The sequence below is a fragment of the Shewanella kaireitica genome (assembly GCF_023284045.1).
Taxonomy (GTDB): Bacteria; Pseudomonadota; Gammaproteobacteria; order Enterobacterales; family Shewanellaceae; genus Shewanella; species Shewanella kaireitica.
In genome coordinates this window covers 57,672-155,995 of record NZ_JAKIKQ010000012.1, presented here as the reverse complement: position 1 = coordinate 155,995, position 98,324 = coordinate 57,672, and the positions used below count along the sequence as shown (strand labels likewise).

81 protein-coding genes and 6 tRNA genes (1 of these 87 only partly in view) are annotated in these 98,324 nt (G+C 43.3%); 28 read left to right on the top strand and 59 right to left on the bottom strand.

Annotated features, from left to right (window positions below; genetic code table 11):
• Positions 1–445 precede the first annotated feature (445 nt).
• The 15 genes from L2730_RS15100 to L2730_RS15030 all read right to left on the bottom strand — a co-directional run bounded on the left by L2730_RS15100 (position 446) and on the right by L2730_RS15030 (position 10,401).
• Positions 446–521: transfer RNA gene (locus tag L2730_RS15100), tRNA-Lys, on the bottom strand.
• Between the two features lie 43 nt (positions 522–564).
• Positions 565–640: transfer RNA gene (locus L2730_RS15095), tRNA-Lys, on the bottom strand.
• A gap of 59 nt (positions 641–699) precedes the next feature.
• A tRNA-OTHER gene (locus L2730_RS15090) sits at positions 700–787 on the bottom strand.
• Between the two features lie 38 nt (positions 788–825).
• Positions 826–901: transfer RNA gene (locus L2730_RS15085), tRNA-Lys, on the bottom strand.
• A 42-nt stretch (positions 902–943) separates the two neighbouring features.
• Positions 944–1,019, bottom strand: a tRNA-Lys gene (locus tag L2730_RS15080).
• 56 nt (positions 1,020–1,075) lie between these two features.
• A tRNA-Lys gene (locus L2730_RS15075) sits at positions 1,076–1,151 on the bottom strand.
• A gap of 194 nt (positions 1,152–1,345) precedes the next feature.
• Entirely contained in the window at positions 1,346–2,068 is a 723-nt protein-coding gene (gene ybgF / locus L2730_RS15070) for a tol-pal system protein YbgF (RefSeq protein WP_248975344.1), read from the bottom strand.
• Positions 2,069–2,090: 22 nt separating this feature from the next.
• Positions 2,091–2,627 carry a peptidoglycan-associated lipoprotein Pal gene (gene pal, locus L2730_RS15065; RefSeq protein ID WP_020911974.1) on the bottom strand — a complete coding sequence of 179 codons (537 nt, stop codon included), beginning with the start codon at positions 2,625–2,627 and terminating at the stop codon, positions 2,091–2,093.
• Positions 2,628–2,650: 23 nt separating this feature from the next.
• The gene (gene tolB / locus L2730_RS15060) at positions 2,651–3,979 is read right to left on the bottom strand and encodes a Tol-Pal system beta propeller repeat protein TolB (RefSeq protein WP_248975343.1); all 1,329 of its coding nucleotides are present in this window, start codon (positions 3,977–3,979) and stop codon (positions 2,651–2,653) included.
• Positions 3,980–3,988: 9 nt separating this feature from the next.
• Complete coding sequence (tolA, locus tag L2730_RS15055) at positions 3,989–4,924, bottom strand: cell envelope integrity protein TolA (RefSeq protein ID WP_248975342.1); 936 nt, start codon at positions 4,922–4,924, stop codon at positions 3,989–3,991.
• Positions 4,924–5,361, bottom strand: coding sequence for a protein TolR (gene tolR, locus L2730_RS15050; protein ID WP_020911971.1), 438 nt, complete (start codon positions 5,359–5,361; stop codon positions 4,924–4,926). The genes tolA and tolR overlap by 1 nt, the downstream gene beginning before the upstream one ends.
• Positions 5,361–6,050, bottom strand: a complete 690-nt coding sequence (tolQ, locus tag L2730_RS15045) for a protein TolQ (protein WP_220736217.1) — start codon at positions 6,048–6,050, stop codon at positions 5,361–5,363. Before tolQ ends, tolR begins: the two co-directional genes overlap by 1 nt.
• Positions 6,040–6,438: a tol-pal system-associated acyl-CoA thioesterase gene (ybgC, locus tag L2730_RS15040; RefSeq protein ID WP_248975341.1), complete on the bottom strand. Its 399-nt coding sequence runs from the start codon at positions 6,436–6,438 to the stop codon at positions 6,040–6,042. The genes tolQ and ybgC overlap by 11 nt, the downstream gene beginning before the upstream one ends.
• A gap of 302 nt (positions 6,439–6,740) precedes the next feature.
• Positions 6,741–8,897, bottom strand: coding sequence for a prolyl oligopeptidase family serine peptidase (locus L2730_RS15035; protein ID WP_248975340.1), 2,157 nt, complete (start codon positions 8,895–8,897; stop codon positions 6,741–6,743).
• A 634-nt stretch (positions 8,898–9,531) separates the two neighbouring features.
• Positions 9,532–10,401 carry a flagellar protein MotY gene (locus L2730_RS15030; RefSeq protein ID WP_248975350.1) on the bottom strand — a complete coding sequence of 290 codons (870 nt, stop codon included), beginning with the start codon at positions 10,399–10,401 and terminating at the stop codon, positions 9,532–9,534.
• Between the two features lie 140 nt (positions 10,402–10,541).
• Here L2730_RS15030 and rnt point away from each other — a divergent pair, with 140 nt between their 5' ends.
• Positions 10,542–11,228, top strand: a complete 687-nt coding sequence (gene rnt, locus L2730_RS15025) for a ribonuclease T (protein WP_248975339.1) — start codon at positions 10,542–10,544, stop codon at positions 11,226–11,228.
• Positions 11,229–11,743: 515 nt separating this feature from the next.
• On the opposite strand, the gene L2730_RS15020 is transcribed toward rnt, so the two are convergent.
• On the bottom strand, positions 11,744–12,181 hold the full coding sequence (locus L2730_RS15020; RefSeq protein ID WP_248975338.1) for an acyltransferase: 438 nt from the start codon (positions 12,179–12,181) through the stop codon (positions 11,744–11,746).
• Between the two features lie 289 nt (positions 12,182–12,470).
• Entirely contained in the window at positions 12,471–13,076 is a 606-nt protein-coding gene (locus tag L2730_RS15015; protein ID WP_248975337.1) for a peroxiredoxin, read from the bottom strand.
• A 317-nt stretch (positions 13,077–13,393) separates the two neighbouring features.
• Here L2730_RS15015 and L2730_RS15010 point away from each other — a divergent pair, with 317 nt between their 5' ends.
• Positions 13,394–14,716 carry a Na+/H+ antiporter family protein gene (locus L2730_RS15010; RefSeq protein ID WP_248975336.1) on the top strand — a complete coding sequence of 441 codons (1,323 nt, stop codon included), beginning with the start codon at positions 13,394–13,396 and terminating at the stop codon, positions 14,714–14,716.
• A gap of 99 nt (positions 14,717–14,815) precedes the next feature.
• On the opposite strand, the gene upp is transcribed toward L2730_RS15010, so the two are convergent.
• Positions 14,816–15,442, bottom strand: coding sequence for a uracil phosphoribosyltransferase (gene upp, locus L2730_RS15005; RefSeq protein WP_020911961.1), 627 nt, complete (start codon positions 15,440–15,442; stop codon positions 14,816–14,818).
• Positions 15,443–15,661: 219 nt separating this feature from the next.
• Between upp and purM the strand changes: the two genes are divergently transcribed.
• The 3 genes from purM (at position 15,662) to L2730_RS14990 (ending at position 19,019) form a co-directional block, all read left to right on the top strand.
• On the top strand, positions 15,662–16,702 hold the full coding sequence (gene purM / locus L2730_RS15000) for a phosphoribosylformylglycinamidine cyclo-ligase (protein ID WP_248975335.1): 1,041 nt from the start codon (positions 15,662–15,664) through the stop codon (positions 16,700–16,702).
• Positions 16,702–17,346 (top strand): phosphoribosylglycinamide formyltransferase, encoded by a 645-nt coding sequence (gene purN / locus L2730_RS14995; RefSeq protein WP_248975334.1) that lies wholly within the window; start codon positions 16,702–16,704, stop codon positions 17,344–17,346. Before purM ends, purN begins: the two co-directional genes overlap by 1 nt.
• 602 nt (positions 17,347–17,948) lie before the next feature.
• Complete coding sequence (locus tag L2730_RS14990) at positions 17,949–19,019, top strand: DcaP family trimeric outer membrane transporter (protein ID WP_248975333.1); 1,071 nt, start codon at positions 17,949–17,951, stop codon at positions 19,017–19,019.
• A 240-nt stretch (positions 19,020–19,259) separates the two neighbouring features.
• Here L2730_RS14990 and L2730_RS14985 read toward each other — a convergent pair whose 3' ends face one another.
• On the bottom strand, positions 19,260–19,880 hold the full coding sequence (locus L2730_RS14985; protein ID WP_220736228.1) for a response regulator: 621 nt from the start codon (positions 19,878–19,880) through the stop codon (positions 19,260–19,262).
• Positions 19,877–21,277, bottom strand: coding sequence for a cache domain-containing protein (locus tag L2730_RS14980; protein WP_248975332.1), 1,401 nt, complete (start codon positions 21,275–21,277; stop codon positions 19,877–19,879). Before L2730_RS14980 ends, L2730_RS14985 begins: the two co-directional genes overlap by 4 nt.
• Before the next feature lie 716 nt (positions 21,278–21,993).
• Here L2730_RS14980 and L2730_RS14975 point away from each other — a divergent pair.
• Both L2730_RS14975 and L2730_RS14970 read left to right on the top strand, forming a co-directional pair.
• A complete protein-coding gene (locus tag L2730_RS14975) occupies positions 21,994–23,637 on the top strand; it encodes an L-lactate permease (RefSeq protein ID WP_248975331.1) in 1,644 nt (547 codons plus the stop codon).
• A 78-nt stretch (positions 23,638–23,715) separates the two neighbouring features.
• A complete protein-coding gene (locus L2730_RS14970) occupies positions 23,716–26,535 on the top strand; it encodes an FAD-binding and (Fe-S)-binding domain-containing protein (protein WP_248975330.1) in 2,820 nt (939 codons plus the stop codon).
• Positions 26,536–26,603: 68 nt separating this feature from the next.
• Here the strand turns inward: L2730_RS14970 and L2730_RS14965 are convergent, their stop codons facing one another.
• Complete coding sequence (locus L2730_RS14965) at positions 26,604–28,745, bottom strand: TonB-dependent receptor (RefSeq protein WP_248975329.1); 2,142 nt, start codon at positions 28,743–28,745, stop codon at positions 26,604–26,606.
• 419 nt (positions 28,746–29,164) lie between these two features.
• Between L2730_RS14965 and L2730_RS14960 the strand changes: the two genes are divergently transcribed.
• The 4 genes from L2730_RS14960 (at position 29,165) to asnB (ending at position 35,163) form a co-directional block, all read left to right on the top strand.
• Complete coding sequence (locus L2730_RS14960) at positions 29,165–30,031, top strand: hypothetical protein (RefSeq protein WP_248975328.1); 867 nt, start codon at positions 29,165–29,167, stop codon at positions 30,029–30,031.
• Between the two features lie 176 nt (positions 30,032–30,207).
• The gene (locus L2730_RS14955; protein WP_248975327.1) at positions 30,208–30,858 is read left to right on the top strand and encodes a hypothetical protein; all 651 of its coding nucleotides are present in this window, start codon (positions 30,208–30,210) and stop codon (positions 30,856–30,858) included.
• A gap of 620 nt (positions 30,859–31,478) precedes the next feature.
• Positions 31,479–33,125, top strand: coding sequence for a M28 family metallopeptidase (locus L2730_RS14950; RefSeq protein ID WP_248975326.1), 1,647 nt, complete (start codon positions 31,479–31,481; stop codon positions 33,123–33,125).
• A 373-nt stretch (positions 33,126–33,498) separates the two neighbouring features.
• Positions 33,499–35,163, top strand: coding sequence for an asparagine synthase B (gene asnB / locus L2730_RS14945; protein WP_248975325.1), 1,665 nt, complete (start codon positions 33,499–33,501; stop codon positions 35,161–35,163).
• Positions 35,164–35,247: 84 nt separating this feature from the next.
• Here the strand turns inward: asnB and L2730_RS14940 are convergent, their stop codons facing one another.
• The 3 genes from L2730_RS14940 to L2730_RS14930 form a co-directional block, all read right to left on the bottom strand.
• Positions 35,248–35,592 carry a 5-carboxymethyl-2-hydroxymuconate Delta-isomerase gene (locus tag L2730_RS14940; protein WP_248975324.1) on the bottom strand — a complete coding sequence of 115 codons (345 nt, stop codon included), beginning with the start codon at positions 35,590–35,592 and terminating at the stop codon, positions 35,248–35,250.
• 35 nt (positions 35,593–35,627) lie between these two features.
• Positions 35,628–35,978 carry a VOC family protein gene (locus L2730_RS14935; protein ID WP_248975349.1) on the bottom strand — a complete coding sequence of 117 codons (351 nt, stop codon included), beginning with the start codon at positions 35,976–35,978 and terminating at the stop codon, positions 35,628–35,630.
• 129 nt (positions 35,979–36,107) lie between these two features.
• The gene (locus tag L2730_RS14930; RefSeq protein WP_248975323.1) at positions 36,108–36,815 is read right to left on the bottom strand and encodes a DUF445 family protein; all 708 of its coding nucleotides are present in this window, start codon (positions 36,813–36,815) and stop codon (positions 36,108–36,110) included.
• Positions 36,816–37,124: 309 nt separating this feature from the next.
• Between L2730_RS14930 and L2730_RS14925 the strand changes: the two genes are divergently transcribed.
• Entirely contained in the window at positions 37,125–37,505 is a 381-nt protein-coding gene (locus L2730_RS14925; protein WP_248975322.1) for a VOC family protein, read from the top strand.
• Positions 37,506–37,512: 7 nt separating this feature from the next.
• Here the strand turns inward: L2730_RS14925 and L2730_RS14920 are convergent, their stop codons facing one another.
• Positions 37,513–38,508, bottom strand: coding sequence for a 2Fe-2S iron-sulfur cluster-binding protein (locus L2730_RS14920; RefSeq protein ID WP_248975321.1), 996 nt, complete (start codon positions 38,506–38,508; stop codon positions 37,513–37,515).
• Positions 38,509–38,701: 193 nt separating this feature from the next.
• Between L2730_RS14920 and L2730_RS14915 the strand changes: the two genes are divergently transcribed.
• From L2730_RS14915 to L2730_RS14905, 3 genes are all read left to right on the top strand, one after another.
• Positions 38,702–41,809, top strand: coding sequence for a DUF748 domain-containing protein (locus tag L2730_RS14915; protein WP_248975320.1), 3,108 nt, complete (start codon positions 38,702–38,704; stop codon positions 41,807–41,809).
• Between the two features lie 217 nt (positions 41,810–42,026).
• A complete protein-coding gene (locus L2730_RS14910) occupies positions 42,027–42,668 on the top strand; it encodes a Type 1 glutamine amidotransferase-like domain-containing protein (RefSeq protein WP_248975319.1) in 642 nt (213 codons plus the stop codon).
• 79 nt (positions 42,669–42,747) lie between these two features.
• Entirely contained in the window at positions 42,748–43,104 is a 357-nt protein-coding gene (locus L2730_RS14905; protein ID WP_248975318.1) for a glutathione S-transferase N-terminal domain-containing protein, read from the top strand.
• Positions 43,105–43,207: 103 nt separating this feature from the next.
• Here L2730_RS14905 and L2730_RS14900 read toward each other — a convergent pair whose 3' ends face one another.
• The 7 genes from L2730_RS14900 to L2730_RS14870 all read right to left on the bottom strand — a co-directional run bounded on the left by L2730_RS14900 (position 43,208) and on the right by L2730_RS14870 (position 47,404).
• On the bottom strand, positions 43,208–43,852 hold the full coding sequence (locus L2730_RS14900) for a CatB-related O-acetyltransferase (RefSeq protein ID WP_248975317.1): 645 nt from the start codon (positions 43,850–43,852) through the stop codon (positions 43,208–43,210).
• A 155-nt stretch (positions 43,853–44,007) separates the two neighbouring features.
• Complete coding sequence (locus tag L2730_RS14895; protein WP_248975316.1) at positions 44,008–44,412, bottom strand: hypothetical protein; 405 nt, start codon at positions 44,410–44,412, stop codon at positions 44,008–44,010.
• A complete protein-coding gene (locus L2730_RS14890) occupies positions 44,402–44,926 on the bottom strand; it encodes a hypothetical protein (protein ID WP_248975315.1) in 525 nt (174 codons plus the stop codon). The genes L2730_RS14895 and L2730_RS14890 overlap by 11 nt, the downstream gene beginning before the upstream one ends.
• A gap of 214 nt (positions 44,927–45,140) precedes the next feature.
• Positions 45,141–45,548 carry a CBS domain-containing protein gene (locus tag L2730_RS14885; RefSeq protein ID WP_248975314.1) on the bottom strand — a complete coding sequence of 136 codons (408 nt, stop codon included), beginning with the start codon at positions 45,546–45,548 and terminating at the stop codon, positions 45,141–45,143.
• The gene (locus tag L2730_RS14880; protein ID WP_248975313.1) at positions 45,545–45,895 is read right to left on the bottom strand and encodes a P-II family nitrogen regulator; all 351 of its coding nucleotides are present in this window, start codon (positions 45,893–45,895) and stop codon (positions 45,545–45,547) included. The genes L2730_RS14885 and L2730_RS14880 overlap by 4 nt, the downstream gene beginning before the upstream one ends.
• Entirely contained in the window at positions 45,885–46,670 is a 786-nt protein-coding gene (locus L2730_RS14875) for a DUF1538 domain-containing protein (RefSeq protein WP_248975312.1), read from the bottom strand. Before L2730_RS14875 ends, L2730_RS14880 begins: the two co-directional genes overlap by 11 nt.
• Positions 46,670–47,404: a DUF1538 domain-containing protein gene (locus L2730_RS14870; protein WP_248975311.1), complete on the bottom strand. Its 735-nt coding sequence runs from the start codon at positions 47,402–47,404 to the stop codon at positions 46,670–46,672. The genes L2730_RS14875 and L2730_RS14870 overlap by 1 nt, the downstream gene beginning before the upstream one ends.
• Positions 47,405–47,707: 303 nt before the next feature.
• On the opposite strand from L2730_RS14870, the gene L2730_RS14865 reads away from it, so the two are divergent.
• Positions 47,708–48,115: a GFA family protein gene (locus L2730_RS14865; protein ID WP_248975310.1), complete on the top strand. Its 408-nt coding sequence runs from the start codon at positions 47,708–47,710 to the stop codon at positions 48,113–48,115.
• Between the two features lie 81 nt (positions 48,116–48,196).
• Here the strand turns inward: L2730_RS14865 and L2730_RS14860 are convergent, their stop codons facing one another.
• On the bottom strand, positions 48,197–48,886 hold the full coding sequence (locus L2730_RS14860) for an energy-coupling factor ABC transporter permease (RefSeq protein WP_248975309.1): 690 nt from the start codon (positions 48,884–48,886) through the stop codon (positions 48,197–48,199).
• 113 nt (positions 48,887–48,999) lie between these two features.
• Between L2730_RS14860 and L2730_RS14855 the strand changes: the two genes are divergently transcribed.
• Positions 49,000–49,422, top strand: coding sequence for a hypothetical protein (locus L2730_RS14855; protein ID WP_020911928.1), 423 nt, complete (start codon positions 49,000–49,002; stop codon positions 49,420–49,422).
• A 39-nt stretch (positions 49,423–49,461) separates the two neighbouring features.
• Here L2730_RS14855 and L2730_RS14850 read toward each other — a convergent pair whose 3' ends face one another.
• The 4 genes from L2730_RS14850 to yqfB form a co-directional block, all read right to left on the bottom strand.
• Entirely contained in the window at positions 49,462–52,572 is a 3,111-nt protein-coding gene (locus tag L2730_RS14850; RefSeq protein WP_248975308.1) for an efflux RND transporter permease subunit, read from the bottom strand.
• Positions 52,569–53,909, bottom strand: a complete 1,341-nt coding sequence (locus L2730_RS14845) for an efflux RND transporter periplasmic adaptor subunit (RefSeq protein WP_248975307.1) — start codon at positions 53,907–53,909, stop codon at positions 52,569–52,571. Before L2730_RS14845 ends, L2730_RS14850 begins: the two co-directional genes overlap by 4 nt.
• On the bottom strand, positions 53,909–54,526 hold the full coding sequence (locus L2730_RS14840) for a TetR/AcrR family transcriptional regulator (RefSeq protein ID WP_248975306.1): 618 nt from the start codon (positions 54,524–54,526) through the stop codon (positions 53,909–53,911). The genes L2730_RS14845 and L2730_RS14840 overlap by 1 nt, the downstream gene beginning before the upstream one ends.
• A gap of 119 nt (positions 54,527–54,645) precedes the next feature.
• Positions 54,646–54,951, bottom strand: coding sequence for a N(4)-acetylcytidine aminohydrolase (yqfB, locus tag L2730_RS14835; protein WP_248975348.1), 306 nt, complete (start codon positions 54,949–54,951; stop codon positions 54,646–54,648).
• Between the two features lie 296 nt (positions 54,952–55,247).
• Here yqfB and L2730_RS14830 point away from each other — a divergent pair, with 296 nt between their 5' ends.
• Positions 55,248–55,463: a DUF2986 domain-containing protein gene (locus L2730_RS14830; protein ID WP_248975305.1), complete on the top strand. Its 216-nt coding sequence runs from the start codon at positions 55,248–55,250 to the stop codon at positions 55,461–55,463.
• A gap of 20 nt (positions 55,464–55,483) precedes the next feature.
• On the opposite strand, the gene L2730_RS14825 is transcribed toward L2730_RS14830, so the two are convergent.
• Positions 55,484–57,016: an MATE family efflux transporter gene (locus tag L2730_RS14825; RefSeq protein WP_248975304.1), complete on the bottom strand. Its 1,533-nt coding sequence runs from the start codon at positions 57,014–57,016 to the stop codon at positions 55,484–55,486.
• Between the two features lie 101 nt (positions 57,017–57,117).
• Positions 57,118–57,951, bottom strand: a complete 834-nt coding sequence (locus tag L2730_RS14820) for an ion transporter (protein WP_248975303.1) — start codon at positions 57,949–57,951, stop codon at positions 57,118–57,120.
• A 211-nt stretch (positions 57,952–58,162) separates the two neighbouring features.
• On the opposite strand from L2730_RS14820, the gene L2730_RS14815 reads away from it, so the two are divergent.
• Both L2730_RS14815 and L2730_RS14810 read left to right on the top strand, forming a co-directional pair.
• Positions 58,163–58,666 (top strand): L,D-transpeptidase family protein, encoded by a 504-nt coding sequence (locus L2730_RS14815; protein WP_248975302.1) that lies wholly within the window; start codon positions 58,163–58,165, stop codon positions 58,664–58,666.
• 80 nt (positions 58,667–58,746) lie between these two features.
• Positions 58,747–59,307: a VOC family protein gene (locus L2730_RS14810; protein ID WP_248975301.1), complete on the top strand. Its 561-nt coding sequence runs from the start codon at positions 58,747–58,749 to the stop codon at positions 59,305–59,307.
• Positions 59,308–59,366: 59 nt separating this feature from the next.
• Here the strand turns inward: L2730_RS14810 and L2730_RS14805 are convergent, their stop codons facing one another.
• Complete coding sequence (locus tag L2730_RS14805; RefSeq protein WP_248975300.1) at positions 59,367–59,738, bottom strand: hypothetical protein; 372 nt, start codon at positions 59,736–59,738, stop codon at positions 59,367–59,369.
• Positions 59,739–59,759: 21 nt separating this feature from the next.
• Positions 59,760–60,065 carry a monooxygenase gene (locus L2730_RS14800; RefSeq protein ID WP_283105744.1) on the bottom strand — a complete coding sequence of 102 codons (306 nt, stop codon included), beginning with the start codon at positions 60,063–60,065 and terminating at the stop codon, positions 59,760–59,762.
• A 155-nt stretch (positions 60,066–60,220) separates the two neighbouring features.
• On the opposite strand from L2730_RS14800, the gene L2730_RS14795 reads away from it, so the two are divergent.
• The gene (locus L2730_RS14795; protein ID WP_248975299.1) at positions 60,221–61,105 is read left to right on the top strand and encodes a LysR family transcriptional regulator; all 885 of its coding nucleotides are present in this window, start codon (positions 60,221–60,223) and stop codon (positions 61,103–61,105) included.
• A gap of 10 nt (positions 61,106–61,115) precedes the next feature.
• On the opposite strand, the gene L2730_RS14790 is transcribed toward L2730_RS14795, so the two are convergent.
• The 5 genes from L2730_RS14790 to L2730_RS14770 form a co-directional block, all read right to left on the bottom strand.
• A complete protein-coding gene (locus L2730_RS14790) occupies positions 61,116–61,523 on the bottom strand; it encodes a GNAT family N-acetyltransferase (RefSeq protein WP_248975298.1) in 408 nt (135 codons plus the stop codon).
• Between the two features lie 161 nt (positions 61,524–61,684).
• On the bottom strand, positions 61,685–62,977 hold the full coding sequence (locus tag L2730_RS14785) for a DUF4785 family protein (RefSeq protein WP_248975297.1): 1,293 nt from the start codon (positions 62,975–62,977) through the stop codon (positions 61,685–61,687).
• Between the two features lie 9 nt (positions 62,978–62,986).
• Complete coding sequence (locus tag L2730_RS14780) at positions 62,987–63,844, bottom strand: hypothetical protein (protein ID WP_248975296.1); 858 nt, start codon at positions 63,842–63,844, stop codon at positions 62,987–62,989.
• A 395-nt stretch (positions 63,845–64,239) separates the two neighbouring features.
• A complete protein-coding gene (locus L2730_RS14775) occupies positions 64,240–65,157 on the bottom strand; it encodes a M14 family metallopeptidase (RefSeq protein WP_248975295.1) in 918 nt (305 codons plus the stop codon).
• Between the two features lie 218 nt (positions 65,158–65,375).
• A complete protein-coding gene (locus L2730_RS14770; protein ID WP_248975294.1) occupies positions 65,376–66,053 on the bottom strand; it encodes a hypothetical protein in 678 nt (225 codons plus the stop codon).
• Between the two features lie 196 nt (positions 66,054–66,249).
• Here L2730_RS14770 and L2730_RS14765 point away from each other — a divergent pair, with 196 nt between their 5' ends.
• Entirely contained in the window at positions 66,250–67,293 is a 1,044-nt protein-coding gene (locus tag L2730_RS14765) for an IS110 family RNA-guided transposase (protein WP_248975293.1), read from the top strand.
• 485 nt (positions 67,294–67,778) lie between these two features.
• Here L2730_RS14765 and L2730_RS14760 read toward each other — a convergent pair whose 3' ends face one another.
• The 7 genes from L2730_RS14760 to L2730_RS14730 form a co-directional block, all read right to left on the bottom strand.
• Positions 67,779–68,231 (bottom strand): hypothetical protein, encoded by a 453-nt coding sequence (locus L2730_RS14760; RefSeq protein WP_248975292.1) that lies wholly within the window; start codon positions 68,229–68,231, stop codon positions 67,779–67,781.
• Between the two features lie 1,324 nt (positions 68,232–69,555).
• Complete coding sequence (locus tag L2730_RS14755; protein ID WP_248975291.1) at positions 69,556–70,506, bottom strand: Gfo/Idh/MocA family oxidoreductase; 951 nt, start codon at positions 70,504–70,506, stop codon at positions 69,556–69,558.
• A gap of 98 nt (positions 70,507–70,604) precedes the next feature.
• Positions 70,605–73,085 (bottom strand): TOMM precursor leader peptide-binding protein, encoded by a 2,481-nt coding sequence (locus L2730_RS14750; RefSeq protein ID WP_248975290.1) that lies wholly within the window; start codon positions 73,083–73,085, stop codon positions 70,605–70,607.
• A 1,142-nt stretch (positions 73,086–74,227) separates the two neighbouring features.
• On the bottom strand, positions 74,228–75,349 hold the full coding sequence (locus L2730_RS14745) for a heme-binding protein (RefSeq protein ID WP_248975289.1): 1,122 nt from the start codon (positions 75,347–75,349) through the stop codon (positions 74,228–74,230).
• A 397-nt stretch (positions 75,350–75,746) separates the two neighbouring features.
• Positions 75,747–77,000, bottom strand: coding sequence for a lipoprotein-releasing ABC transporter permease subunit LolE (gene lolE / locus L2730_RS14740; protein WP_248975288.1), 1,254 nt, complete (start codon positions 76,998–77,000; stop codon positions 75,747–75,749).
• Positions 76,997–77,695 carry a lipoprotein-releasing ABC transporter ATP-binding protein LolD gene (gene lolD, locus L2730_RS14735; RefSeq protein WP_248975287.1) on the bottom strand — a complete coding sequence of 233 codons (699 nt, stop codon included), beginning with the start codon at positions 77,693–77,695 and terminating at the stop codon, positions 76,997–76,999. The genes lolE and lolD overlap by 4 nt, the downstream gene beginning before the upstream one ends.
• A 10-nt stretch (positions 77,696–77,705) precedes the next feature.
• A complete protein-coding gene (locus L2730_RS14730; RefSeq protein WP_248975286.1) occupies positions 77,706–78,929 on the bottom strand; it encodes a lipoprotein-releasing ABC transporter permease subunit in 1,224 nt (407 codons plus the stop codon).
• A gap of 207 nt (positions 78,930–79,136) precedes the next feature.
• On the opposite strand from L2730_RS14730, the gene L2730_RS14725 reads away from it, so the two are divergent.
• From L2730_RS14725 to L2730_RS14715, 3 genes are all read left to right on the top strand, one after another.
• Positions 79,137–79,721 carry a hypothetical protein gene (locus tag L2730_RS14725; RefSeq protein WP_248975285.1) on the top strand — a complete coding sequence of 195 codons (585 nt, stop codon included), beginning with the start codon at positions 79,137–79,139 and terminating at the stop codon, positions 79,719–79,721.
• Between the two features lie 89 nt (positions 79,722–79,810).
• Positions 79,811–83,284: a transcription-repair coupling factor gene (gene mfd, locus L2730_RS14720; protein ID WP_248975346.1), complete on the top strand. Its 3,474-nt coding sequence runs from the start codon at positions 79,811–79,813 to the stop codon at positions 83,282–83,284.
• A gap of 2 nt (positions 83,285–83,286) precedes the next feature.
• Positions 83,287–84,303, top strand: coding sequence for a peptidoglycan binding protein CsiV (locus L2730_RS14715; RefSeq protein WP_248975284.1), 1,017 nt, complete (start codon positions 83,287–83,289; stop codon positions 84,301–84,303).
• 6 nt (positions 84,304–84,309) lie between these two features.
• On the opposite strand, the gene L2730_RS14710 is transcribed toward L2730_RS14715, so the two are convergent.
• From L2730_RS14710 to nagZ, 3 genes are all read right to left on the bottom strand, one after another.
• Positions 84,310–84,585, bottom strand: a complete 276-nt coding sequence (locus L2730_RS14710) for an acylphosphatase (protein ID WP_220736273.1) — start codon at positions 84,583–84,585, stop codon at positions 84,310–84,312.
• Positions 84,586–84,770: 185 nt separating this feature from the next.
• Positions 84,771–85,310 carry an alpha/beta hydrolase YcfP gene (gene ycfP, locus L2730_RS14705; RefSeq protein WP_248975283.1) on the bottom strand — a complete coding sequence of 180 codons (540 nt, stop codon included), beginning with the start codon at positions 85,308–85,310 and terminating at the stop codon, positions 84,771–84,773.
• 78 nt (positions 85,311–85,388) lie between these two features.
• Positions 85,389–86,402 carry a beta-N-acetylhexosaminidase gene (gene nagZ / locus L2730_RS14700; protein ID WP_248975282.1) on the bottom strand — a complete coding sequence of 338 codons (1,014 nt, stop codon included), beginning with the start codon at positions 86,400–86,402 and terminating at the stop codon, positions 85,389–85,391.
• Between the two features lie 402 nt (positions 86,403–86,804).
• On the opposite strand from nagZ, the gene L2730_RS14695 reads away from it, so the two are divergent.
• The gene (locus tag L2730_RS14695; RefSeq protein WP_248975281.1) at positions 86,805–88,181 is read left to right on the top strand and encodes an L-serine ammonia-lyase; all 1,377 of its coding nucleotides are present in this window, start codon (positions 86,805–86,807) and stop codon (positions 88,179–88,181) included.
• A gap of 65 nt (positions 88,182–88,246) precedes the next feature.
• Here L2730_RS14695 and cysB read toward each other — a convergent pair whose 3' ends face one another.
• Positions 88,247–89,221, bottom strand: coding sequence for an HTH-type transcriptional regulator CysB (cysB, locus tag L2730_RS14690; protein ID WP_020911894.1), 975 nt, complete (start codon positions 89,219–89,221; stop codon positions 88,247–88,249).
• A 226-nt stretch (positions 89,222–89,447) separates the two neighbouring features.
• On the opposite strand from cysB, the gene L2730_RS14685 reads away from it, so the two are divergent.
• Positions 89,448–90,224, top strand: a complete 777-nt coding sequence (locus L2730_RS14685) for a hypothetical protein (protein WP_248975280.1) — start codon at positions 89,448–89,450, stop codon at positions 90,222–90,224.
• A 359-nt stretch (positions 90,225–90,583) separates the two neighbouring features.
• Here L2730_RS14685 and topA read toward each other — a convergent pair whose 3' ends face one another.
• Positions 90,584–93,277: a type I DNA topoisomerase gene (gene topA / locus L2730_RS14680; protein ID WP_248975279.1), complete on the bottom strand. Its 2,694-nt coding sequence runs from the start codon at positions 93,275–93,277 to the stop codon at positions 90,584–90,586.
• 334 nt (positions 93,278–93,611) lie between these two features.
• Between topA and astB the strand changes: the two genes are divergently transcribed.
• Entirely contained in the window at positions 93,612–94,949 is a 1,338-nt protein-coding gene (gene astB / locus L2730_RS14675; protein WP_248975278.1) for an N-succinylarginine dihydrolase, read from the top strand.
• 108 nt (positions 94,950–95,057) lie between these two features.
• On the opposite strand, the gene L2730_RS14670 is transcribed toward astB, so the two are convergent.
• Positions 95,058–98,324, bottom strand: partial view of an Ig-like domain-containing protein gene (locus L2730_RS14670; protein ID WP_248975277.1) — the 3' portion only. Its footprint extends 396 nt past the window's final position; the window shows 3,267 of its 3,663 coding nt (coding positions 397–3,663); the start codon falls outside the window, past its right edge; it ends in the stop codon at positions 95,058–95,060.

Below are 98,324 nucleotides of genomic sequence, written 5' to 3'. Positions count from 1 at the left end.
TCGTGAAGGATTCGAACCTTCGACCAATTGCTTGTAAAAAAGAGCAAGCCAACTGCCATTCTACTCAAATGGACAAAACTGAGCTGACGTTATGAATTGTTATTGCAAAGATTCTATCTAAGGGAGTGTTTCTAAATCTATAAGAAGTGGTGGGTCGTGAAGGATTCGAACCTTCGACCAATTGCTTGTAAAAAAGAGCAAGCCAACTGCCATTCTACTCAAATGGACAAAACTGAGCTGACGTTATGAATTGTTATTGCAAAGACTCTATCTAAGGGAGTGTTTCAAAATCTATAAGAAGTGGTGGGTCGTGAAGGATTCGAACCTTCGACCGATTGGTTAAAAGCCAACTGCCATTCTACTCAAATAGACAAAACTAAGCTGACGTTATGAATTGTTATTGCAAAGATTCTATCTAAGGGAGTGTTTCAAAATTTATAAGAAGTGGTGGGTCGTGAAGGATTCGAACCTTCGACCAATTGGTTAAAAGCCAACTGCTCTACCAACTGAGCTAACGACCCATCTTGGTGATACTTCTACTTGTTTTTCCACCTGTAGAATAAGTGGTGGGCTGTGAAGGATTCGAACCTTCGACCAATTGGTTAAAAGCCAACTGCTCTACCAACTGAGCTAACAGCCCTTACTGGTATTACATTTTCTGATTTCATTTGCTTGAAAACAAATCCACCTCAGAAGTAGTGGCTCGTGAAGGATTCGAACCTTCGACCAATATGGTAGTTAAGAGTAAAGCCAACTGTGCTCTTATTCAAAGCATCAACTGAACTAACCTATCTCTACCTTCTCCATTTTTACCACCAGGAGAAGTGGTGGGTCGTGAAGGATTCGAACCTTCGACCAATTGGTTAAAAGCCAACTGCTCTACCAACTGAGCTAACGACCCATCTGGTTTTGCCTCTACTTGTTTAACCACCTGTAGAATAAGTGGTGGGCTGTGAAGGATTCGAACCTTCGACCAATTGGTTAAAAGCCAACTGCTCTACCAACTGAGCTAACAGCCCTTACTGGTATTACATTTTCTGATTTCATTTGTTTGAAAACAAATCCACCTCAGAAGTGGTGGGTCGTGAAGGATTCGAACCTTCGACCAATTGGTTAAAAGCCAACTGCTCTACCAACTGAGCTAACGACCCATCTGGTTTTGCTAGTATCAATTTCGTTTTATTTAGTCAGACTAAATAATTCGTTTAGATACCCTCCGAAAGACTCTGTCTCTCTGAGGGCGCCTATAATACCTTTTTCATTTGCTCATGCAAGTGCAAATTTCCCATTTTTCATCGTTTGCATGAAAAACAGTCTAAGAGATTGTTTTTTGAATAAATCGCAATCAAAGTGCTGAAAGTTGCTGCTGTGCAATACGGGCAGCTGCGCTATTAGCATACTCCTTCACAACTTTTTGGTAATAAGCTTTAGCTTTGGCTTTATCACCAGTCTTTTCTGAAATCATACCAAGCTTGACTAAACTCTCGCCACGCTTACCTGAATCCTTGAATTTATCAACAACGGTAGTAAAAGCTTTAGTTGCTCCAACAAACTCACTCTTATTATAGAGTAGCTGTCCTAACCAGTAATTGGCATTAGGCGCGTAGCTTGAATCAGGATAATTTTTGATAAACTGAGCAAAAGCGGGAATAGCCGCTTCGTACTTCTTCTCTTTAAGCACTAAGTTTACAGCTTGTTCATAACTGGCAGTTTCGCCCAATGTTGAACTTGTCGTCGTGGTACTATTGCTACTTGCTGCACTCACAGGTACTGCAGGCTTACTTGAGATATTAGCAATATCTTCATAGAGCTGACGCTGCCTTTGTAGCATCTGCTCTATTTGATAAGACTGTTGTTCACTTAATCCACGCAAATCGAGGACTTCTTGCTGCAACGCTTCTAAGCGCTGTTGCATAGCAAATTCAGTTTGCTGTTTTGCTTTTACAATTCGCTCTAGACGAGCCACTCTGTCGTCTGAAGAGCCACCAGCAACATCCTCAACAGGAGCAGGTGCAGCATGCGCTGCACCTGCCAGGATGATTGCCGCTGATATCACGGCGTATTTCATAGGGTAAACCTTTTACCTAAAATTAGTATACAAGTACTGCACGACGGTTTTTAGCAAAACCATCATCAGTGCGAGATAGATCCATTGGCTTCTCTTCACCATAGCTTACAACGCTCATCTGGCTAGGCTGTACACCCATACCTTGAAGGTACTTAGCAACGGCTTTAGCGCGTCGTTCGCCCAATGCGATGTTGTACTCTGGCGTGCCACGCTCATCCGCATGACCTTCAATCATCACGCGAACATTTGGGTGTTCTACAAGATAGTCACCATGAGCTTCTAACACTTCAGCAAATTGCTGAGAAACTGAACTGCGATCAAAATCAAAATAGATGATGTGTTCTTTTCTTAGCTCTTGAAACTTAAGTTGTTGCTGCTCTGCAGGGGTTAGTACTGGTGCAACACCACCAGTTTCAACGCCATTATTAGCAGAACCCGTTGTAGATGATTCAGTAGAGCTAGTTGCATCTGTTTCAGACTCAGAAGTCGAGCTACAGGCACTGATAGCCATAATAGGAAGTACGACTAACATGGCTTTAAATAGCTTATTCAGATCCATTTTAAAATCCTTAATCTTTATAGTTAGAGAAATGGTGACCAAGAAGGTGATTTCACTTCACCTTGACCGACGGGTAATCTGGCCTTAAATCGTCCATCCATAGAAACCGCCGCTAATACCTGTTTACCTTGGTACGTTGTTCCGTAAATAACCATAGTACCATTTGGTGCTAGGCTTGGAGATTCGTCGAGTCTAGTACTCGTCAAAACCTGCATAAATCGTGTTTCAAGGTCCATTCTTGCGATATTGAATTTACCATTAGTACGATTTACAAAAACTATACTGCGTCCATCGGGTGCGATTGACCCACCTAAGTTCCACTCGCCTTCAAAGGTTAAGCGAGAAATTTTACCTGAGTCCAAAAACACACGATACAGCTGCGGGCGTCCGCCACGTTCAGAGGTAAGTAATAAAGACTTACCGTCCGGGAACCAAGACGGCTCGGTATCGATGGAATAATGATTCGTCACGCGTTTTAATGCACCAGTGGCGATATCAACCACGTAAATGTCTGGTTGACCGTCTTTAGAAAGCGTCACTGCCAGTTTTTTACCATCAGGTGAAAATACCGGCGCACCATTTATACCATTAAAACTAGTGACTTTCTTACGTGCCTGAGTATAAATATTCTGAACAAACACTTCTGCTTTACGGTTTTCAAAACTAACGTAAGCAAGTTGCTGCCCGTCTGGCGACCATGATGGCGACATCAATGGCTCAGGAGAGCGTAATAACATCTGTTCGTTATAGCCATCGTAATCAGAGATCATCAACTGATATGGTGATTTTTCGCCATGCTTAACAACTACATAAGCTATACGAGTAAGAAAAGCACCGCGAATGCCGGTTAATTTTTCATAAACCACATCACTAATACGGTGACCGTACTGACGAAACTGAGCGGCACTAATGACAGTCTCACGGCTATCAATCACTAAATCGTTAGCCGCCTGTGGTCCTGCATCCGACTGTAACTGCGCCTTAACTAAATCAATTAACTGAAAGCTAACTAGGTATTTATCTGCACCATAAGGTTTAATCGAGCCCATCACTACAGCTTCTGCAGGCTGCGCCATCCACGCTTTCGCATCAAATTGAGCCAAGGTACTGATATTACGTTGCGGCAAGCTTAGCTCATCTGATGGGCTAAATGTGCCGCTGCGAGCAAGATCAGACATTACCACATCCGATATTTGCGACGGCATGGGACCCGTGCCTTGCCAAACAAAAGGCACAACGGCAATAGGTCTTGCAGCATCAACACCTTCGGTGATCACAATATCCAATGCAGCTTTTGCAGGCATACTGCAAATAAGTAGGCTAGCGAGTAACCATTTCCCCAAAATCTTCATGTGATTCCTTTAATTGAACTCGGGTTGAACTGTTAAATTAATTTCTTTTAGCTTGTTATATACATCTGGCTCATTCGAAACAGGTAGACGTCCAGCTTTATTAATCGCTGCTTTAGTCGCTCGACATACTACGCTATCGCCATCCAAGATTTTACTCGCAGTCACAAAGCCATCATTTGCTAAGCGGATAAAGACTCGACAGCTTTTACCTCGCATTGATTCATCAACAACTAAGTTACGCTGAATGGTCGCTCTGATCATAGAGGTATAACGCTGAACTTCGCTCATTACCTGCTTATTACGAGTTTGTGAAAGCGCTGCTTGCTCGGCAGCTAAAGCCTCTTGCATCATCCGCTCTTGCTCACGCCGAGCTTGCTCTTCGGCTTTGCGTTTACGTTCAGCTTCTGCTTTGCGCTTACGTTCATTTTCAGCTTTTAGAGCAGCGGCCTCCTCTGCTTTACGCTTATCTGCTGCTTTTTTAGCTGCAGCTTCTGAGGCTTGGCGCTCTTTTTCTTTTTGCTTACGAGCAGCTTCAGCCTTAGCGGCTTTCTCTTTTTCCTGCTTCTGCTTTAACTGCGCAGCCTTAGCCGCATCGTTTGCATTTTTAGTTTCAATCTCTTTTTGCTTTCGCTCTTGCTCAAGCTTTTTAATACGATTCTGTTCACGCTCGCGCTCTTTACGCGCTTCACGGACACGTCTATCAGCATCATCTTGGCGCGCTTTCTCTTTGCGCTCCGCTTCTCGCTTCTGTGCTTTTAGCTTTTCAACGTGTTCTGCCACTTTTTGCTGATCAACGACTACCGCTTGTACAGCTGGCGCGCTTGCTTGAGGTTGTGGCTTGGGTTTTTCTGAAAAATCAACGCCTAGCGCTAAGATAACTATCACGCCAATATGAATTCCAGCTGAAATTGACACTGGAATGGTTAATTCTGATTTAGCCGCCACTACTTATCCTCCGGCGAATCGGTCATTAGTCCAACAGACGGTACGCCCGCGCCTTGCAGCGTCACCATTAACTGAATCACTTTCTCATAGGGGATTGAACGGTCGGCTTTAACGACCACAGGACGTTCAGGCTCTAATTGAATAATCGCCCCAACCCTAATCGCGACTTCGTCCAGTTCAAGTACCTCTTTGGTGCTCGAACTACCTACATCTAAATAGTACTCTCCCATGGCATCAATTGAAGCCACAACCGGTGGTTTACTATCAGCAGGCAATGACTCCGCTGCACCTTGAGGTAGATCGACCTTAACGCCTTGAGTGACAATTGGCGCTGTCACCATGAAAATAATCAACAGTACCAACATCACATCGATATAGGGCACCACATTAATTTCAGCAACCGGGCGACGGCGCTTCCTTTGGTAGCCTTGATGCATTATGCCTGTTCCTTCTCGCTATATGCTTGGCGGTGCAAGATGCTAGAGAACTCTTCCATAAAGTTAGCGTAGGACATCTCTATCTTTTCAACTTGAGTCGAGAAGCGGTTGTAGGCGATAACAGCAGGAATAGCCGCAAATAGACCCATTGCAGTTGCAATCAATGCTTCAGCAATACCTGGCGCTACCATCGCTAATGTAGCATTTTCAACTGCGCCTAAAGCGATAAAGGAGTTCATGATCCCCCATACAGTCCCAAACAAACCTATATACGGGCTGGTTGAACCAATGGTGGCCAACAGTGGTAAATGCGTTTCGAGTTTTTCGAGTTCTCTTGAAAGTGACACACGCATTGCACGGTAACTGCCATCCATCACGGCTTCAGGTACACGGCCATTGAGCTTATTGAGTCTGGCATACTCTTTAAAACCAGTTACAAACAGCGCTTCAAGGCCAGCATTGCGATCTTGCCGTGCCGATAGTTCTTGATAAAGTTTGTTGAGATCAACACCAGACCAAAACTTATCTTCAAATTTAAGTGCTTCAGTTTTTGCTGCAGTTAATAATTTACGGCGTTGAAGGATCACCGCCCAAGAAGCAATAGACAAACTAAGCAAGGTCAGCATAACAAACTTAACTAAAAGACTTGCTTGTAAAAATAATCCAATAAACGAAATATCAGCTTCCACCGTTAAACTCCTGGGCAATATTTAGGGGAATGGCTTTGGGTCTCATACGCGATAATGCGATACAGGCTACTAATATATCTGCCTCGCAATACGTAACGCCCTGCTCATCAATTAAACGCTGTTTAAATGTCAACGACGCTTTCTTAAGTTGTATGACCTCGGTTTCTACCATAAGGTTCTGTTCAAAACGTGCCGCTTTACAAAAATCAAGTGTGGCGTGCTTCACAACAAAGGCAATATCATCAGCAAGTAGTGCTGTTTGACTGACGCCCATTGACCTTAACCACTCCGTTCGAGCGCGCTCAAAAAACTTCAAATAATTTGAGTGGTAAACTACACCACCGGCATCAGTATCTTCGTAATAAACGGAAATAGGCCAACGAAACATAAAATAAGATCGCCAATTAATGAGACAAAATAAGAGGCCTACTATACCTAGCGAATATGCAATTGTGAATGGCGATATGTGATAAGCCTTAGCCATCTCCATAAAATTTTGTTAATAATCTTAAGGGATTATTAGATCTGCGCTTAAAAGAGTTAAAAATGCACACTTAGCGGGCATGGACTGGCTTCAAATGGGCATTGGTTGAGTGATATTAGTCTAATGAGTGCGTTGCTGACTCACTGCATATTTAGAGCACAAAAAAGGCAGCTTAGCTGCCCTTTTTATTTAGCGTAATCTATACTCTATTGCGCGATTTCAGCTGGCACTTTTAAGCCAAAGTTGTGCCATAGGAAACTATAAATATCGGCAAACTCATCAATCTTCATCGCTGTCGGTTTACCTGCACCGTGACCCGCTTTTGATTCTATACGCATAATCACTGGCGCGTCACCTTGCTGCTTCTCTTGCATCATGGCACCAAACTTAAAACTATGCAGCGGTACAACTCTGTCATCATGATCAGCTGTCATTACCATAGTAGCGGGATAAGATTGAGCTTTAACATTGTGGTACGGCGAGTATGCATATAATGCAGGGAACTGCTCTGCGTTATCGGCACTGCCATACTCACTCGTCCATGCCCAACCAATGGTGAACTTTTGGAACCTAAGCATATCCAGTACGCCTACCGCAGGCAACACAGCGGCAAATAGTTCAGGACGCTGAGTTAACGCTGCACCCATTAATAGGCCACCGTTACTACGACCATAAGCACCAAGCTTTGTGCTATTAGTGTAGTTCTGGTCGATTAAGTATTCAGCAGCAGCATAATAGTCATCAAATACATTCTGCTTTTTATCGAACATACCCGCTTGATGCCAGCTTTCGCCATATTCAGCGCCGCCTCGCAGGTTTGGCACCGCATAAACACCGCCCATATCCATCCAAGCTATATTGGCAGGACTAAAGCGTGGGGTTAATGAAATCGCAAAGCCACCATAAGCGTATAAAAGAGCTGGGTTATTACCGTCTTTCTTCATGCCTTTCTTGTAAGAGATCATCATCGGCACTTTTGTACCATCTTTACTGGTATAAAAGACCTGCTCAGAAGTGTAGTTGTCAGGATCAAATGATACGGTAGGCTTTGAGTAAAGTGTTGACTCGCCCGTCTTAAAATCAAACTTATAGGTCGTTTGTGGCTGAGTGTAGCTATTAAAGACGTAGTAGAAGTAGTCTTTGCTGCGCTTACCATAAGGGCCTGCTACCTTACCTTTTCCTGGCAGTTTTACGTCTTGGCGCTTATCGCCATTCATGCTGTAAATAGTTAACTTACCCAGAACATCATGCAAGTAGCTAACGACAATATGATCATTAACTATCGCAATATTACTGATAGGGTCTTTAAGCTCAGGAATAATCGTCTTCCAATTGTCCTTCGCGCTGTTATTCACATCAATCGCAATCACTTTACCATTAGGTGCGTGATAGTCAGTCTTAAAATAGAAAGTTGACTTGTCGTTGCCAATGAAGCTGTATTCCGCTTCTAGATCAGGAATAAGTTCAACCACTTCTGCTTGTGGTTGTTTAAGCGACTTATAGAAGAAGCGATTACGACTGTCGGTACCTTGAGAGATATAAAGCAGTAAATAGTCTCCTTTATCCGTTACTTCAATACCAAAACCCCAATCTTTGTTTTGTGGTCTTTCGTAAACCAGCTTGTCTTGTGATTGCTCACTGCCGATTTTATGGAAGTATACTTTTTGGTTAAAGTTAACGTCAGCAAGGGCGTTACCACCTTCAGGCGCATCATAGCGGGCGTAATACACGCCAGTGTTATCGCTATTCCAAACCGCGCTAGAGAATTTGATCCAATCTAATTGATCGCTAAGCTTCTTGCCGCTAGCAATATCGACAAAATGCCATGTCTGCCAATCCGACCCTGACTTCGACACGCCATAGGCCAATGTTTTACCGTCGTCACTCACCGATGTACCAGACAGAGCGATGGTTCCGTCTGATGAGAATGTATTTGGGTCGAGCAACACCTTTTCATTACCAGAGGCATCTTTAACAAACAGAACAGACTGTGCTTGTAGGCCGTTGTTGCGATAATAAAAAGTATTACTACCCTTTTCATTCGGTGCAGAAATCTTTTCAAAGTTCCACAACTCTGTAATCCGGTCTACAATCGCTTGCTTATTTTCGATGGCTGATAAATAGGCTTTCCCCTCTTGCTGTTGTTGCTTCACCCATTGATGAGTCTTGTCTGACTCAACTTCTAAATAGCGATATGGATCTGCAACCTGAACGCCATGGAGTGTTTCAACGACGCTGTCTTGGTTTTGTATAAGGGTGTCAGCTGTAGATTCGTCAACAGATTGCGTCTGGCAACCTGCTAACGCTAAGCTAAAGCCAATAGCCAATAACGGCTTTTTAGCTAATAAAGTATTAATTCGCATGGTTTGTATCCCTGATTCACCTATCCGTAGTTGCACCAAACAGCAATGTTTACTAGGTAGGCTTTTTTATTAAGCTGGCATAAATAGCCATTTTCAAAATGCACTATACAAATTAAAAAAAACCAGCGCAAAATTTTGTTGTCGCCTTAGTTTCGCTTATGCCACTGAACAGCCATTAATAATTTAGTAACATAGATTAATTATATATTAAGTGAAATTATGCAAAAAACGTGATTAAGGACTCACAAATACGCTAATAGGCTGCTAAAACCAGCAAACTCAGCTTTTTCATGCATTAGCAAAACTAATCTATATATAAAATTATTCTAGTTTGTCAGTAATCAAAGCTGGCTCTATAATTCGTCTCGTTTTCAGGAAGTGTCTGCCTGGCAGATTTGGAAACAAAGAACTCTTAAACTTTGGTGGTTATCCACGGAAGTTTCATCCCTGGTTCTTAGCTTGACTTCCTTCCTTCAATTTGTTGATTGCAAATCAAATATTTTTGCAGCCCGCTTACTTATGTAAGCGGGCTTTTTTTTATCTAAATTTTACTGCTGCAGCGCAAAACGCCTAAGATATAAAAAAGCCCTGCGCTAAAAACAGGGCTCAAATAAATGGTGCAACTAATGCTGGTTTACAGCGGCTTACTTATTCTAATCACCACGCGACGGTTTCGTGCTCGCTCATCAATGGTTTGATTTGACGCAACATGCCGTCGTTCACCGTGCCCCATAGTATGGATACGACTCTGTGGAATACCACTTGCCACAAACAGCTCTTTAACACTGTCGGCGCGCTGAACAGACACACGTTCATTAGCGCTGCGGCCACCATAACTATCGGTATAAGCATCAATCAATACTAAATCTACGTTCTGATCGTAAGCCAGATACTCTTGCACTTTATTTATCTGTGCTTTGGCGTAACGTGTCAGTTCAGTGCCACCCGATTCATAGGTGAGTACCGTAAAGGCGATATCTTCGAATGAATATGGTAAGAGCGACGCTAAGCACGATTTAAACTGCGCGTATTGGCGCCTGAAGTTAACTGCCGATAGGCCTACGGCGATTTTGTTGCTTTGGTTATACCAATCGGCATAATAAAAGGTCGGTTGCATACCACTTTCAAGTTCAGCAAGCATCGACCATGCTGCATTACGCGGCACTTCGCCACTAAAGTACTTTTGATAAGTCAGCTCAGTGATCTCTTTAGAGACAACACCTGGTCGCCAAGCTGGTGCCATACTCATCAATTTAGCTTGAGTGACTTGATCAGGCTTAACCCACATATCAAGAGTGAAATTAAGGTTATGGTTCTTACCTGCAATACTGGTAAACACCGCTTTACCATAAGAGGGAATATCATGCTCCAAGCGGCACATAACAGGATTATTACCGCTCACGCGCCACTGGGACTCTTCTAAAGAAGCTACATATTGTTTGAGATCCGCATTAGCAAAAAAAGGTAAGCATAATAATGATGCAAAAAGAACGCTAAGCCGCATAAAACCACTCTCCATAATTGGGTCACTTCTCTCTATCGGCAAAGATTTATCTTTCTTTAGCTTATAAAACGAGCAAACGAACATGACAGTCATTCTCAGTTGCCCCATAATAGGCACCTGCTAACTTTTTGGATAATTTAATGACTGACACTTTCGACCACAACAAATTGAAAAACCGCTTCAGAGGCTATTTCCCAGTGGTTATCGATGTTGAAACAGCCGGGTTCAATTCAAAAACCGACGCGCTACTAGAAATTGCAGTCACGATGTTAAAGATGGATGATGATGGTGTGCTTCAATTAGACAAGACACTGCATTATCATATCGAACCTTTTGAAGGTGCAAATCTTGAGCCTGAAGCTTTAGCGTTTAATGGTATTGATCCTACTAACCCACTACGCGGCGCAGTCAGCGAAAAAGAAGCCTTTTTAGAGATCTTCAAAGAGGTCAAAAAAGCACAAAAAGCTTCTGAATGTCATCGCAGTATTATTGTGGCGCACAACGCCGCCTTCGATCACGGCTTTGTCAGCGAAGCCATCGAGCGTAATGGCCTAAAGCGCACACCATTCCACCCTTTCGCCACCTTTGATACTGCCGCACTTGCTGGCCTTGCTATCGGCCAAACGGTGTTAGCGAAAGCCTGTGCAATGGCTGGCATTCCATTTGATAACCGCGAAGCCCATTCAGCCTTGTATGACACCGAGCGTACCGCAGAGCTGTTCTGCCTAATCGTAAACCGCTGGAAGTCACTCGGCGGCTGGCCATACATTGCTGATGAGTCAGAGTCAGAAGAACTAGCGGAAATCGAAGTTAAACCTGAAGATTAATCGTAAGGTTCGCTTGTAATACTAGATTCAAAAAAGCCGCTATCAATGCGGTTTTTTTGTAATTGAAATTTAGAGGAATAAATAGCTTTTATATAGAACAGAGTGAACTTCGCTACTGAACTAAATTGTCTTAAGCTCCACCACTCTCATAAACTTGCTACAGGGCTGAATGGCGACACTTTTGGTAGATAGCACCGAGCAAATTTACCATAAGAAAATACATTGGCACATTCAGTAAAATCATGAAGCCGATATAAATGTAATCGCTAACCCCGCTGATTTTGCCATCCAAAGCAATTAAGCCAACCATCATTGGCCACAGTATAATCGTCAATTCGGAAAGCTCTAATCCCACAGAGAGTATGATTATTGGTATCACAATACTTCATAAAAGGGTGAATTGGTTTAATTTACTCATAAGCTAACTCAGTCCTTTAAAGTCCATTTAGGCGGTTGATAGCTGTTTGCTGAAACGAAACCGAGTTGACTATTAATACAATCGTCTCCAGTTACGGTTAAACATATTGACGAGTTAAAACTAAACTTACTGCAATCAGTGATAAATTTATCAATGCTCGAATCAGCCAATGATGCTCACCGTATGAAATAGCAAACTTTTTTGTAACTAAAACAATAATACCCATTAAGGAAAACCATGGTGTAAAAAAGAACGTTAATTGCCACTTAACCAAGGTTATCGCTAAATCGTGCAAGGCTCCGCTCACAGCGAAAGTTAAAATAATGGCTAACCATAGAGGCAACTGTTCGCTTAATGGCTTCATTATGTTGCGCGAAAGATAGTAACCCCAAATTGGGTTCCAATACTGCCAAAATAGATAGAACGACCCCGCACCTAACGAACGTTTCAGCATATTAACCATTGAGCCTGGTTCGCCAAGAGCCACGCCATTACGTTTTTTTACGTACTCTGATAGTGTAATCGCTCTATGCATGCCAACCTTATTTTCCTAATAATTTATTCATTAGTCACTTGATCATGTTATTCGCAACTAAGTGCTTATCATACAAGCTAACACTGCTACTGTATTACTGTAAATTAGTAGTATCTTTATTGAAGGTCAAAATTAACGTATTTGTTAGAAACAGAACACTCACTTATTCAATTCAGTTAGACATTTTGCAGGTCCCCTGAGAGATAGCCAACCAATGAACTCAAATCACAGACACAAAAAAGCCGCGTTTAAACGCGGCTTTCAAACAACTAATAGCTAAACGCAGCGATTAAAGCTGGTCTGCATTATCGCTTAGGTAAGAAGCAACACCTTCTGTAGATGCGTCCATACCCTTGTCGCCTTTTTCCCAACCAGCAGGACAAACATCACCGTGCTCTTCGTGGAACTGCAGTGCGTCGATCATGCGTAGCATCTCGTCAACGTTACGACCTAGCGGAAGATCGTTAACCACTTGGTGACGAACTTGACCTTCTTTGTCGATTAGGAAAGAACCACGGAAAGCAACACCAGCTTCTGGATGCTCTACGTCGTATGCTTTACAGATTTCATGCTTAACGTCAGCAACAAGAGTGTATTGAACTTGGCCAATACCGCCTTTGTCTACTGGAGTGTTACGCCATGCGTTGTGTGTAAACTGAGAATCGATAGAAACACCGATAACTTCAACGCCACGCTTCTTGAACTCGTCCATGCGGTGATCGAATGCGATCAACTCTGAAGGACATACAAATGTAAAGTCTAGTGGGTAGAAGAATACGACGGTTGGCTTACCCTTGATCGCTTCAGAAAGGTTAAAGGTATCTACAATTTCACCATTACCAAGTACCGCAGCTGCAGTAAAATCAGGAGCCGGACGGCCTACTAATACACTCATTTTATTTCTCCATCTATGGATTGCTAAAAACGCTTTTTCGTTTTAAATCTAAAGGCATTATAGGCAGTGTTTGACTTCATACAAGCTATTTGAGAGCAATATCACTTTTTTAAATATTAATTCTGTTAACTGGCCATTATGCAGCCACCAAGTCCACAAAAGCCGTGGTGGTATTCACACTTTCACAGCAATTAGCCCTACACTCAGTTCACAACTCGCATCCAAATCAATATATCACCCTTTGACGCTGGACATCACGCTGGTTAACAGGCAAAAATAGTAGCAACTTTGAATATAAGAAAAAGATAAAGCTTATTATGAACGCAGTCGTTATTGCCGTTTGCCTGATGCTGGGGTTGAGCCTAGCACGAGTGAACGTTGTTATTGCTCTTACCATTAGCGCACTGGTTGCTGGTTTGGTTGGCGGCATGGATCTACAACACACTGTAGATGCTTTTAATACTGGTTTGGGTGGCGGTGCGCAAATTGCACTGAGCTATGCCTTACTGGGTGCCTTTGCCGTTGCCTTGTCCCATTCAGGCTTAACCACCTTGATTTCACGCAAAGTCATTGGTGCCTTAGGCGGAGAGCAATCTAAAGCCAACTACAATCGTGTTCGTTGGATCTTACTATTGTCTATTTTGGCAATGGCTGTTTCATCACAGAACTTGCTACCCATTCATATTGCGTTTATCCCAATCTTGATCCCACCTTTATTGCATGTAATGTCTAAACTATCGCTCGATAGACGATTAGTGGCCTGTGTGCTGACCTTTGGTCTAGTCACCACTTATATGATTTTACCTGTTGGTTTTGGCGGCATTTTCCTCAACGACATTTTGCTTGCTAACCTTAATACCAATGGCCTTGAAGCGGTACGTTCGCAGATCCCTCAGGCGATGTTATTGCCAGCCCTCGGTATGATTTGTGGCTTATTGGTGGCAGTGTTTATCTCATACCGTAAACCTCGAGAGTACAAAGAGGAGCTTATTCTTACTGCTGAACCAGAAGATGAAGGCGTTAACCCTCGCAATATTGCCATTGCCGTTGTCGCGGTAATCGCCACTCTTGCAACTCAACTTTATACTGGTTCGATGATTTTTGGTGCCTTGATTGGTTTTATTATCTTTAGCTTCTCTGGTGCATTAAAGCATGTAGCCGACCAAGATGTGTTTAACCAAGGCGTGCGCATGATGGCCAACATTGGTTTTATCATGATCTCGGCCGCAGGCTTTGCTGCCGTTGTGAAAGAAACCGGTGACGTCAGCACTTTGGTTAGCTCATTAGCTGATATTATTGGTGACAATAAAGCGTTAGCGGCTTTCTTAATGTTATTAGTAGGCTTGTTTATTACCATGGGGATCGGCTCGTCGTTCTCGACTATTCCGATTATCGCCACGATTTACGTGCCACTCGCACTGACCTTTGGTTTCTCAGTTGCTGCAACAATTGCCCTTGTTGGCACAGCAGCAGCACTGGGTGATGCAGGCTCACCTGCTTCTGATTCTACATTAGGACCAACAGCAGGTCTAAATGCCGATGGTCAGCACGACCATATTAGAGACAGCGTTATCCCAACGTTTATTCACTACAACATTCCGTTGCTAGGGTTTGGTTGGATTGCAGCAATGGTGCTCTAGGTTATAGAATGATTTAACAACAAAAAGGAGCCAATCGGCTCCTTTTTTAATGTTTGTATTTTGAGTCAGTTCATTGCCTCAAAATACATAATTGATGGATTATTTAGTACCGAAGATCTTATCACCGGCGTCACCAAGACCCGGTAAGATGTAACCTTGCTCGTTCAAGCAATCATCAATTGAAGCCGTGTATAGCTCAACATCTGGGTGAGCTTTTTCAAGTGCTGCAACACCTTCTGGCGCCGCCACTAATACCAGAGCTTTAATTGAAGTACAGCCACGGTCTTTTAACAGATCGATAGTTGAAATCATTGAACCACCTGTCGCCAACATTGGGTCAACAACGAGTGCCATACGCTCAGGCATGTTGCTAGCCAATTTTTCAAAGTATGGTACTGGCTCAAGAGTTTCTTCGTCGCGGTACATACCGACAACTGAGATACGTGCACTTGGTACATGCTCAAGTACACCGTCCATCATGCCAAGACCTGCACGAAGAATAGGTACCACAGTCACTTTCTTACCTTTGATTTGCTCAACTTCTACAGGACCGTTCCAGCCTTCAATAGTGACTTTCTCAGTTTCGAAGTCTGCTGTTGCCTCATACGTCAGTAGGCTTCCTACTTCTGCCGCTAGCTCACGAAAACGCTTAGTGCTTACGTCACCTTCGCGCATTAATCCAATTTTATGACGGACTAAAGGGTGCTTAACTTCAACGACTTTCATCTTGATCTCCTGATTTTCTAACGCATTTTTCACGGTAAATTTTAACGATTCTAGTAGATTTGTTCGCAGAGGAAAACTTAAAGTTTTAAAAAGGCGTTAAATCGTGAGCCTTGTCGCTAACTTTATTGAAAAACTATGCTTTCGAGGCCAGTCACAAGCTGTTAGAATAGCGCCGCATAAAATCCTATAACGATCTACCCGTACCCGAAGAGGATCTCCGTGAGCACTCCTACTACTCCACTAAGCTATAAAGATGCAGGCGTTGATATTGATGCCGGAAATGCACTAGTTAACAACATCAAGTCCGCAGTTAAACGCACCCGTCGTCCAGAAGTTATGGGCAACCTAGGTGGGTTTGGTGCACTTTGTGAGCTACCAACTAAGTATAAGCATCCAGTACTTGTTTCAGGTACTGATGGCGTTGGCACTAAGCTACGCCTTGCTATTGATTATAAGAAGCACGACAACGTAGGTGTTGACCTTGTTGCTATGTGTTCAAATGATTTAATCGTATCTGGTGCTGAGCCGCTATTCTTCCTCGATTACTATGCGACAGGCAAACTTGATGTTGAAGTTGCCACCGCTGTTGTTAAAGGTATCGCTGAAGGCTGCGTACAGTCAGGTTGTGCATTAATTGGCGGTGAAACAGCTGAAATGCCAGGCATGTACGAAGGTGATGATTATGACCTTGCAGGTTTCTGCGTAGGCGTAGCAGAAAAAGAAGAGATCATCGACGGCACTAAAGTGCAAGAGGGTGATGCACTTATCGCATTAGCTTCTAGTGGCCCTCACTCAAATGGTTTCTCACTTATCCGTAAGGTATTAGAAGTGAGCCAAGCAGATCCTGAGCAAGAGCTTGCTGGCAAGCCGCTTATCGATCACTTGTTAGAACCCACCAAAATCTATGTGAAGTCGCTGCTTAAATTGATTGAAGAGCACGATGTACATGCGATGTCGCACATCACAGGTGGCGGATTCTGGGAGAATATTCCACGAGTATTACCTGAAGACTGCAAAGCCGTGGTTAAAAGTGACTCTTGGCAGTGGCCTGTTGTATTCAACTGGTTAATGGAAAAAGGCAACATTTCTGAATTTGAAATGTACCGTACCTTTAACTGTGGCGTAGGCATGGTAGTTGCGTTGCCTGCAGACAAAGTCGAATCAGCACTTAAGCTATTAAATGCTGAAGGCGAAAAAGCATGGCTAATTGGTGACATTGCTAAGCGTAGCGGTGACGAAGAGCAAGTGGAGATCTTGTAATGTCTCAGAGCTGCCGCGTTTTAGTATTAATTTCAGGTAATGGTAGTAACCTTCAAGCCATCATTGATGGTTGTGATGACAACGTACAAGCAGATGTCATTGGGGTGATAAGCAATAAACCTGACGCCTACGGCCTGGTGCGTGCTCACCAAAACGAAATTGATACCAGCTGCGTCATCGCTCATAAAGGCGAAACAAGAGCTGACTATGACGAAAGACTTTTTAGTGCAATAGAGAAGTACCAACCAGACTTAGTGGTCTTGGCTGGCTTTATGCGCATTTTAAGTGATGATTTCGTCATGCGCTTTGAAGGGAAGATGATTAACATCCACCCTTCTCTCTTACCGAAATATACCGGCTTAAATACTCATCAGCGCGCTATTGATGCTAAAGACAGTGAACACGGTGCCAGTGTGCACTTTGTCACCCCTGAGCTTGATTCAGGCCCAGTGATCTTACAGGCTAAAGTCCCTGTCTATGAAGATGACTCTGTAGAGGTACTTGCGGATCGCGTTCATGAGCAGGAACATGCTATCTATCCACTTGTTGTAAAATGGTTTAGCCAACAACGATTGAAGATGGAAAATGGCGCTGCAGTGTTGGATAACCTAGTTCTTAATAATCATGGTTACGCAGCAGACTGAACCACTTGCTAAGTGGTTTCAGATTAAAAAGGCGCATTAAGCGCCTTTTTTATTTTCGAATCCAAGCCAGATTTAGCAAGCCACTATGAAGAATGTACCTTTAGCGTCTTCATCTAGCACTGGTTGGATATGTCGTTTATAAGTCCAATTTGGAGGATTTATCCTCGATAATCATGAAGTATCGATAACCATGCTTGCCGTCATACCCTGCATTTGCTAATCCCTCCCCGATTACCAAACCACGTCCAATTAACATATCACTCGACTATTCGCTACAAACTTGATCTACATCATATTCCTGAAAGCCAGTAAATATCAATTAAAACCAAAAGCATCACGCATTAACAACAAATGGGTAACACCCTGTATTAGTTTACTAAAATACTTTCCAGTTTGCTCCATCCCCGGCAAAAACACTAAGCGAGATCAAAACGAAAAAACAATTTCTACGGGTAAGCCCTTAGTCCTCCTAGGTATAAATACGGATAAAAAAAATCTTTCTAAAGCCATATGGTTAGCCGCAGACAAACCATAAGTTTGCTGAGGGGCTGTTCTTGGCTCACTCCTCAAAGCAAACAACAACCCTAGATAAAGGCACATTGATGAATAGAATAACTAAAACTGCGTTAGTGGTAGCGACACTTTTCTCGGCATCTTCTTTCGCTGGCTATGAAATCCAACTTGATGAGAGTTCAAAGTTAACTTTCGGCGGCTATTTCAAAGTCGACTTACGTAATGTGAATGGCAACCAAGCCTATCGCGACTATTGGATTGGCACGAGTGCCAGTTCACCAGATACCAATCAAACCAGTCTCCAAGCTAAAGAGTCACGCTTCAACGTAAAATTTACCCATGGCGCAGTGACTGGGTTTCTAGAGTATGATTTCTACGGTGGTGGCGGTAACGCCTTGGTGTCTAACTCCTACACACCACGTATGCGTCATGCTTTTATCTCTTACAAGAACTGGAAAGTGGGTCAGACTTGGTCAACCTTTATGCCGTTAGTTTCTATTGCTGATGCACTCGACTTTGGCGGCGCACATGTTGGTCAGGTATTCATTCGCCAAACCCAAATCCGTTATACTAATGGTGGCTTAGAACTGGCATTAGAAAATCCAGCCAATGCGACTGATGCCAATCAAAGTATCCCCGATGCAGTGGCTCGATACACCTACAAAGGTGATTTTGGCCAAGTGGCGGTTGCCGTATTAGCTCGTACGTTCGATAACAATGGTGTTGCCGGTAATGCCGATGGCACACAGTTTGCCTATAGCTTAAGCGGTAAGGTTTTTACCTTCGGTAAAGATGACTTCCGCTTTGCCTATAATGCGGGCGCTGGCGGTCGTTATATTTCTCCAGGTCACAACCCTGGCGATAAGGTCAATACTGATGGCAGTGGTGATCTACTGACAACCCAAGCCTATACCGTCGCTTATCGCCACTTCTGGAGTGAAGACTGGCGCTCTAGCATATATTACGGCCACGCTGAAGTTGAAGACTTTAACGGTGTGAATGCCGATTCAGATCGTAACCACTACGCTATTAACTTGATTAAGCAGCTCAATAAGCAACTCAGTGTTGGGGTTGAAGTGGGTAACTATGATGCAGACATCTCTGCCACTGACAGTGCCAACTCTGATTACATCCAGCTTTCAGCCAAGTATGTACTTTAACGAAAGCTATCAGTCTGCACGCCAAGCAGTATAACGAGCGGGCATCCGTCTTTTCCAAGTAAAGGTGCTGTAAAAAGCCATTGAGAGGCATAAATGGCTTTGTCGCTTTGAACATACATATTAAGAAAAAACAACGAGTATGCCCTTAACGAGGCAAGCCTATGATGTTTCACCCGAAGCTTAACCCTACTTCGGGTGTTTTTAATGACTACTGCTATATAAAAATATCACTAAAAAGTATTAACGATCCAAACCATGATCGATCGCGTAACGCACCAAACCTGCCGTACTGTCTATCATCAATTTCTGCTTAATATTACGCTTGTGAGTCTCAACCGTTCGCACACTCACATCCATCTCCTGTGCAATACGTTTATTGTTCATCCCAAGCGATATCAATCGCAGCACCAACTGCTCCCGCTGAGTCACTAGGACTTGCTTGCCACTGGCAAGCTCCTGCGACAAAGTATCTATGACATCGGCACTGAAGTAGCGCTTACCAGCGGCGACTTTTTTTATCGCTTCAATCAGTTCTTTACCTGGCACATCTTTGAGAATATAACCATCGGCACCGTAGCGCATGGTCGCCATGATATATTCTTTGTTGTCATGCATACTCAACATCACCACTTTGCATGACATCTCCTGCTCTTTAATTAACTCAAGCAGATACATGCCGTCCATTTGTGGCATATTAATATCCGTCAACACCAGATCAACAGGCATTTTATTTAGAATTTCCAATGCTTGCTGGCCATTGTCAGCTTCGGCCAACACCTCAATATCGCTGTCAAGACTTAAGCGATAACGTAGCCCTTCGCGAAACAAGGGGTGGTCGTCCACCAGAAGTACCCGAATCATGACAGTCCTCCAGTGGCACTATCGGCTCGATAACGTAACTCGCTTTGAGGAATACGGGCCACCAGCGTCACTCCTTTTCCAATTGTTGAATCTACCTTGAGCTCACCATTATAGAATTTCACTCTTTCGTTCATATTCCTTAAGCCTATTCCTTCAAACGGAGTCGATTTTCTCTCAAAACACTCATAGTTAAATCCTTTACCATCATCATGGATCTCCAATGTCAGCCATCTCGGTGTCAGCGCTAGTGATATCAACACATTCTTGGCTTCAGAGTGCCGTTCAATGTTGGTCAGCGACTCTTGTACAATCCGATAAAGTGCGCAGCTAAGCTCAGTCGAGAGAATTTTACGCACTGATAATCGCTGTACTTTGACCTCTATTCCAGTACGCAGGGTAAACTCTCTGCCCAATTCGATTAACGCCGCGCCGAGTCCATAATCCTCGAGAATAGCCGGATGCAACTGATGCGAGATATTACGGATTTCAAGCATAATCTGTCGCGTTAGTGTGATGGATTTATCCAGTTCTTTCGACGAATCATCGCCGTACTCCTGTTTTAATTGTGCCGTTTCCATGGCAAATAGTGCCGCGGCAATGGTTTGACTCACCCCATCGTGCAACTCTCTAGAAACCCTTTTGCACTCCTCCTCCTGAGTTTGGTAAATCCGCTCATTGAGTGTTCTAAGCTTAGCATTTGCGAGACGTTTCTCACCAACACGCATAAAAATACCACCGATAAACACCGCGCTTACCGCTAATATACCTATCGTCAACGTCATAAGCGAAGTGTAACGAATATGACTACTGATAGATGTGCTCAACAATGCTGTTTCTTCATTAATATCATCAATATAAACGCCAGTACCAAACATCCACTGCCACTGCCCCAGCACTTCGGCATAGGCCATTTTTTGGCCTAGTTGACCGTCATTAGAGGGCTGATTGAATAGGTAGGTGAGATAGCCGCCGCCTTTCCTAGCGCCAGAGATGAGCTCTTGAATAAAGTGAACCCCATTATCGTCGGCCAAGTCTAGCCAGTTCTTACCCACACGCCATTCTTGGTCGGGTAACACCAGACTTTTACCATTAAGATCGTAAGCAAAAAAGTAACCATTCTTACCGAAGCGCATCTCAGCCAGCATAGACTTAACTTCTTGCTCAACATCTTGTTTGTTATCGCTGTCATTTTTATGGAGGTGTTGAATAGCCACATTGGCAATAGCCAAATAATTTTTCAGCTCTTCTTTGCGGTGATCAATAATGCTGTGCCGGTATACGTCAACCACTTGCTGGGAGAGCTCTCGATACTGCATTTGAGTCACAAACAACACCAGCATCAAAGATAAAATGAGTGGAAGTACGGTGATAAGCTGTAATTTATGATTAATGTTCATCGCTGATTAATACTCCGCTATATTAGGGATACCCCCTATAAACGGTGGTTATATTAACAGTTACTCAACGCAAAAATCACAGTAAATACCCACGAGTATCAGAGCTAGATCAAAGGAAAGGCAAATAACTTATCTTGAGGAACACGGCGCTAACCACTTAGATAGTGGCCTATGTTTTAGTATATGATTGGATTAATGGCAGAAACATCAAGAAAATACCGCATTATAGTCTCGACTAATGATTACGTTCATTTTAAAGCGTTATTTTAGGATCAGTTGCCAACCTTCTAAATGTAGATTGGTTGGTAGTGTTAACACTGTACGTAATTAATCGTTACAAAGTTGATCCACATCATGTCGCTCACCGCCTTACATTTAAGTGCTGCAAAGCGTTAGCCCCCTTTAGATAGCTTCAACTTAAACTAATGTTATACATAGGTTTATTTCTTTAACTGTAAATAAACCAGCTAATAAGCTGCCAGTCACAACCTCAAAAATCTAACTTTTCTACGTGTAAACCCTTAGACGTATTAGGTGCAAACACCGATAAAAAAAGTCCCTATAAAGCCATACCATTCCCTGTAGATACAAAACACATTTATCCGGCAGCCGACCCAAGGTCACAACGCCAAACAAACATCCGTAACAAACGAGTCAATAAAACCACTATTAACTAGAAATAACTCTAAATAAAAATAAGGTAATAAGAGGCACGCATGAACTTTATTCAACTACTCGCGAGTTTAACGCCGGTGATCAGTGTAATGCTATTTTTAGTATTGCTAAAGATGCCTGCATCACGGGCGATGCCCATTTCTGCAATCTTAACAGGCCTTGCCGCTGTGTTTATCTGGCAGATGGATACCACCTTTTTGGCGGCATCCGTTGTCGAAGGATTGCTTGCTGCACTCACACCTTTAAGCATTATTTTTGGTGCGGTGTTCCTACTTAATACACTGAAATATTCAGGCGCGATGGATACCATTCGTGCAGGTTTTACCAATATCAGTGCCGATGCCCGTGTGCAGGTCATCATTATTTGTTGGTTGTTTGGTTCATTCATTGAAGGCAGTGCAGGATTTGGTACACCAGCAGCCATCGGTGCACCTTTGTTGGTGTTATTGGGTATTCCCCCAATTGCTGCTGCAGTTGTGGCTTTGATTGCTGACTCAGCCTCAGTGTCCTTCGGTGCAATTGGCTTACCCGTGTTATTTGGTATGGAACAGGGCTTAACTTCTGGCGGCGTTAACATGGCTGCGGAGCAGATTGCTCAACATGGTGGTAGTTTTGCTGATTATGCGCAGTTTATCGCTATGCACATGATCACCATCGATCTGGTGACTGGTACCCTCATCCCACTCGTTATGGTGTCCTTATTAACTGGCTTTTTCGGTCGTAACAAGTCTTTTGCCGAAGGCTTTGCCATCTGGAAGTTCGCACTCTTTGCAGGACTTGCATTTACGGTTCCAGCTTGGATCATTAACTTTGTTGCCGGTCCTGAGTTCCCATCAGTTATCGGCGCGCTTGTGGGCATGGCGATTGTCATTCCCGTGGCTAAAAAAGGCATTATGCTGCCTAAAACGCCATGGAACGATTTTGCTGAAAACGACGGTCAAAAAGAAACGAAGCTAGCTTCAACAGCTAAGTTCTCGCAAATTGCTGCATGGACTCCATACATCATCATGGCCGCCTTATTAGTGCTGTCTCGTGTTATTGCGCCACTAAAAGCATGGTTACTGAGCTTTAACATCAAGTGGACTGGCCTACTTGGTACTGAACTGGGTGCAGGTTTCAAGACGCTTTATGCACCAGGTGCCTTTTTCATCGCGGTATGTATATTAGGTTTCTTTCTGTTCAAAATGAACAAGAAAGCCATTAAAGAATCTATCAGTGTATCTTGCAGTTCAATGGTCCCGACCATCATTTCACTGGGCGCGTCAGTACCGATGGTAAAGATTTTCTTAAACTCAGGAACCAACAGTTCTGGACTCGCTTCTATGCCTGTCGCGCTCGCCGATACCTTGGCTAGCAGTATGGGAGCGGTATGGTCTTGGGTAGCTCCTATCGTAGGTATTTTCGGCGCCTTCCTCTCTGGCAGCGCCACATTCTCAAACATGATGTTCTCTGGCTTGCAGTATACCGTCGCCGACAGCATTGGCATGAACCAAGCTATGGTACTGGCTCTACAGGGCATTGGTGCCAATGCCGGTAACATGATGTGTGTGATGAACGTCGTTGCCGCTGCGACCGTTGTGGGTATGGCAGGCAGAGAATCTGAAATTATTCGTAAGACTATGCCGGTAGCCTTGGCCTACGCCATGACCGCGGGCACTATCGCCTTCCTTTGGGGTGGCTTCTAAAAAGTGATGTTCAGTCAATCAGAGCCGCCTATTTCGGCTCTGATTAAGCTTAATAATAACGAACAAAGAGATATGTCCATGTCGATAGATTATAAAGCAGTAGTCAGTGATTTACGTAAACAACTAGGTGAAAAGCCTGTAACAGATGAGTATGTTCGTCGCTTCGCTTGGTCAACCGATGCTAGCTACTTTAGAATTGTTCCCGAAGTGGTTGTTCATGCTGAAAACATGGAACAAGTAAAGCGCACTCTAGACGTTGCCCGTGCATATAATGCCCCAGTGACTTTTCGCGCAGCTGGCACTAGCCTAGCTGGTCAGGCCCTAGGTGAAGGGATTTTGCTTATTCTAGGCCATGATGGTTTTAGAAAGATTGAGGTTAGCGACGATGCAAAGAAAGTCACCCTTGGTTCCGCGGTCATAGGCTCTGATGCCAACGCTGTGCTAGCGCCGCTTAACCGTAAAATAGGTCCAGACCCAGCTACTATTGCCTCGGCTATGATTGGTGGCATTGTGGCTAACAACGCCTCTGGCATGTGTTGCGGCACCGCGCAAAACAGCTACCAAACCATCGCCTCAGCCAAGTTATTGTTCGCCGACGGCACCGAGCTCGACACGGGCTGTAAAAAATCTAAAGTCGCCTTCGCCAAATCTCATGGACAAATGCTTGAGCAAGTGCACGAATTGGCACATAAAACTCGTCACAACTTAGTACTTTCTGAAAAAATTCGTAAGAAATTCTCAATCAAGAACACCACCGGTTATGGCATAAATGCCCTAATCGATTTTTGCGATCCGTTTGATATCATCAATCACTTGATGGTCGGCATGGAAGGTACATTAGCCTTCATCAACGAAGTCACCTACCACACGGTCAACGAAGCAAAATTTAAGGCATCAGCCCTAGCCGTATTTCACAATATGGAAGACGCATCTCGCGCCATTCCGCTAATCAATGGCGAAAGTGTCGCAGCTGCAGAACTCCTCGACTGGCCATCTATTAAAGCGGTTACCGGCAAACCGGGTATGCCAGATTGGCTGTCTGAACTGCCACCGCTATCGGCTATCCTATTGATTGAATCTCGTGCCGATGACGCCGATACCTTAGACTGCTACACCAAAGATGTTATCGCAAAACTTCAAGGGTTTGATTTTCTGCGTCCAATCAGCTTTACCGACGATGCAACCGTATACGGTGAATACTGGGCGATGCGTAAAGGCTTGTTCCCTATTGTTGCGGGTGAACGGCCTAAAGGCACATCAGTTATTATCGAAGATGTAGCGTTCGAGCTTGAACACTTAGCTAGCGCCGCCCATGACATTACCGCGTTAATGCACAAATTTGGCTACCCTGAAGGTTGCATCTATGGCCATGCACTAGCCGGTAACTTCCACTTCATCATCACACCGACCTTTTCTACTCAAGATGATATCGATAACTTCCATGCCTTTATGGACGAAATAGCCGATATGGTGATCAATAAGTACGACGGCTCAATGAAAGCGGAGCATGGCACTGGTCGTGCTGTAGCACCTTATGTTGAGATGGAGTGGGGTCAAGATGCTTATGAGCTAATGAAAAGTATCAAGCAACTGTTTGATCCTCAGGGCATATTAAACCCGGGGGTTATCTTAAACGATGATCCTAAAATCCACGTTAAGAACATCAAACCTTGCCCAGTCGTCGATGACTTTGTCGATAAATGTTTAGAGTGTGGTTTCTGTGAAAAGACTTGCCCAACATCAGCACTAAATCTTACTCCTCGTCAACGTATTGCAACTTTGCGGGAAATTGCTCGTCTGGAGCAAATTGGCGATCACCTTGCGGCCGATAGCATGCGCGCCGCTGCGAAGTACGATGTTATCGACACTTGCGCCGCCTGTCAGCTGTGCACTATTGCCTGTCCTGTCGATAATAAAATGGGCCAGCTTGTGCGTAAATTAAGAACCCCAACCATCAGTAGCGGACAGCAAAAGTTTCTTGATTTTCAGGCCAATAACTTTGGCGCAGTCAATGGCGTGATCAGTGCTGGTTTTGATATGTTAGGTGTGATCCATAAAATCACCGGCAACGGTATCACCGGAACCATGATGAAAGCAGGCCGACTGCTCAGCAGTGAAGTGCCTTATTGGAACCCTTCTTTCCCTAAAGGCGGCAAGCTACCTAAGGTGTCAGCGCCAACTCCGGGGCAGGAAACCGTGGTTTACTTCCCTGCCTGTGGCGGACGTACTTTCGGACCTACACCTGTCGATACCGATAAGCGACCACTGCCTGAAGTTGTAGTCACACTGCTGGAGCGTGCTGGCTATAACGTGATCACTCCACCTAAAACCCGCGATCTATGCTGTGGTCAAATGTGGGAGTCAAAGGGAGACTTTAAAAATGCCGATGCAAAACGTCTCGAACTGATCCAAGCAGTGTCAGCGATGACCCAAGATGGAAAGTTACCCGTTATCGTAGACGCATTGTCATGTACTAAGCGTACGTTAGCCGGTGATCCAACCCTAACTGAAAAAGTAGAGATAGTGGATCTAGTTCAGTTTATGCACGATAAATTAATGCCTAAGCTGACCATTAACAAGAAATCTCACGCGGCGTTGCACCTTGGCTGTAGTGCAAGAACCATGAAGGTTGAACCTATAATGACCGCTATAGCAGATGCTTGTTGCCATCAAGTCATTCGTCCTGCAGGAATCGAATGTTGTGGTTACGCGGGGGAAAAAGGCCTTTATAAGCCAGAGATCAATGCCAGCGCGCTACGCAATATTAAAAAGCTGATCCCAGTTGATGTCAGTGAAGGGTATTACGCAAACCGTATGTGTGAAGTGGGTCTAACTGAACATAGCGGCATCCCATACCGTCATCTCGCTTATCTGCTAGAAGAATGTAGCCGTGGTTAAGCGTCATTAACAATAGCGACAAAAAGGGGCTAATTCAGCCCCTTTTTTATATCTAGGAAAACCAACCGCTAGTAATTAATCGTGTATTCCACAGCTAAACGACGACCATAGCCTGAGAACTGGTTGCGATATGCTTCCCAAACTACCTCTTTATTCATCTGCGATACCAAAGGTTGGTAATCCTCATTAAGTAAGTTATCGATACCAAAAGTGAATAATCCAAAATCTGTATCAAAGGTGCTGACAAGATCAACTAAGGTGTAACCATCATAGGGTGATTCGTAGTAACTATAGCCAGCTTCACTTTCTGGACTATTTTTATCCCTATCGCCAACATAGTTCGCTTGTAAGCGCAGCGCTGCAATATCGTTGAAGCGGTAATCACCATAGATAGAAGCTTTAATCGGGGTAATTCGAGTGCCGTTCATCCAGTAATCAACACCCGTTTCGCTGTTTGTGCGTTGACCTTCTGACATAGATACCGAAGTACCAAGCTTAAATGCAGCGTTAATTTGGTAATCAAGCGTCGCTTCAAATCCCCAAATCTCTTCATCTGCAACCACAACCGCTGCAACACGTTTAGAGATTTCAGCGTCAACGTTGTAATCATAAGCGTAACCGTCGCTAATGTCGGAGTAAAAGAAAGACAAACTCCCCTGCAAACTTTCACCAGCGTAACGCAGCCCCGTTTCATAGTAATTAGTTTGAGTCGCAGGAATCGCATCAGAAAACTCTGCCACACTATCAACAGGCATATCTCTAAGCATGCGCATATCAGCATGGGAGTAGCCTTGGGAGAAGCTAGCAAATACATCCGAACTTTCAGCAATATTGTACACAAGCCCCAAGTTAACTAACGGCTTATCGTATTTAAGCGTATCGCCCTGTTTGTTGCTCAAAACGCCTCTTTGATATCTTTGATAATCAGGGACTTCAATCTCAAAGTTCTCGTAACGTAGACCGAATTGCAGCGTTAGGTCGTCGGTGATCTGATTCCAGTACTGCGCAAACGGGCTTAGCTTAGTTTCAGTTAAATCACAGATAGAACAAACATATTGCGCTTGGGTTTGTGGAGTACCAGCACTATCCATTCCAGTAATAACGTCGCGATCTCTGCCCTGCTCTGTATTGTCTTTTCCATATTCAAACCCATAGGCAATACGACTTCGGTCATTAATACTCCACTGCATAGCGGCCTTAAAACCACTGCGTTTGGAGACAATTTCAGATCCAGACTCATAGCCTACATTCACTTTGCTGTAATAGGTCGACAAGTTAAGTTGCTGGCCTAAAACATCATCATGATCGAAGGTTATTTGCACTGTTGTTAATTCCGTCGACGGATTTGGGCCGTTATAAGGTTTGTCTTTGTCGATGGCCACTAAGCCGTTTTCTTCATTGACGCTACGCCCATAGTGCAGTTTATTCTCAATATTGTAATGATGAGCAAGCATCGCTAAGCGACTGGAGTCAAACTCTTGCTCTAGTTTAAATAGCACATCATATTCATCAGCATCGCCCATGCCTCCCTGGCTATTGGGTGCTCCTGGTAATTGGTTACCGTCTGAATCATAAAGGTTACCGCGATCTTTGGCAGACAAGTTGAGCAACATGCCTAGGTCGGAGTCTGTAGTCCCTGAAAAGCTTTGTGAAATGCTAAACCCCGCATCCGACAACTCATCGGCAAAAGCCTCAACGCCGACTCGTGTTTGCATTTCAAAATCGAGTGTTGGCTTTTTAGTAATAACGTTAATAATGGCTCCTGCTTCACCGTTGCCATACATGGCGCTAGCACCTTTTATCACTTCAATGCTTTCGATAACATCTACCGAAATAGATTGAAGATCGCGCCCGCCGGCACGTAGCGTGGTTGAAATTAGAACGCCATCAATCATCACTATCGCTTTACCACCACGAAAGTTCTGACCGAAGGTCGACATGGTTTCAGTACTGGGTGAAAAGCCAGGAACCAAATTGGAGATCATCTCAGAAAGGTTTCGCGCTACAACACGCTGCAGATCAAGTTCGGCTTTCGACACGATAAAAACCGAATTAGGAGTATCACTTAGTTTTTGTGCAAAGGGGGAAGCTGTCACCAAAATACGCTCCATGCTTCCTACTTCTTTGCTTGCATGTGTATTTTCTTTTGCTTGAGCCGATGCTGCAGTCAACGCACTCAATACCGCCAATCCTAAAATACTTAATTTCACTTGTCTGCCCATATGTAAATGAGAACGACTATTATTTACATATAAATAACAAAATCAATGCGCTTACAGAAAATTTACAAATGTATGACTTACAAAGTAAATCCTAACAACGCATGAAGCAGCATATAAGCAGCACCGCTCTGTACATTAGCCTTCTTCATCGGTCTACACTTTTACAAAGTCTATCTACCCCTTTCCGCCCTGCCATTCATTACTCATTACTCATTACTCATTACTCATTACTCATTACTCATTACTCATTACTCATTACTAAAAGCACTACAAAAGCTTAGTAATCCGCTCGCAATTAATATAGCCACATCGAAACAGGGTCAAAAAGAGGCTACTAGCTTGCCAGTAGGCAGCTGTGTGTTTGCGGCTACGACCACTTTTTAAGCATTGAGAATAAGGCAAATATTATGAAAAAACACTTCGTTACAGCACTCGCGGCATCAGTTATCTCTTTAGCGGCTTCGGCAACTGAGGTTCCAGTAAAAACACACAAAAGTGAGCATGAGAAAGTTGAAGCAACGGAAAAGGCCGATATCGATCCTAGCGACCTCACCGCTGTTAATTCATTTACCAGTGTCAGCTCAGATGACAATGGTAAAGTCAATGCGATGCTAGGTGTGGCGGGTCAATATTCAAAAGGGAATAATTTTCTTGGCTTAATTGAGCATGGCGTAGAAACACGAGCTGAAGGCCAAGGCCAGCAAGATAGTCGACTACGCTATTTTCAAGTATTAGAGACCGGTGCTCAGGCCATTTCGCAAATTGGTTTTTCTATCGATTACATGAAAGGCTGGTCAAAAGATAATGGTTCAAAAGGAAAATCTCCGTCATCAGATATAGTGGCTCTCGGTGTTATTGGAAAAGTCGCCACTCCATGGGATTGTGTATCACTATTCCCAAATGTTGCCTATGTTACGGGTGAAGTAAAACAAGAGATCGATAATAAGTCAGGTATTCAAGCTGATCTTCGAGGTTACCAAGCGAACTTGTTTGGCTCTATTGATTTAGGCAGCGCAGGTTACCTTGTCCTGCAACCACAATTTATGTCACTCGATGTGGAAGCTAAAGCCGATCTTTCTAACGTACCAAAAACGCTCAATGTATTTAAAATGAAAACTGGCTACGGTATCGCTTTTACTCAATCTAAACAATGGTGGGCAGAAATATCTCACACCTATGTTAGAACCTCTGCATCTGCACAATTGAGCAATGGAACTGAACGATTAACCGATAACGACAACAAGTTTGAACTCGCAATCTCTTACTACTTTTAATTTCAATCATACTCCCTGTGCTAGGCTCTAATTTATACAGAGCCTAGTGTTTAAGGGTTTACAGGCTATTCCCATGGATAACAGCACTGTCTCAAGTTATGAATCCTATTTAGGTTTTCACACATTTACATGGTGATGTATAGTCATTACTCAGATACAAAGATGAGGACAACACAGTGGATCAAGATGCCAAATTAGAATTTGCAGACTTAATTACAGATCAAACCAAATTGCTTGATCTAATTAGCCAAGTTTCTCCACAAGCGCTAAAGCAGTATCCTGCTTTACAAAAACATTTGGTGATCCAAAGTGAGAAAAACAGAGAACTTCAATCTGCTATAAAAGCAGGGAAGTTTACAGAAACAGAGTGGGATCTTGAGCTTTATCGCTTGCTAGATACCATTGGTTATGAACTGATCCAAGCAATTGATACCACGGCGTTAAGTAACCGGGTGATCAGTTTAGTTGGTGCCGAAATTACAGCTATTGAAACCTTAACGATTCAGGATATCGGTTCGGAAGTTCTGGCTGAACTGCTAATAAAAATGGCCAATACAGTCATCGATAACACTAAAATTCGAGTTATTCGTTATCCTTTCTTGGCAGAAAAAGGCCGCATCGACCACAATTTTTGGAAACATGCTCACAAAGCATATGATGCCTATACCCATGAGGGATATTCTAGCCATTACAAGCTTAATATGTGGTGCGAAGCGAATATCGGAACCCGCGCGCCACAATCGTCACCTAAGTTCTTTAAATCCTATGGCGATCCTCGCAGCCTTCCTGAATGGGTTGAATATGCGAGCTACAATCAAAGCGAATAGTTAAAAGTGGTTTATGACCACAATCAAACCCATACGCATTATGCAGTGCACAGCCAAGAGTGACCCTGGTGCAGGTTCGCCGTGCTTTAAGTCAGATGACAGTTATTACCAAAAGATCTGAACAGCTCTGCTCAAGCTATTATACCAATTGCATTAAAAGTTTGACCATTCAGTGGGAATTCAAAACGCTGCAGGCAAGTAGTGGGATTTGAGCTAATAGTTATCCTATACCCAAATCCCATAGCGAAGCATACAATGTTTTGCCAATTTGTTTAACCTCAGCCGCACTACGTGAGCCCCTCAGTCTTTCCACTTCTGCTTTGCATTGGCTTAAAAGGGAATAACCACCACACAGCAATTTTTTGAAACATGACAAAATAACGAAATAAGTGAAAGTCTGATGTATTTCGCTTTAAAACCCTCAAAACCTGAACGATTACTCTAAAATTCACTCAGTTTGCTATAGGCTGGCTAATTTTCGATACAAAATGCAATATCGAGTAACACTTTCTTCAACAGCTAACTCTTGTCAACCTAGGCGCTTTTCCTCCATGATTGCCCCCTATAGAACAACAAAACCTCAACACAAAAGTCTAAAACAACAATAACAGGACATATTGATGCGCACTTTGCTTCCAGTCTGTGCACTTGCTCTACTCAGTGCATGTAGCCAACATACGACAGATGTTGTCACACCAGAGAAAGTCACCTTTGATGAATCACGATTTCGCTTAGATATAAAAACCCTTGCTTCAGATGAGTTTGAAGGCCGCGCCCCTACGACTAAGGGCGAACAACTAACATTGGATTACCTTAGTAAAGCCTTTGCTGAAATGGGCTTAGTTAAGCCAAATGGCAAAGATTACCTACAAGCTGTACCTATGGTGACCTATACCGCTTCAGAGCAGCAATCTATTCAGCTAGGTGACATGCAATTACAACATCGTCAAGATGTGGTTATTGGTAGTCGTCATGATGTGAGCAAAATTGATATTGCCAATGCACCGCTAGTGTTTGTGGGATATGGCATCAACGCCCCCGAGTATCAGTGGAACGATTATCAAGACCTCGACATGAGCGGAAAAATAGCAGTAATACTGGTGAACGATCCTGGCTTTGCTTTGCCTGAATCAGGCAAGTTTAACGGTAAAGCAATGACCTATTACGGTCGCTGGAGCTACAAGTTTGAAGAAGCGAGCCGTCAAGGTGCCCTAGGCGCAATCATCATTCACGATACCGAACCGGCTTCATACCCTTGGTCTGTCGTCGAAAACAGCTGGACTGGCGCTCAGCAAGATCTTGTTCGCAGTAAAGAAGAGCAAGCAAAATGGATAGAAGTTGAAGGTTGGATGACTCTTGATGTAGCCACTAAGCTATTTAATAAAGCTGGCCTGTCGCTAAGTACCATATCAGACCGCGCAGCAAGTAGTGCGATTAACATCTCACTGAATCAAACTGCTTCCATTTCATTCGAAAATAAAGCGCAATATGCCAATAGTTATAACGTGGTTGCGACTCTACCTGGCGAGAGTCGCAGTGATGAGCACATTTTATTCACCGCACATTGGGATCATATTGGTCTAGATCCAAGTAAAGATGGCGATCAGATCTATAACGGCGCACTAGATAACGCATCAGGTACTGCAGGTATTTTAGAGATCGCTCGCCAATTTGCCAAGCAAGCCAAAAATGGCAATCCCCTTGCCCGTTCAGTGACCTTTGTTGCAACGACAGGTGAAGAACAAGGCTTACTCGGTTCGCGTTACTATGCGTCGAATCCAGTGTATCCATTAGACAAAACTGTGGCTGTATTTAACTTAGATAGTACCAACATTTATGGCCGTACCACCGACTACACTATCGTAGGTAAAGGTAAGTCAGAATTAGAAAATTACTTAATCGCAGCAGTTACGACTCAAAACCGTACCGCCAAGAGTGAAAAGCACCCCGAATCTGGCGGTTTTTTCCGCTCAGATCATTTTAGTTTCGCTAAATATGGTGTACCCGCAGTATTTGCAGGAGGCGGAAGCATCCCAGTTGATGAAGCGACTGCAGAATACAAAGCAATGATGAAACAACAGATGAAAGGTTGTTACCACAGCGTATGTGATGAATACCGAGAAAATTGGGATCTAAGCGGAGCGTTAGAAGACTTAGCTGTTTACTACGATGCAGCAGCTGTGCTGGGTAATAATAGTGACTGGCCGGGTTATTTCAGCGGCACGGAGTTTCACTCGTTAAGACCCGCCAAAACCGACAATAACTAAGCTCACCTTAGTACATAAATACATCAACGCCCGAAGCTATATCGGGCGTTTTTTATTTTCTTTTACCGACTAATAATGCGTTTATGTGAAAAATGTCACTTAATTCTCTTAAAAACAGCATTATCTATAATTACTGATACTTCATTGCCGTTTATCCATTAACAACTAGCCCGGAACCCACAAAGATAAATATAAACCAATAAAAACCCATTTAAATTACTCATTCCTCATTCATACAGCTGCAAAGATAACGATTAACCCAAGAAAAAGACCTAAAAGATAAGAATTCTAAAATTTACGATTTGAAAGTTATGGATTTCGATGGCAGAGTAATAATCAATTGAGATTAAGACTGACATTTTTGGAGTGACCTATGTGTTCAATTTTCGCTATTTTAGATATTCAATCAGACTCGACGCCATTGCGCCAAGTCGCACTCGAAATGTCAAAACTACTACGTCATCGCGGACCGGATTGGTCTGGGATCTATAGCAGTGACAAAGCTATTCTCGCTCATGAACGTTTAGCGATTGTAGACATTGAACACGGCGCCCAGCCATTGCTTAGCCAAGATGAAACTATCGTCTTAGCCGTTAACGGTGAGATCTATAACCACAAAGAGCTTAAAGCAGAACTCGGTGACAAATACAGTTACCAAACCAACTCAGATTGCGAAGTAATCTTAGCGCTCTATCAAGAATACGGCACTGAGTTCTTAGATAAGCTCAACGGCATTTTTGCTTTTGTGTTGTATGACAAAGCAAAAGACACCTATTTAATCGGTCGCGATCACATGGGGATCATCCCGCTTTATACCGGCAGAGATGCTGAAGGCAACTTCTATATCTCTTCTGAAATGAAAGCACTGATGCCGGTCTGTAAAACTGTTGAGACCTTTACTCCGGGCCATTTTCTATCAAGTAAAGTCGGTGAACTAACTCATTATTATCAGCGTGACTGGCGTGAGTTTGCTGCAGTTCAAAGCAACCCAGCCAGCAGTGAAGAAGTGCGTGATGCACTGGAAGCAGCAGTTAAACGTCAGTTGATGTCTGATGTTCCTTATGGCGTACTACTTTCTGGAGGCTTAGATTCATCAGTTATTTCTGCAATTACCCAAACATTTGCTAAACGACGGATTGAAGATGACGGCGAAACCAGTGCTTGGTGGCCACAACTGCACTCTTTTGCTGTCGGCCTTGAAGGCGCACCGGATCTAATTGCAGCGAAAAAGGTTGCCGATGCAATCGGTACCATTCATCACGAAATCACCTTTACCTTTCAAGATGGCATCGATGCTATTAAAGATGTGATCTACCACCTCGAAACATACGATGTCACCACGATTCGTGCTGCAACGCCTATGTATTTAATGGCGCGAAAAATTAAAGCAATGGGTATTAAAATGGTGTTATCTGGCGAAGGTGCTGATGAGCTATTTGGTGGTTACTTATACTTCCACAAAGCACCTAATGCACAAGCATTCCATGAAGAGTTAGTACGTAAGCTAGATAAACTACACCTGTTTGATTGCTTACGTGCCAACAAAGCTATGGCAGCTTGGGGACTAGAAGCACGTGTGCCCTTCTTGGACAAAGAGTTTATGGATGTGGCCATGCGCACTAACCCTGAAGCTAAAATGTCGAAGGACGGCAAAATTGAAAAGCATATCCTACGAGAGGCCTTTGAGCATAAATTGCCAAAAGAAGTGGCTTGGCGCCAAAAAGAGCAATTTAGTGATGGTGTGGGCTACTCATGGATTGATGGACTTAAAGATCATGCAGCCGCTAACGTTGATGATCTTCAGCTGGCTAACGCTAAGTTCAGATTCCCATACAACACACCGGAAACAAAAGAAGGCTACTTCTATCGCACTTTCTTTGAAGAACTATTCCCGCTTGCGAGCGCTGCAGAAACGGTACCAGGTGGTAAATCTGTTGCCTGCTCAACCCCAGAGGCACTAGCTTGGGATGAAAGCTTACAAGGTATTATTGACCCGTCAGGCCGTGCAGTACAGTCTGTCCACGACAGCGCTTATTAATACCAACTAGAGAAAGTCAGTCAAACTGCATCAAAAAAGCCACTCCCTAAGAGTGGCTTTTATATATCAAAAGTTTATAACGGTTCAGTTCATCATCTTAATATAATGCTGCTTATTAATATCGACTATTTCCATCGTTACGCTGCTAACAGAATTGGTGATGAGTGAAATAGCCTCAAATACTCGCTCAAGTAGCAGTGCTTTTTGCTCATCTGTTCGACCTGGCATAATGGCCGTATGAATGTGCACAAAGGTATTTTCTTGATCTTCACCAACTCGAAAGTGTTCAACCCCATGGGCGCGGGTTTTCACCGCTTGCGGCTCAAATAATTGCGAGTCAATCAAGGCTTGATGTGTCGCCTCGACCAAGGCTTCGACTGAAATAACGTGCTTTAATGGTTTCGCATATTCAATAACACAATGTGGCATATCCAGCCCTTCTTCTTATCATTATATTGTCGCCACTACTCAGACCAAATCGCATATTCATTGCCATTAGGATCTAAAAAGTGAAATCTTCTTCCACCTGGGAATTCGAATATAGGCTTACTGATAGTACCACCCGCATCGGTGACCTTCTGCAAGGAGCTGGCTAGCTCATTTGAATAAATGACCAACAAAGGAGAGCCCTTTGCTAAGGTAAAATTTTGATCGGATAGATAAAATCCGCCGGTTATTCCAGCATTTAGAAAACAGCTATACTCAGGTCCATAATCAACAAACTCCCAATCAAAAACTTGACTGAAAAAATCTTTTGTCGATTGAATATTCTTAACAGGCATTTCCAAGTAATTTATTGTGTGGTGTAGGCTCATCCATTGCTCCCAGTATCTAAAAATACTTTTATGGTATAAAACCATAGCACGTTCCGTATGCTCTCTGTAAATTTCACTCATAAAAAAGGAAGCCTTCGCTCCCTTTAAAATCTATAACAACTACAACAATTAGCCTTGAACCAGCGCGGCGACTAAACCGATTAAGCCACCAAAAATTCCGCCCCAAACGACTAACCAACCTAAATGCTTCTTGATCATATCCTGCACTATCTCTTTGACCAGTTGCGGTGTTAATTCATTTAATCGCTGGTTAACAATATCCTCTATTTTCAATCGCATATCATCGATGACATTGCTTTGTTCGAGCTCTGCTTTAAGTAACTCGTAAAATTGATCGGACTGAGATATCTCACTGAGCGATGTTTTCATTTTTTCCATAAACGGCTCACGCAAGGGTTCAATCGCATCGGTACCGCCAAACATCGATAACATGCCACCGAGTGAGGACTGTGAAACAGTGCTGACTAAAGCGTCGAATGCAGGTGACAGATCTAACTTCTCAATCACAGGTTGTAGGTCGATATGTTGCTCTGCATTACCCTGCTGCGACAGAAATCGTTCTATATTTTCTTCAGTAAAAAACTGCTTCATCATCAAATGAGCAATCCCTTCTTTAAACTCTTCAAAGCGAGATGGCACCACACCAGAACCATAGAGACCAGGCACTTTCTCAAACAGCATATGAATAGCGAGCCAGTTAGTGATCGCACCTGAAAGTGCGAACAAACCAACAGTTAGAAGAACTGGCTGCGCTAATAAATAGCCGCCTAATACTGCCAGCGCAGCAATCAAATTGGTAACAACACTTTTATTCAAGCTAATTCCCCGTAAGCATGATCGAAAACGGGCTATGTTACCTCCAGGCAAACTCACTAGGCAATATAATTATGTTATTACCGCCAAATCTGCCACAGGGATAACAATGGGAAAATACCTTTCTCTAGCTAGATCTCTTTATCAATTTAATAGTTAAAAAATTCAATAACTGCAGCTCAAACATGCCGAACGACTTCAACACTTTAAGCTATATAGGACCTCTTGGTGAATCAAATACTGCTCAATATTAACTCTTAGCGCTAGGTTAGAAGCTACACTTGTTTGAGCAGTTCCTAGTAAGGAAACCCAATGAAACCCACCTCTGCCAATTCAGGCTCATTAAGCTGGCATGAGTTAACCGCTAGCAGTAGTAAAGAAGCCATGGCCTTTTACAGCCAAGTATTTGGCTGGAAATTCAAAACCATTGTTGTAGCCCACGCGCCCTACCATATTATTATTAACGACGGCGTCGATATTGGTGGTATTGCACAAAGTCCGGCGCCAGCCATGCCTAGTAATTGGACTGGATACATCACGGTAGAAAACGTTGATGCTATTGCCGAAAAGGCTCATGAGCTAGGTGCAACCATTCTATTTGGTCCAGAAGATATCATTGGCATTGGTCGTTTCTGCTGGTTAAAAGACCCTCAGGGAGCGATTATCGCAGCAATTAGTTACTTAACTCTCTAGGGTGTGGTTAGCCTCTTTTCACTGAACGAAGATCTTTATATTCAAATGGCAATACATGAATTTTGGCATACTCAAAACCATCCAAAAATGCTTGTTGCTGAGCTTTAACAACCGCTTCAGGTTCACCGCAAAGAAACACTCTATTATGCCGAGTGATTGGATGCTCACTCGCTGCAAGCTCAAAGGGTTGAATTTGTTGGCAACGTAAACCCGTTAAATCAACTTTAGCCGCTGCGGTAATACAAGCCCGATAGTAGACGTTTTTATGGGCTAGCATTAACGACAAACATTGCTTTTGTAGATATAGTTCTTCAACTGTTCGGGCACCGTGATAAAGGTATATCTCGGCTTGATGTGACATCGCTAACGCCTGTTCAACAATGCCCATCGCAGCCCCAATGCCTGCTCCATGACCAATCAAAATCAACTTGTCTTGTTGATACTCGGCCTTATAAACACATTGCCCTAAGGGCCCTTGAATGAGCAGTTGTTCACCGTTGCTGGCAGTATTAAATAACCAACCACTAAATTGGCCGTTGTACTTCCGAGTAATATGCAGCTCAATGACATTGCCATCGACTTTAGCGATGGCATAACTGCGGGTCAGACCGTCATAGCGTCTAAGGTTGATATATTGCCCCGCAAGACAATTGAGATTTTCAGAAACTTTCACCACGATTTTCATCATGTTGTCAGTCATGAATATACGCTCTATTAATTGAGCAGACACAAACAGGTCTTGCTCAAGCACCGTTTTCAGCTTAAGTCCTTCAGCAGGGATACACTGGCATGCGCACAGATAATGGTTCGCCTTAAGGCGAGCACTTAAGCCTCGCTGGGAACCCGTGGACAGCTCCCCGCCAACATGTTGCAGTAAACAGGTTTTACAGGCTCCTTTCATACAAGAGTAATTGAGTGAATTGCCGCTGCGAATAAGGGTCTCAAGTACCGATTCATTTTCATCGGAATCAAAAGCTTGGCCATCTAAAAAGAAAGTTGTCATGGGCTAACGTTGTTTCTCAATTAATAACAAAAAATAATATGATCTCAAGCGCATTTCTATAATAATGTAGCTAAAATTATAGGAGTCTATTTTTGCTTTGTAACGCTTTTGTAACCGCCAAAGGTTTCTACCCCTTGGGTTACGGGCTAGCAAAAATGAAGTACTCATTCATTAAAGAAGAAGTAAGGTCTGTATGACTATCGTCCCAAAATCACTTGTTGAATTTAGAGATAAATTTCGCCAACTACCTCGCTACCTGCGTCTACTCACGTTCGCTGCCATACTGTACCTTGTGTTTACCGCAATCTTAGGATTGCTAATCCCCTACATTGCAGTTAAACAAGTACCACAACAACTATCGAGTATGTTGCAACGCCCTGTGATCTTGAACGATGTTCGAATCAACCCCTTTACCTTAGAAGTGGCTATTGACCAATTTCAAATTCAGGAAAGTAAGACTACCCTAAACAGCGACGAATTTGTTGGATTTGAACAACTTACTTTTGAATACCGCTTTTGGCACTCTATTTTTAATACCGCTTTTAGTATTGCTGATGTGACATTGTTGAACCCTACACTGAATGTTGAGAGACTCAAAACCGATGACTCATTAACTTTCAATTTTAGCGATATATTAGACACTCTGGCAAAAAATAGCAGCCAGCCAGAGGAAGCACCAGAGTCTGCAACTGGCCTGCCTCACTTTATGGTTGAGAATTTGGCGATTGTTGATGCAGATCTTAGCTTTATCGATAACATCACCGAAGGCAAGTTACGCTACCCCCAAGTAAACCTGAATATTAAGTCGTTTGACTCACAAAATGCGTTATCAGTGTCGATGCAAAGCAAACAGGGAGTGCAAAGCAACCACTATGCTATCCATCTTGTGGGTAATAATGGTGGAGAGATTGCCACTCAAGGTGTTGTGCAACTCGAACCGCTTTCTATTGTGGGTGATATTCAATTGACCGATATTCAACTGCCACAGTTTTGGTCCTTTGTTGATAAGCAATTTATTGCCAATTTAGCCTCTGGCAGATTAAGTGTCGACAGCCAGTATCGCCTAGAAGAGATGAGTGACCATTTTCAAGTCACCAGCAATGAAGGCTTAATCAAGTTCGAAGATCTTACGCTGATAGATGACAAGACGACGGTTGCCAGCTTACCTATCTTTGCTATTGAAGGGATTGAGTTTGATCTGCATCAGCAATCCGTTAGCGCCGCTAAAATCCGATCTCAGGGCTTAGTTGTCAACACGACCCTCAATCAAAAAGGCAGTAACCTCGAAAAGCTATTTGAGCCCAAATTGGCGGCGACTCCCGAACCTAAGCAACAACAAAACGACGTTATTGCTAAAGCTGATAAGGAGGCACAGAGCTTACCTTGGAGCGCGGTATTAAACGCTGTCGACATCGAAAACTACCAAGTGAACCTAACTGAAAAAATTCTCACCCAAGGAACTCTTTGGCAGATAAGTGACCTTAAATTACACACAGGTAAAATCAATGCCGATCTATCCAGCCCCATCAATTACCAACTGTCGCTCAATATCAATCAGCAAGGGTCATTCTCTGCAGATGGCAGCATTGATATTAAACAGCAAAATGTGCTGAGCCAAATACAGCTATCAAATCTTGGTTTAAACCAATTCCAAGATTACCTTAGCCCATACATCAATATCGATTTAAAGCAGGGGTTATTGTCAAGCAAAGGCAGTTTAGAACTCAACAACGAGGCAGATCAACTTAGCTATAATGGCGCGTTGAATATTAGCGATTTGCTTGTAAAAGACACAGTGCAAAAGAAGACATTATTAAAATGGAAAAATGTCGATATTAATGCCTTTGGTTTCGATAAAGCCGCCAATAGCGTTGAAATAGACCATATAATGCTAGAACAGCCTTACGGTCGTATCATTATAGCTGAAGATAAAAGCACCAACTTTGGCGAGCTCGTGGTAACCCCTGCAACCTCAGAGTTAAGCCAAACGACTGAGCAAAACGCACAAACTGCAACGAGCGTAAAAGTCGCCAAACCAAGCACCGATGACAGCAATCAAGTAGCCGCCAATGCGATGGCGATTAGCATAAACAAGATCAGCATTAACGATGGATCAACCTTCTTCGCCGATAACTCATTAACCCCTAACTTTGCAGCCAGCATTGAGCAGCTTAACGGTCAAATCACTAAACTTTCGTCATCGAGTCAACAAGCGGCATCAGTAGACATCAAAGGTAAGATTGATCGCTACGCACCAGTAACATTAAAAGGTGATATTAACCCATTACTGGAGCAACCGTTTTTAGATTTAGCTCTTGGGTTTAAACATGTCGAACTCACCTCGGTAAACCCATACTCAGGGACTTATGCGGGTTACTACATCGATAAAGGTCAACTGTCGCTAGATTTAAACTACCGCCTTGAGAATAATCAATTGGTCGGTGACAACCACTTAGTGGTTGATCAACTCGAACTGGGCAAGCCCAGTGACAGCAGCTTAGCTACCACACTGCCAGTGACGTTAGCAATTGCCCTATTACAAGATAGACATGGAGTGATTGATTTAGGCCTGCAGGTTTCAGGCGACTTAGATGAGCCTAACTTTAGTTTTGGTAGTATTGTGATGACCGCCTTTACCAATGTCATCACCAAAGCCGTAACGGCGCCGTTCTCGCTATTGGCAGGTTTGTTAGGCGCTGACGATGATGAACTTGATAAAGTTAACTTCGACGCCGGCAGTGGTGAGCTAAATGACAAAGCTAAAGAAACTTTAGGCCAACTCGCTAAAGGCTTAGCTGATCGACCTATGCTTAAACTCAATGTTGAGGGCGCGGTCAATGTTGCCGACGACAACCGCGCGTTATCTGAAGTACAACTGAGCCAGAAATTAGCGCAGCTTGCTCAACTTGAAATCGAGCAACTGCCAACCGATTTAAGTGCCAGCACATACCCAACTACAGGTGCGCTATCGGATGCGTTAAAGTTACTGTATGAAACTGAACTCGCCAGCCCTGCAGTTGATGTTAAAACCACAATTGAAGCCGAACACCAAGGTGATAGAGCCCTAACAGATGAAGAGTTGACTACCCGTTGGCACATTGCGCTGTATAACTTTAGCCTAAGCGCGCAACGGATCTCTGATGATGCGCTAGGGAATTTAGCCCAACAACGAGCTAGCGCAGTGAAGACCTTCTTAGCCGATAGTAAAACCGTCGCACCAGAAAGAGTATTTTTACTCGATAGCCGAGTTGATTTAAATACAGGCGCCAGTCAGGCATTACTGACGTTGACCGCCAATTAAAACCGTTTGCAACAAGCTAACACCCATGTTCGCCAACGAGTAACAACGGATTGAGTCGTACACCTAAGGCATCTAGTAAGGTGCCTTTTTATTTTATACCAATATAGTTCATTTAAAGGTTATAAAATAATCATAAATTTCAGCGTACTATTGTTTATTTGCTCAGCTCTCAAAGGTAGTATTTAAAGCCAAGGACAATACTTTTAATGGAATAGCGATGAACTTAGCTTTTATAAGCCAACCCACAACACCTAATGCAATGCGCGCTATCAGCGCTTTACTGACAGCGGTTACCAAAGAAAAGCCTAACGTCGGTTACATCGCCTCTCAACCGGATCCTAATCGTGATTACTTTGTGCAAACTCAGCAGCTTTATCAGTCTCTCAATGCACAGATGAGTGTTTATTTAGAGCTTGAATCAGGCTTTAGCCATGAGGCTCTTAATGCGCTATTAAACTGTGATGTTATTCACTTGTCAGGTGGAGATACCCAGCGATTTTTACAAGCAGTAAAACAGCGTAAGCTCATTGCCTTATTACAAGCCTTTGTAGAAAATGGCGGCGCCATCGTTGGTGTCAGCGCTGGGGCAATGTTATTGACCCCATCCATAGCCAGTGCAACACTTTGTGGCGACGAGATAACAGATGAGGAATCAACGCTGAGCGCTGTCAATCTCGTCCATTTTCTATTTGTGCCCCATGTTACACAGCAACAGTTAAATCAAATTCATTTTAAGCAGCAACTAAGTGAGCTAAAAAGTCCCTGCTATTTGTGTTCCGACAATGACGCTGTGCTGCAAATGGGTAAAGAGTTGTTACTCTACGGCACTCCAACTCTGTATAAAAATCCCGCTAAGTAAACGATTTCTAATCAAAGCTGTTAACGCCGCAATGCATAGGGTAAAATCTTCGCGAATCAAAATACATTAAGGGTAGTAAATGTTTGTTATTCGTTGGGTACTAGGTCGGATCATTTTGTTTTTAAACTTTATTTTTGCGCCGAAAAAGCTAAAGCGTCCTATCGCTGAACAGCAAAAGATAGATGATGCCACTAAAAATATGACCATCTATGAATACAAAGCTTGTCCGTTTTGTGTAAAGGTACGCCGCTCATTACGTCGCCAAGGGCTCAACATTGTGACTCTTGATGCAAAGCAAGAACCCCATAAAAATACTCTTCTGACTGAAGGTGGTAAGCTACAAGTTCCTTGTTTAAAAATTGAAGATGCAGGTCAAGCGACTTGGATGTATGAATCATCTGAAATCATCGGTTTTTTAGATAAGAAGTTTGCTTAAACGCAGAGCATTTAGTCATTGCCACTAAAAAGGTAGCCTATGAGCTACCTTTTTTATTGCTAGACTCTTGCGATCAAACCTTTATATAGGCTGGTATTCGGCCTTAAGTCGTCACTTCAGCTTCATCATAAGCTCGCACTGCGCTTTTTAGGTCAGAAAGATCTGAACTACAAAGATAGCGCTTTAGCGCATTAAACTTATCCTCTGACCAATCATAGATCTTCAAAGCTAACAGCTCAGAGATGGTACTTTCTTCAAAGCGATACTTAACTAGCTTTGCAGGGCTGCCAGCAACAACACTGTAGGGGGCGACATCTTTTGTCACCACACTGTTTGCGGCAATAATAGCCCCTTCACCGATAGTCACTCCTGGCATTATCATCGCTCGCATACCGAGCCAGCAGCCATCATGGATATGAGTATCCCCCTTACCTACATAAGCCTCATCAATAAAATCCATAAAGGGGTAAAGGCAGAACCAGTCAGCTCTATGGGTATGGTTACCTCCCATTAAGATGATGACTTCAGCGCCTATACACACATAATTACCGATTGATAGCTTGTCGATATGCCATCGAGGCTCCCACTGACGGCTCACTTCATCGCCATGTAGATAACGTACCACTGAATTCTCAAAGCCATTATCCCAGCAATCGCTGTAGTAACTGTAACTGCCCTTGATGGTAATATTTTTATTGCTAACCACTTCATTCAGCAGTTGATATTTAGACCAATGTTTATTTTTCATAATAACGCTCTATAGTTGGAGTCAAGAAACCAACTGTCTATTCAAAAATCTAAAAAGCTGACAGTAACTCTGCACTCTTTTCATGTACAAAAGCTGTCACCGCAAACAAAAGTCGCTAAACCTCAACAGCTTGAATACTCTCTAATAAATAGTAACTACTTGTTAAACAACTTTTTGATAAGTAGCTTAACAATAATAAGGAAAGGTCCAACAGCCGCAAACGCATAGATGGAGAGAGTCCTATAGTAGTCTTGCGGGCTCGTATCTATATGGTAGATATGGCTGTGTTTACCGCGAATAACTCCCGTCGAGTAAGCATCAATTAGCACAAATGATGAATAAACAATAACCATAAAGAATAGAAACATAATCATCCATTCAACCTGGCTCTCTTCATTGACATTAATAGGTTCTGGCTTAGGTTCGGCGTCAGGGTTTTGCTTTCTGTACGCTATCTCCTGCATTAACGCATTATATCGCTGCGGATAACGCTGCTTATTGATATTTTCTTCAACATCATATAATTCAGCTAGCGTACATTGCTTATAATCAGGCTCCATAAGGCACTTTTCGATTTAAATTATTTGCAAAGATGAGCTCTTTTTCCCATGATGCCAAAGAAAGTGACCGACCAGGGAATACAATTTTCGAAAAAGGCCACTGTTTTTGTAGCCAGTTTAAGACTGCTTGGTACAGTGTTGATTCCAGCTCAAGACTATCGTCTCTGATCCAGAAATATACAACACAATCATATTGAGGTAATTGACTTGGATCGATATAAATGGAGCCTAAACACCTATTTTTTGCACTGTTAAATACTGAGTAAGCAAATGCAACGCGTGATTCAAACTCTTGTTTATGAATACGTAAACTTTCAGTATTTTGTTCAAATGTCATATCACTTTTAGGCCACATATATCGCGTTCCAAACATGCCTTGCAGGCTCAAGTGACTGGACATTACTGCTTCGTAATCTAACGCTGAAATTGTATCTTCGAGCACTCTAAAGTGGAAATACTGGCAATCAAATGTTGTCGGCACCTCAAAGTTTTGGGGAATGAATAAATCTGCCACAATCAATATCGTCCATATGAGTGTAATGCCCCATTAACGGACGGCATATTCTAAAAGTGATAAAGCACTAAACTATTGCTTAACGATAAGTATTTTAACAAGAAATGTCATTAATTGAATAGAGATGCAAGCATGGGAACGTTATCGACAGTTTTTTACTCATTTTCAGTGAAACGCAACACAGAGCACAGCGTACTGCACTCTGTGACTTCTTCTACCCGACTTTATTGATCATGCCCTTAAGCACAATATCGTGATAACTGACTAATCCAACAATTTTACCTTGCTCAACCACCGGCGCTTTCGTGATCCCAAAACGGTCAAACAAACGGGCGCAATACCTCACATCCATGTTGCCATTAACCGCTAGTACTGGCTTTACCATAATCTCATAGATATTGACTCGTTCTGGCGCTTTATCTTTTGCCAGTACTTTTTTAGCTATATCACTCATGAGCACCATGCCGTACTCATCATCGTCATCACGTTTGTTAACGAACAATACATTGACCTTATGCGATACCGCTTGCTCTATTGCCTCAGCAACCGTTTGAAGCCCATCTACCATGGCGTATTCTTGGCACATTACATCATGATTTCTGACTGGATTTTGCTTGCTCATATCTGTTCCTCTATATCATGGCTCAACTGTTGGACTTGATGCGCAACACCAACGGCATCTTCAACATCAATTTGAATGGCGATCCCCTTTCCTGAATCACTATCAAATTCACCCACTTCACTAACGGTTTCCAAAATAGCGCGGCTTAGGTGCTCTTCAACCAGTAATAGTACGACATCACGTTGAATATCAAGCGATAGACCCATAAAGGTCTTCTGTTTTTTCAGCCCCTCACCGCGTGCATGGTTAATAACCGTTGCACCCGTTGCGCCCTCGCTTCGAGCAGCATCGAGGATCGAGTCTGTACATGCATCATCTATAAAGACAATTATCAGTTTAAAGCGCATTATTCCGCTCCTTTTGAGTTCTATTTTTAAATTCGACCAGTTGGGCATAACCCATCACAGTGATCATTGGAAATAAGCTTGCAAAAGCAATCAAGCCAAAACCATCAATCAAGGGGTTACGGCCATCAACATTGGTGGCAAGGCCTAAGCCTAGCGCTGCAACTAATGGCACAGTCACTGTCGAGGTTGTTACCCCGCCAGAGTCATAAGCTAAGGGCACGATCATTTTGGGGGCGTAAAACGTCTGAATAACCACAATCACATAGCCAGCCATAATGTAGTAATGGATGGGATCCCCTACCACAATACGAAAGCAACCAAGTGAAATCCCAAAAGCAACCCCAATCGCTACCGAGATCCGCAGGCCTTGAATGCCAATACTGCCACCGGAAACTTCATTGGCCTTAATCGCCACTGCAATGAGAGAGGGTTCAGCTATCGTGGTGCTAAATCCAATTGCCGCAGCGAAGATATAGACCCAATAGTAATCTTGCCATGCATTAACCGTGATTGACGGGTCATCCGCATGGATAAACTCAGGGGAAGTCAGTTGCTCCGCCATCGCTTCGCCAATCGGAAACAGTGCCAGCTCAAGCCCAACCAAAAAGAAGCTTAGCCCCAAGATGACATAGATAAAACCGGCTGCAACTCTACGCCAATTAGCAACCGGTCTTTTTAATACTCCAAGTTGAAAACCAAATAAAATCACTGCAATTGGGATCACATCTCGCGCTGTCAGCATCAAGGTTTCGAGTACTTTGCTTAGCATCTCCATTACAGCACCACCATTCCGTAAATAAGCACAAAGATCATCGGCATCAAACTCGCGAATGCGATTAAACCAAAGCCGTCTAACATGGGATTGCGGCCTTTAATGACACTGGCGAGACCTACTCCCAATGCCGTCACTAAAGGGACTGTAATAGTCGATGTGGTCACCCCACCAGAGTCGTAGGCAATACCTATGATATTCTCTGGTGCAAAAGAGGTCAGCACCATCACCAATATATAGCCACCAATAATGATGTAATGAATAGGCCAGCCTTTTAAAATTCTGACAACACCGAGCAAAATAGCCAGCCCTACGGACAACGCGACGGTTAACCTTAGCCCCATTGCATAACTGTCCATGGCAGCTTCACTGTTAACGATTGCTCCTGCATCAGCGGCAACGTCGGCAGCTTCATTGGCAACCGCGGTTAAAGCCGGTTCAGCGAGTGTTGTGCCAAAACCTAATGAAAACGAGAAAATGACTAGCCAAAAGACACTGCCCTTTCTTGCTAATGCTTGTGCAAGAGATTCGCCAATGGGGAACAAACCCATCTCCAAACCAAATACAAAGAAAGTAAGGCCTACCACAATGAAAATAAGGCCAATAACAATAGAAAAAAGATTATCTGGGGCTTGATGCAATACAAATATTTCAAAGAAACTGACCACTAAAATAATAGGGATAAGATCTTTAAAACTATTTAGCATCGCTTTTAACAACTGAATGATTGAAGCCATACACACTCCTTTTGGGCTACTATTTCAGTCTGCCAAAACCGCTAAAAACCACAACAAATGATTAACATTTTTATCCATATCTGTGACATACGTCATAGAGTTATAAGCTACTGACCTAAATACATTATCGTTTAAATGCGCTAGGGACTGATTAACATTCTATTTGTACTTTTATTATTAACATCGGCATAGCAAAGCCACTGCAATAAAGTGACTTTAGCTAAAATAATCGATAGGCTATCAATAGTGAATTGAACTGGCCCAGCGCCGCTGAAACTAACATTTTCAATGTAGAACCGGTATATGACAAAAACTATTACACAGCACGGCGGCTGCTTGTGCGGCGCCATCAGATACCAATTAACCGCGAGCCCTTTTGCTGCAGATTATTGTCATTGCCGCCAATGCCAAAAAAGTACTGGTTCAGTGCTTGGGGCTTGGATGGATTTTCATATCGATGAGGTCAGCTGGCTAACGGGAGCGGTGACTGAATACCACTCTTCAGAATTTGTGCGGCGTGGTTTTTGTCATCAATGTGGCTCACAGATAAGTTTTAGAGATACTCGTTATCCGAGCTATTTAACTCTATCAATCGTATCACTTGATGAGCCGAATAGTGTGCAGCCAACTTATCATATTCACACCGACAGCCAACTCAAATGGCTTTCACTGAGCGATCACTGCACTCGCTACCCACAATCGAAAAGCTAAATATTGGTTTTCCTTCCTTTAGCGAGCTTTCATTGAATAATAATTACATTCGGTATTACCTATAGAATCAAAAAAAGTTAATTACTTCTTCCAAAGGTAAGTTCTATCGGAATAGTCATAAAGCCATTCTGGGCGATAAACCACTAGTATTGTTATCGCCATTCCGTTGAGTAACGCTTCTGGAAATCCCAATAAAGGAATGAGTATTAAATAGTTATCCGCAAGGTATAACCAATCATAATCTGTACTCAAATTTAGCCATAATGCCCAGCTAACAATGTGAACCAGCATAGATAAAAAAGCATTGATGAAAGCACCAAAGAAAATATAAATAAACAGATGATGAGGCAGGAATTTAAAGCACTGACTATAGAAGATAAAGCACACAAATAGCGGAACACACACGGCGAAAATAGCATAAAGAGCAAAATCTAAAGGCTGCTTTAACACAAATACTGCAAAAAACAGCACTGGCAATAAAGCGATGATACTGGCCATACGCCAACCAAACATAAGCATTAGCACAACCAACCCAAGGAAATGCACATGAATTTGGGGAGTGACACTTGCATTGATTAACCAAAGCGCGTTGATTGCAAATGTGGCAATAAATACCCGAGATTGCTTTTTACGTGATGCGACTAATTCAGAGAACTGCGTTTGTGGCCAAATGAGCCAGTACCAAAGTACAAGTAGTACGGTTGCAATAAGCCCTGCAAGGCTAGAATTTAGGCTGATAGTATCGACGAGTTGTTGTAAAAATTGCATCATCTATACACTCCCTAGTCAAACAACCGAATGTAAAACATTTTAAAGCTCTGCTAACTTTCTTAAATATACGTTATGCTGGCAATTAGAAACCAATTTTTAACATAAAAATAATAATGAAAATAATCTCTCTATTGCTTGTTTTACTACTCTCAGCCTGCAGCGGTACGCCTGAACTCGAGCCCGAAGAGTTTGCTGGCCAACTTACCGACTCATTTAGAACCGATATAAAAAGCAATGGCCTTAAACTGTTTACCTATCGCGCCAAGCTAGTGATAGACAGCAATGCTAAGCAAGCGCTTCCCCATGAGCAGCGAGCACAGCAAAAAAAACGTTCAAGGAAACGCTATCAAGGGCCAGATCTAACCGCTTGGACACAAAAAATAGAGCATGGTCTTAGTCGGACAATCGAAATGACAGGCTACTGCCGCGAAGGTTATATAGAGATCAGCCGCTCTATTCAATATGACCGCGGCAGTATTAGAGGCGAGTGTAATGAAGGTGCTACTGAGGTTGATATCGCAAAGTTCGACTCTTAAATAAAAAAGGGCTTCAATCGAAGCCCTTTTTTATTTCAATTAAGCAGCCAGCCCACTCTCTTTAGCACCAAAACTCACCTTACCAAAATCCTCTAAAATAGCGTAACAGGCTGGTACCATAAATAGCACTAACGCGGTTGAGGCAAAGATACCAAATACCATAGAGATCACCAGCGGTTGCAGCACTTGTGCTTGTATACTGGTTTCGAGCAATAAGGGTAACATGCCCGCGGCGGTCGTTAATGAGGTAATAAATACTGCTCTAAAGCGCTCTTTACTGGCGCTGACTACCGCTTGATGAACAGTCTGTCCCTCATCAACATGAAAGCGAATATATTGCACCAGTAGTATCGAGTCATTAACCACGACGCCAGACAGAGCGATAAAGCCCATTATCGATGGCATACTCATCGAGAACCCAAGCAATAAGTGCCCCCAGAACACGCCAATTAGCCCCAGAGGGATCACCGCCATCACAATAAGTGGCTCCAAATAACTCTTAAACTGCAAACTCAAAATAGCGAACACCCCTAACAGTCCCAGAATAAAGCCTGACACCATTGAGCTTTGAGTCGTTGCATTCTCTTTGACCTCACCTTCAAAGCTGACTCGCACTCCTGGATAGCGCTTCATTAGATCAGGCAGCAGTTCCTCTTTAAATGCAGTATTAATTTCCCCAGCATTGGCTAAGTGAGTATCGACTTCACCAGTAATGGTGACAAAACGCATGCCATCAAGCCGTGAGATTTTGACGTAATTACGTTGCCAAGAAAAATCAGCCACCGCAGACAATGGTACTTGATCACCAGAGGCGCCCAAGGTTATTGGGAAGTTAGCCAAATTCTCAAGCTTAGCCGCATCACTTTTATCAAGTTGCACGTCAATCTGAATACTCTCAGGGCCGACTTGAATGTAATCTGCCGTTTGGTGGAAATAAGCACCGCGTAATTGGCTCGCTAACATCATACCGTTAACGCCATAGGCTTCTGCACCTGGTTTCAAGGTCATCAAAATCTCAGACTTACCTGGACGCATACTGTCCATCACGCCAGAAACACCATTAAAGCCACTGATATATTGTTGAACATCAATCGATGCCGCCTTCAATTGGTGCAGGTCATCACCGCGTAAGCGGATATCTATCGCCCGACCAGCCGGTCCCATAGAGGGCTGCTTGTACACAATCGCAATAGGGTCAACCAGTTCACCAACCGTTTCCTCCCATTCACGGATAAAAGTATTAAGTAGTGTTTGCCGTACTTCCGCACTCAACAGATCAACTTTTACCGTGGCGACATGCGCGCCAGTCTCATTGGCATCGGCATTAAAATTAAACCGCTCAGTGATATGTTGGATCAGCTGCTCGCCATTTTCATCTTTACTGTATTTATCATTAAGTAACTGAGCAGCATTAACAATTTTTTCAACTACATGCTCTGTTTGGGATAAAGTCGAACCAGGAGGTAATATCACCCGCGCTTCAACCACATCGCCATCGAGTTCAGGAAAGCCAATAAACTTAACCACGCCACCAGCCGCAAGAGACACAGATAACAGCAATAGGCTTATAACGGCTCCCATAAAGGCGTAACGCCATGCAATCACCCACTCGACTGCTGCAACAAGATTAACCGTTCTAAAGTGTTCAAAACGGCGATTAAATTCTGCTTTAAAGCGACTGGTTTTTCGCTCTTTTCCTTGAGCTGCATGGGCTAAGTGGTTAGGTAATATCAAGAAGGCTTCAACCAAACTCACGGTTAAGATCAGCAGCAAGGTTTGTGGCACAACCCTAAGCACTTTACCCATATCGCCTTCCATAAAGGCAATACTGGAGAAAATAAACACTGTCGTTAAAAAGGACGATACGACACCGGGCAACACCCGTTTGACGCCTTGGATCACCGCTTCTGTTTTATCTAAGCCGCGCTCAATGTGCGATGCTATTGACTCTGCGATAACAATCGCATCATCCATCATGATGCCGATAGCCATCAAAAATGCCACTAACGTCATGATATTAATGGTTAAGCCTACTTGAGCCATAAAAAACAAGCTACCCATAAATGCAACAGGTAAGCCCATCGCAACCCAAAAAGAGTAACGAAAACTAAAGAACAACCACATACAAAGAAATACGAGTAACACCCCTTGCCAACCATTCTTTATTAGCATGGTGAGTCGATCCCACAACAGTGAGCTCATATCGTTAGAAGTGCTAATGCTCACACCATCGGGTGTACGCAGCTTTTCTGCATCTAAAAAACCAATCACCTCCTCTTTGAGGCGCAGAGAATCTTGAGATTTATTTTTAAACACCGTCAATATCGCCGCGGGTTCACCATCGAAACGAACATGGTCTTCGTCAAGCTCGAACCTATCAGTCAACTTAGCCACATCACGCAGGCGCACCACGCCACCTTCAGCATTTGAGCGGATAACGATATTGGCCAGCTTGTCGGCTTCGACTTCTCGCTGATCGAATCTAATTAGGATATTCTTGCTGGCAGTTTCCAAGGTACCACTGGGTAACTGCACATTTTGCTGCTCAATTTGAGTGGCGACATCAGCCACACTCATGCCTAAACGTTTGAGTGCATCAAGTGAGATCTCTACCAACAATTGATGTTGAGAAAAGCCTGCGATCTCAACCTGACGAATACTGGTATCAAGCTTTAAGCGTCGTTTAAAATCTTCCGCATAGGCTTTAAGTTCTGGTTTGCTGGTTGCTGCAGAGAGTGCGATATCGATGATCGGTTCATTAAAATCCAACTCTTCGACAATAGGCGGCTCTATTTCAGCAGGAAAATCTTTAATAGCAGAGATTTTGGTCTGCACGTCGACAAGATTTCGCCCGAGATCCGCTTTATCATCAAGTTTGAGGGTCATCTGTGCCACGCCCTCAAGCGCATCACATTTGGTTTCGATAATGCTGCCTAAGCTATCAACAGCATCTTCCATACGCAGACAAAGATTCTCTTCAACATCTTGCGGTGATGCGCCGGGCAATACCACCCGAGCACTAATATAGCTTGGTGAGAATTCAGGAAAGGTTTCCCGTTTAAGTTCAGGTAACGCTTTGATACCCAAAATAATCAACGCCAACATCAATAGATGTGTCGCTGTAGGGTGACGAACGAAAAAGGCGATCACTGTGTTAGCCCCTTATTATCACCAATGGTATTAGCGCTATCACTTTGACGGCGTAAACCCATGCCTGTCACTGCAGGAATGATATCGGTCAATACTAACTGCATATTGTCATGAAGCTCGCCCTGCACTGCTGCTTGGCCCTCTTGGCGAAACAGCACCTGAACCTTAAGGAGCTGCAAGCTATTATCGCTGTCCATCAGGTACAACTTATCGCCATGAAGTGCTCGCTCTGGCACCATCCAGTAGTCTTTAGCATTCCCCTTAATGCGGGCACTGACAAACATACCATTAACCAACGGTGGTGCCTGACCGATTTTAAGTTCACGATATTGCTGTTCAACCTGCAGTACTACGCTCACAGTCGCCAGAGTTGGATCAACGGTTTCACCGATACGGCTTATTTTGGCTGGCCACTTAAACACATATGCAGCACTTTTAAGAGTTACTTCGGCGGTTAAACCGAGTGCTTCGGCATTGGGCAGTTGCTTGTCAAAAATAGCTGGCTTATCAACGGTTTTCATTAAGGTCATCAGATCAGCTAAAGATAGCTGTGCTTCCACTTCCATGATCTCTGTGCCGTTAATTCTTGCTAGCACTTGCTGTGGTGCCACCACTTGATTATTCTCTACGTTGACTTCAGATACCCGTCCTTCAAATGGTTGGCGGATCTCCGTTTTATCGAGCTGGCTTTGTGCTTCCTCTTCCCTTGAAACAGCTTGTAATAGCTGGGCCTGCAACACATCAGTCTCGTTCGGCATTAGATTGAGACTGTTATTGAGATCTTGGATCTTCTGTTTCTGCGCCAATACATTTTGACGTTCGCCATCAAGCTCTGACTGGGAGATAAGGTTTTTTGTTCGTAACGTCTCTTTGCGCTTTAGATCAGACTTAACCAATTCATAGCGGTTAGTCTCAATATCGAGTGACAACTTAAGATTTTCCAGCTGCAGTGCTTTACCTTGCAGTTGCCCTTCCAGCGCTTTTCTATCAGCCTGCGCTTGGGCGAGACGAATTTGATAGTCAAGTGGGTCAATTGATAATAGCAGCGTGCCTTCCGGTAGCATTTTTCCGACGGCTAAATCTGGGTGTTTGTAAATAATTTTACCGCCCACTTCAGGGAGTAATTGCCATTGAACTTTTGGCGCAACACGGCCAAACGCATCAACCTGCGCGATGACAGAGCTTTGATTAAGTGGCACAACGTCCACCAGCTTACTCTGCTCAGACATCTCTTCTAGCGGCGGATGCCCCTTAAATGATATCACTGCAAATAAAGTGACCACGCCCACTGCCATTGCTGGAAAAAAATACCAACGCTTACCTTTAATCATGTCCATCAGTCTTGCTCTCCAAATAACCCTTGCTCTAGCAGTTTTATGTTGTGTTGCGTCAATTTTGTGTAAAAGTCACTGTCGAGTTTAAAGCCATGTAACTCAGCCATTGGTGCAGGAATGATGTAAGGAAACACCATCAAGCTCATCATAGACATTTTGACTAACATGGGGTCGGTGCCGGTACATTTTTCGAGTAACGGTTTAGGCATCGGGATCAAGTTAGCCAAAGGGGTAAAGAGTTTAAATACCACCGCTTTAACTTCCATCGAACCTTCAGAGTTCATCAATCTAAACAAAAAGCGTGGAAACTCAGGGGTGGCACTCATCGTTTGGTGAAAATCATTGATGATATCTGCCATTATCGATTTTGTGTCGGCAGTTCGATTTAGCTTACTTCGTTCGAGAACCGGCTTTAAATGCTCAATCATCATGGCCTCAAACAAGCCTAACTTGTTACCAAAATAGTAACGGATCATCGCCATATTTACGCCTGCTTCGTCGGCAATTTGGCGGATACTAACCTTGTCAAAATCAGAAGAGAGAAAACAGACTCGGGCCGCGCAAAGTAGCGCCTCTCTAACTTGAGTTGCGGTTTCTGTTTGATTTGTTGGTTCTGTCATTACATCAGACTTAGTGTTATTCGCTTGAATAACACTAAGTCTACTTCCTCAATACTACTTTTGCATGGTTTATCGTTATTCAAAAACTACGCTTTCGAATAGCCGCTACAAGCAAATGATTACAGCAGTTTGAAATTGATTTGATAAAGTTGCTCTATTTCAGGATAAATATCTCTGATGAGGGGTTTTAACTCATCAAGCGTCATATTCTCCTGCTCGGCATGAAGCTGATTAAGCTCGTCAAACTTAACCCAAGCCACCGACAATATTTCAAGCTGGCCATAACAGTGGCTCGTTTCCAAATTAGCCACATGCACTATTTGCCCAGCCTTAAAATGAGACTCGCTCTGATCTCGCAAAGTAATGGTCTTTTTGCCCGCTAGAATGTCTGCTTCAAATCGTTGAAAAAAGGTAATGGTTTGCATATTGCCCTCAGGCCAATAGGTAAAAGAGGAGCCTAACAATAAATCGGCCTCTAGGTTAGCTTTAATCTACAACTAGCGAGTTAGGTCACGATTCTTTGAAGCTGTTGAATCGAGCATAAGGGTCATATAAGGGTAGAGTGTATTAGGTAATTGCAATTAGGTGAAAGCTCATCGAATTGAAATCAAATGAGTACAGTGGCATCACGAGGCGCTTTAGGGTAAAATCCGCTTCCGATTTCAAGCTCAGCGCCTATTGCGCTAAACTTATCTTAGATTGACGTTATCGTAGAGAACCCATGAACAGAAAACAGAAAATGATCAAATTGTCGGCTAAGCGTGCTAAAGCTCGTCTTAATAAGCATACTCCGCCTACGATCAAAAAATACGTATCTAAGGCTGAGCGTGCGGAGCAACAAGCAAAGCTTGCCGCTGAAGAGTTAGCTAAACAGAATGAAGCAGCAACTGAAGTTGATGCGCAAGCGAGTGACACAGACAGTGCACCCGCTAGCTAATTAGCCATATTTTGTTGGGCTTATTTGGTTGACGACTCTTCGCCTTTTACACCGATAAGCTCAGCAATTTCATTACTAGCTTCACAATCCTGCTCTTCAGTCACCATCGCCATATTGGCACACGAAGATGACATCGGGTTTTGGCTACTCAAGCTAAGCTCTTCATCAAACTCACTCGCGGCTTCAGTTTCTGTCGCTGGTACAGCTTGTACAGTACTCTCGATTACAAACTGACCTCTTACCTTTTCCACTAAGCGATAAGCCACTACTACGCCTAATACTCCAAAGATGATAGACCCTATAGCTTGGCCAATAAGTACCCCGTAAACCCCACCCCATTGCGCGCCAAAATACACAAAAGGGATAGTACCAACGGTGGCTTTGCCGACATTAAACAGTGTCGAATATTTAGCTTTTCCTAAGTTATTGAATGAGGCATTTGCAACAAATAATACGCCAGAGAAGATGAAAAACACTGCAATATAGCTACAGAAGAACAGGATAAGCTCTGCAGCATCGCCCTGCATATCAAACACACTCACAATCTGATTGCGGGTTAGAAACAGTAAAATAGACACTACTAACACATAAACACTACAAAATTGTATCGCACGGGTAAGTGACTCTTTTACTCGACCAAACTCCTGAGCACCATAGTTCTGCCCCACAATGGGACCTACTGCGCCAGATAACGCGAATATCATACCAAAAGAGACAGGAATTAAGCGGCCTAGCACCGCCCAACCAGCAACATAACTATCTCCAAAATCAGCAATAGCACGTGTTACAACGGCATTTCCAATTGGGGTGGCGACATTGGTTAACATCGCAGGGCCAGCGATTGCAAAAATAGGGCTTAGATCGGCAATGAAATGATCTAAGTTAAAACGGCCAAACAGTTTGTGCTTAACAATCACTCCTCTGGCAGCCACAACAAACACCGCTAGACGTGCCAATACTGAAGCGACTGCCGCCCCTTCAATCCCCATGGCAAACATAAAGATAAATATAGGGTCAAAAACCGCATTAACACCGCCACCAATCAATGTTGATACCATTGACAGCTTGGCATCACCCACCGCTCGTAATGCGCTACCTAGCGCCATTGCCAAACAAATAAGGGGTAATGAAGGGACTAAAATATACAGATAACCAGCCGCTAACTCTGCGGTTTTGCCTGTAGCCCCCACCAGCGATAACAACTCAGGTATAAACAAAAATACAATAACCGCGACCACAATACTGATCAGTAATGTCACCACAGCGCTATTAAGTAGTAATCGCTTGGCTTTTTCTACCTCTTTAGCACCAATGGAGCGCGATACCAATGCACCAAGCGCTATCGATAAACCAATACCAATCGAGGTAGTAAAAAAAGAGATAGTGCCGGCATAACCGACAGCGGCGGCAAGCTCTTGTTCGCCTAATAAACTGAGGAAAAAGATATCTAGCAGGTCAACCACAAACAGCGCTGAGATCCCCACCGCGGCTGTTGAACTCATCACCAAAATATGGCGCAGTATCGATCCTTGTACAAACTTGGCAACAGCCATAAAACCTCGTAATCCATTTGACTAACTAAGCTGCATATTAAATGCATGTGCAACATTATAAAGGCGGAGAGTACCTACTTATTATGTCATTCAAACCAGCACTAAATATCGGTTTCCAACTCACTGCCACATTTATCACAATACAGCGCATTGGTTTCATGACCCACTTTTAAGCAATTACTGCAACGGCGTAAATCTTTGTGTTTGCCTATCTCTTGTGAGATCTCAGCAGTTAAAATTCCGGTAGGTATCGCGATAATCGAATAGCCAAGCAACATGGTAAATGCAGCAATCGCCTGACCTAAATTAGTCACTGGCGTAATGTCGCCATAACCCACCGTGGTAATTGTCACTATCGTCCAGTAGATAGATTTAGGGATAGATGAAAAACCATTATTGGGTCCTTCAACAACATACATGATTGAGCTTAACACTACGACAATTAAACTGACGGAGAAGAAAAAGATAAATACTTTTCGGCTCGATTGCATCATCGCTCGAAGTAACAGGTTGCCTTCACTTAAATAGCGTAACAACTTGAAGACTCTAAAGATCCTAAATAGTCTTAATACCCTGATCACCATAGTAAAGTTGGCACCAGGGAAAACTAAAGCCAAATATGTAGGTAGTACCGAAAGCAGATCAACCACCCCATAAAAACTCTTAGCGTACTCCAATGGTTTTGCGGAACAATATAAACGCAGTAGGTATTCCAGAGTAAAAATAATGGTGAAACACCACTCTAATACAATGATAATCTCACCGTATTGCTGGTGAATATGAGCAACAGTATCTAAAAAGACCAACATCACGCTCAAAATGATACAAACAATGAGACTAATATCGAAGAAGCGACCTGCAGGGGTGTCTGTTCCAAAGATTATTCGGCGAAGTTTAAGTTTAAATAAGCTTTCCGAGTCGGTTTCTGTAGCCATCTATAGCGCCGTTCCTTGCTGTGAAGCCGCTTAAAATTCAACTGACATACGCTGAATTATCAAGGTATTAAATTAGGTGATATGAATAGTGTGACACGCAAACAAGCAGAGCTCAAAAATAATCTTAAGCTTGTACGTCAACAATCACCAGATTTTGAGGTAACATAGGCCTAATTTCTACATGCTAAGGGCATTAGGCTCAGGGTTGTAAATGCGGGTTTTCTTATCGACAATTATTTCATTACTACTGGTATTAAGCGTTTTTCAAACGAACTTAGCCCATGCCAGTGGCAAAGCTGATTTGGTCGTCGTCACCAAATCAGAATCAAGCTTATCGCTGCTACGCGAAGGCAAAGTGTTAAAGTCTTACCGCATTGCCATGGGTGATAACCCGGTTGGCCATAAACTCACAGAAGGCGATCAACGCACCCCAGAAGGACGTTACTTACTGGACTATAAAAAGTCAGACAGTGCTTATTACCGTTCTATTCACATCTCCTACCCTAATGATGAAGATCGCTTACGCGCCAATGCACTCGGTATAGAGCCAGGTGGTCAAATCATGATCCATGGTGAAAACCCAAACTCTAGTCTAAGCCCAATAGAAGCTCAGCAGTACAATTGGACTGACGGCTGTATTGCCGTGACCAATGCTGAGATGGATGAGCTTTGGCGCGCGATAGATGAAGGCACCCCAATCGAGATCTGGCCATAACGCTCCACACCTCTTAAATCAAAACTTTAAATCAAAACAGTAGGCTCGTTTAAAAAGCGGGCCCCAGCAGAGAAAGATTAATGACCTATGAGCAACTAGCCAGCAATTGGCCTGCCTTTAGCCAATCTATAATTCAGTTTATGAGCGAGCTTGGCTTGGATAAACTGGCACTTGAATGCGATCATACTGCGCTGCGAGTCAATAGCCCCCATGCTGCGCAACAGTTACAAAATGAGTTTACAGAACATGGCACAATCATCTCGAACAACATGATCAACGGCCGTCCTATTTTAATTATTGAGCTAAACCAGCCTTTGCAGCTTGGTGATATGACTATCGATTGTGTCGAACTGCCCTTCCCTGGAGAAAAGTCATATCCGGCAGAAGGTTGGGAACATATTGAGTTAGTTTTAAAATCAGATGCTCAAGAGTGTGAAACTCTCAGCCAAGATCTGTTAGCAGCACTACCAAGTCTCAAACCGGTACTGGCAGGTGAGACCGAAGTAAAGGTGAAAATGAGTTCACCAAAAGGTGATAGAGAGCGCTTAGCTAATCCAACCATTGCCTTTAAAAAAGACGGTTTATGTATCAAGGTTCACCCGCACGGCATAAAAGCGGTAATCGCTTCAGAATGTGAATAGAAATAGCGCTAATAACTCAGAGCAGCAACCAAGACGTTGCTGCTTTTTTATTGCTAAGATTACTGCTTCATCATCTGTCTGACGCTTAACACTGCCATAAACATGAAAAACACCGGATCACTCCAACCTAATCCAACAAGAATGCCTGTGAACGCAGCCTTCAGGGTGATAACAACGCCGATAAGATTAGTAATGAATAAAGCGATAAATAGCTTTTTAGCCAAGGTTCCCTTGTCGATGTCTTTAAGCAAAAAACAGATAGCGGCAATACCAGCTAAAAATATACTCGTATGCTGTGACAAAAACAGTGCGTACTGATCATTTATCTCTACGCCATAAATTGGCCAAATCTGTGTTGGAATAAAAAACAATGCCGAGGCAAACAGCGCGTAAATCACAGCATGTAAAGTTAAAATTTGGGTATTATTCATAACCTTTCTTCCTCAGCTATTTTATCCGATTGGACCTTTATTAATCGTTGAAAGCGCAGAGTTTACAGCGAAGATCCGACCTCTAATATTTTCAATGCCCATCTTAGTTAACCGTGCTGAATGCATTGCTAGATATGCACTGGCTGACTTTGGATCTTCAAATAAATAGATCCCACCTCCCAGCTTTTCAAATTCACTTTCAGTCCATATCTTCCAAATCATTCCTGGCTCATGGTTAATTGATTCAGCTAAGTCTTTAAGCATTTTAGCCATCTCATCACCGAATGGGCCGCTATAATCGAAATCGACTTGTAGTAATGTATTCATAATTTGTCTCCATTCCAAAAAGAGTAATAAAAACAAGTTGGCTAAGCTGATAAGTCACTATCTGCTCAGCAATACTTGCGATACCAACCATATTACTTATAAAATCTAGACATAAAAGTTCATAATACTGCCATTTAATGTAGGTAAATTAGACCGTGAGATTAAAAACAACCTTAGAGCAATGGCTCACATTATTTGAAATAGATAGAGCTGGCAGCATTCAAGCTGCAGCAGTAGCTTTAAACAAAAGCCACACTACGCTGATTTATGCTGTCAGAAAGTTAGAAGAACAACTTGGCGTGCCATTGCTAAAGGTTGAAAAGCGCCGTGCAATACTCACCGACGATGGAAAGTCACTGTTGCGCCGCGCCCAGACAATGTTAGAACAAGCTAAAGCGCTGGAAGAGATTAGTAATCAATTGGTTCAAGGGGTTGAGTCTGAATTAACGATTGCAATCGATCACCTTTGCGACCGCCAGTGGCTATATGAACCGATGGCTTTATTTTTTAAGCAAAACCACACAACTTCAGTACAAGTTGTAGAAACCTCATTGTCAAAAACCCAAGAGATGGTCAATCGTGAAACTGCTGATATTTCAATTATTACTCTGCCTATCACCAATCATCCATCTGAAGCTTTTGGGGTCGTCAGCATGTTGCCGGTCGTGGCAACATGCCATCCTTTAGCATCAAAGCCTAAGCCTTGTTTGGCAGATCTAAGTAGCAATAGGCAGATAGTGGTGCGAGATCTAGGTAATAACAGCAAACAAGATGTAGGTTGGTTAAAATCAAATCAACGGATCACGGTTGATAATTTCGACCATGCAGTGCATGCAATGCAACAAGGACTGGGTTATTGCCGTTTACCAATGCACATTATCGAAAAATTTACTGACAACAATGTTGTCGTGTTACAAGTTGAACATGCGCAGCAGTATCAAGTTCCGCTGCATATTACGCTGCCGAAAGGCGCAAAATCTGGGGCTGCAGCTAAATATTTGTACCAATTATTACAAGAGTCAGTAAGTGTTCGAGATTAGCGGGCTGAGATTACTTAATAATATACATACCTTCGCTTGCTGGCCGGCTTAACTTAAATCCAAACTTTGTGTATAGCTCAGGTACATCCGCCATTAAGGTAATGTAAGCACCTTTAAAGGCTGTATTTTCGAGGTAATCCATAATACTTTGCATGATAAGTCGACCAAAGCCCTGCCCCTGGTAGTGAGGATCGACAGCAACATCAACAATATCAAAATTTAACGCTCCATCACCCACAACACGGCCCATGGCAATGGTTTGCTCAGCAACACAGATATGCACGCCATAAACGCTGTTGGGCAACGCCTTTTTTGCAGCCTCTAATGGCCTAGGCGTTAAGCCTGTAATGATGCGAAGGCGAACGAAATCTTCGGCAGTAGCTACCTGCTCGATAAGGGTATATCTGTGATCGGTCATTGAAGTACTCATATTTGTATGAATGTATTTTTAAACATGTAGCTCTACAAACTAAGCGATAAAAATAGTAATTGCCTGCCTAGATTATCATAAGAATATGGCTGTCAACTGCAAAGAAAAAGCGCGCCTATTAGGCGCGCTTATTTTTAATGTTCAATTGACTACAGACTCATGGTTAATGCTTGTTGCTGATAACTTAGCCTTACCATCTGTCCTTGATCTACAAACTCCAACGCTTTGAGTTTAAAGGGTGCTTTAAGCCCTGAGTTTTTAATAGCATCAGTATTTAAATCAAGTGATATTGTCGATGATTCTGTCGTTAACCAAGCTGCTGATTGGCTGGTCAAGATGAGTACGTCATTGCCCACAGAGTCTGTGCCCGTTAATGCTGCATTGACGCCAAAACGCCCCTCCTGTTGTAGCTCAACAGCAAAAGTGAGCTGCGACGGCAACCCTGCTTGCCACTGACTCGCAACGTTACTGCTTAGTTTCGCGCTGGCAACGTACTGCTTAAAAGCCGTTTTGACCGTTCTATAGACCGCTTGGCCATTCACTTGAGTTTGCACATTTACTTGGATCTCACTCAAACCAGCATTGCTCGAAGGCATATTCGATACAGTCGGCAGCTTAGCCTGCCACTGACCATTTATCTGCTCTACCGCCAAAGTCTGAATATTGCCATCAGCATGCTTTAAACTGGCTTGTGGCTGCAACGTTGTTTGGCTATTAGTTAACTGCAAAGTAAATGGCACGTTTAGCTTATCACTAGAGATACGATTGTTAGCTGACAGCTTTAGCTTATAGGGTGAGCCCTTCTCTTTAACGTTCAGCAGGTATTGGCCATTTTTAGGCAGAGGTTGCGCCACCGTTAGCTTATAGGTTCCGGCAGTTGCACTACTCGATAATGTCAACGCACTTGAGTTGTCATCAAGCCCTGCCGTTGCAAGCGCATCAGCATCCGTTAACGATTGTATATAAGACACTTTGCTATCTGTTTTATCACCCACCTTTTGCAATCGAAGTTGCTGAGGTTGTATCGATTTACTTTGAATCAAGGCGCCAGAATGATTATTGGCTCTTGGTGCAACTCGGATAATGCTAGCAGGTTGGCTTATCGCAAACTTAACGCCTTTGTTAAGTTCTGCACCTGAGACTGTCATCCAAAACTCATCACTTTCGTTGCTAGTATTTGATAGTGGTAACACTAAGACTTGTTGGCTGGGTGTTGAATTAACAAAACTAATCGGATCTTTACTGTTGTTAATCGCATCCAAAGAAGGCGCCTGAATATTGCCAACGGTTATATCGCCAGCTTGAACTGCTGCCAACGAAAACTGTTTACTCACGATTAGTATACTCTGCTCTGGCTGCGGGTCTTGTTGCTCTTCACTTTGACAGCCAGCAAGGATAAATCCAGCGGTGATAGACACCATGGCGGTTGTAAATCTGTTCATTGGTGGCTCCTAGATATGATCGCGAATGAGACGGTGAAGGTTAAAGCAAGCGCGTCGGCTTTGCTGATGACTGAGTGGCTCTCGCCCAGCAGTACGCTGTTTATCAGTAAACCAAACCGTTCCCGCTGCGCTTTGCGAGCTGCACTCTAAGAAGCCATCAGAGCAATCATCTAGCCAGTTTTGTGTGGTTTCTAAAGCAACTTGATACTGATAGCCGGCGCAGTAGCTGTCGCCGTCCCAAATTGCCGAATCGACATCAGAGCCAACAACCACTTCAAAAGGACTACTTAGCGCTGGTCGACCTGCTGTACCGTGTAGCCAAGTATTGTTGTAATGCTCCATCCAGCTCACTTGCTGCTGCTTAACTGCATTACTAACATAGCCAAGTAACCAACCCAGCGAAGTTTCAAAAACATTACCCTGATTAACCGCGTCAGCCAAAGGCGTGCCGCCACTAGAGGGAGCTAAGGCAACAACTCGATTAGTAACATTAATAATATTTGGATAGCGGCTATCCCAAGTTGGATTAGATAGAAGCCAACGCACCACATTGCCACCATTTGAATGAGTGATCATTGTCAATGAGTCTATCTGCTTGTCACTGATGAAACTCGATAACTGCTGGGCTAAGCAGCCAGCGGCAGCTTGCTCCCACATGTATTGGTCGAAGTCACAATTGATCACGACGTAATTATCAGGCTCAGTTATTCCTTGCCTAACGGTATCAACAAACTCTGAACTCCAATAGTCGTTAAGCGCATCAGTCTGATGGCCTGTTCCATGTATAAAAGCGACCCCTGTTGCACTGTGTACAAAGGGGCTTATTGCGACCAACACCAGTAAGGTGAATTGTTTTAAGATCTTCATTTCTTTATCTCTATTGTTATTGTCTGAATGTTCTTTATGAGGCCAGAGAACTGAGCTCTTTCGCCAACCTAACGATTAGAAAATAAGCGATCAAGACAAATTTTAGGTACTGAAGTACCAGATAAATGAATGATTTAATGATGATTGTTTAAAACAAAATCAGCACAATACACCCCATGCTTTAGTAAGCGCTTAATTAATGAGTTCATTGTTTGAATTTGAGTTGGAATTTTTTACAAATTATTTTGAGCGGGGATAGAATTACCAGTGGTTTCTGTTGAAAAACCGACCTAGAGCACAAGAATTAAATCATGAAAGCTTAAGTAACAGTATAAAATAATACTGCTATCGCCTCTCATTAACACTAGAGGCGACGTTCAGCTAAATGGGATAAATTACAAGGTCAGTAGGTAATCCAAACCACCCGTTATCGCAGCTACCTGGGCAATAATACAGTTTTCATCGTCCACCAATGGGCTGTCTGGGTAGACTTCTGTTGTGGTCACATATTTTGCACCACTCAGCCCAGCACATAAGCCTAATGCCTTTGTGGCATAATTGATCACCCCAAATTGAGCAAGCTCAACTCCAATGAGCTTACCGCTTTCATCAGCAGGCGCAATATGAGTCACTTGCTTAACTGCAGCAATAATGGCTTTTTGAAAATCAGCATGTGGGTTGATGGTGTCACCCACCAGATAAAAACCGTCTGGAATATTCCAATTATCATGCACGCTTGCATCGCGAGCAGCTAATGCAGGTCTAAACTCACTGTTATCAGTGTCAGTGGTTTCGTGCAGATCAATATGAGCAAAAATCTGTTCATTAATGGGCGCAAGATAAGCTAATAACGCCGCTGATTCTTCAGCCGGGCTATCAGCATAAAATGAACGATTAGGGTCAATAGCACTGGGATTCCAGCGATTTATCGTCTCATAACCCCAAGGGCTTACACAGGGAATAAGCACAATATTAAAATGCTCTGCATAAGCTTGCGCTTTAGTTTCCATAAAGCGAATTGCACCTTGCACACCGCTGGTCTCGTAACCATGAACGCCACCCGTTACCAAAATAATCGGTTTGTCAGCCTGCCAGTGATTACTCTTAAGTGCGTACAACGGGTACTTCGCCTCATCAACAGACAAAGCTCCATACTGCTCTAGCGTGAACTTTTCACCCAAAGCCAACACTTTCGTTAATACTTGCTCCTTGTAAGAGCGTTTAACGGACTGTAAAGCAAGCCAAGCAGACTTATCTGCATCATTCCATTTCTGGCCTGGTGTACCTATTGGGTAGTGTTCAGCAGCGTTCATCGATTTTCCTTTTTTAAACTAGGCAATACACAATTATTATAGGGGTTTGATAATGTATTAATACTGGGTAGAGAGCATCGAATCATAAACATCGCCGTTGACGAATTCAATCAAAGCTTGATCAAATCACGTTTATTTAAAAGGTGCTGAACAAGTGAACCTTCACCACAGAGTATGCGATAAGAAGGCCGCGGCTGCGCGCGGCCTATCCTAATACGTTAGCTTTTCCAAAACTCCCACCATTTTTTGTTTCTTTTTTGAGTGGTATTAACTGCTTTTTTTTGAGTTTGCTTAAAAGGATATTTAATTTGACTAGAAACATTCGAAAAATTAGGATTAAGAGCTGTGGAATTATTGATCTTATCGCGATCATCTAGATATGGGTCTGTGTAAAACTCCTCGACAGAATAAGGTATATCGTCTTCAACATAACCTGAATAATCAAAAATATAACTCTTAGCATTTTCATTTCGTGAAAAAGCGTTTTGAAACAAACACCATTCAGATTCTTCAACATTCATAAAGAAATACTCACTTGCATCTAGAATTAAGTATTCATGATCAAGATCTTTAAATAGCTCGATTGTTTTATTTAAATATCCCAAAGCTATTTGGGGGTCTTGAAATAATAGTTCTATAAACTGGTGAGAATTTTCTATATTTTGTTTAGCTTTATCTACGGTAGTGCAAGGAAGGTTCATTGTTTCAAACTGTGTATTTCCTTCGCCATCAGTGTATTCAATTTTAGATTCAATAAAGTCATCGGCATTAAAAAACATCATCCAGACAATTGGAATTAGATAACCAGATTCAGATATTTCAGTATACTGAGCATTTTCATTTTGTAACTGAATGACACTGGAAAGTGGTTTGTTGGCATTTATTAAATAACTCAAATTTTTACTCCTTTGTCTGAGGGAAAGCTAACGCCTCATTAAAAGGCTAAAAATAGTTGGTTAAAATAAGCGACGAAGGAGCAAAAACCAACTGTTTTTTGTCCTGCTTTAATGACTTGATAATCATTGAGCCTCCTCCCTAGCAAGCCGCATCAGCGGTATGCTTAAGGTGACGAAACCAACAGGAGAAAGCTCAATGAGATTTTATAATAACTCACATCCATACTACTGTGGTATTGATTTACATGCACGTTTACTTTATGTCTGCATCATTGATTCTAAAGGAGAAGTTGTCGTTCACAGAAAGATAGGGGCGGACAAAGATGACTTATTACTCATACTCGAACCCTATATTGGCAATGTCATCGTTGGGGTTGAGTGTATGCATTGTTGGTATTGGGTGTCTGACTGGTGTGCTGAACTGGGTATCGATTTTGTACTAGGCCATGCGCTTTATATGAAGGCCATTCACGGTGGTAAAACCAAGAATGATAAAGTCGATTCCTTTAAAATTGCGACATTATTGCGTGGTGGTAATTTCCCAATAGCCTACGATTACCCTAGCGAAATGCGTGCTGCACGTGACCTGTTACGTCGACGTATGAAGATTGTCCGTCACGGCGCTATGCTTAAAGGTCATGTGGTTAATACCAACAGCCAATACAACTTACCTTCCACTGACCTAAACCTTAAAAATATCTCTGCTAGACAAAAACTGCGGGAGCAATATCAAGATCCTATCGTCCAGCGTAATATCGATTTAGATATGGCACTCCTTGATTGCTACGCCAAGGAACTCGCTCAACTCGAATGGTTTATTGAAAAACAGGCCAAAAACCATAACCCTGTGTATTTAGAACTGCTTAAAACCGTGCCTGGAATTGGTAAGATTTTATCGCTGACAATTTTATATGAAATCGGTGATGTCGCCCGATTTGAATCAGTACAAAAGTTCGCTTCTTACTCTCGATTAGTGAAATGCAAAGCTGAATCTGCAGGAAAAACCTACGGCACGAGTGGCAATAAAATCGGTAATGCGCACTTGAAGTGGGCATTCTCTGAAGCGGCAGTGCTTTACCTACGTGGCAATGACAAAGCCCGAAATTACCTTAATCGATTACAAAAGAGAATGAGTAAAGCCAAGGCTCTATCTGCACTGGCCCATAAGCTTGGCCGCTGCGTCTATTTCATGCTGAAGAAAAAAACGGTGTTTGATGAGCAAAGATTCTTAAAAGGATAAGTCGCGCAATAAGGTGAGCTGAACATCTAACTAGATACTCTTGAAAAGAGAAGCGAGCATGACCGTGAATGATGTGGCTAATGAAGCAATGATTTCTTACCATCATCACTATGCCAAATGCTATTTAAGCTACGTTGACTTGATTAGACACCTTATTGGCGCGCATTAATGAGTACAATCACCAAAGTCGTTTACACCTTAAATGAGCCTGAAACTAACTGTGCAAAAAGCACCTCTGACTTGAATAGTGCCATCTTAGGGTTAACCGATAACTGTCTAGTGCCCCTGATATTTCAAAGGATTAAAAAGCGTCAGGCAGCGATAAGATCGCACTAAGAGAGCCTCTATATGTGTTTGCTGTAAACGATGATTTGACAGCTAACTGACAGACGAAGTAGATGAATTTGTTGATTGGTTTTAATTTGACTGCAAAAGCAGCCAAATAAGTTAGGCTCGCCTATTGACCGGCAGGAGGCTCATATGTGTTATATTTCAATTATTGACAGGTATTCTTTTACTTCTTGAGTTTCAGTACACTCATCAGCAATCATAGTACGCTCTTTAACACAAATGTAATCATCATCACTATCAACGTTAACTACAGGCTTAATACCTTTTAAGATGAGTTTTTCATTGCGCCTTTCTAAAGTAACTAATGCGTATGAAAAGGCGGTATATTTAGGTAAACCTGTAAAATGATTAAAACCAACGAATTGAACTTCTTCTTTAGGTATGCTTTCTCCATACCATTCTACAACTTCATAATTTAGTATAAAAGCAACATTCATACACACGATTTCTTTATCACTTGCAGAGAGAAAGTATTCGCATGGATGTTCGCTTTTAACGACAGAAACTGGAGACCCAATGAACGAAAAGGTTTCTGCATTTATTTTAGAAGCAGCAAATAAAAGAACTAATATCCCTAAATATTTCACCAAACCCTCCTTGAAATATAACAGTATATTAGGCTGAATTCCGAATAAGAACGGTCTTAATAAGAACAGGTTGCCAATACTTTAATCACTCAAGACTAACAGTAAACCAGATTGTTAACAATGAGTTGTAATATAGAAAGAACTGATTCCCTGTTTCTTTGCCTGAGTGAAACAAAGAACCTGCGACATTGCATAAAGTGCAATGTTCACGCAGGTAGAAAAGTCACTAGGCTCCGGCCTATATGATAATTCCGGGGCAGGTCTTGCGTCTCGCATTAGCTTTTATAAGCCCAAAGCTTTAATTGCGCTACTAACAACCTCTACCAGTGAAAATCATTTTGGGGCAAAACCTAGTTACGAAACTAGCAGGAAACACCTATTCCCCATCGGAGTTGCCGAAGTACGTTGAAGAAATAACCGTAATGCCCACACGGATGTGGGCATAGCTTTCGCGGGACAGGATGTCCCATCGGAAGCGCTAGGTGATTTCAAATAAGTACGAGGGAAACAACTTCGTCTGGGGCGCTGAGGGATTGTCAAGGGGCGCAAGCGCTTTGCCCCTTGGCTCTGGAGTGGGCGAAGCGTCACGACTTAGGTCAAGCGTAGCTTGATAAAATTAATAGAGGGCCAACTCACTTTGGGGCATTTCCGCGTTAAGCTTCAAACCGCAAGGGTATAAATTGAAACACCAGTTAACCAGTGTAGATACGGCTGAAGCCGTCGAAAACATGGCCAATTCTGTTCCATACATAATTTGGCATTCCCTCCGTCCATGGAGGTCTGATGTTTTCGCTGAGCTTACACGGATGTACTTGAAGCGTGCTTCAGCAGTGTCTGCACATACCCCGCTGGAGGCGATTAATAGCCATGAGGCTACAAGTTCAAACAGGTTGCTTAGTAACACCAGTCAAAAATGTAATTAGTCTTCATTCGAAGGTTAACCAACTTTGGAGCATTTCCGCGTTAAGCTTCAAACCGCAGGGGTATAAATTGAAACACCAGTTAACCAGTGTAGATACGGCTGAAGCCGTCGAAAACATGGCCAATTCTGTTCCATACATAATTTGGCATTCCCTCCGTCCATGGAGGTCTGATGTTTTCGCTGAGCTTACACGGACGTACTTGAAGCGTGCTTCAGCAGTGTCTGCACATACCCCGCTGGAGGCGATTAATAGCCATGAGGCCACAAGTTCAAACAGATTACTTGGCAACACCAACAAAAATGTAATCTGTCCTCATTCGAAAGCTAACTAACTTTGAGGCATTTCAGTGTTAGGCTGCAATCCCGCGGCCTAAGGGCTTACAATCATTATGCGAAAATTCACTATCCTTGAAACACCGCTAAGGTTTGCTCCCACAATCTTGCCAAACCAATTAGATAATCAGGTTGTTGCTCGATAATGGCATTTGGCTCAGTAATACTCGCGACTAACTTATTTAGTGCACTGATATTGGCTGAATCTCGATGTTGCATCAGCTGATACTGATTACTAGGTTCTACCTGAACAGGCAAGTAACTTTGCCAAGTTTCAGCGGGCATAGACACTGGTGATGGGAACCAGTAAACAGGCCCTGCCGTTTCACAAAGTAGCAAATTGCCATGGGGGAATGTGGCGCTCACGCGGTGATTGAGCAGTGTTGCACTGCCATCATCATGTTGTGAAGCAAAGTTCTGACAGAGCAGTGACACTGAAAATTCAGGCCCTGTTAACTGCAGTGTTTCAAATAACCCCTTTGTCTTATCGATTTGAGTTGCTGGAACAAGTCCAATGTTTGACAGTGAACCTAAGGCTCTGCCTAACAGATCCAGTCCTGAATATAGAGTGCGCAAATTGACGTTAAGGTCAAAATGCATACAGGGAGCTTGTTGCGAAGCGGTGGCAATCGCTTGGTAAAACGCTTGCGGTGCACCAAGGTCGGCAAAATGAGCGTTAACATGAAATCGACAGCCATTTTTTGTAGCTAACTCTAGTGCATAACGCACAAACTCCTCGCCAACAGGGTGCTCACACAAAACGTGAATCCCTCTATTCAAGCATTGCACCGCTAACTGTTGCCCACCTTCTCCAGCGACTGCAATACAAGCAATGTCAACGGTACCTGCCGGGATCTGCTCTATTTGAGTAAAGTGTGGTACCTGCAGTTGTGCTGCATATTGTTTTGATCGCTGACTGCCAGTCGACAATATTGCCGCCAAACTAAGGTTTTGAGGCTTTGTGGCCAATGCTCGAATATAAGTTGCGCCATAATTGGTGCCGCATACAAGTACTTTCATCAGTTCGTCCTTGATGGTAAAGAGTTTGTCCTTGCTGCTATCTAAAGAAATAGCTAACAGCATGGTCTTGTTAATGATTGAGGGGCTGTGACAGCCTGTTAAGCAATTGGATGAGGATCCATATTGACGCTCTCTCCGCCAAGTAATCGTTTCAAACGTGGGTTATCTATACGCTTATACTGTTCACCAAAATGTATAGGTTGCATATGCTTACCTACCGCTCTGGCGACTCTGAAGGGGCTGAGTACAACATCTGGTGAAGTGACATCGACAATGGCAACCTCAACACCAGCATCAAGTAACCTTTGGTTAAGATCTCTTGAATCTTTGACGATTGGGTAGTGCCACTGGTCGACATTAACTGCCTGTTCTATCGGTTGACGCATAAAATCAAAAGCTGAGCGCTTATCAAGCTTAAAATAATAAGCGGCGTGATCTTCAAGGCTTTGTACCTCACCGACATGTTGCGGTACTTTAGCGCCAGATCTCATAAGGTGGCACAAATACGGCATCACATGTCCCTGCTCTAACAAGGCTTTTTTCATTGCCACTTGAATATCACCATGACAAGCTAACGCCACGGAAACTGCAGGAGTGCGCAACCCATCACCAAAGGCTAAACACACTATGGTTGGCACGTGAATGCCCACGTCAAGTAGATACAGTTCTAGCTGCACCCCAATTGCTGATAGCTCATCAAGCATCACGCGCATTTTACCGTGGTTAACAGTGTCGAGTTTTAAACGCTGACAGGGATGCTTGGCGTACCAAGTTAACATCATCGCATCGCGCTCTATCAGCTCATAGGTCGCTCTGATCCCGGCATCATCATTGTCTTGCCCTGCTGCCAGCCCATTAGAAGAGACTTGGCTAAACTGTTCCTCATAGGGGCAACTGAAGTTAAAGTAACTCAGGAGAGAAGGCACCCATACTGGTTCCTGCCCACCTAAATAGACACCTTTACTCCAATGGATTTTGCGCTTCTTGTTCCAACTAGAAAATGGGAATTGTGGTGTGTGATACTGCTTTTTTGAATAGAGCACTAAGTCATTCGGGTCAAGGTAACTGCCTGTCAATTGGCTAATCGATGCATAGTGGCAATCTTCAAGGCGATACCTTGCAGCTGAATAACGCTCGATAGCCTCGCCAATGGCACTAATATGGGCTGAAACACCATCGAGTCCTTTGCCTGATCCCACTTGCCCTACCGCTCTAGGATCATATTGACCGGCTGTGAAACTAGCTACACTGGCAGATGCTGTCACTGGAAAGTCTGGTAACTGCGCAGAGTGACCACTTAACAGTCGAATAATACCCGTTTTGTTATCAACCCAACCTTCAAACAGCGCCGTAACATCATCAACGCTATGCATCATGTTCAATGGATTAGTCAGCTCGATTTTATGTGCGGAGACTGCGCTCATGGCGCCCACCTGCATACCAGCATGTTTAAGTTGTTGCGCTTTGACGAGCGAGGTATGCGCGGCTGCAGATTGATGATCATAGCCACAAACCTTACACCAAGGCACTGGGATAATTTTATGGGATTGGGCTTGACTCGTAACAAGATTTTGCACATTTACTTTGCCAACCAAGTCCGTTTGAATATAGCCCGACAGTAGTTTTGTCACTTCCATCGTCAACTGGTGCCCGGTTAATGCCGCCATGGAACTGAGCATATTGCGTGCTCGGCTGGTTTGCTCGCTGTTGTTAGCACTCTTATCTAGTTCATGGGCGAGATCAGGTGCTTGCTCTGTGCCTAAGCGACGTAATCGCAGACAGTTCCAACAGGCATCAATAGCATTAGCTGACGGGGTTAAATTGACTACTGGGCCAATCCAAGATTCGAGTCCGTCTAAACTACCGTATAATGCTGGTAATTGATGATGATGCAGTGTTTTCGATATTTGGTAGAGCCAGTGCTTTGCCTCTTTACTCAATGTCACCACTACAAGGTCCCAGTCAAACTCATCGGCTAAATCGATTCCATGACAGCCTTTTTCCAGTGGTTGTGTTGTGATGTTGCACCAAGGACTTTGCTGGTCGATGACCGCCTTTAAAACAGCGCTACGCTTTAAACCAACGCTTTGTTCGCCCATTGCGCGATGACAAAGAATATCATCGGTGGTAACAACATCATTATCAACAATATGAATATGCCCCACTCCAGAACAAGCTAATTCATCAACCATTTTTACTGACCAAGGTTCCAGCCCAATCACCAGTATTTTCTTATCTTTTAGTTCATTATCAGGCGTTTCTTTATTAGACCACGCATTGATAAATCGCTGGTGCATGGCCCAAGGTGGCGAAAAGCAGTTATCCGCTGAAACCTCCTCAACCAGGCCTTTTTGTTTGAGTAAAGCAATGACGGCCTTGACACTGCTTTCGCTATAATCTGGTAGTTTTTCACATACTGCTTGCTCGGTATTATCCCCCTGCAATAACGGTACGACAGTGGTAACAAAATCACTGACATCTTTACCGTGCAGCTGAAAATCGCCTAGATCTGACTGCAATAAAACCCCGTGAACATTGGGAGTGATGGTTGCAGCGGGTGAAAGCAAAAGAGTATTCATCTTGTTATTCCTTTAATCCAAACAACCCTAGCACCATGCTAGAGTTGTTTGCTTTCCATGATTGAACCTTAGTTAGCCAGTTGCGCTCAACAAGCAATATGTCACAGGTGAACTTGCACACTGGTAACCAGTTTCACAAGGCCTACAGGTAACACATTGCAGGTTTGATGCCGGTTGACACTGAACACAACACACAACAGGACTCGGTGCACAAGTCACGCACTGCAACGTCGGTTGGCAGGTCAAACACTGTAAACCTGTTGCACAGGGCGTAGGCTGACACTGCGCACAATAAGCAACTGGGCTCGGAGAACACGTGACACACTGCACCGTCGGCTGACAGGGTATACAGTAGTAGCAAGGCGCACACTGCACGCTTGGCTGGCACGGTGCGCACAGCTCGACTGGACCCGTAAAACAGGTCACACACTGAGCGGTAGGTTGGCATGGCGCGCACAATACTGTCGGCTGACAAGGAGCACAGTAGTAGCAAGGTGCACACTGCAAATTCGGTTGGCAAGCCACACACTGCTCAACAGGCCCAGCAGCGCAAGTTACGCATTGCGTTGGCTGACACGGCACACAGTAATAAACCGGTCCCGGTGCACAGGTGACACATTGCAGATTTGGCTGACAGGTTACGCACTTCAACGTCGGTTGGCAGGTCAAGCAGCAGTAAGCTGCATTTTGCTCACATTGCGCACAAAAACTGACCGTGCAAGGGGCACAGAAATTGATGATACAAGGCAAGCAATTGTCACACTTACGCACTGATTGACCACTGTCGCATACCGCGCATTCAGTTGCGGCGCAAACTACACATTTATCAGCAGAAGTTGGTTGACTGCATTGAACTTCCAACTCTTTCACTTTGGACGTTAATTCCGTCACCTGAAGCTGAAGTTCCTTTATCGTTTTTTCACTCATTTTTCATTCCTTGAAGCTAAATTAATAGCGGTAGAAATTGCTAACAGATGGTCTCAAAAATTCATTCGAGACAGTTGAACGCCTCGAGCATTCAAAGCTCTCGCGGTGACGGCTCGAAAACGCTAATTGAATCGAGGATAAGCAACCTCCTCGAATTCAAATTAGGATCCGATCTTTACCAACAGAAATTGGACTAGAAACTAGTTAATTAGGTATTACTTAACTTTGGTTAAGGTATTTGCGGTTATATGCGGGAACTTGTACTTTGTGCCGTCAATATCAAGATCTAGAGAGATATTTTGCGTGTATTGCAGTTGCTGCTGCCCTGTCGATAACAACTCTAACCAGTAAGTGGTGCTAAATTCCAATACATCTGAATGATCCTTCATAAAGGGGGTATTGGCGATGGCACCGCTGTTACTTGTATCTACAGTGAGCACAGTGGTGTTGCTTACATGCACACCTTTAGCAGCTAACTCCAATAACGCTACATCTAAGACTGCATTTGGATTGATATTAGGGTTTTTGGGATCATTCACGCCATAGTTAACATTAAAAGCTTCTGGGGCGTTAACGGGTAAACAACTCGCTACAGGAATTTTTGGCGCACCAAATATTTTGCTCGCTCCTCCCAAAGCCAAGATAGAGTTGCCGTGGGGCACCGAAACTTGCTTAACAATTGCAGTTAATGGATCTTGTTTTGGGATGGGGTTTGGCGCTGGCGGCGTTGGAATATAGGGAGCGGTATTAAGCGCATTTTGTCCTTGTGGGGCAGTGACCTGATGCAACCAAGAGCCGTTTTCAGCATGGACTAATTCATTGGCCTGTGGCCCATCAGCGAAAAAGACTCTTTGTTCATAAAATATGGTGTAAGCATCTTGCTCATATTCTCCACCTCGGTTAGCCACCTTACCTTGTATTGCACTAAAGGTAATGACTTCATAATAACTGTGGTTTTTTAATATAAACCCATTGGGTGCTGTCACCTGCGGAATTGGCATTACATTAAAACCGCTAAAGCGTTGGCTAACCCAAGTACCAACTAATCCGGCCAGAGGGCCTAATTTACCTAATATGTCAGGCTTAGTATCACCACCACCTGGCGCAAGCAGTGGAATATCATAATCAGGCACAAATGGTGATGGTGCAGATGCATTTACCGCGCACAGGCGAGTGAACGGGTTTGCTTCGGTGCATTTTGTCACTGGGCAACCTAGCCCTGCTAGGTCTGCGACTCCTTGCATTGTTACAGGACATTGTTTCTCAAGATCGGCAACTACTGATGTGAGTTGTTGAACACTCAAATCTAACTGTTCTAAATCTGGCTTTGCGTTCATTGTCATTGCTCCATGCTTTATTTAGTTAACCAAACCAAGGCTTCCATTCCTTGCCATTAGGCAAAGCAGCAAACAGACTTTGATTTGGGTGTCTAAAAAAACTAGCACAGCAGTTCTAGCATAAAAATAGCACTTTATTAGGATAATAAAGCATAAAAAATGATAGGTTTTTGGGGTGATTTAAGCGGTGTCAAGAGTATTACAACAGACGAAAAAATGGCATCGTAAAGACTGTAAAATCCAGTGGCAACAAGTCATTTATCACCACCCTAAAAAAAGGGTAAGGTTAACGGAAGGTTTAAGTAAGATAGGCTGAAGATAGTGAGTGAACACGCTTGCGTCCACTCTAATACTAAAGAATTAATTTACTGCCAAAACTTTAGCCGTAAAACTGATGTTATCTGCCTGCTAATGCACTTGCTGGCGGTGTTTGACTTGCTTTCCAGGCAGGATACAGCGTTGCAATTAGGCTCATAACGAATGCCAGTGACACCACCATAATCACATCTGTAGCGACCAACTGCGAAGGCAAGAAGTCAATAAAATAAACATCTGCAGACAGCAGCTGAATGCCTAATACTGATTCAATTCCTGCAGCAATATCACTTAAGTTAAGCGCAACGGTTACACCTAAAGCGCTGCCAATTACACAGCCCAGCAAACCATTTAATGCGCCTTGCACAATAAAGATTAGCATCACCGCACTTTTTTTCATTCCCATGGTCAATAAAATCGCAATTTCAGACTGCTTATCTCTTACAGCCATCACTAACGTAGAAACAATATTAAAACAGGCGACAGCAATCACTAATGCCAAGACGAGATACATCACCATTCTGACAAGTTGTATATCCTGATACAGATGCCCTTGAGTTCGTGTCCAGTCAGTAATGTAGACATATTGCTGCTGACTAAAGCCTAGGTCACGGATCAACATTGGCGCTTGAAATACATTATTGGCCTTGATCCGAATACCAGAAACCCCCGCCCCCAATTTAAGTAGATCTGCGGCAAACGCCATAGGCACATAAGCAGTGGTAGTATCTAGCTCGCCACCAAGCTCAAAAATCCCCGAAACGACAAAGCGTTGGCTTTTGGCTGCAGCAATCTTATTCTGAGCTTGTTTGCTGTTATTGGGCATATATAGGCTAATGGATTGCCCTACCGCTACATCTAAACTATCTGCTAACCCTTTACCAAGCACAATATTATTTTTGCTTTCATCCTGCAGGCTGTTCCAGCTCTGCTTAGACATAAAGTCGCGAATATTAGAGACCTTGCCCTCAAGCTCTCCATCGATACCGAGCACCGTCAAGCCTTGAAACCCGCCAGGTTTTTGAATTAAACCTTGCATCCGTACAAAAGGAGCCGCGGCAACTATTCCCGGCACCTTATTGGCATCAGCAATGATGCTCGGCCAATTTTGTATTGGTTCATTAACCCCCGCTAACTCACCGTGAGAGACAACACCTAACAGCCTATCTTCCAGCTCTTTTTCAAAACCATTCATTGCCGATAAAGCGATGATTAAGACCGCAACACCAAGCGCTATTCCCGCGGTTGATGCAAACGAAATAAAGTTGATAAAACGGTTTGACTGCCGCGCTAAATAAAAGCGCCAGCCAATCCGCATCGCTAACAGGCTTTTCATCCAGCGAGCTCCTCAGCATTCACCAAATGGCCATCTTTCATATGCAGTTGCCTGTCCATTCTAGCGGCTAGGTCTTGATCATGAGTCACCACCACAAATGCGGTTCCTAACTGTGCCGCAAGTTCGGTAATCAATTCGTAAACCGCTTCACCACTATTGGCGTCAAGGTTCCCTGTAGGCTCATCAGCAAGTACCAACTTGGGATCATTGATTAATGCACGAGCAATGGCGACACGTTGACGCTCACCACCCGACATCTCTGCCGGCGTATGTGCTAAACGATGTCCAAGGCCAACTCGTTCGAGCAATGCAGTGGCCTTACTCTCTACCTCTTTACGCTTTTTACCTTGAATAAGTGCCGGCATCGAGACATTTTCCAAAGCACTAAATTCAGGTAATAGATGATGGAACTGATAGATAAAACCAATATTACTATTACGCACGTGAGCTTGGCGCTTACTCGATAGTTTATAAAGATCTTCATCGAGCATCACCACGCTGCCACTACTGGGTTTATCCAGTGTGCCCATGATATGCAGTAATGTGCTCTTACCGGAGCCAGAGCTCCCAACTATCGCCAGTTGCTCACCTTTGTAAACCTCAATATTAACGCTATGTAACACTTGAGTTTCAACCGCACCATCAGTGTAGTGTTTACTGACATTGCTAACTTGTAGCAATAACTCTGAATTCATTGTTGACTCACTATTCATGTCTAAGGGTGCTCGCAGGCTGAACATTGGCAGCTCTTAAGGCCGGGTAAATGGTGGCTAATAAAGTCATGATAAGCGTACCTATCACTATCCAACTGAGTTGGTTTAACTCGAGTTGTACCGGCAGGTTCTGTCCTGCACCAAGAATGGAAATCCCCAATACATTGGTGATTTCATTTAAATTAAGCGTCAGCAGTACACCTGCAGCCACGCCGGTAAGCAGGCCAATGATGGCATTTAATGATCCTTGGATCATAAAAATACCCATCACACTTGAGGTTGTTAATCCTTGGGTTTTTAACACTGCCACATCGGTGGTTTTATCAACCACCATCATCACAAGCGCCGAGACAATATTAAATGCAGCAACAGCGATAATCAGGCTCAACATTAAAGACATCATATTCTTTTCCATTTTGACCGCACCAAACAGGTGCCCATAGGAATCATGCCAGTCTGTCGTTGTGACTTTATGGGAGAAATAACCTTGCACACTTGGCGCGATGGTAGAGGCCTTAAACGGATCGTCTAAATAAACACGTAGTTGTTTCACTTGTCCTGGAGTTTGGCGCATCAAGCGCTGTGCATCGTCATGATGCATGTAGGCGACACTCGCATCGACTTGAGAGCCCATCTCAAAAATACCTGCCACTGTAAACTTTCGCTGACTAGGAATTGGGCCTAATGGGGTGTAAACCACACCGTCGCCACTCAATACACGAATTTTATTACCGACGACTACATCCAGTTTACGCGCCAGCTCAGCGCCCAATATAATACGGTACTTGCCCGCAACGAGCGCATCAAAATCACCTGAATAAGTATTACGCGTCAAGCTGAGTAGTTTTTGCTCCTGTTGCGGGTATACGCCATAGACTTGCGCTGCACCAATATTCGACGGCGACTGCAACATCGCCTGGGTAGTTACACTCGGCGTAACGCCTTGCACACCTTTTAATGCTGATATTTTAGTGACATCTTGCTGCCAATTATCTAATGCAACTTCAGAATGCACCGTTAACTGCGGTACAGCACCTAAGATACGCTTTTTGAGTTGCCCTTCAAGGCCATTCATCACCGAGCTAACTACAATTAGTGCTGCAACCCCCAGTAAAATTCCAGATACAGAGAATATGGTAATAAAAGAGGCAAAGGCATTAGCCTTTCTTGCGCGCCAATAGCGGTAACCAATATAAAAAGATAATGAAAAATTCATTAAAAATTCCAAATAAAATCAAATCTAATCTGATGCCAATCTGGTTGAAGTATCGATATAAACACATCAATTAGCCCAACCAATATTGCTCAGCAATACTCTACCCATCATCAAAGCCAAGGTTATTGTTATCTCGAACCTTGCTAAATCATAAAGATGCGCACGATAATAGGGGTATTCGCCCCCTAAAAACAAGAGGCAACACCATTGTTAAACGACTCTAGCGCCTATTTTAGTATTAATCATCCATTTGATGCCTATTTACAAGCTTGGGACAATAACCTGCCTCTACCAACTCTTGCGCAACTTAGCCTGATGCTACCGCCGAGTTTACAGTTAATTAGTGACATTAAGTCACTAGAATCTGACTGTCTGCTACAACTTCGTCACCTTGATGATGAAGCCAAAACAGTTGTAGAGTTTTTAAAACTGCAATCACGTAAAATTGACATGGTATTACAGCATGTGATTGGTAAAGAAGAGTACGACGGTGACCGTTATGCTGGCAGTCATTTCGGCGGCAGCTCAATTACCGTTACCAGCAGTGAAGAACTGCCCCTTGGTAGTGACTTTAAGGTTAGTTTGCACATTAAAGAAGAATTGGTGGCATTGATTTGTTTTGCTAAAGTCCAAAGTTGTTCGCTAATCAACAATGAAGATGATAATTCACCTAAGAGTTTCAGCATCCAGCTGACATATAGTGTTATTCAAGACGCTGATGTTGAGCAGTTGGTTAAAGCGAGTTTAAGTCTGCAACAGAAACAACTGAAATTACGAAAGCTAGTACCTTAATTTAATACTACTTTTCGCTGGTCAGAGCGACGGCAAGCCACTACAATACCAAGCAACTTTGCTGTTATTGGACACGTTTTCTCGCCTTGATGAATGCCTTTTCTGTATTGACTCCACCAGCGGTCAAAAGTGCTAACTTAGCACAAACGCTGTGTACTATTGGTGGCGCTGCCCAAGCGCTAACTATTGCGAATATCGCAAAGCAACATCAAGGTGTTACCCTTGTTGTCACAGCCGATACTCCAAGTGCTATTGCGCTGGAAACAGAGTTAAGCTATTTGCTTAGCGAAACGGCTATGTCGATATGGTTATTCCCTGACCGAGAAACCCTGCCCTATGACAGCTTCTCGCCTCATCAAGATCTGGTCTCTCAACGTCTTGAAGCACTGTCTAGGATCCCACAAGCACAACAAAGTGTGGTTATCGTTCCTATCAGTACCTTAATGGTAAAACTACCGCCTCAATCATTTTTAAGTGGCAATGTACTGATTTTAGAAAAGGGTGATAACTATCAACTGCACGACGTTAGAGAGCAGTTGATAAATACTGGCTATCACAGTGTTGAGCAAGTCTATGAGCACGGGGAGTTTGCAGTACGCGGTTCGATTATTGATATTTTCCCGATGGGCTCAAATCAGCCGTTTCGCATTGAATTATTCGATGATGAAGTGGAGTCGATTCGCCATTTTGATCCAGAAACCCAGCGCTCTAGTCAGGAAATAGCATCAATTAGATTATTGCCCGCCAAAGAGTTCCCCACTGATGACTCGGCAATTGAAGGTTTCAGGCAACGTTATCGCCGCCGCTTTGAGGTATTAGTCAAAGAGCCGGGCTCTATCTACCAGATGGTCAGTAAAAAGACCATGCCTGCGGGAATTGAGAACTATCTGCCGCTATTTTTTGATGACACAGCCAACCTGTTTGATTATCTACCGGCAAAAACGCAGTTAGTTACGCTAGGCGACATTGAAGCTGCCAGCCAGGCTCATCTGCATGAAGTTGAAATCCGCTATGAAGACAGACGTGTTGATCCACTGCGTCCTCTCTTGGCTCCGCAGGAGTTGTACCTATTAACTGAGCAGATCTTTGCCGCTTTCAAAGCCTTGCCTCGATTCCAGTTAAAGACACCGCCCTACTCAGGTACATCAGTTGAGGCCAAAGCTGTTAAATTACCCGATCTGACGGCAAACCATAAACTTAAGCAACCTCTCTCTCTCCTTGAAGAGTATGCCACTTTAGGCGATAGATTATTATTCAGTGCAGAATCTGAAGGTCGCCGTGAAGCACTGGTCGAGCTACTGGGCAAAATAGGCGTTAAACCAAAACTGTTTAGCCACTTTAATGAGTTTGCCGCCAGTAAAACCAAGCATGGGCTAATTGTCTCGCCGCTTTCTCAAGGTTGTATCATTGAGAAAAAAACCGGGGGCAAGTTCAGCCTTATCTGCGAAACCGAGCTGTTTGGCCAACGTATTTCACAGCGGCGCCGCCGCGATAAACAACGTCAAATTAGTAGTGATGCGCTGGTTAAAAACCTAGCTGAGTTAAAGGTCGGCCAACCTATTGTTCACCTTGAGCACGGGGTTGCCCGTTATCAAGGCCTAGAAACATTAGATACTGGCGGACTGGTTGCCGAATACCTGGTGCTTGAATACTCAGGTGGCGACAAGCTATATGTGCCTGTTTCTTCGCTGCACTTGATCAGCCGTTACAGTGTTGGCCCTGATGAAGAGGCGAACCTCAATAAACTCGGCAATGAAACCTGGGCAAAAGCAAAACGCAAAGCGATTGAAAAGATCCGTGATGTTGCCGCAGAGCTGCTCGATGTTTATGCCCGTAGACAAGCGCGACCAGGCGATGCTTGTAAGATAGATCAAGAAGAGTACGCCCAGTTTGCCAGTAGTTTTCCGTTTGAAGAAACGGTCGATCAAGAAACGGCAATTACTGCTGTACTCGATGATATGCGTACCCCAATGGCAATGGACAGACTCGTCTGTGGTGACGTTGGTTTTGGTAAAACAGAGGTCGCTATGCGCGCCGCTTTTGTGGCAGTTAACGACGGCAAACAGGTGGCAATACTCGTCCCGACCACCTTGCTTGCACAGCAGCATTTTGAGAATTTTCAAGACCGCTTTGCCGATTGGCCATTTAAAATCGAGGTGATGTCGCGCTTCAAAACGGCCAAAGAACAAACTCAAGTGATGAAAGAACTCACTGACGGTAAAGTCGATATTGTGATCGGTACTCATAAATTATTGCAATCAGAAGCTAAATTCGAAAACTTAGGCTTACTGGTTATTGATGAAGAGCACCGTTTTGGTGTCCGTCAAAAAGAAAAAATTAAAGCGTTGCGAGCAAATGTTGATATTTTAACCCTCACCGCCACACCTATCCCGCGTACATTAAACATGGCCATGTCGGGGATGCGCGACCTGTCGATTATCGCCACGCCACCGGCTAAACGATTAGCCGTGAAAACCTTTGTACGTGAATATGACGACGCCACGATTAGGGAGGCACTGCTACGTGAAATATTACGTGGTGGCCAAGTTTACTTCTTACACAATAGTGTTGAAACCATAGAGAAACGTGCAGCTGAGATTAGTGAATTGCTACCCGAAGCGCGTGTGGTGACAGCCCACGGACAGATGCGTGAGCGAGAACTTGAACGTGTCATGTCTGATTTTTATCATCAGCGCTTTAATGTACTGGTCTGTACCACCATCATTGAAACCGGTATTGATGTGCCATCGGCCAATACCATCGTTATTGAGCGAGCTGACAAATTTGGCTTAGCGCAATTGCACCAATTGCGAGGCCGTGTCGGTCGCTCTCATCACCAAGCCTATGCTTATTTGATGACGCCTCATCCAAAGCGCATGACTAAAGATGCCCGTAAACGACTAGAAGCCATTGGCGCTTTAGAAGATCTCGGTGCAGGCTTTATGCTGGCAACCCAAGATTTAGAGATTCGAGGTGCTGGTGAACTGCTGGGCGATGAGCAAAGTGGTCATATTTCCAAGATTGGGTTTACCCTTTATATGGAGATGCTTGAAGATGCCGTTAAATTGCTTAAAGAGGGCAAAGAGCCTTCACTTGATCAAATGATGCGACAGCAAAGTGAAATTGATTTGCGGATCCCAGCCCTACTGCCTGAAGATTATGTGAGCGATGTGAATATGCGCTTGTCACTGTATAAACGTATCGCCAACTGTAAAACAGAAAAAGCAGTCGATGAATTAAAAGTCGAGCTAATCGATCGTTTCGGCATGTTGCCCGAACCGACCAAAAACCTCATGGAGCTGACGCTCTATAAGCATCTGGCCACAAAACTGGGGCTAAGAAAGATCGAGATGCATGCAAAAGGTGGTAGCATAGAATTTGGCGACGATAACAAGGTCGATCCAGGTTTTATTATTGGTTTATTACAGAACCAACCACAAGTATATCGAATGGATGGTCCGAATAAGCTAAAGTTTGCTATGCCATCTGAATCGGCCAAAGACAGGCTTGCACTCATTAAACTGTTAATTGAACAGTTGTCTCAACATCGCATTGGAGAATAAACGTGTTTAGACTTTCTACACATAAATTGATGCTTGCACTTGCAGCAAGTCTACTTTCGAGCCTGTCAACCACAGCTATCGCCCAAGAAGAGCGTTGGTTTGAGGTTGAAATCTATCTGTATGAGCATAATTCTCCTACGGTTGAGCAATGGTCAGATAAAGCCGTTAAGCCTCGTCAACGTAAAACCGTCGACTTTATCACTCCATTGGTAAGTACTGATCTAACAGCCGTTAATATGGGCCTCAACGGTTGCACCTCTTCAGATTGGGCAACCGATACTCTTAACTGTAATGAACAGCTTAACTCAAACAACCAAGTTAAAAGCTTAACTGATATACCTATGGTCATTGCAGCAGCGGAACCTGCAACTGCACATTTGGGAGACGGCGCGGTATTGCTGGCTGAGAGTCAAAGCCAGTTTAAAGAGATCATTGCAACGTTAAAGCGAGAAAAAGGCAATAAGAGCCTAATGCATATGACATGGCAACAATCGATGTTGCCAAGAAATAGAGCCATTCCAATCAAACTATACACTGGCCATGACTTCTCAAATGAGTACGAGCAAAATGGCCAACCTTTGCAAAACAGCGATGTTAGCGACGATCTGCCACAGTTTGATTTCATGAGTAGTGGTTTTTTGGCTGAGCCGCAAAAGCCGGTGTGGAAGTTAGATGGAACCTTGAATATCTATCTTGAGCATTACCTGTTTATTGAAACTGCATTTTTCCTGCGTGAAGAAGGAGAAAAAACCGTAACGTTAATGCATCGTGATAACCCTGCCTCAACAGGTATAGACTCAAAACCAGAGGTAGAGTCGGTCACCAGTCCATTTTTATACTCGATCCCGATGAAGCAAAACAGGCGTGTTAGAAGTGATGAAGTACACTATTTTGACCACCCTAAAATGGGAATGATCATTCAGATAAGAAAAATGGAACATCCTACAGCCAAGGGCACAGAAGAAGAGAATGACTCTATTAGCAACGTCAACGCAGAAGGCTCACTTTTAAACGAATAACTTAAGCTAGAGCTGTACAATTGAAAAGTCGAGGTAGATATCGTCTGCCTCGTCATCTTCAACATAAACATTATCAACACTTGCCATCGGCGCGCCGGTTTCACACCAACTAATCAATTTGTCTACCGCTGGATAGCTCCCCTGAGCAAGCACTTGTACCGAGCCATCAGTCAGGTTACTCACATAACCTGTTAGACCTAGCGCCGTTGCTTGCGCCAGCGTACTTTGACGAAATGAGACACCTTGAACCTTTCCAGTGATTTTAATAATGACACGCTTCATAGTTAGCACCTACACAAGTATTTCGATCTTTGAATCGTTTATTTTCGCGATAAGCAAGTCTATTACTACGCCTACTTTTAACAACTTAGCGCATACTAGCCAAATGAGCAAAGTGTTTGATGCAATAAAAAGCCCACTGAAGATGACTATCTTTAGCGGGCTAGAAACTGACGACAAAATTTGATTTAAGCAGACTTAAAGGCCTTAATCCTATTTAGCTGAGTCGCTAACGAACTAAATTTATGACTCTGCTCTTCATCCCACACAACACTGTAGTAATCTTGCAAACAGTCAGCCACTTCAACATTGTTATTAACTTCATCGTTTCGCGCCAAAATACATAAGGCTTTATCACGATTAAGACCACGGAAGTCTTTCACGCATTTATTAGCGATATCTGAGTACTCTTCTGGACGGTCAATCTTATCGCCCATATTATGCTGAGGCGTTAAATTAGGGTTAATCAACACAGACTTAATATTGTTTAAGAAACCAATCCTCTCAGCCCAAAATGCCCCTAAACCAACACCAATAATGATAGGTGATTGATCATCAGAAGCAGCAATATGCTTGCTCACTTCATTAAGCAAATACTGCATATCGTTTTTAGGGTGCTGGGTACTGTAGCTCACCAAGCGTACGTCTTGGTCAATAAACTGCAATTGTCGCATTTTGTCGTGGTTACCAGGACTAGTTGCATCAAACCCATGTAAATACAGGATCATATTTGGCTCCATTGCTTATGCGAGTGTACTAATGATAGTTAACCTACCAAGCTAAGTAGGATAATTCGTTGCGCTAAATCAATTTTCTAAAATTTGAGCCGCTATCACTTTAGCTCTTTCCCAGCGCTCACTATTTTGTAGCGCATTAGCCACCACCGCAAAATCAGGTTTTAGCAGATTGGCCGTGACTTGTTGTTCAGCTATTGGCCAATTAACGCCATGCAGTACTTCAGTGGCACCGAAACTGTCGTTACATACCAAAACCATGTTACAGCCGGCATCGATAGCCGCTTGTGCTCGCTCACAATAACCGCCAGCAACAGTCGCACCTTTCATTCCGAGATCATCTGAAAAAATCACCCCGTTAAAACCTAATTCTTTACGCAGAACATCTTGCAGCCAATAGGATGAAAAGCCTGCAGGATTAGCGTCTACATTGGGGTAGATAACATGTGCAGGCATGATCCCTTGTAATCTATCTTTAGCGATAAGCTGCTTGAAAGGTTGCATATCATTAGCAAATATCTGTTCTTTGCTTCGTAAATCAGCGGGCTTGGCAATATGGGAATCAGCCTCTACACTGCCATGCCCAGGAAAATGTTTACCTACACTGGCCATGCCAGCTTGTTGCATGCCTTTTATAAATGCTGTCGCTAGCTGTTCGACTTCAGCTTTATCACAACTAAAGCTGCGTTTGCCAATCACTTGGCTAATGCCATTAAGATCAAGTACTGGTGCAAAGCTCAAATCAATATCAACAGCTAACAACTCTATTGCCATTAAAAAACCAAGCTCAGTAGCCCAAGACTTAGCTAAAGTCAGATCTCCTAGCGCTGCTGGTAATATATCTCCCATCGCAGGCAAAACAGTAAACTCATCTCTAAAACGCTGCACTCGACCGCCCTCTTGGTCAACGGCAATTAAGATGTCAGCACGAACGGCTCTAATTGACTGAACAAGCTGTATAAGTTGGTTGCGGTTAGCGTAATTTCGGCTAAACAAGATAAGCCCACCAATCATTGGGTGAGACAATTGCTCTCGCTCTGCATCGCTCAAAATTGTCGATTCAACATCTAACATCAAATAACTCATATAACCTCAAAATAATTATCGTTAGTAATATATATAAAGAATAGCGGGGCTAAAAAAACTGCTTAAAAGATAAAAGTAACATTAAGTCATTATTTAATAATGAAAATAACAAATCAGCCAAACCATAACCCGAAAACTAAAACCCGAATAATAAAATTAGTTTATCTAATGCTTTTATCGTCAGTGCAAAAAATCTAATGCTAGATATAACGCTAAAGTATGGGATACTTTTTACACCAATCAATACAAGCGACTAAGATTAGCATTAAGCTTAAGTTTTTTACGCCGAATAATCGACATAAACATCGATCAACTCAATTCGCATGCAGCATATAGTCTAAGTCAAATTGGTTAAAACAATAACAACTAAAGCAATAACAACGAGAGTAAAAAGGTTTTAGCATGATTAGTGTATTCGACATGTTCAAGATAGGCATTGGCCCATCAAGTTCACACACTGTAGGCCCGATGAAAGCGGGTAACATATTTATTGAAGATCTGACTAAGCAAGGTCTTTATGACGCAACAGATGAGATGCGTTCTGAGCTTTTCGGCTCGTTAGGGCAGACAGGTAAAGGCCACGGTACAGGCAAAGCCGTGATCCTCGGCTTGATGGGAGAAGCACCTGATACCGTCGATACAGATAAGATTGATGCCATTCTAGAAAACGTTAGCAATGATGAAAAACTAATACTGAATAATGGTCGTGAGGTATTGTTTTCTCGTGCGAATGGGATTACTTACCATAGACGTAAAAGTCTGCCAGCTCACGCCAATGCAATGACCCTTTATGCTTATGCTGAAGGAAAGTGCATTTATGAGCGCACCTACTACTCTGTCGGTGGCGGTTTTATCTTAGATGAAGATGAAATTAAAGCGCAGGATGCCTCCCCTGCAGCGCCTATCAAGTCAGCCCCTTATGATTTTGATTCTGCTCAGCAGCTACTTGAGTTGTGTACTGAGCATGGTTTTAGTATCTCATCGCTAATGATGGCCAATGAACTAAGCATTGCAGACACAGATGCTATACAGCAGCAGTTGTGGGAAATTTGGCAGACCATGAAAACCTGTGTAGAACGCGGTTACCAAAAAGAGGGAATTTTACCTGGTGGTCTAAAATTACGCCGCCGCGCGCCGTCACTTTATCGCCGCCTCAAAGCCGAAGGTAAGAGTGTTGTCGATCCGTTGACTGCAATGGACTGGGTAGATCTATTTGCACTGTCCGTTAATGAGCAAAATGCTGCTGGTGACCGTGTTGTTACCGCACCGACTAACGGTGCTGCAGGCATTATTCCCGCGGTATTAAGCTATTACGACATGTTTGTGCAAGAGGTCGACATGGATGTGTGTTGCCGTTATCTATTAACTGCTGCTGCCATTGGTATTTTGTATAAGAAGAACGCCTCGATTTCTGGCGCTGAAGTAGGATGCCAAGGCGAAGTGGGCGTTGCTTGTTCGATGGCTGCCGCAGCGCTGACTGAAATCATGGGTGGTACGGTTGAGCATGTAGAGAATGCTGCCGAGATCGGTATGGAGCATAATTTAGGCTTAACCTGTGACCCTGTAGGCGGCCTAGTGCAAGTCCCATGCATTGAACGGAATGCTATGGGGGCCGTTAAAGCGATTAACGCCTCACGTATGGCTATGCGCGGCGACGGTAACCATAAAGTGTCTTTAGATAAAGTCATCAAGACCATGATGGATACCGGTAAAGATATGCGTAGTAAATATAAGGAAACTGCAAAAGGCGGTTTGGCTGTGAATATCGTTGAGTGTTAAACACTCTATAGTTTTCCATAAAAAAACCTCGCATTAGCGAGGTTTTTATTGTCAGTTAATAACGACTACCTAACCGGCAACTGAATATCTTCAAACATCGCTTCAATTTGCTGGGCATCTCTTAACGCAACAGCCTTTTCCACAACAGTACGGGTCAGGTGCGGTGCAAAATTTTCGATGAAATCGTACATGTAAGTTCTTAAGAAATTACCCTTTCTGAAACCAATTTTTGTAGTGCTATGTGCAAACAAATGGCTGGCATCGATTGCAACTAAATCTTTGTCCATATGCTCATCGATAGCCATGGAAGCGATAACACCGACACCTAGACCAAGTCTGACGTAGGTTTTCAGCACGTCGGCACTTGTTGCACTAAATACTACTCTTGGCTCTAATCCTGCGCGGTTAAATGATTTTTCAATCTCTGAGGCGCGATCAAAACCAAATACATAAGTAACTAATGGAAATCGACCAAGATCTTCAATACTGATATGGCTTCGTGAGGCCAGTGGATGGTCACGAGTCACCACAATAGAGCGGTTCCAGTGGTAACACGGCAGCATAATTAAGTCGTTATAAAGGTGCATAGCCTCCGTTGCAATAGCAAAGTCAGCATCGCCACGAGCAGCTAACTCACTAATTTGCGATGGTGTCCCCTGATGCATATGCAAATTAACTTTAGGATACCGGTCAATAAAGCCTTGAATAATATGCGGCAATGCATAACGTGCTTGCGTATCAGTCGTTGCGATATTGAGTTCACCCTGATCGGGCTTAGTGTACTCTTCAGCCACTTTTTTAATACTTTCTACTTTGCCCAAAATGTCATTTGCAATACTAATCACTTGCAGGCCAGCAGGAGTGACATGGGTAAGATGTTTACCGCTACGTCCAAAAATCTGAATACCGAGTTCATCTTCAAGCATACGCACTTGTTTACTAATACCCGGTTGAGAAGTATAGAGGTTCTCTGCGGTCGCAGAAACGTTGAGGTTATGGTTAACCACCTCTGCAATATATCTAAGTTGCTGCAACTTCATCTTTAGTCCTTCTCTTTGGTAGGCTTACAGATCTTTGAATAGATAAGCAATGACACATTTAAGTATAATTATTCGTTATAGTACAACGAAATAATTTAATCAAATGGAATATAGCACAATTGTCAAACTCTGCGAACTGATAATCATCAAACCATGATGAAGATTACTATCCTAGAATGTTGATTTATAGTAGCATTAAAAGCATTAAAAAATATCTGGACCCTTTATGATAATCGTTTCCGTCTTTGTTTTGATCGGTGTATTGCTACTCCTTATTATCGGCATTAGCATCATTCAACAACAAAAAGCCCGTGTGGAAGCTGAAAGGCGCACAGAGCTGGCTCGACAAAGAGCGATCATTGATGAAACCGAGGGCGTGCTTTCAAATACGGGGCTTATCCCCTGCTCCAGTAACATCGTATTAATTTTGTATAAGAGAATTGAAGAAGCGCTCGTTATTGCCGCCTCTTTGTCTCCAGCGCAAAAGAATGACTACGAACGTCGCTTATTTGATTTACGCGCGCAAATAGAAGCATTGAATAATGCGCCTAAGTCAGCGCCTGCCATTGAGATGTTCAGACTGCCAGACAATGACAGACAAGTTCTCACCTTAGTTCAGACACTTAAAAAGATGAAAGCGATACTAAGAGCTGAGCACAATAAAGGCAGAGTTGAACCCAGCAATTTTGCCCAAGAAGAGCTCCGTATCGATAGCCTACAACTGCGAATTAACGTGGACTCTATGCTTGCAAGAGGTAGAGCTGCTTGCTTTATGAAGCAGTATGGCTCAGCAAAACAGATGGTGACAAAAGCTTTATCAACCTTGCACACCATAAAAGCTCAAACACCAAATGACCCTTTCATTGCCAAAAAAGTTGATGAAGCTAAAACCATGCTTGATGAAATCATGGGCGCACAGAAAATGGCTCAACCCCAAGTCGCAGCGGCTAAAGAAGATGAAGACGATATTGATGTGCTATTTCAGCCTAAGCGAAAGTGGTAAAATGATCGCCCTACCTATCTAGGCACTAGTGCTATTAGAGAGCAAGGCAAGATTACAGATTTAAAACGCCCCGACATGTTCGGGGCTTTTTATTGCCGTCAAAAACTACTCGCAATTAATATAAAATTCTTATCGCCAGCGAAAGTTTAAAGAGCCATAGGCAAGATAAGCAGTGATTATGCCAACTCAATGTACTTAAAAAGAACCACTGACTCTCCTTAATGATTTTGCGACTAGCCACCCAGAAAAATATCTTAACAGCGGATATATTCGACCTGTTCTTGACCTCAAACACCTAACAGTAGACATTAAAAAGCCCCGATATACTCGAGGCCTTTTACGCTTATAAACCTTACCGATTACTCAGCTTTAGGTTTTGCTTTCGCCTTTGGCTTAGCTTTTGGTTTGGCTTTAGCTTTCGGTTTTGCCTTCGCTTTAGCTTCAGCAACCCACTTACCGTCAATAAACTTGGCGGTCCAGCCTGTCGCTTTACCATCGACATCCGTCGCGACATATTGCTCTTTGGTCTTACGACTAAAACGCACAGACGCTAAGTTACCATCATCATCTGCAACAGGTGCATCAGCAAGGTAAGCATACTTAGGCCACAACAAGTCACGATACTTCACTAACTCTTCGACCAATGGACCACGTGTTTCACGTGATTTAGGGAAAGTGCTAGCTGCAAGGAAGATCCCTGCTGCGCCATCTCTTAACACAAAGTAAGCATCAGACTTGGTACACTTAAGATCTGGTAGGTGTATTGGATCTTCTTTTGGTGGTGCCGCTTCACCGCTTTTAAGCAGTTTACGGGTATTCTTACATTCAGAATTTGTACAACCAAAATACTTTCCAAAACGGCCATTTTTAAGTTCCATATCGTTTTGACAACGATCGCACTCAATAATCGGCCCTTCATAACCTTTGATCTTAAACTGACCCGCTTCGACTTCAAAGCCTTCACAGGTCGGGTTATTACCACAGATGTGTAGCTTACGGGTTTCATCAATAAGATAGCTATCCATTGCTGTGCCACATATGCCACAACGATGTTTCGCTCTTAACGCTTCAGTTTCTGCATCTTCACCACTTTCACTTACCGCTTCTTCGCCTGGCGTTAAGTTCAACGTTGTCTTACAACGCTCTTTAGGCGGCAGCGCATACCCTGAACAACCTAAGAATACCCCTGTACTTCCGGTGCGGATCCCCATAGGGCGTCCACAGGTAGGGCATTTAATGTCAGTGATAACCATCTCATTCGGGCGCATTCCGCCCTCTTCAGGTGGCAACTCCGCGTTCTCTAACTGCTTAGTGAAGTCTTTGTAGAAACCATTGAGTACTTTTTTCCAGTCAAGCTTACCTTGAGCAACATCATCCAATGTTTGCTCCATGCTTGCGGTAAAGTCATAGCTCATTAAATCCTGGAAACTACCGACTAATCTGTCGCTGACAATTTCGCCCATTTTCTCAGCATAGAATCGGCGGTTATCAACTTTAACGTAACCTCTATCTTGAATGGTTGAAATAATGGTTGCGTATGTAGACGGGCGACCAATACCACGTTTTTCAAGCTCTTTTACTAAAGAAGCTTCGCTATAACGTGCGGGTGGCTTCGTGAAGTGCTGCTTAGGCATAAGCTCTTGCAGCGTTACCGTGTCACCTTTAGCTACGACTGGTAGCGTATTGTCTTCTTCGTTCTTTTTCTTAATTGCGGTTTGTACTCGCGTCCAACCATCGAAGCGCAATGTTCTGCCACTGGCTTTTAACTCATAATCGCCTGCAGCAACGGTCAAACGTGTCGCGTCATATTTAGCAGGTGTCATCTGACAGGATACAAACTGGCGCCAAATAAGTTCATACAAACGCTGAGCATCACGCTCCATATCACTTAAAGAAGCGGCGGTGACTTTTACATTTGAAGGACGAATTGCTTCATGCGCTTCTTGCGCGCCCTCTTTGCTCCCATAACGGATAGGAGATTCTGGCAGGTACTTATCACCATATTCTTTGCCAATCATTTCACGCACATTATCGAGCGCTTCTTGGCTTAAGTTGGTTGAATCGGTACGCATATAGGTAATGTGACCCGCTTCATATAAGCGCTGTGCCATCATCATGGTTTTCTTAACACCAAAGCCTAAACGCGTACTCGCTGCCTGTTGCAACGTAGAAGTAATATACGGTGCTGACGGCTTACTTGATGTCGCTCGGTCTTCACGGCCTGCAACAACAAAACTAGATTGTGACAACGCGCTAACTGCAGTGTCAGCTTCAGTCTGGTTTACTGGGTTAAATGCCTTGCCCTGAAATTTGGCAACTTGCATTTTAAGTCGTTCATCAGACAAGGTATTGAGTTCAGCATGAACATCCCAAAACTCTTCAGGTACGAACGCCTTGATCTCACCTTCACGCTCAACCACCAGGCGCACAGCAACAGATTGCACACGTCCGGCAGACAAACCACGGGCAACTTTCTTCCATAACAGCGGTGATGCCATAAAGCCAACGACACGGTCTAAGAATCGACGCGCTTGCTGCGCATTGACCATATTTGTGTCGAGCACTGATGGCTGACTAAATGCATCCTGAATGGCTGATTTAGTTATTTCGTTAAACACTACGCGTTGATAGCGAGATTCATCTCCACCAATAACCTGTTGCAGATGCCAAGCGATCGCCTCCCCCTCTCTATCCAAATCGGTTGCGAGATAGATGTGGTCAGCTGACTCAGCAAGTGTTTGTAACTCTTTTACAACTTTCTCTTTGCCAGGAAGCGTTTGGTATTTCGCTTTCCAGCCTTTTTCCGGGTCAACTCCCATGCGGGCAACTAAAGCTTGCTTCGCTTTTAGACTCTTATACTCAGCCTTCTCCTCTGGAGACATCTTCTTGACTTCAGCAGGTGTTTTGCTCACCACCTTTGCGTCAGGACTCGACGATGTAGGCAGATCACGGATGTGACCTACACTCGACTTAACGATGAAATCTTTGCCTAGATATTTGTTAATAGTCTTGGCTTTGGCCGGTGATTCGACGATTACTAGCGATTTACCCATATATTTATTTGCGCCAACAAGTTTCAAAAATCTGAAAATTGGCTCCATATATAGAGGGTTGTGTAAAGACTTTCAAGCTAATCCCTCTTTTATTTGTACTGGAGTACCATTTTTTAACCGTTTTTGAAATAAATGTGAAAAAAATTAGTGCTTATTTAAAAACTAATATTTCATTATTAGTCATCAAGCAAGTATTAGTTGTGCATTTTGATGCAAATACACTGTTTTTAGAAAAAAACCCTACCTTGTTTAGCCTTTGAGCTTAAGTATACTGAGCTCAATAATTACAACTCAGGAATGGAAATAGCACCTGAGCTACCCTAAAGGATAAAGAATGAAGCATTTTGAAGCCAATTTCGACGGACTAGTAGGCCCGACACATAATTACGCGGGTTTATCATTCGGAAACGTTGCCTCTTTAAACAACGCTGCCGCGACATCTAGCCCTAAAGATGCTGCCAAACAAGGGATCAAAAAAGCCAAAGCTCTTGCAGACTTAGGTTTAGTACAAGGTATGTTTGCTCCTCAAGAGCGTCCAGACCTTCATACGCTGCGTAGAATCGGTTTTACCGGCTCTGATGCTGAAGTCTTAAATAAAGCCGCTAAAGAAGCTCCTGCGTTGTTACGTGCATGCTGCAGTGCTTCAAGTATGTGGACAGCTAATGCCGCAACAGTATCACCTAGTGCCGATACTCACGATGGTAAATTGCATTTTACCCCTGCAAACTTAGTTGACAAACTGCATCGCAGTATTGAGCCTGTCACTACTGGAAATATTCTGCAAGCTACGTTTAACGATAGCCGCTATTTCAAACACCACCAACATTTACCAGAACATACTAGTTTTGGTGATGAAGGTGCAGCCAACCATACCCGCCTTTGCAGTGAGTATGGCCATGCAGGCATTGAGCTATTTGTTTATGGCCAAGAAGCGACGAATCCATCAGCTCCTAAACCACAAAAATTCCCTGCCCGCCAAACTCTTGAAGCCTCACAGGCCATCGCTCGTCTGCACCAGCTAGATGATGACAACACTGTGTACATGCAGCAAAATCCAGATGTCATCGATCAAGGTGTATTCCATAACGATGTGATTGCTGTCGGTAACCAAAATGTACTGTTCTACCATGAGCAAGCATTTTTAAATACCCAAGCAAAACTTGAAGAGATAAAACAAAAGTTTGGTGAATCACCACTGCATTTCGTTGAAGTGCCAACCGCAAAAGTAGCGATTCAGGATGCGGTAAAGAGCTACCTGTTCAATACTCAAGTGGTAACATTGCCTTCAGGTGAAATGGCGATTATCGCGCCAACCAACTGTCAAGAAAACCCTGCAGTTCATGCTTATTTAAATGAACTAGTGACTTTAGGCTCACCTATCAAACAAGTGCACTACTTTGATGTGAAGCAAAGTATGCAAAATGGCGGTGGCCCAGCATGTTTGCGTTTACGTGTAGCAATGAATCAAGATGAAGTGGCTGCTGTAAACCCAAATACCATGATGAACGATGCGCTATTTGCACGCCTCAATCAGTGGGTTGATAAGCATTATCGTGACCGTTTAAGTGTCGCGGATCTTGCAGACCCTCAATTGGTAATAGAATCACGTACCGCCCTTGATGAGCTAACGCAAATCATGAAGCTTGGCAGTGTTTATCAGTTCCAGAGATAAAAAAATTCAAGCCTAACAGCCGATAACCATCATATTATCCTAAATAAAAAAGCGGTTCCCTTAGGAACCGCTTTTCATTTACAACGTAAAGTAACTTAGCAAATCAATTTAACCCCCGTCGTTCACTATAACCGAAACAGAGACCGGGCTACCTTTTGGTGTTTTAACTGTGATAACCAAAGTACCACTAGTTTTTTGGTTTGGTGTTGCTTCTCTACTAACAGAGAAGCTAAACCTTGCTGGCATCATCGCTCGACTACTTCCTATTTCATACTCAGTTGTACCGGTTAGTTCCCCGTTATCAGTTTCAGCTGAAATGGTTGTACCATAAGGTAGAGTATTATTGTTCAGATCAGACGTAAACAGGTACACGGATTCAGAGCTATTCGCGACCAAATCTATAGGTGCAACTTCTGAAATAACATCTGTAGAACTATCTATATTGACTAACCTTAAATAAGGTACGCTGCCAGACATAACAATCGTACTATTGCGAAATACATTCAATTGAGATTGGAAGTCCCCAGTTCCCGTATCAGTGCAATCAGTTTCTGCGCCTGCGGCACAAAGTAGCCCAGTGTATTTATCATCGCCTTCATTAAATATTTGGTCACGATTGTAATCGACAAATTCTTCATTAATAGACCCTGCTGGCTCAACCCCAAGTTCAGCATCTCCAACGAAGCGTGCTTTATTTCTATATCGTCCATCTTCGTTATGATCTGTAAAGGCTTCTGATAAATCTAAGAAGAACTCACCACTATCAAACAATCCGTTACCATTTAAATCAACGAAGCTTTCCTCACCGATGGCGTAAGCGGTGACTGTAGCTCTACCAGGACGTGGTTCAGGAATGATTGAATTTGCACCGCTCAAATAAAGCGCATAGTCATTCCCAATACACGGTGGAGTTGTTGATGTAGAAGTACCATCGTTATACCCTCCATTGGGGCAAACCACTGTAGTCCCTTTAAATGGCCTTGCATCTTGGCTACGCCATTCAACAGAGCATGCACCATTTGGATTACCATCATCCTTTAAACCTGTTACGCAAGAACCGTCAATACCACCACCTTCAGTTCTAAAGGTAATAGTTGTACCAGCAGGCACTAGATTATTGAAATGATCCGCGGCTAATATATTGACTGCAACCTTCTCATTATCAAAGTTCCAACCTTCAGGGTTACCAATACTGGCAGACAAAGAGAAGCTATCGTTGTCTGCGATACCAGTGGTAACTGCCAGTTCATCAGAAGTATTCGAAATGATAGCATTATGACCGCTGTTATTGCTCTCTGACCATAGCGCAAATACTTTAACCGATGTTGGTACATCACCAGAGTGAACTGTAGCGGAAACCTCACCTGCGGCATTGGTATATCCCACCGCATATTTATTAGGTAAGGTTATATCTGCAGGATACTCGGCATCACCAACTTGCGGCATATTGCTACATTTTAGGTAATCAGCGGCTAATGGTGATGGAGTTAATGTCATTCCACCAACATCAGTACTTAATTCAAAACATACTAGTTCATTCGGTGCAGGCTGGTTAGATTCATCAAGTAATTTGAAGCTCACTACGGATGTTTCACTTCGTGAACCGGCACCTGAAATTCCACCAGTGCCTCTCAGTGCTAAAAGCTTTGGCGTTGAAGAAACATATTGAATAGCACCAACAGAAACTGAGTCAACCGTTACAGTAACTGCAGCTGTAACGGTGCTACCACCAGTTACAGCCGATACAGTAACGGCATCATCACCTTCACAACCCGCTGCTCGATATGTAGCAAAACCTTTACCCGCATTAGTAATAACAGGGCTATCAACAAAAGCGGTACCAGCAGCAACACATTCAGAGGTAAACTCTAATTGGAATGGTTGGCCGGTTGATAAACTGCCATCAGGGTTGAAAACCGTCACATCAAGAATAGTAGAGCCACCTGCAGGAATAAGATTAGTGCCTACGCCAGCAGTGATGGTCAAATTAATATCAACACGGCCTATCTCGAACGCTTTAGTACTAGTAACCTCTTGAACTTTTAATGACACTTCACCTGCACCAACGTCGCCGTTAGCGTAAAGATCGAGTACAGCCTTACCATCAGCATTGGTGATAGCAGTACCTGATGCAGGGCTAATCGCGCCAAGAGTAGTACCTGCTGAAACTAATATTTGCTGTAAGGGCTGAGTACTGCCAGAGCGCGTGACAGTGGCTCCGATAATTCCAGGACTGTCATTAGTGATATTGTCGGTAGCTTCACAAACTTCGAAGTTTTTAAGTGTTTTATCCCAACCAACTGCGTTATTACAATTATAGAGATTAAAGGTTATTTCCGGACTTGCTTCTACGGGGTCAATTTCATCACCAGCGGTTTGAAATCCAACTTTGGCACGAACATCACCATAAGCCGCTGTGACTTCACCAGCACCTTCTATACTACCAGCAGAAAGTAAAATTGAAGCGCTACCAATAGCATCTGTTAACGCTGTACCGTTACTCGGTAAAAAGGCGCCTAATGTACTGGTGAAGCTAATGACTTTACCTGTAATAGCTGCGCCATCTTTATCGGTCAATGTTACATTGACTCGCCCAGGTTCGCTTGAGCTTATAGCATTAGTTACTGTTCCTGTAATACTATTTGTCAATGCGATGGTAAGTGTATTTTCTTCGCCATCGCCGCCAGGAGCATCACCTACTACACTATAGTTATATTCAACATCTATTGATTCTTGATCCAATGAGAAAGTTGCAGTAACAGTACCAGCTCCAGCAACCGCACCAGTGATCAAGTTAACGACTGCATCTCCACTTGTATTGGTTAATGCTGAACCCGATGAAGGGTTAATATTACCCTCTCCTGAAACACTAAAAGAAATTGTTTCAAAAGCCGCACTTTCACCATCTTTAGTCAATGTGGCAATAACGCGACCTGGTGTAGAGTTAGAGATATCTCTAAGCTCCGTATCTGAAGAATCAACTACCGTTAAAGAAAGTATGTATGCATCAATGGGTTTTAAAGTAACTTCATCACCAAGTGTTGTAAAACCAAGAATTTGAGTTAACTCTCCAGCTGTCGCGGTGATGTTACCAGCCCCTTCAATTTCTCCAGCCGTTATTGATAATGAGGCTAACCCATTTACATCCGTTAACGCTGTACCGGACTCAGGAGATAGTTTTCCTAGCGAAGTTGTAAAAGTGACGACCTGATTAGGGATAGCTTCATTGGCAGCGTTAGTATAAATAGCGCTAATTGTTCCTGGTTGTGCCTGACTAATACTATTGATTTCAACACCATTACTATCTGTCAACGCTAGGCTCAGGAGGTTACCGTTTTCAGCATCTCCCCCATCCCCTTCCATGCTAAAGCCAAC

Coding starts and splice junctions, on each gene's coding strand:
- ybgF (WP_248975344.1), bottom strand. CDS start 2,068: ATGAAATACGCCGTGATATCAGCGGCAATCATCCTGGCAGGTGCAGCG.
- pal (WP_020911974.1), bottom strand. CDS start 2,627: ATGGATCTGAATAAGCTATTTAAAGCCATGTTAGTCGTACTTCCTATT.
- tolB (WP_248975343.1), bottom strand. CDS start 3,979: ATGAAGATTTTGGGGAAATGGTTACTCGCTAGCCTACTTATTTGCAGT.
- tolR (WP_020911971.1), bottom strand. CDS start 5,361: ATGCATCAAGGCTACCAAAGGAAGCGCCGTCGCCCGGTTGCTGAAATT.
- ybgC (WP_248975341.1), bottom strand. CDS start 6,438: ATGTTTCGTTGGCCTATTTCCGTTTATTACGAAGATACTGATGCCGGT.
- L2730_RS15035 (WP_248975340.1), bottom strand. CDS start 8,897: ATGCGAATTAATACTTTATTAGCTAAAAAGCCGTTATTGGCTATTGGC.
- L2730_RS15030 (WP_248975350.1), bottom strand. CDS start 10,401: ATGCGGCTTAGCGTTCTTTTTGCATCATTATTATGCTTACCTTTTTTT.
- rnt (WP_248975339.1), top strand. CDS start 10,542: ATGACTGACACTTTCGACCACAACAAATTGAAAAACCGCTTCAGAGGC.
- L2730_RS15020 (WP_248975338.1), bottom strand. CDS start 12,181: ATGCATAGAGCGATTACACTATCAGAGTACGTAAAAAAACGTAATGGC.
- L2730_RS15015 (WP_248975337.1), bottom strand. CDS start 13,076: ATGAGTGTATTAGTAGGCCGTCCGGCTCCTGATTTTACTGCAGCTGCG.
- L2730_RS15010 (WP_248975336.1), top strand. CDS start 13,394: ATGAACGCAGTCGTTATTGCCGTTTGCCTGATGCTGGGGTTGAGCCTA.
- upp (WP_020911961.1), bottom strand. CDS start 15,442: ATGAAAGTCGTTGAAGTTAAGCACCCTTTAGTCCGTCATAAAATTGGA.
- purN (WP_248975334.1), top strand. CDS start 16,702: ATGTCTCAGAGCTGCCGCGTTTTAGTATTAATTTCAGGTAATGGTAGT.
- L2730_RS14990 (WP_248975333.1), top strand. CDS start 17,949: ATGAATAGAATAACTAAAACTGCGTTAGTGGTAGCGACACTTTTCTCG.
- L2730_RS14985 (WP_220736228.1), bottom strand. CDS start 19,880: ATGATTCGGGTACTTCTGGTGGACGACCACCCCTTGTTTCGCGAAGGG.
- L2730_RS14980 (WP_248975332.1), bottom strand. CDS start 21,277: ATGAACATTAATCATAAATTACAGCTTATCACCGTACTTCCACTCATT.
- L2730_RS14975 (WP_248975331.1), top strand. CDS start 21,994: ATGAACTTTATTCAACTACTCGCGAGTTTAACGCCGGTGATCAGTGTA.
- L2730_RS14970 (WP_248975330.1), top strand. CDS start 23,716: ATGTCGATAGATTATAAAGCAGTAGTCAGTGATTTACGTAAACAACTA.
- L2730_RS14960 (WP_248975328.1), top strand. CDS start 29,165: ATGAAAAAACACTTCGTTACAGCACTCGCGGCATCAGTTATCTCTTTA.
- L2730_RS14950 (WP_248975326.1), top strand. CDS start 31,479: ATGCGCACTTTGCTTCCAGTCTGTGCACTTGCTCTACTCAGTGCATGT.
- asnB (WP_248975325.1), top strand. CDS start 33,499: ATGTGTTCAATTTTCGCTATTTTAGATATTCAATCAGACTCGACGCCA.
- L2730_RS14940 (WP_248975324.1), bottom strand. CDS start 35,592: ATGCCACATTGTGTTATTGAATATGCGAAACCATTAAAGCACGTTATT.
- L2730_RS14935 (WP_248975349.1), bottom strand. CDS start 35,978: ATGAGCCTACACCACACAATAAATTACTTGGAAATGCCTGTTAAGAAT.
- L2730_RS14925 (WP_248975322.1), top strand. CDS start 37,125: ATGAAACCCACCTCTGCCAATTCAGGCTCATTAAGCTGGCATGAGTTA.
- L2730_RS14920 (WP_248975321.1), bottom strand. CDS start 38,508: ATGACAACTTTCTTTTTAGATGGCCAAGCTTTTGATTCCGATGAAAAT.
- L2730_RS14915 (WP_248975320.1), top strand. CDS start 38,702: ATGACTATCGTCCCAAAATCACTTGTTGAATTTAGAGATAAATTTCGC.
- L2730_RS14910 (WP_248975319.1), top strand. CDS start 42,027: ATGAACTTAGCTTTTATAAGCCAACCCACAACACCTAATGCAATGCGC.
- L2730_RS14905 (WP_248975318.1), top strand. CDS start 42,748: ATGTTTGTTATTCGTTGGGTACTAGGTCGGATCATTTTGTTTTTAAAC.
- L2730_RS14900 (WP_248975317.1), bottom strand. CDS start 43,852: ATGAAAAATAAACATTGGTCTAAATATCAACTGCTGAATGAAGTGGTT.
- L2730_RS14895 (WP_248975316.1), bottom strand. CDS start 44,412: ATGGAGCCTGATTATAAGCAATGTACGCTAGCTGAATTATATGATGTT.
- L2730_RS14885 (WP_248975314.1), bottom strand. CDS start 45,548: ATGAGCAAGCAAAATCCAGTCAGAAATCATGATGTAATGTGCCAAGAA.
- L2730_RS14880 (WP_248975313.1), bottom strand. CDS start 45,895: ATGCGCTTTAAACTGATAATTGTCTTTATAGATGATGCATGTACAGAC.
- L2730_RS14875 (WP_248975312.1), bottom strand. CDS start 46,670: ATGGAGATGCTAAGCAAAGTACTCGAAACCTTGATGCTGACAGCGCGA.
- L2730_RS14870 (WP_248975311.1), bottom strand. CDS start 47,404: ATGGCTTCAATCATTCAGTTGTTAAAAGCGATGCTAAATAGTTTTAAA.
- L2730_RS14865 (WP_248975310.1), top strand. CDS start 47,708: ATGACAAAAACTATTACACAGCACGGCGGCTGCTTGTGCGGCGCCATC.
- L2730_RS14860 (WP_248975309.1), bottom strand. CDS start 48,886: ATGATGCAATTTTTACAACAACTCGTCGATACTATCAGCCTAAATTCT.
- L2730_RS14855 (WP_020911928.1), top strand. CDS start 49,000: ATGAAAATAATCTCTCTATTGCTTGTTTTACTACTCTCAGCCTGCAGC.
- L2730_RS14845 (WP_248975307.1), bottom strand. CDS start 53,909: ATGGACATGATTAAAGGTAAGCGTTGGTATTTTTTTCCAGCAATGGCA.
- L2730_RS14840 (WP_248975306.1), bottom strand. CDS start 54,526: ATGACAGAACCAACAAATCAAACAGAAACCGCAACTCAAGTTAGAGAG.
- yqfB (WP_248975348.1), bottom strand. CDS start 54,951: ATGCAAACCATTACCTTTTTTCAACGATTTGAAGCAGACATTCTAGCG.
- L2730_RS14830 (WP_248975305.1), top strand. CDS start 55,248: ATGAACAGAAAACAGAAAATGATCAAATTGTCGGCTAAGCGTGCTAAA.
- L2730_RS14825 (WP_248975304.1), bottom strand. CDS start 57,016: ATGGCTGTTGCCAAGTTTGTACAAGGATCGATACTGCGCCATATTTTG.
- L2730_RS14820 (WP_248975303.1), bottom strand. CDS start 57,951: ATGGCTACAGAAACCGACTCGGAAAGCTTATTTAAACTTAAACTTCGC.
- L2730_RS14815 (WP_248975302.1), top strand. CDS start 58,163: ATGCGGGTTTTCTTATCGACAATTATTTCATTACTACTGGTATTAAGC.
- L2730_RS14810 (WP_248975301.1), top strand. CDS start 58,747: ATGACCTATGAGCAACTAGCCAGCAATTGGCCTGCCTTTAGCCAATCT.
- L2730_RS14805 (WP_248975300.1), bottom strand. CDS start 59,738: ATGAATAATACCCAAATTTTAACTTTACATGCTGTGATTTACGCGCTG.
- L2730_RS14800 (WP_283105744.1), bottom strand. CDS start 60,065: ATGAATACATTACTACAAGTCGATTTCGATTATAGCGGCCCATTCGGT.
- L2730_RS14790 (WP_248975298.1), bottom strand. CDS start 61,523: ATGACCGATCACAGATATACCCTTATCGAGCAGGTAGCTACTGCCGAA.
- L2730_RS14785 (WP_248975297.1), bottom strand. CDS start 62,977: ATGAACAGATTTACAACCGCCATGGTGTCTATCACCGCTGGATTTATC.
- L2730_RS14780 (WP_248975296.1), bottom strand. CDS start 63,844: ATGAAGATCTTAAAACAATTCACCTTACTGGTGTTGGTCGCAATAAGC.
- L2730_RS14775 (WP_248975295.1), bottom strand. CDS start 65,157: ATGAACGCTGCTGAACACTACCCAATAGGTACACCAGGCCAGAAATGG.
- L2730_RS14765 (WP_248975293.1), top strand. CDS start 66,250: ATGAGATTTTATAATAACTCACATCCATACTACTGTGGTATTGATTTA.
- L2730_RS14755 (WP_248975291.1), bottom strand. CDS start 70,506: ATGAAAGTACTTGTATGCGGCACCAATTATGGCGCAACTTATATTCGA.
- L2730_RS14750 (WP_248975290.1), bottom strand. CDS start 73,085: ATGAATACTCTTTTGCTTTCACCCGCTGCAACCATCACTCCCAATGTT.
- L2730_RS14745 (WP_248975289.1), bottom strand. CDS start 75,349: ATGAACGCAAAGCCAGATTTAGAACAGTTAGATTTGAGTGTTCAACAA.
- lolE (WP_248975288.1), bottom strand. CDS start 77,000: ATGAAAAGCCTGTTAGCGATGCGGATTGGCTGGCGCTTTTATTTAGCG.
- lolD (WP_248975287.1), bottom strand. CDS start 77,695: ATGAATTCAGAGTTATTGCTACAAGTTAGCAATGTCAGTAAACACTAC.
- L2730_RS14730 (WP_248975286.1), bottom strand. CDS start 78,929: ATGAATTTTTCATTATCTTTTTATATTGGTTACCGCTATTGGCGCGCA.
- mfd (WP_248975346.1), top strand. CDS start 79,811: ATGAATGCCTTTTCTGTATTGACTCCACCAGCGGTCAAAAGTGCTAAC.
- L2730_RS14710 (WP_220736273.1), bottom strand. CDS start 84,585: ATGAAGCGTGTCATTATTAAAATCACTGGAAAGGTTCAAGGTGTCTCA.
- ycfP (WP_248975283.1), bottom strand. CDS start 85,310: ATGATCCTGTATTTACATGGGTTTGATGCAACTAGTCCTGGTAACCAC.
- nagZ (WP_248975282.1), bottom strand. CDS start 86,402: ATGAGTTATTTGATGTTAGATGTTGAATCGACAATTTTGAGCGATGCA.
- L2730_RS14695 (WP_248975281.1), top strand. CDS start 86,805: ATGATTAGTGTATTCGACATGTTCAAGATAGGCATTGGCCCATCAAGT.
- cysB (WP_020911894.1), bottom strand. CDS start 89,221: ATGAAGTTGCAGCAACTTAGATATATTGCAGAGGTGGTTAACCATAAC.
- L2730_RS14685 (WP_248975280.1), top strand. CDS start 89,448: ATGATAATCGTTTCCGTCTTTGTTTTGATCGGTGTATTGCTACTCCTT.
- topA (WP_248975279.1), bottom strand. CDS start 93,277: ATGGGTAAATCGCTAGTAATCGTCGAATCACCGGCCAAAGCCAAGACT.
- astB (WP_248975278.1), top strand. CDS start 93,612: ATGAAGCATTTTGAAGCCAATTTCGACGGACTAGTAGGCCCGACACAT.